The sequence below is a fragment of the Nocardia sp. NPDC050412 genome, from assembly GCF_044458825.1.
In the GTDB taxonomy this organism is placed as follows: Bacteria; Actinomycetota; Actinomycetes; order Mycobacteriales; family Mycobacteriaceae; genus Nocardia.
The window spans coordinates 172,169-284,972 of the sequence record NZ_JBITIJ010000006.1; the positions used below are offsets into that span (position 1 = coordinate 172,169).

Genomic DNA, 112,804 nt, shown 5'->3' on the forward strand with positions numbered 1-112,804 from the left:
CCTCCGGCATCGCACCTAAGCCCGGGGACCTGCCGCGAATCTGAGACAACGTAAAATCGTGCCATGCCAGTGGTAACGGAAGCGGATGTGCGGGGAGCCCTCGCGAAGGTCGACGACCCGGAGATCCGCAAACCGATAACCGAACTGGGCATGGTGAAGAGCATCGCGATCGGTGCCGATAGCAATGTCCATATCGAGGTCTACCTGACGACGGCGGGCTGCCCGCTGCGCACCGAGATCACCCAGCGGGTCACCAAGGCGGTGGCCGACGTCGCGGGCGTCGGCGCGGTCACAGTGGACCTCGATGTGATGAGCGATGAGCAGCGCACCAGCCTGCGCAAGCAGTTGCGCGGGGACTCCGCCGACCCGGTTATCCCGTTCGCCCAGCCCGGTTCGCTCACCCGCGTGTACGCGGTGGCCTCTGGTAAGGGCGGCGTCGGAAAGTCCAGTGTCACGGTCAATCTCGCGGCCGCGATGGCCGCGCGCGGACTGTCCGTCGGAGTGCTCGACGCGGATATCTACGGCCACTCGATTCCACGGATGCTCGGTACCGACGCGCGCCCGACACAGGTCGAGCGGATGATCATGCCGCCGCAGTCGCACAATGTGAAGCTGATTTCCATCGCGCAGTTCACCCAGGGCAATACGCCGGTGGTGTGGCGCGGTCCGATGCTGCACCGGGCGCTGCAGCAGTTCCTCGCCGATGTGTTCTGGGGCGATCTCGATGTGCTGCTGCTGGATCTGCCGCCCGGCACCGGCGATGTCGCGATCTCCATCGCACAGCTGATTCCGAATGCGGAGATCCTGGTCGTCACCACCCCGCAGCCCGCGGCCGCCGAGGTCGCCGAGCGCGCCGGTGCGATCGCGCTGCAGACCCGGCAGCGGATCGCGGGCGTCATCGAGAATATGTCCTGGCTCGATCTGCCCGACGGCACCCGAATGGACCTCTACGGTTCCGGCGGCGGCCAATCCGTCGCCGAGCGCCTCACCCGTGCCGTCGGAGCGAATGTGCCACTGCTGGGCCAGATTCCGATCGAGCAGCGGCTGCGCGAGGCAGGCGACGAGGGCACCCCGATCGTATTGTGCGACCCGGAGAATCCGGCTGCCAAGGCGCTGCTCGACGTCGCCGACAAACTCGCGGTGCGACGTCGCGGACTCGCGGGCATGTCACTCGGAATCGACACGACCCGCCACCAATAACCACACACCACACCCGCCGCTCGGGCGCTACCGATACCGACGACAAACCCGCAGTGCGACGCCGCGGACTCGCGGGTATGCCGCTCGGGATCGACACGACCCGCCACCAATAACCACACACCACACCCGCCGCTCGGGCGCTACCGATACCGACGACAAACCCGCAGTGCGACGCCGCGGACTCGCGGGTATGCCGCTCGGTATTGATACGACGCGCCACCCGCAGCCGCGGGCCACCCGGTCCGGCACTCGGACCGGGGATTCCGGAACCACGGTCAGCAGCAGCGGCGTCAGCACGAGAACGAACGCCGCCATGAACCAGAACAGTGCCCGCCAGCCGAAGCTGTCGACGAGTACGCCGCCCAGCAATTGACCCACGACGCCGGTGCACCCGACGCCGGTGCCGATCAGGGCGAGACCGATCGGAACATACTTGCAGCCTGCCATCGCGGGCCGCACATGTCGCCCCATGCCACATCTGCCATCGCACGCCGGGCAAGCCACGACGGGCCGCACGGTCACCGCGGACCGCACTGGCGAACCCAGGCCCACACCGGCATCGCGAACAACGGCCTGCCATCGCGCGCCGCGCCGCCACGACGGGCCGCACAGTCACCATGGAGGGCACTCGTCACCCGGCAGGCCCACACAGGCATCGCGGGCCACCCTGGCGGCTGGGTGAAGCTCGCCTTCGCACGGTGTGGCCGCCCTGCGACGCTTTTCATAATCGCGGGTCCTTGTCGGCCGCAACAGCGCATTGCCGACTCCCGCAACAGCGCAGTCCCGACCCCCGCAACAGCGCAGTCCCGCCCCCCGCAACAGCGCAGTCCCGACCCCCGCAACAGCGCAGTCCCGACTCGGATGGACGGGGCGATCGCACAGGTCGGGCGGGCGACGACATGATCGCTCGCAATTCGAGGTCCATTTTTCGCGGGCGGGCGGATGTCAGGTGTCGGCGTGGGCCAATAAGCTCGGGGACATGCTCACGCTGCTGTTGTACGTGCTGATCGTCGGCTTGATCGCCGCGGTGCTGTTCCTACTCGCCAGTGCGGTCTTCGGGCGAGCTGAGGAACTCGGACCACTGCCCGAGGGAACAACGGCGACCGTGCTGCCCGCCGAGGGCATCAGCGGCGCGGATGTGCGCGCCCTGCGCTTCCAACAGGTGGTGCGTGGCTATAAGGCCGGTGAAGTCGATTGGGCACTTACCCGGCTCGCCGCCAGAATCGACGAGCTGCAGCTCCAACTGGCCGCAGCGCGCGGCACCCATGCCCCGGGCGTCCAGCTTCCGAAGCAGCCCCAGTCGAGCATGCCCCACCAGCAGCCCCAGGCCCCGACCGCGCAACCAAACGGCACGACCACCCAGCCCCAGGCCCCAACTGGCCAACCCCAGATCCCAACTGGCCAGCCCCAAGCACCGACCGCGCAACCTAACGGCACGACCACCCAGCCCCAGGCCCCGACTGGCCAGTCCCAGATACCGACTGTCCAGCCTCAGGTTCCGACTGTCCCGCCGAACGGCTCGGTTACCCCGCAAGCACCGACCGTCCAGCCACCTTCGGCCCCGCGGCAGCCACCGACCTTCCCCCCGAAGGGCACACCGACACAAGCAGCGACCGCACAGCCACCGTTCACCCCGCCGAACGGCACAGCGACCCAGGCACCGATCGCACAACCATCGTCCACACAGCCACAGCCGCCCACCGCTTGGCAGGCCACTCCCTTTCCGCCGAACGGCACGATTGATCCGCCAGTCCCGACCGGCCAACTCCAAGCGCCGACAGACCCGCCGAACGGCTCGATTACTCCGCAGGCACCGGCTGTCCAGCCCCCGGCTGCCCGACCGCAGCCACCGACCGTCCCCCCGAAGGGCACACCGACACAAGCAGCGACCGCACAGCCACCGTTCACCCCGCCGAACGGCACAGCGACCCAGGCACCGATCGCACAACCATCCTCCACACAACCACAGCCACAGCCACAGCCGCCCACCGCCCGGCAGGCCACTCCCCTCCCGCCGAACGGCACGATTGATCCGCCAGTCCCGACCGGCCAACTCCAAGCGCCGACCGTCCCGCCGAACGGCACAACCCAGACTCCGATCGCACAACCAGCGGTCGCCCCGCCACAGCCACTGACAGACACGCCCCAGGCCGGCACAACCCAAGGACCGATCGCACAGCCGTCACTCGCCCCGCTCCAGGTGCCGACTGTCCAGACCACGATTACCCCGCAGGACGGCGCGATCGCCCAGCCGCCGACCATGCAGCACGTCCCGGGCGCGCAGCACGGCCCAACCACACAGCAGCCCCCAACCGCACAGCAGCCCCCGGCCGCGCGGCAAGCCCCAAGCGCACAGCAAGTCCCAACCACACAACAGGCCCCGAGCGCACAGCATGGCCCGGCCACGCAACAAGTCGCGACCGCACAGCAGCACCCGACCGCACAACACGGCCCGACCGTGCAGCAAGTCCCGGCCGCACAACAGGGCCCAACCGCACAACACAGCCCAACCGCACAACACAGCCCTACCGTGCAGCAACACCCGACCGCACAACGCGGGCCGAGCGCGCAGCAAGTCCCAGCCACGCAGCAAGTCCCAGCCACGCAGCAGGTCCCAGCCACGCAGCAGGTCCCAGTCGCACAGCAGGCCCCGACCACGCAGCAAGTCCCAGTCGCACAGCAGTTTCCGACCGCACAGCAGGCCCCGGGCACGCACGAAGTCCCGGGAACGCAGTACGGCCCGTCCGCGCAGCAACACTTGCGATTCGGGGTGGGCCAGTAATGACCGCCGAAATCACCGTGTCTGTGCCGGATGCGACAGAATCCGATGGGAAGATCCGTTGTCCGTGGTCGGAGGGGTCTCAGCTTTACCGGGATTATCACGACAACGAATGGGGCAAACCGCTGCATGGGGATGACGCCATGTTCGAGCGGATGTGTCTCGAGGCATTCCAATCGGGGCTGGCGTGGATCACCATTCTGCGTAAGCGTCCGGCCTTCCGAAGCGCATTTGCCGGGTTCGCGATCGAGCGGGTGGCGGCCTTCGGCGATGACGATGTGGCGCGGCTGTTGGCCGATCCCGGCATCGTCCGCAACCGGGCCAAAATCGAAGCGTCGATCGCCAATGCCAGGGTGGCCGCGGACCTCGATATCGGACTGGACGAGTTGATCTGGTCATTCGCGCCGGCTACTCGGCCACGCCCGCGCGTGATTGCCGAGGTGCCCGCGACCACCCCCGAATCCATAGCTCTGGCAAAAGAATTGAAGCGGCGCGGGTTCCGCTTCGTCGGGCCGACGACCGCCTACGCGTTGATGCAGGCGACCGGAATGGTCGACGACCACCTGATGGATTGCTGGGTCTGAGGAGGGCGGCCCAACACAGGCCGAGCGGTCACATTTCGAACTCAGGTATCCGTCCCCTCCGGCGATAGGGAAGAATGGGACGGGTGTAGCTCGCCAAATGCCGGCGAGCTCACTAGTTGGTGACAACTGGAGTTCCAAGAAAGTGCGCAGCATATCGCGCAGATCTGGAGGGAGCAGAGGATGGCGGCCATGAAGCCCCGCACCGGGGACGGTCCCCTCGAGGCAACCAAGGAAGGGCGTGGAATCGTGATGCGGGTTCCACTCGAGGGTGGCGGGCGTTTGGTCGTTGAGCTCACGCCGGATGAAGCGGCAGCGCTCGGTGACGAACTGAAGAGTGTCACCAGCTAATCCCACACTCGCTGATGTGGCCGGTCTGCTGGCCTGTCCGGAATGCGGTTCCGAAATGGAGTCGCAAGATCGGGCGCTGCGCTGCGGACACGGGCACAGTTTCGACATCGCCAAACAGGGTTATGTCAGTCTATTGACCGGTGCGTCGACGAAAATGACCGGCGATACCTCGGCGATGCTGGACGCGCGTGCCGCGTTCCAGGTCGGGGGACATTTCGCGCCGATCGCCGATGCGGTGGCAACGGCTGTCGCGGCCGACCATCGGGTGCTCGGCGGCGCGGCGGTGCTCGAGGTCGGTGCCGGAACCGGCTACTACCTGGCCGCCGTGCTCGATGCCGTCCCGGCCGTCGGGATCGCCTTGGATGTGGCCAAACCCGCGGCCCGACGCTGCGCCCGCGCCCATCCGCGTGCCGCCTCGGTATTAGCCGACGCCTGGCGCGGACTGCCGGTTCGAGACGGTGCGCTGCATCGAGTGGTCTCGGTATTCGCACCACGTAATCCGAGCGAGGTCGCCAGGGTCCTCACTGCCGATGGTCGCTTCGTCGTCGCTACCCCAACCCCACGCCACCTGGCCGAACTTGTCGGCCCACTCGGCCTGGTTACCGTCGATCCGGACAAGGACCGCCGCCTCACCGACGCCATGTCCGGTCACTTCGACGCGGTAGACCGCACCGTCGTCGAATATCCGATGAAGCTCACCCGCACCGATATTCGTAACGTGGTGGCGATGGGCCCGTCCGCCCATCATGCGACCAACCACCTGGATGGCCTGCCGGACACGCTCGAGGTAACCGCCTCGGTCCAGGTCTCGACCTACCAACCTCAGAATTTGCGAACCTGATCGTAGATCGCGACGGTCTGGGCGGCGATCTGCAACCAGTCGAATTCAGCGATGGCACGGTGGCGTCCGGCCGTGCCATATTCGGCGGCGAGCACCGAATCACCGGCGACCTCGTTGACGGCTTCGGCCAGATCGTGTTCGTATTGCTCCGGCGCATTCGCGTCGTAGTGCACCAGACGGCCCGTCTGTCCGTCCACGACTACCTCGGGAATGCCGCCGACATCCGAGGCGACCACCGCGGTCGCACATGCCATGGCCTCGAGATTCACGATTCCGAGGGGTTCGTAAACCGAAGGGCAGACGAACATCGTGGCCGCGGCGAGAATCTGGCGGATCTGCTCGGTCGGCAGCATCTCGCGCACCCAGAACACATTGCCGCGCGCCTCGATGAGTTCGGCGACGGCGGCGGCCACCTCGGTTTCCAGTTCGCGGGTGTCCGGCGCGCCCGCGCACAGCACCAACTGGATTTCCGGATCGAATTCCCGGGCGGCGGCGAGCAGATGCCCGACACCCTTCTGCCGGGTGATGCGACCGACGAAGGCCACGATCGGCCGGTCGGTCCGCACGCCCAATTCGTCCAGGATCATGCGCGATCCCTCGGCGGGCAGTCCCGGATGCCAGACGGTCGCGTCGATGCCGTTGTGCACCACGTGAACCCGGTCCGGATCGATCGTCGGATAGGCGTCGAGCACATCGTGGCGCATACCTTCGCTGACCGCGATGATCGCGTCGGCGTATTCCACGGCATTGCGCTCCGACCACGACGACAGCCGGTAGCCGCCGCCGAGCTGTTCGGCCTTCCACGGCCGCCGTGGCTCCAGCGAATGCGCGGTCAACACGTGCGGGATGCCGTAGAGGGTCGCGGCGAGATGTCCGGCGAGCCCGGTGTACCAGGTATGCGAATGCACCACGTGCACATCACCCGCGGCATCGGCCATCCGCAGCTGGGCCGACATCATCTGCATCGCGGCATTGGCGGCGTAGAGCATCGGATCCGGTTGGTGCACCACGGCATCGGTGCGTTGCATACCCATGCAATGCACGGTCACCTCGCACAACTGCCGCAACCGCGCCGCCAACTGGGTCACATGGACACCTGCCCCGCCGTACACCTCAGGGGGATATTCGCGCGTCAACATAGCAACGCGAAGCCGGTCGTGATCGCCGGCTCCCGCCCCCGCACCCCCACCGCCCGTGCCGAAACTCACGGCTTCAAACTAGACGTTCACTTTGGCATGGGCCACCTGTACCCGCCTCACGCGGTAGTTTGGCAGGTGTGAGGAGCCAGCCGCACGTACTCGGGATCGTGCTCGCCGGTGGCGAGGGTAAGCGCCTGTTCCCCCTCACCGCGGATCGGGCCAAGCCAGCTGTCCCCTTCGGCGGTGCGTATCGATTGATCGACTTCGTACTCAGCAACCTCGTCAACGCGGGCTATCTGCGCCTGTGTGTGCTCACCCAGTACAAATCGCATTCACTGGACCGGCACATCTCGCAGACCTGGCGGCTATCGGGTTTCGCCGGTGAATACATCACGCCGGTGCCCGCCCAGCAGCGGCTCGGTCCGCGCTGGTACACCGGCAGCGCCGACGCGATCATGCAGTCGCTCAACCTGATCTACGACGAGGATCCGGACTACATCGTGGTCTTCGGCGCGGATCACGTGTACCGGATGGATCCGGAGCAGATGGTCCAGCACCACATCGACTCCGGTGCGGGCGTCACCGTCGCGGGCATCAGGGTGCCGCGCAGCGAGGCGAGTGCGTTCGGCTGCATCGATTCCGACGAGTCCGGGCGGATCACTCAATTCCTGGAGAAGCCCGCGCATCCGCCGGGCACACCTGACGATCCGAACGTCACCTTCGCCTCGATGGGCAACTACGTCTTCACCACCAAGGTGCTGGTCGATTCGATCCGCGCGGACTCCGACAACTCCGATTCCGATCACGATATGGGCGGTGACATCATCCCGGCGCTGGTCGCCGCGGGCGAGGCCTCGGTCTACGACTTCGCCGATAACGAGGTGCCCGGCGCCACCGAGCGCGACCGCGGCTACTGGCGCGATGTCGGCACCATCGATGCCTTCTACGCGGCCCATATGGATCTGGTCTCGGTGCATCCGGTCTTCAACCTCTACAACAAGCACTGGCCCATTCGCGGTGCGGCGGAGAATCTGCCGCCGGCCAAGTTCGCGCAGGGCGGGCTCGCGCAGGAGTGCGTGGTCGGCGCCGGTTGCATCCTTTCGGCCGCGACCGTGCGCAATTCGGTGCTCAGCTCCAATGTCATGGTGGACGACGGCGCGACCGTCGAGGGCAGTGTGATCATGCCCGGCGTCCGGATCGGGCGCGGCGCGGTGGTGCGGCGCGCGATTCTGGACAAGAACGTGGTGGTCGGCGAGGGCGAGATCATCGGCGTGGATCTGGACCGGGATCGGGATCGCTTCGCGGTCAGCAACGGCGGCGTGGTGACGGTCGGCAAGGGCGTCTGGGTCTAGCCGAAATCGCTACTGCGACTGCGACGGACAGAACGGCGCGCAGGCACCGGGTGTTTTCGGCACCGTCGTGGCCGGCGACTTATCGCCGAAATCGGCGGTGACGACCAATAACATCAGCACAACGGCGATACCGAGCACCAGCACAAGAATGATCGCCGAGCGGCCCCAGTCGATCGGATCTCGATCATCATCATCGCGAAACACGCTGAACCTCTCGCTGGACCTCTCCCCGATGGCCACCCTGGGACATCCTCTACTCCTGGATACCCAGTCGGCGGCGGTTTCGCGCGAAATATTTCCGACGGTTATCGCGGACCGGGCTGCGGTGGCGCGACGGTGCAGAACGGTTCGCACGGACCGGGAGTCAGCGGAACTTTTGTCCGCTCGGTGCCGAAATCAGCATTACTGACCCACACCAGCACCACCACGGCCAGCACCATGATGAAAATCAGAAGGCCGAGTGCGGGCAGTAAACAACCGCCGCTGGCTCGTCCCCCATTGATCGTGTGGCCGATATGGCCGATTTCTAGGATCTGGGTTCCGCGTTCCCACACCATGGGCATACCTTGCCGTCGTCGAACCTGGCATCAGCTCGAATACCCGTCCGGCGGCGGCGAAATCAGCACACGGTCAACGAAATCCAAACGCTCCCAACGTTTATGAATAGCCGGACGGTTACTAGCCGCGCGATGCGCAGAGCAGACCGTCCCCGACCGGGATCAGCACGCTGGTGAGTTCGGGATCCTCGGCGATCGCCCTGGTCGCGGCGCGTACGGCCTGGGTCGCGGGATCGCGCTGGGTCTGGTCCGGGACCCGGCCACCGAGTAGCGCATTGTGCAGCACGATCGCGCCGCCGGCGCGCAGCAGCCGCACGGCCTGGGTGACGTATTGCGGATGCTCGAGCGGGGCGGCGTCGATGAACACCAGGTCATAGGCACCGTCGGCGAGCCGGGGCAGCACATCGAGGGCTCGGCCGTTGATCAATCGGGTACGCGCGGGTGGGATCTCGGCGGTGCGGAACGCCTCCTTGGCCGCACGCTGATGCTCGGGTTCGGAATCGATGGTGGTCAGGGTCCCGTCCTCGCGCATGCCATCCAGTAGCCACAGGCCGCTGATCCCCGCGCCCGTCCCCACCTCTACCACCGCGCGTGCGCTCAGCAGCTGGGCATACATGCTCAGCAGGGCGCCTACCGAGGGTGGTACGGGTAACGCACCGAGTTCAGTGGCCCGCTCACGCGCGCTGACGAGGACCTCGTCTTCCACGACGGATTCCTCCACGTAGGAGAGATTTCGCTCCAGATTCGATGCCACGCCTATGAATCTAGGGCACGAAGTCGCAAGTTTGGCTCATCGGTGAAGCGTTATCCCGTGGCTGAGCGATTAATTGTTCGGCGGGGGCGGGGGCGGGATTCTCAGGTGTCCCTCAGGATCTCCACACCCTCGGCATATCGAGGCAAGAAAGAGTATGGGCAAGCAAGACCAGCCGACCGTCCGGCACGGGGGCGCGGGAACAACGACATACCGATCGTCTGTTGTAACCGTACGTGACGATCCGAGACCCGGATCGCCACTAGATCCGCAGCCACGGTCCCGAGTAGGAGGTATCACCATCCATATGGACAGAGGGTCATTTTCGGCGCTCCAGGTGCCCTCCGTGGTTACGCAAGCTACCGCCTCCGGGCACGTCGCTCACGCCAGGGCGGCGCGCGAGTTCGCCACCCTGCCAGCGCAAGCTCTCCCGACGGAAGCGGCGCAAGTTCTCCCGACGGAGGCCGAAATGCACGACGAGGACCTCACCGAAATCGAACTGACCGGCACCGCGGCCTTCGACGCGACGGGCGACCGTTCCGCGATGCCGACCTGGGACGAGTTGGTCCGCGAACATGCCGACCGGGTGTACCGGCTGGCCTACCGACTTTCCGGCGACGCTCAGGACGCCGATGATCTGACCCAGGAAACCTTCATCCGGGTTTTCCGTTCGCTGTCGAATTACCAGCCGGGCACCTTCGAGGGCTGGCTGCACCGCATCACCACGAACCTGTTCCTGGACATGGTGCGCAGGCGCAACCGGATCCGGATGGAGGCGCTGCCCGAAGATTACGACCGGGTGCCCGCCGAGGGCCCGAGCCCGGAGCAGGCCTATCACGACGCCCGCCTGGATCCCGACCTGCAATCCGCCCTGGATTCGCTGGCTCCGGAGTTCCGCGCGGCGGTCGTGCTCTGCGATATCGAGGGTCTGTCCTACGAAGAGATCGGCGCGACCCTCGGTGTCAAGCTCGGCACCGTGCGCAGCCGCATCCACCGCGGCCGTCAGGCGCTGCGCGACTACCTTGCGCATAATGGAAGTGAGCAGCGGTTCGCCGCTGACGCGAACCTGGGGTGATCCGGCGCGAGCCGTACCGCACCCGGCGGCCGGATATCCGTTCGGTCGAGCGCAGAAGTGGATGAGTCGGTTGGAAGGGTGAGCACTGAATGAGTGGCGACGCCAGCACGTCAGGTCGTCCCCGTTTCCGTCCCACCGAGCATCTGGCCAGCGAGGCGATCGCGGCCTATGTGGACGGCGAACTGCGGATGAATGCCTATCTGCGTGCCGCCCAACATCTTTCCGTCTGCCCCGAATGCGCGGCGGAGGTCGATGCACAGCAGCAGGCGCGGATCGCACTGCGCCGGGCCGGTCAGGTGTCGATTCCGACCGATCTGCACGACAGCCTCACCCGCATTCCGCTCGCCGAACTACCCGGCGGCGCGACGAGCGCGGCCGCCCGGCCGCCCGCCGGAAGCCCCCGCAACGAGGCGGTTTTCGGATTTCTGACCGATTCGTTCACCGCGACCCGGTGGACAACCTGGTGGCGCAAGTAGAGTTTGCCGAGTGACCACCGAATCGACGAATTCCGGGCCGTCGGAATCGCGGCCCACCGCAGGCGACACCTCCGATTCGGCGACCAGGGGGAAGCTGAATTCATCCGCACCGCCGGCTGCCACCTCCCTCAGGCCGTCGGACGCGCCGACACTCGGACCGCGCCCGGTCTACCGCCCCCACGTGGACAATCACACGGCGAGCGCTTTCCGCCGCCCCACCGGTCAGGCCGGTTCATTCGGCGAGCAGCCCAGGTCGGCCGGTTCGGTCGTCCCGCAGGTCGGGCCGGAACTGCACAACAGCCCGCCCGACGCGGTGCTCGCCGAGGCCTTCGGACGCCCCGACGGCTCCACCGAACTCCTCCAGCGTGATCCCGACGCCACCGACACCGGCGCCCCCGTGGCCGGTCCGGCCGATCCGTGGCGCGACCCCGATGCCGCCGCGCGCCTCGGCGCGCCCGCCGTCGCGACCCCGCGCCCCGCGCCGCTGCCGCAGGCGCGCAAGCTTTCGGCCAGGGAGGTGCTCTTCGGCTCCCGGGTGGCGCCCAAGGGGCTGGCCCTGCTCGCGGCCGTCGCGCTGGCCATCGGTGTGCTCGGCGGACTGGTCGGCCGGTTGACCGCGGAGGCGACCTCCCCGCTGACATCGCGCAAGGTCACCCTGGAGCAGTCGGGCGAGATCGAGCGCCCGCACGGTCTGATCGCCAAGGTGGCCAATGCGGTGCTGCCCTCGGTGGTATCGATCCGGGTCACCGTCGGCGACAACGGCGCGACCGGTTCCGGTGTCGTCATCGACGGTGGGGGCTACATCGCCACCAACAATCACGTGATTTCGATGGCGGCACAGGACAAGTCGAACCGGGCCGCCATTCAGGTGACTTTCTCCGACGGCAGCCGGGTGCCCGCCAATATCGTCGGACGCGATCCGAAGACCGACCTTGCGGTACTCAAGGTCGATGTGAAGAATCTCACTGTCGCCAATCTGGGCAAGTCCAAGGACGTCCAGGTGGGTGACGACGTGCTGGCGATCGGTTCGCCGCTCGGCCTGAGCAAGACCGTCACCTCGGGCATCGTCAGTGCGCTGCACCGTCCGGTCGCGCTTTCCGGTGAGGGCAGCGATACCAAGGCCGTCATCGACGCGGTGCAGACCGACGCCTCGATCAACCCGGGTAACTCCGGTGGCGCACTGGTCGACATGGAGGGCAGGGTCATCGGCATCAATACCGCGATCCGCAGTGAGACCGGCGGTTCGGTCGGCCTCGGCTTCGCGATTCCGGTGGATATGGTGACCAGTATCGCGCAGACCCTGATCCACGACGGCCAGGTGCACCACCCGAAGATCGGTCTCAGCGCCCGCAGCAAGCAGGTCGCAAACGATGTGATGAGCGGTGCGGCCGTCGCCGATGTGGAACCCGGCGGACCCGCGGCCAAGGCCGGAATCGTCGAGAACGACGTCATCGTGAAGATCGGCGATCGCGAGGTGACCGGCCCGGACGAGCTGGTGGTCGCGGTGCAGCAGCGCAAGATCGGCGACACGGTTAACGTGCAGTTGATCCGCGATGGCAGGCAGGTGGACGTGCCGGTCACACTGGAGTCGGACTGAGCCGCGGATGGAATCCGGAGCGGCTCGGCAACGTCGGCCCAGGTAGCCTGGACCCGTGTTCAGCAACATCAGCTGGGGCGAGATGGTCATCCTCCTCGTCGCCGCCCTCGTGATCCTCGGCCCGGAGCGACTGCCCGGGGCGATTCGCTGGACCACGCAGAGCCTGCGCAAGGCTCGCGACTACGCCAGCGGCGCGACCCAGCAGCTGCAGCAGGAGCTCGGACCCGAATTCGAGGACTTGCGTAAGCCGCTGGCCGATCTGAACGAGCTGCGCCAGATGTCGCCGCGTCAGATGGTCACCAAACATCTTCTGAATGGCGACGATTCGGTTTTCCGCGAATTCGAGAAGGCGATTCCGGATAAGCAGGACCTGCTCGGCACCAGCAGCGGCATGCCGGACTACCCGATGCCCAAGCTCGAAAAGCCGTTGGAGCACAACGAACGTCCGCCGATCGACACCGACGCGACGTAACTGTGTTCGATTTGCCGCGCCTTCGGCGCGGCGTGTTCGCGGCCCCCTGGTGTCTCGCGTTCGAGCCGTCGAGACTCGCGACTTCGTCGCATGCGCTTCGACGGCTCGGCTGTGTTCGATGGCCGCACCTTCGGTGCGGACGCGAGACGGGCCGCGAACGTCGCTCGTAAGACTCGCTCCGTCGTGGTTGCCAAGGGCTGCAATAAGTCTGTGGTGTCAAGCAGACTAGACGCTTGATCGTGTCGAGATGTCTAGACTTCGCACATGTCGGCCGATGACGTGGCGCGCGTTTTCGCGATCGAAGATAAAGTCGAGCGACTCAAGGCGGCCACCGATGGGGTGGCGGCGGCCCAGCAGACCATCAACGAGCTAACCCGCATCCGCAGGGCGGTGATCAGGGAACTTCACGCCGAAGGCTGGACCTTTGCCAGAATCGGTGCGGCGGCGGGACTTTCCCGCGCGCGGATCCATCAGGTGAGTACCCAGGGTCCCGCACCGGAAGGTTTGTTTTTCGGGCACGGATCGCTCACGGTAATCGCACCGGAGGTGCGCGGCGGCCGAGTGCTCGGCGCACCGGATCCGAGTGCGGCACAACGACTGGTGGAGCTACTACGCGAACTCGGCTTCACCGCAACGGTCGAACACTTCCTGCCGGGCCGACCCGTCGACCTGAATCGGGACGGGCTGATCGTGCTCGGCGGGCCCGAACTCTCGCCGAGCATTCGTCAGCTCATCGCGGCCGATCCGCGACTGCGGCGAGCGGTGGCACGGGCCGGGGATGCCCGGCGCGGCATCGAGGATCGGGCGGCCCGGCGGGTATACCGGCCCGGCGGTCCGGAACCGCACGATATCGCCTATGTCGCGCGGCTCCCGCGTCCCGATGGGCGCGGCACCGCGCTGATCATCGACGGTCTACATCCGCCCGGCTCGCTCGGCGCAATCCGTTTGCTCGCAACCAGATTGGCGACGCTACACGAACGCGCTGCCACACATCTGTTTTCGGTACTGGTCGCCGTCCGCTACGACCGTTCCACCGGTGAACCGGTCGATGCGGATCTACTCACCCCGGTTTACCGGCACGATGCTGAGCCGAGATCAACCTCCGGCCTCCGACGCTGAAGCGTCGACCGTTGGAAACCTTTGACGATCAAGTAGCGCTCGCGACCGTCGCGCGGCACCGTGGGGTTCAGCGGAGTCGCTCGATACTCGCTTGTGCCCGTGAACCCAGGTAGGTAGATCACAGCAGCCCGCTATGACCCCGCGATATGTCACACATCACCTACACCTTTCATCTCGGCTCGATAACCGCGATATCAAGGTAGCTAGCTGATAACTATGCAGGTGGGAGGGGTTTCTCTGGTTTGCGGATCTGCGAGCGCGGCTTGCCGAGGCGGCCGAGCGAAGTCATCCGGACGGTGTCGAGCACGCCGCACCGCGGGAACTCGGGCGCAGCGCATAGGAACTGGTCGGTAGCTAGGCTCGAGGGCAGCGACGACGAAAGGCTTCGCCCGGGAAAGGATCGGTGGCCGTGCGCACGATGCTCGAACAGTTGGTGCAGTTGGCCGATCGAGAGCCGGTGGCGTTGGCCCGCATCGTGGATGCGACGGGGCCGGGGCCGCGCGAATTGGGCGCGGCGATGGTGGTTACCGCAGATGGTGAGGTGCTCGGCTCGTTATCGGGCGGCTGTGTCGAGGCCACGGTGGTCGAGTCGGCACGGGAAGTGTTGGCCAGCGGGCGTGCGGTATCGGATCGGTTCGGATATGCCGAGGCCGACGGTTTCGCGGTTGGGCTGACCTGCGGGGGCGAGATCGAGGTCTTCGTCGAGCGCGTCGATGAGTCTCGGCTGCCGATGCTTTCGGCATTGCGTGCGGCGATCGCGGCGGGTCAGCCGGTTTCGCTGGCCACCACCCTGGATGCCGCCCCGGACTGGAAACTCTTGCGTCCCGGCGATTCCGAGCCCTGGCGCGGCGTCGACCGCGATGCGCAGGCGCTGCTCGCGGCCGGACACAGTGGTCTGGTCGGCTCGGACGAATGCGAAACAGTGCAGGCCCCGCGCCCGCGCGTCTTCGTCCAGACCTTCGCCGCCCCGGCCCGCATGATCCTGGCGGGCGCCAATGACTTCGTTCGAGCCCTCGCCCGCACGGGCCACCAACTCGGCTACCGCGTCACCGTCGTCGACGCCCGCGAAACCTTCACCACCCCAGCCCGATTCCCCTCCGCCCATGAGGTAGTCGTCGACTGGCCGCACCGCTATCTGACCGCCGAGCACGCCGCCGGACGCATCGATGCGCGCACCGTGGTCTGTGTTCTCACCCACGACACCAAATTCGATGTGCCGATGCTCGTGGCGGCGTTGGGCATCGCTGAAATCGGTTTCGTCGGGGCACTGGGTTCGCGGCGCACACATGCCGAACGCATAGCACGCCTGCGTGCAGCGGGTATCACTGACGATCAGCTGGCACGCCTGAAAAGCCCACTAGGCCTTGACCTCAATGCCCATACGCCCGACGAAACCGCCATCTCGATAGCCGCCCAGATTCTCGCCGAGCGTGGTGGTGCGTCAGCCCGGCCATTGGCACGAACCGACGGCCCGATCCATCATTGACCCAGCGATCTACGCCCTGCTACTTACCAGTGCCGCAAGATCCAACGTGATCGACGCACCGGCCAGGTCGAGCACTGCCCGCCCGGACTTCTCGCCGACCAATTCCTATTCCCTGTCGATCAATCGATATGCCGTCGGGCTGACCGGGTCATCGGATGGAACCGGGTTCGGTGCTCTTGTCCGCATTCGGAGATCTTGGGCAAGAGATCTGGTGGCGGGCGCCCGAGATCTGCGTGGTCACATACGGAGCTGCGGACCGGTGACCTGTTCGCCCCTACTTGCCCGCTGTGACCAGGCCGAACACCATGTCAGTTGGCACGTCAGATCGGTATCAGGTCGGTGTCAGCCGGGCCGGTGACAGTATTGGCATGAACAACACAGCGAAGAACTCGAACAGCAGCCGGAACGACTCGACCTGGACCGACATGGTTGTCGTCGACGACACCGCACTGGCGGTGACCGACACCGGCGGCCCCGGTCGTCCGGTGCTCTACCTCAACGGCTCCTACGCTACCCAACGCAGCTGGCGGCCCGTCATCTCCGAACTCGGCACCGACTGGCGCCACATCACCTACGACGAGCGCGCTCGCGGCAAGTCGAAGAAGTCGGCGGACTATTCGTTCGAGGGCTGCCTGCGCGATATCGACGCCGTCCTCGCCGCACGCGGTGTGCAGCGACCGCTGCTGGTGGGCTGGTCCTACGGGGCAGCGCTCGCATTGCATTGGGCCACACGCAATCCCGACCGTGTCGCCGGAGTGGTCATGGTCGACGGCGGCTATCCGTGGGACTACCTGGCCACCGTCGATAACGGTGACCGCGAGGCCGGACGGGAGGAGATCCGGCGGCTGTTCCGGCAGATGCGGGTACCGATGGCGATGGCCAGCCTGCTGGGTTTGGCCGCTCGGATGAACCCCGCACAGGCCGCCGAGGTCAACATCGAGCTGAACGAGATCGTCGCCGCCAGCGACCCCGTCTTCGACCTCGTCACCTTCCCGATGCGGTTCGTCGTGGGCTCCGGCGCCGCCCAAGGCGCCACCGAGGAAGGACACGCGGCGATGCGTGCCACCCTGGATCCGGTGCTCGCCCGCAACCCCAACGTTCAGGTGAGCGCGAAGGTCACCAGCAACCACACCAGCATCGTGCGCAAAGACTTCCGCGCCATCGCCGCCGCCGCTCGAGAAGCCGCCGCCGCACAGCAAAGCGCAGGTCACTGACGACATGGCAGAGAGCTCACCAGGCCACGGCCTTCGACCCGCGCCGGCATCCGCTACATATCGTGTGTTGAGTGAGTGGCCCGGGCCGGAGCCGCGGCCGACTGGCTTGTATCGGCCGCTCCGTCGTCTTCAGTTGCCGTACTGTTTGGTTTCGGGTCGTTCGATCATGATCCCGTGAGCCGGTTCCTCGGCCACCGGCCGATGCTCGACTCCGCGCGGAACGACGAAGATTTCGCCGGGAACGAGCGTCACCGGCTCGTGGTCTTGTAGTTCGATGCGGAAGGTGCCGCTCCAGCACAGGAACAGTTCGTCCTCGTCGTGGTGGTGCCAGGGGAATGCGCCGTGGAAGCGGGCGATGCGTACTACGGCGTCGTTTGCCGTAGCCAGGTCCCGCGGCTGCCATGGTCCGGTCAGGTCATCGACGACATCGGTGATCGAGATCTTGCTCATGACTTCATCCTCGCGACGGCAGGGTCGTGCCCCTAGAGCCAATCGGGGCAGAATGGTTTGCGTATGGAGCCAATCGAACTTGCCGACCGGCTCGGTCGCTGGTCCGCCGACCGAGGACCGCTGTATCTGCTGTTGGCCGGGCGATTGCGGACGTTGATCGATGACGGTGAGCTGCGGTCGGGCCTGCGGTTGCCGCCCGACCGCAGGCTCGCGAAAGCACTTGCGGTGGGGCGCAGTACGGTCGTTGCGGCCTACGACCTGCTCAGTGTGGAGGGGCGGGTGGTGCGCCGACAGGGTAGCGGCACCCGGGTCGCGGGACCGGGAGCGCTCCCAGCCCGCGAGACCACCCATTCTCCGGCTTTTCTGCAGCTGCTCGAACCGGACGCCGATGTCATCGCGCTCGCCTGTGCCGCCCCTGCGACACCGCCGCCCGAGGTGGCTCAGGCGTATCAGCACATCCTGCCCGAACTCGCTGCCGCCGAAGGCGACATCGGGTATCGGCCGACCGGACATCCGCTGCTGCGCACGACGATTGCCGATCGATACTCGGCACGTGGTGTGCCGACCGATCCGGAGCAGATTCTCGTCACCGGTGGGGGACAGCAGGCGCTGTCCTTGCTCGCCCGCGCGCTGCTGCGGCCCGGCGACCGGGTACTAGTGGAGGCGCCGACCTATCCCGGTGCGCTGGAGGCGTTTCGGGAGGTCGCGGCGATGCCGCGGACAGGTCCGGTGGGCCTGGGCGCGGTGACCCCGGCGGCGCTCGCCTATGTTGTGGCGACCTACCAGAACCCCACGGGGGCAGTGCTTCCCGCGCTGGCTCGGCGGACACTGGTCGAGTCGGCGAGAACGGCCGGGGTGCCGTTGATCGACGACGAGGTGCTGACCGAACTCGGATTCCCGGGGACCGATCCGCCACCACCGCCGTTGGCTGCCCACGACGAGTCCGTGATATCCATCGGTTCGCTCAGCAAGATCGTCTGGGGTGGACTGCGTATCGGCTGGGTGCGTGCCCCGATCCCGGTGATCGCCCGGTTGGCCCGGCTGCGCGCCGTGCACGATCTCGGCGGCAACATTCCAGCTCAGTTGGCCGCTGCCTGGCTACTTCGCAACCTGGATCCGCTGCGCGAGCGAATTGTGCGGCAGCGCAAGGAAAGTCACGATCTTCTGGTGACCGAGCTGGCCGAGCGCCTACCGGAATGGGAGGTCCCCACGGTGTCCGGCGGTCAGACACTGTGGATCCGGCTGCCCCACGGGGACGGCACCTCGTTCGCCCAGCGCGCCCTGCGGCACGGTGTCGCGATCCTGCCCGGCGCCGGTCTCGACGCCTCCGGCGGCAGCATCGACTACATCCGAATCAGCTTCGTCGCCGATCCCGGCAACCTACGCGAGGCCGCACGCCGCTTGGCCGAGGCATGGCGGAGCTACGAACCACCTGACCAGCCCGCTCCGGCAGCACCACCACTGGCTGTCTAGACCGATTCGCGGGGACTTATTCGGTCTGGTCCGCTGGGCGCTTCGGCAGAAGAAAGACGACAATGCCCGCTATGACAGCGATGACGAACGTCCCGAAGGAGGCGACGGCAAAAGCATGGCCGGCGGCGGCAACGCTGCCGACTGCCGCGGGATGAAATGAGCTGAAGTAGACCGCTCCGATAACGGCTACACCTAGCGCGCCGCCACACTGCTGAGCCGTGGACAACGCCCCGGACGCGACACCTGCCGACTCCGGCTCGACGCGGCTCAGCACTGTGTTGAGCGCCGGCGTGATGACCAGTCCGCCACCGGCGCTCTGCAGAACGAGGGTGGGGATCACCAGCAGTGCAGTGATCCGCGGGCCGGACACCAGCAAGAGGCCGGTCGCCAGGTAACCGCTCGCCAACATGATCGCCCCAACCTCCAGGACCCGTCGTCCATACTTCGGGATGATCCGGCTCGCTACCATGCTGAACACGAAAAATGCGATGGCCGCCGGCGTGTAGACCAGGCCCGCGCCGAGTGCCGACATACCCAGGCCTTGCTGCAGCGTTACCGACAAGGCCAGGTAATACGAGTAGATCAGCGCGTACAGGGTCAGGACGAGAATGATCCCGACCGAGAAGGAGTGCTGTCTGAACAGGGTCAGCGGTACCAACGGATCTCCGCCCCGCCGTTCCAGGCCCCGCTCGATCGCGACGAACAAGCCGAATGCGATCGCGCTGCCCGCGAAGCAAGCCCAGACCCACCCTGGCCACCCGGCCTCCTGCCCCTGGATCAGCGGGAGCACCAAGAGGAATAGTGCGGCGCTGAGCACCAGGACGCCGGGCATGTCCAGCTTGCGAGTGGCGGCTGAGCCTGTCTCCGGTACATATCGGAGGGCGAGCGCGAACATGACAATTCCGATCGGCACGTTCACCCAGAACACCAGGCGCCAGCCCGAGTCGAACAGATCGGCGCCGATCAGCAGTCCGCCGATGATCTGTCCGCCGATGGTGGCCATACCTATGACGATGCCGAGCACGCCGTATACGCTGTGCCGCCGCGCCGCCGGCACCAGCACCGTGACGTACGCGAACACCTGGGGAACCATCAACGCGGCTCCTAGGCCCTGGACGACACGAGCGGCGATGAGGCTGCCTGCGTTCGGTGACAGTGCGCAAACGACTGATGACAGCGTGAAAAGGGCCACCCCGAGAAGGAAAATCCGCTTGCGGCCGTACCGGTCGGCGACGCGCGTAGCGGCAATGATGAAGACCGCGTAACTCAGCTGATAACCCGCCATGACCCACTGGACATCGCCGGCGGAGGCATGCAGGTCCGCCACGATCGAGGGGTCGGCGACCACGACGATGAACGAGTCGAGAACAGCGATGAAAAGGGCGGTCAAGACAACCGATATCGTCATCCACGGAATGGCGTCAGCTTCCGCGGCCACTACCGGCTGGATAGCTGATTGCTGACTACTTGCCACGATAAGAGACCTCTTATTCGTCGGGGTTTATCGTCCTAGGGAATTAGCCAGCTTCTTGACCACCTCGGCCGCCATAACGGCCTGCCCGGAAGTCGAGAAGTGGATGCGATCCGCACTGAGCAGGTTGTCGCGGTCGTTGATCGGGTGATCCCACATGTCCACCACGACGGCGTCGTATTCGGAAGCCAGCCCGCGCACGATCTCGTTGACCGCGGCGATCCGATCCGGCCAGTCAGGGAAGACCGGGACGACATACGCCCTGCCGAGCGTAAAAGTGGTCAGCAAGGCGCCGGTCCCCTTCGCCAGGTCGTACATCTGCCGAAGCGTTCGCTCTATCTCGCCGAAGTCCGGCCTGCGCCGCACGATGTCGTTGGCCCCGCATGGCAGGTGGAGCAGGTCCGGGGAGAACTCGAGCATCCGGGCCGCCTGGTTCTCGAGCGTCTGGGCGGTTGTTGCCCCGATCTCGGAGACATTGAGGTAATCCAGATCCGACCGGACAGCGAGTAAGACCTCGGCAACCCGGTCTGACCAGCCCTGATGCTGGTAGCCGGGGGTGGGGTCGCCGGTTCCCGCCGAAAGGCTGTCGCCGATAACGGCATACCTGCCCCACGGGGCCTCGGTCAGCAATGCCACGGCACCCGCCCGGTCGAGGCAGAACGGGTCGGTCGCCTCGGTGAAAGTGTGTTGCTCCATACAGAAGAACATACGGTCGATCGTATGTTTTCTCAAGCGTGAATATCACGGACGGAGTCGTGGAGATTCGGAAGGTGTTGGAACTCATCGCCGTTGGTGATAACCGAGCTTGCCGCCAGTGTCCGGGCATGCGGAGAAGCGCGTCGGTTCAGTAGGTGTCCGATCCGGGAATCGATATCGGGTCGGGCGGCGGGGAATTCAGGACACCGATGAAGCGCCGCGAAAACCGCCGGAATCGGGCGAGCTGCCACTTCCGGTTCGAGTTCGGTGTGCGAGCACGTCCGGGAAGTCGAACATCGCGACCAGCGCCGGATCGTGAAGCGCGATCACGCGGGAGACGCCGGTAGGAGTTGGGGCCAGCACCACGATGCCGTTTGCCCGGAATACACCGTCGGCGTCCCGGTAGTAGATGACGGCGGCGGGCTGGCCGTTGGCTGTGGTGGCGAGCATCCGCCAGCTGCCCGGCGTGCCGAGCACGTATGCGTCGAGCATGTGGATGCAGCTCATCCGGCCCGCGTACCACTCGCGGAATGGCGTCGCCTCCAGCGTGGCGTCCGTGCGCAGCACTTGTTCCAGCAGACCGGCATCGGAGTGTTCGAATGCTGCGATGTAGCCGTCGAGTAGTGCACGTGCGCGCTGGTCGGTCGGTTCGAGCAGTTCCTCGGATGCGGGCTCGAGTTCGTCCAGCCGGGCGCGGGCGCGCTGCAGACCGCTCTTGACCGCCGCCGTCGTGGTGCCGAGAATCTCCGCGGTTTCGGCCGCGGAGAACGCCAGCACCTCGCGCAGGATGAGAATCGCGCGCTGGCGGGCGGGTAGGTGCTGCAGGCTGGCGATGAGTGCCAGCCGTAGCGACTCGCGCGCGATCACCGCCGCGGCCGGATCGTCGGCGGGCGGGGCGATCCACCCGTCCGGCAACGGTTCGAGCCACGAAACCTCGCCCGGCGCAACGTGACTCGGCTGGCGATCGGGTCCGTCGTATGGACCTGCCAGCCCCGAGGGCAGCACCCGGTTCCGGCGCGGCTGCAACGCCGTCAGGCAGACATTGGTGGCGATCTTGTAGAGCCAGGACCGAATCGACGCGCGGCCCTCGAATCCGGCATAGGACCGCCACGCTCGAAGATACGTTTCCTGTACCAGGTCCTCCGCATCGTGGGCCGAGCCGACCATGCGGTAGCAGTGCGCCAGCAACTCCCGGCGGAATCGCTCGGTTTCGGCGGCGAACCGGTCCTGGTTCGCCGCCTCGAGCGCGTCCGCCGTCATGCCGCGAGTTTAAGCCGCGGCCGGGCGGTCGGACTCGCGATGACATCCCAGTCGTCCACCAACAGGTGTTCGTCTCGGGGCGTCCACTCGTGGTCGGCCGCCGGAACCCTCAACCACCCCCGGTACGTCTCAACTCCCGCCGTGGATTGCCTGCTTGCCATGCACTGCTCCTTGTCCCGATCGATCCCGCCGCTCGGGACCGTTGCCCATTACGACCGGGACGCTGTTGCGAAGGAATCGAAACCCAGGTCAGCGGGCGCTCAGGGCAGTAGCGCCAATTTGCCGGTGGTGGCGCGGGATTCCAGTTCTGCGAGGACCTTCGGGCCGTCGAACAAGTCGTAGACGGTGGGGCGGACGGGGGTGAGGACGCCAGCGGAGATGAGCGCGGACAGCTCACCCATGAGCTCGCCGAAGATCTGCGGTGCGGCCTGGCTCAACACGCCGATGTTGAGTCCGATGATGTGGACCTGATGCTTGTACACCAGCTCCCAGTTGGTGATCGCGGCTTCACCGCCTGCCACGCCGTAGACGACGATCCGGCCGGTGATCCGCTTGGTCGCGGCCAGGCTGGCCTCGAAGGTGGCGCCGCCGGCGGACTCGAGCACCAGATCGGCGCCGAGGCCGCCGGTCAGCTTCAGTACCTCAGCGGCCAGGTCCTCGATGCGGGAATCCAGGACGTGGTCGGCGCCGAGTGCCCGCACCGTCTCGTGCTTGCCCGGCGAGGCAGTGGCGATGACCGTCGCACCGTAGTGCTTGGCCATGATCACCGCGGCCTGGCCGGTCGCGCCCGCCGCGGCATGGATCAGCACGGTCTCCCCCGTGGCGATGCGGCCCACAGGCCTGAGCGCGGCCAGCGCGGTGGGCCAGTTCACGACCAGGCCCAGCGCCTGCTCGGCACTCCAGTCCACCGGTACCGGCACCGCCGCGGCCGCGGGCAGGATCATGTACTCGGCGAAAGCCCCGTCGCCGACGCCGATAACGCGGGCACCCGGCTGCGGGCCGGTCACCGCCTCGCCCACCGCCACGACCTCTCCCGCTGCCTCGAAACCCGCCAGATACGGTGGCTGCGGGCCGCCGAGGAAGGTGCCATAGGCCCTCGATATATCGGCGAAGTTGACACCAGCGGCCTCGACCCGGATCAGGATCTCGCCCGGGCCGGGCACCGGTACCGGCGCGTCGGTGATCAAACACATATCCTGCGGACCCATCAGCGAGGTCTGCTGCAGGGCGCGCATAGTGCTGGGAATACGCACGGCAATCAACTCTCTTTCTCGGCTTGCCTCGTCGCGGTCGGTGCCGCACCGTCGACATGTAGACCTCGGCCAACTCAGAAAGGAATCGGCGGCCGCGGGTCGTCGTAGGTACACGAGGCGGAGGTCGTGCAGGGCATCGGAGGCGCGTGTGCCGACCATCCCGCGTTCAGCGCGTCCGCAGTCGATTCGCAACAGCGCCGACCTCCCAACATCCGGCCAGCGCAATCCCCGCCCGGGCGGGCACCGAGCCGTTACCAGAAACCAGCACCCTGCCGAACAACCCTCGATACGGCACCGGCCAGTCGAACCGCGCTCCAACATCAGCACGCGCAGCTCGTCGCACGCGGCGCCGATGAAGCACTCGCACGACCCGCCGAGGCGCCGTCGTCGCGTCCCGGTGATACGCGCGCATGCCTGCAGTACGGCTACCCCAAACCTGACGGCAGTGAAGTGTTCGGATCGGCCACAACTGGGCAGCCTGCGGACGAGGTTCGCTGGGTGCGGCTACCGAAGGGTGTTCAGCTCGTCGGCGAACAGCAGGGCGGGGTCGAACTCCATTCCGGTGAAGTGTCCGGCGAGTTCGAGGGAGAGGACGCCGTGGAGTCGGGTCCAGAAGGATATCGCGTGGCGCAGGGTCGTGACCGGTACCGAGTGGTCGGCGGCCCACCGGCGATGGTGTTCGAGGTGGGCGTCGAACGGTGTCGTCGGCTTGTCCGGGGACAGCGCGGAGAATGCCTCGATCAGCATCGTCATGATTTCGTTCGAGATCTCGGTGGTGTCGTCGGGGGCGTGGTATCCGGGGATGGGTGTGCCGTAGATGAGGAAGTAGCGCTGAGGATCGGCCAAGGCCCATTCCCGTAGCGCGTTGGCAAGCACGGCCACGTCGGCGCCGGAGTCTCGAGCCGCGCGCAGGGTGTCGGCGAGGCTGCGGTAGGCGTCGCGAATGAGTTCGGTGATCAACTCGTCGCGGCTGGCGAAGTACCGGTACAGCGCGGGACCGCTCACCCCCACCTGTTTGGCGATCGCGTTGAGCGACAATGCCGACGCGCCTGCCGTAGCGATCTGCTCCCGGGCGCACTGCTTGATCTCCGCCCGCATCTGCACTCGATAGCGCTCTCGCGGGCTCTTCGCACCGGTTTCGGTCATCGGCAACTCCTTCCGGCAGTACCCGCCGCCATCCAGTTAGAGGCTATCACTTTTGCTCTTGCTTCTCACAAAACGCAGTTATAAGGTCTAACTAAAGCAAGAGCCACTAACAAGGAGTAGCGCCATGACCGATACTCGCCCGTCCAGCACACCGAAGGCGCAAGCCGAGGCCGCCACCCGCCGCCGCGGGCGAGCCGCCCTGATCGGGATCGCGCTGACCGCCGCGATTCTGGGAACCACCGCCAGACCGGCCCTCGCCGACGGCCCCACTGCGGACGCGACACCACTGACCTGCGACGGGGCGGGCATCGATCCCGCCGCACCGATCCACTATCGGACCGAGATCCTGATCAACGCGCCACTGGACACCATCTGGAACCTGCAGACCGACGTGGAACGCTGGCCGTCCTGGCAGAAGCCGGTCACCAGCATGAAGCGCCTCGACTCGGGACCACTGCAGGCTGGTTCGCAGTTCCGGTGGACCACTCCCGCCCCCGCCACCGCCACCACCCCCGCGACCACCCTGACCATCACCTCCACCGTCCGGCAGTTACAACCCGAACGGTGCATCCGCTGGAGCGGCCCGGCGATCGGTGACGGGATGCGCATCGACGGCGGCATCCATGTCTGGACCTTCACACCGATGGAGGGCGGCGTCCTGGTGCGCACCGAGGAGAACTGGAACGGAGCCCAGGTCGAAGCGGACGTACCGACCTCCACCCACTTTCTCGGCGCCGGTCTGGAAGCCTGGCTGGCCGACCTGCGGACCGCCGCCGAAGAATAGAAGACGACGAACCCCGGGCGCTCGGAGCACCTGGGGTTCGTCGTGGTTGTCTCAGGCCGCGGCGCAGGCCGGGCGCAGCGTATTCATCGCCGGGCGGTCGGCGAGGGAGACCTCCGTGCTGTGCGCGGTGAAGGCATCGCCGATCAGCGGGAATTGGGTCAGCGCCGCACCGGAATCCTGCACACCGCTGCGGCCGAGGACGGTGCCGAGGATTTGGCGGCTCATTATGCCGAGATCGGCGAGTGGGCGGTTGCGGTGGGTGCGCACACCCAGATTCACCTGACCGATCGCGGATAGGCCGAGGCGATCGTAGGTGTCGAGGAGCAGGCCGATCTCCACGCCGTAGCCGGGGGCGAACGGTACCGAGGTCAGCAATTCGCGGGTGCCGGCGTATTCGCCGCCGAGCGGCTGCAGCACCTGCGACAGTTCCGGACGTAATGCGGCGAGCAGCGGACGGGCCACGAGTTCGGTGACGCGACCGCCACCGTGCGCGTCAACGGCACCGGCCTGCCGCAGCGGCCTGCGGTAGTAGGCCTTCACCAGATGCATATCGTCGACCAGCAGCAGCGGGCCGAGCAGCTTCGGCACGAAGGCCGGATCCGGGTCGATGAGATCGGAGTCGACGAAGGCGATGACATCGCCGCTGGTCACCGCCAGCGACCGCCACAGCACCTCGCCCTTACCCGGCATCGGATCGAGTTCGGGGACGGCCTGTTCCCGACTGATCACCTCGGCGCCCGCGGCGAGCGCGCGTTCGGCGGTGGCGTCCGTCGATCCGGAATCGAGCACGATCAGCTCATCGACCAGCGTGCCCAGCAGCGGCCGAATGCTGGCCACCACATCGGCGACGGTGTTCTCTTCGTTCAGCGCGGGCAGCACCACCGAGACGGTGCGTCCGCGCTTGGCGGCGATCAGTTCCTCGACCGTCCAGTCCGGGGTGTCCCAGGTATTCGTCGTCGCCCAGAGCGGGCTGTCGTGGTGGTGGAAATTCATACCAGACCTCGCAGGGTTCGTGCGGGGGGCCGGATGCCCTGTATCGCGGCGATCATGTCCACGACGCGCCGGGTTTCGGCGACCTCGTGCACTCGGAAGACTCGGGCGCCGGCGGCCGCCGACCATGCTGTTGCTGCCAATGTGCCCTCCAACCGTTCGGATAGACCGACACCTAAAGTCTCCCCGATAAAATCCTTGTTGCTCAGCGCCATCAAGACTGGCCATCCGGTATTTACAAGAATGTCTATTCCCCGCAACAACTCGATCCCGTGGTAAGTGTTTTTGCCGAAATCATGGGTCGGATCGATCAGAATCGAATCCTTACGAACCCCGGCCGCAACCGCATCTTCTGCGGCGCGGCGCACGGTTTGCGTTACTTCTGCCACCACATCGGCGTAGCGCACCCGATGCGGCCGGGTGCGCGGGACGGCCCCACCGGTATGGCTGCAAACGATGCCGACGCCGCGATCGGCGGCCACGCGCACCAGATCCGGATCGGCGCCCGCCCAGGTGTCATTGATCAGATCCGCGCCGGCGGTGACGGCGGCCTCGGCAACCTCGGCGCGCCAGGTATCGATGCTGATCAGTAGCTCCGGATACTTTTCCCGGATCGCCGCGACGAACGGGACCACGCGGCGGGCCTCTTCCGCCGCGTCGACCAGCGTGCCCGGACCGGCCTTCACCCCGCCGATATCGACTAGATCGGCGCCCTCGTCGACGGCGCGCGCGACCGCGTCCATGGCGGCCGCGTCGGTGAAGGTGGCGCCCTGGTCGTAGAAGGAGTCGGGGGTGCGGTTGACGATGGCCATGACCAGCGCCCGATCCGTCGCCACCGGCTTGCCGCACAAGGTGGGAAGCGGCGCTGCGGTGGGGCTGAACATGCACCCGACTGTACCTAGTCCTGTAACACGCCCCCACGGAACGGGTTGTGGACGGCACATTCTTGGGACGCGCAACAACGGGATCGGCGAGCACCTGGGTAACTCGTCGCATGCACCCAATCCGCCGCCGAACGATCGGCCTAGCGCATCGTGCAGATAGCTTGCCGCGCCACCCGCTCCGGCTGCTCGACAAGCGCAGTGACATGGCCGTCGATGCGGCGTGGGCGCGCACCATTCGACTGCGTTCGAGGTAACCCTCGAACCAAGGCTCGATACAGCAGGAGCAATCTGGACGCAGCGCTAGTTCTTGGGGGCGCGGGCTGCGGCGACGTCGGCGGCGTATTCGTCGTAGGCCGGGATGTAGCCGTCGGCTCGACCGGCGAGCACATATAGCTGGCTGTCGGCATCGGATTCGTAGCCCTGCTTGCGGAGTTCGACCTTGCGGCTCTTGAAGGTGGAGGTCTGCTCGAGCTCGGCGACGACCCGGATGAACAGTGGGACCGCATAGCCGGGCAACCGGGAGTAGGCCAGTTCGGCGAGCGCGCGACCGTCGAATTCGGCATCCGGGTACAGCGTCACCGCCGCCATGCCCGCCTTGCCATCGGTGCCCGGGATATCCACGCCGAAGACGACTGCCTGCGAGATCGCGTCGGATTCGGCGAGCACACCCTCGACCTCGGTGGTTGCGACATTCTCACCCTTCCAGCGGAAGGTATCGCCGAGCCGATCGACGAATGCGATGTGATGCCAGCCCTGATCACGGACCAGATCGCCGGTATCGAACCAGACGTCGCCGTCGGTGAAGCCATCGCGGACCAGCTTCGCCTCGGAGGCGGCCTTATCGGTGTAGCCGTCGGCGGGCGAGCGATCGGTGACCTTGGCCAGCAGCAGACCGACCCCGCCGCCCGGCACCCGGCGCAGCCGACCGTCCTTGTCGCGCTTGGCCTTTCCGGTCGCGTCGTCGTATTCGACGATGGCATAGGGCAGCGGCCCGAAGCCCGCGGTGCGATCCACCCCGAAGGCGTTGACGAAGGCGATATTCACCTCGCTGGCGCCATAGAACTCGACGATCCGACCGATGCCGAAGCGGCTCTTGAACTCGTCCCACAGCTCCGGCCGCAGACCATTGCCGACGGCGAGCCGGACCCGGTGCTGCCGATCGGTCGCCTTGCCCGGCTGATTGACCAGATAGCGGCAGAGTTCACCGATGTAGATGAACGCGGTGGCCTGCTCCCGGATGATGTCGTCCCAGAACCGGGAGGCGGAGAACTGCCTGCCGAGCGCGAAGGTGCCGCCCGCGGCGAGCACCGACGACAGCGCGACGGTCAGTGCGTTGTTGTGATAGAGCGGCAGGCAGCAGTACAGCGTGTCGTTGCCGTTCAGGCGAATTCCGAGTCCGCCGAGACCGGACATGCTCTTGGTCCAACGTAGATGGGTCATCACGCTGGCCTTGGGCAAGCCGGTGGTGCCGGAGGTGAAAATCAGGAAGGCGCGTTCCTTGGCGGTGATCTGCGCGCAACTCGCCGGATCGGCCGCGTCTGCGTCCTCGGCCGCCTCGTGCAGCTCCTGCGAAAAGACCACATTGGCAAGGGGTTCGGCGAGGGAATCCAATGCAGCCTGGCATTCCTCCCCGACCACATTGAGCACGCTATCGAGTAATCCGAAGCTATGGGCGAGCACCTGGTCGCGCTGGTGGTGGTTCAGCAGGCCGACCGTCGCACCGAGTTTCACGGTGGCCAGCGCCACGAACAGGGTTTCCGGACGATTGGTCATCAGCACACCGACCACGTCACCGCGCTGCACGCCACGGTCGGCCAGCACCCGCGCGTACCGGTTCACCTGGGCGTTGGCCGCGCGGTAGCTGAAGGTTTCGCCCTCGTACTTCAGGAACGGCCGGTCCGGATGCCGGTGCGCGTTGCGCTGGAAGTACAGACCGACCGAGGATTTGTCATCCGGCCCCACCAGCATGCCGAGCGCGCCGCGCAGCATGGATGGTGCGTCCAATGCCATGAGCGGCAACCGCTTCGCGATATCGAATAGGCTGACCTTCGGGCGGGCGCCAGTGCTCACTGCGTCAAACCTCCTCGTCGAGGGTGGTGCCCGGCTCCTGCGTCACCTCGGATACCTGCACCGGTTTCAGTGCGGCGAAGGCCGCAGACAGATCGTTGACCACGGTGATCCGGGCCATGGCCGACTGGGACACGAACTTCCGATCGTAGAGTTTGTCCAGCCAGTCGAACAGACCTCGATAGAAACCATCGGGATCGAGGACAACCACGGGCTTATCGTGTTGGCCCAGGTAACCGCCGGTCCAGGTTTCGAAGAACTCCTCCAGCGTGCCGATGCCACCGGGCAAGGTGAGGAAGGCGTCGGCGCGGTCCTCCATGACCTGTTTGCGTTGGCGCATGGTGTCGGTGACGATCAGCTCGTCGGCGTCGACATCGGCTACTTCCTTGTGCACCAAGTGTTTCGGGATCACCCCGATGGTGTGCGCACCGCCGGCACGGGCACCGGTGGCGACCGCGCCCATCATCGAGACGTGACCACCGCCGGACACCAATCGCCAACCGCGCCTTGCGATCTCGGTGCCGACCCGGGCGGCGAGGGCGAGCATCGCCGGATCGGCGGTGCTGGCCGAGCAGTAGACGCAGACCGCGTATCCGCCTTGGCTCACCACTGATCCTCCGTCCCGAGCGCATCGGTGTCGGTGGCACCGTCCGCGGTGGCCAGAATGATCTGCACGACCTCCTCGACGCTATCGGTCACATGCAGCAGGCCGAGGTCGCCGGGTGAGATCTTGCCGGATCCGCCGAGCGAATCGCGTAGCCAGTCGACGAGTCCGGCCCAGTATTTGCTGCCGAACAGGATGATCGGGAAGCGGGTGATCTTGTGGGTCTGCACCAGGGTGAGCGCCTCGAACAGCTCGTCCAGGGTGCCGAATCCGCCCGGCAGACAGATGAATGCCTGGGAGTACTTCACGAACATGGTCTTGCGCGCGAAGAAGTAGCGGAAGTTGATGCCGAGGTCGACCCATTCGTTGAGGCTCTGCTCGAACGGCAACTCGATGCCGAGTCCGATCGAATACCCGCCCGCCTCCGACGTGCCCCGGTTCGCGGCCTCCATCACGCCGGGGCCGCCGCCGGTGATCACCGCGAATCCGGCCTGTGCCAGCGCACCGCCGATGGCCATGGCGGCGTGATATTCCGGATGCCCCGGTGGCGTGCGGGCCGAACCGAAGACGGTGACCGCGCGCGGCAATTCGGCGAGCGCGCCGAAGCCCTCGACGAATTCGGCCTGGATGCGCAATACCCGCCACGGATCGGTATGCACCCAATCGCTGGGTCCATGCCGGTCCAAGAGGTTCTGGTCGGCGGTGCCGCCCGGTTTGCGATCGCGGCGGAACATGATCGGCCCGCGGAATTTGGGTGTCGACTTCGGCGTGCTTGCGATCTCGTTATCGGCGGCTCCGGTGGACATAGCGCCCACGCTACCGGGCTCCCCCGCCTCTCCGAACCTTCAGGCGCCGGACTCAGTCGCGGCAACTATGACGTTGGCGCGCGGCGGTAGAGCTGCGGGCAAGTCAGCCCGTCCCCGACGAGTTACCGGTGTGCTCTCTAAACGCACCGCCGCTGGTCATGGTGCAGACAGTACCGGGTGTTCTGAGGCCAATTGCTATCTAGTCATCAAGAATTCGGCCGACGTGTGTGTAGGGCGGTGCTGAATGACGCGGTTCGTCGGCGGGACATAGTTGAGGGGTGGCACCGCTTGTCGGTGCCACCCCTCAATGCAATTCGGTACGGCTGCCTAGCCGGAGCGGCGGCGTGCGACCTCGTTCAGTGCGGGGCCGAGCTTGCCACCGATCAGTGCGGTGAACTGCCCAGGCTAGGCAGTACCACCCCCACCCGTTTCTGGAGAGCCTTCGGGGACGTCCCCGCCGCCGCCGGGTCCTTGCTCGCCCGGTCCTTCCTCACCGGGTCCTTCCTCGCCGGGTCCTTGCTCGCCCGGTCCTTGTTCACCTGGTCCACCCGGTCCACCCGGTCCACCCGGAATACCGCCACCGGGAATCGGAATGGGGATGGGAATAGGGATCGGGATGGGGATGGGGAGAACTCCGACACCGCCACCGCCACCGACACCGCCGCCGCCACCGGGGATGACGGGAATAACTCCGCCACCGCCACCGGGCGGGAAGGGGATGGTTGTCGCCGGCGTTGTCGCCGGCGTTGTCGGCGGCGCTGTCGTCGTCGTCGGCGGCACTGTCGTTGTCGTTGTCGTTGTCGGCGGCGCTGTAGTCGTGGACGTCGGTGGGATAGTGCAGTTGGGTCGGGTGATCCTGTTGTTGTCCAGGCTGACCTGGCCGTTTCGTGCCAACAGCCGTCCCTCCACGATGGTTCCGGTCTGTGCCGAGATCGAGGTCAACGCCATGATGGTTCCGACGAAGGTAGTGTTGGTGCCCAATGTCGCGGAGCTACCCACCTGCCAGAAGACGTTGCACGGTGAGGCCCCGTTGATGAGGGCGACCGTGCTGTTCGATGCCGTGATCAACGTAGATCCCGCTTGGAAGATCCAGACCGAGTTGGGATCATTTTGCCCATCGAGGGTGACTGTCCCGGTTAGGCCCATGGGGCCCGCCGTGTTATACACCCCCGCGACCAGTGTTTGGCCGCCGAGATCAGGGGGAGCGGCGGTGGCAGGACCGCGACCCGCAGCATCGTTATATGCCGTAGTCAGATCTGTTTGTGCTTGCAACGCCACCGCGTCGGCAGCGTGGATGGTTCCCGTTCCGGGGGTAATAAGTCCCGGCGGAAACCCGGTAACCGCACTCCCTGGACTGACCCCCACATCACCGGAGATGATCGTGGGTCCCGTGTTGGTGACCGTCTGACCCGCCAATACCGCAAAGGATGTGGCCGTCCCCAACCCGACAGGGGGCTGGGCCGCTGACGCTATCCCATTGAATATCAGCAGGACTGTGGGCGGCCACAACCGTCACCGCAGCGATGATCAATCGTCCGACCGGACGCGCCCGGGGCTAGTTGGACGGCAATGTCACTGGTTTCCCTTCGCCGTTGCACGGCACACGTGTGAATGTCACTGTCTGTCTTCGATGCAACTGGACAGCGTGGATGGGTCGACCCGCCGCGATTTGCTCATCGCTGTTCTAGCAGCTTCCAAACCGGCCCGACCACGCCAATAAGTCGAAGCCAGAAATTAACCCATCCAGGGTCGCGCGACTTACGAAGTACCTTTCGATGCCGATGTAGCGGGGCGTGGGCGATGCTCGCGTCAGTGTGCTTGCTACTGAATCGGTGTCACGGTCGAGTCTCGCCACGGGAGTATCAGCGGTTCGCAAAACAATGCGCGATCCCTCTTCTGGCGGGCGACCACGCAAGCACCCTCGAGGCCCGTCTTCGGGGGAACACCAATCACCAAACAGGAAGAGGTTAAACAAACATGGGTCTCCTCAGCGGTCTGCTGCCGATCGTGGGCAACCTTCTCACCGGTGTCGTCAGCGTTCTGGTCCACTCGCTGCTCTGATACGAATGCCTGGTTTGCGGCCCGACCCCCGACATCTCAAAAGAGTCGGTCGGGGGTCGGGCCGCAAACAATTCGCTACGCCGAACCGATACAGAGATGATCAACCGAGAGGCTGTTCGAATGATCCTCCAGCCTGTAATCAACCTCGTCACAGGACTTCTCGCCGTCGCTGGAGACACACTCCATTTTCTGACCGGCGGCCTGCTCTAGGGGCTATGACAATCCAGCGGGATGAACGTGAAGTACGGCACGTCCAAGTAGAAGCTCGAGTCTGTGAGAGGTCGGATCGTAGTGTCGAGGAAGATAGCTCGAGCACTCGCCGTAACCGGCGTGTATGCAGTCGTCGCAGCGACCGGCGCCGTCGTCGCCAAACCCGCTACCGCTGCTCCGGAATTCGATCCGACCGACTGCCCGGCCCTGTACACTCTCGGTGTTCAGGGCACAGGGCAGTCCTCTCTCAGCGCATCGCCCACCGTCGACACCGGCATGCTGTCGGGCGTTTTCACACCAATGTTGGCCAGTATCTCGAAGCCCGGAGCGGTCGATCGCGCATACGTGCCCTATCCCGCGGCGTTCGGCGGGATCGTGCCCGGCGCTGCCTCGTCGTCGTACGCGCAATCCGTCTCCGCCGGACTCGACGAGCTGCGGAGCATGGCCCGCGGAATCAGCAATAGATGCGAGAACACTCGCCTGGCTTTGCTGGGATATTCGCAAGGGGCGCACGTTGTTTCGTTGTTCCTGCGGGAGGTAGGGCTCGGATACGGTGTGGTGGAACCGGACAAGATAGCCGGCGCCGCACTCTTCGGCGACCCGACCCGTGACCCGGGGGCACCGGTGTTCCCCGGCGCGCCGGGACAGCGCACACCCGCCCCCGCGCCCGGCACCGACCGGACAGCATTGGCGGGGTTGCCGCTAGTCGCACAGACGATGCCCGCTGGCGGTGGCATCGGACCGCAACAAGACATTGCCGCAGACTTCGGCGCGCTCTCCGGACGCGTGGCCTCGGTGTGCATTGCAGAAGACCTCGCCTGCGACGCACCCACCGGCGCACCGATACTGCACGCGTTGACGAACATCATCGGTCAGGCACTGCTATCCCCGCTCGACCCATTCACCGCACTGTCCTCGATCCTTCAAGCTGTTGTCGCGACAACCGTGAAGACCGCCGCCGCCGTGGCAAGCAATGACTTGGACGGCAACACGGTCGAAACACTGACGCTGACGTCGGAAAGAACGCTCAGTCAGCGCCTTTCGGAAGCCTCGGACCCGCGGGTGCCGGTTTATGGTCCCGACGCGCAGGCAGCGTTGCTCAAAGTGGGTACAGTCGCGCTCAATATTTTGCTCGCCGTAGTAGGCGTGACACTCGAACCGAGCGAAGTCGCCGAAATTCTCAGCGTCGGCGAGAATCAACCTTTGGACGGCATTGCCCTCCTTACGGAAAAAGTTACCGGCCCGCGATTCCCTTCGGTGCCGATCGAAACCACCGGGAACCTGGTGACACAAGCGTTCGACGCGGTCGCCTTTGCCGTCGCAGACAACGCCGCGCTGCTCGAACCCGCAACGTGGGCGAGATATCAGGATATTGTCGCACGCCACGGCGCCTATGCATGGGAATCCGTCACCGAAACCGGCCAGACGCCCACCCAATTCGTCGCGGACTGGTTTTCAGCGCTGGCACGCAGTCTCTCCACTCGGACAGGCTCCGTCACCAATGCCAAGGCTTCCGCTGCACCGAGTGTTCCCAGTCAACCTATGGATCCACATCAGGCCGTAGCACCAGGCGATGCAGCTCCAGCGGCGATACAGGCCGCCGAATCAGCTACGGCCAAATCCACGCTTCTACATCGCGCACCACGGAAAGACATGTCAGCATCCGTTACCGCTGACCCCGATATCGCAATGTGGTATTGCCTGTGGATGCTCCTGATGTTCCCGGTTTCGTGGCGCCTGCTTCGATATCGGCTCGCCGCTGGCGATGACGCGGGTGTCCGATCCGACTTTCTTGCCGGGTCCACGAACTCAGCCTCGAACAGCGCCAGCTGGTATCGGAGCGCGCCGCCGATAGCCACAGCAGTCGGAGCCATGTCGGTTATCGCGGTGTCGGTGCGCGAGCTCCTGTAGGGAATACCGACAAATCACCATTTTGCAGTGGCTGCGGGTCGGCCACGGCGCAGAGTGGCCCACCATCAGAAGATCAACACCGTCTCCCGCTCCCGCGACAGCCTGGCGCGCAGTATTCGCGGTCAAGCCGCCCTCGTCGACCAAGGTCGATGCTCGGGGCCGGGTCTGTCATGGTGGGCCAGCGGGCGGCGGAGTGATGCCAACGAGCGCGGTGTAGACCACCACATTGGACTGATAGCTTCTTATAGTGTGGTCGAATTCGCCGCCACACGTCACCAGTTGCAGCGCGCTGTATCCCTGCGAGTCGTAGACCTCATGGCTTGGGAACTCCGACTTGAGATAAGTGGCTACCCTCTGGACGAGGAAGTGAGCAACGGATCGGTCCGCTCTTGTCACGTGGACCTCGTCCCCGGGCCGCAGTGACGATAGTCGGTAGAAGACCGCAGGTCCGGTGTAGGAGTCTACGTGTCCCAGGATGACCGCGGAGCCCATGTCCCCCGGCGGGGGGCTGGCCGATCAGCCCGCACCGGGTCGTCGCCCTGGGCAACGATCTCCTCGGCAGGGAAGGCCGTCATACGCCAGGCAATCGGCAAACACGTGGGTATCGTGCGTGACGCCGTCGAGCAGGGCCGAGAACGGATGATCTTCGCCAGCGAGGCACAACGCGACCGTCCTGAGAGGAGACACGCCCCTCATGCCGGAGCCAGACGTGAGAAAGCTGACCGTGCGTGCCGCACCGCGGCCGGAATCAGCGCGACGGTTCGGCAGCGTTGGTGACTCGTTCGGTCAGGTAGTTGCGCAGTGTCGCGGCGACCGAGGTGATCTGGGCGACCGGGACGTGTTCGTCGCGCTTGTGGGCGAGATTGGGGTCGCCGGGACCGAAGTTCACCGCCGGGATGCCGCGGGCGGCGAAGCGCGCGACATCGGTCCAGCCGTATTTGGCGCGCACACTGTCGGCGCCGACCACGCTGATCAGATCCTTGGCGGCGGGTGCGGACAGGCCCGGCAGTGCGCCCGCGGCGGCGTCGGTGAGCTCGAAATCGAGGTCGAGTCCGGCGAATACCTCGCGCACATGCTCGGTGGCTTGGGCGACGGTACGGTCGGGCGCGAAGCGGAAGTTCACGTCGACCTCGGCCTCGTCCGGAATCACATTGCCCGCAACGCCACCGCCGATACGGACCGCGGACAGGCCCTCGCGATAGACGCAGCCGTCGATATCGACCTCGCGGGCCTTATAGTCGGCGAGCCGCTGCAGCACCGGGGCCAAGTGGTGAATCGCATTGTCGCCCTTCCACGACCGCGCCGAATGTGCCCGCACGCCCTTGGTCGCGAGCCGGGCGCGCAGGGTGCCCTGGCACCCCGCCTCGATGACACCGCCGGACGGTTCGCCGAGGATGGCCAGATCGCCGACGAGCCAATCCGGGAGGTCGCGTTCGATGTGGTTGAGACCGTTGTACTTCGCGGAGATCTCCTCGCAGTCGTAGAAGATCAGCGTCAGATCGTGCACCGGTTCCGCGACGGTCGCGGCCAGATGCAGGAAGACCGCGTCACCGGATTTCATATCAACGGTGCCGCAGCCGTAGAGCTGGCGCTCCCCCGCCTCGTCCACGAACGTGCTCGGCACATTGTCGGCGATGGGCACGGTATCCAAATGACCGGCGAGAATGACCCGAGTCGGCCGCCCCAGATCCGTGCGCGCGAGCACCACATTCCCGTGCCGCAGCACCTCGAATCCGCTGGTCTGCTCACGCAGCGCCCGCTCGACCAGGTCGGCAATGACCGTCTCGTCGCGCGAGACGCTGGGGATGTCGACGAGAGCTGCGGTCAGTGCGATGGGGTCGGCGCGCAAGTCGATGGTCACGCGCCCCAGCCTACGGTTCTCCGGTCGCACCCGACGCCATCGCGGCGCCGATACGGTCTCCACTATGCACCCGACTCATCGACGCAATCGGTTACCGCGCCGCAATCGGCGACGGCGACTCGATACACCGGCGGTTTCCGTCGCCGGGGCCGACATCGTCATAGTCGGCTTCTTCTCCGCTAGGGAACCGGACTACGTGACGCGCATGGACGACGCCGCGAACGTGGTCGCCACCCTCGGCGGTCAGGTCGTCGCGATGTTCACCCAGCGTCGTGGCGTCTCGGCCGGCGGTGTCGGCGTGATGGCGCGGCCGCTTTCACCCCGCACGCTGTTCAGCACCGGAAAAGTCGGCGAGATCGCCGCGGCCTGTGCGGAACTCGCCGCGGACGCCGTGGTAGTCATCAACGAGCTCACTCCGCACCAACGTTCGGTGCTGACCAAAGCCTTCGGGCGGTCCACGATCAGCCTTGCGGAATTGTGATAAGTCGAGGTGGCAGGTAGCGGTCGACGTGGCTCACCACGAGTGCGGATGGGTGGGTAACCTCTGTTGACGTGAGCATTCAGGGAGCAGCAGCAGTCGGTATCGCCAATGTGACCGCGGACGGGACCGTATTGGATACGTGGTACCCGCATCCGGAGTTGGGCGCGTTCGGTGACACCGGTACGAAGCGCCTGGACGAGGCGCCCGCGGAATACGCGGCGCTGCTCGGATTCGACGAGGCGCGCGGGGTCGATGTGATCGCGGTGCGGACGACGATCGCCGATCTGTCGGCGGCGCCCGTGGACGCGCACGATGTGTACCTGCGGCTGCATCTGCTCTCGCATCGGCTGGTCAAGCCGCACGAGGTGAGCCTGGACGGACAATTCGGACTGCTCAGCAATGTGGTGTGGACCAACCACGGTCCGGCAGCGGTGGAGGGTTTCGAGGCGACACGCGCCAAGCTGCGTGTCCGCGGGCCGGTCACCGTGTACAGCATCGACAAGTTCCCGCGGATGGTCGACTACGTCGTGCCGTCGGGGGTGCGCATCGGTGACGCCGACCGGGTCCGCCTCGGCGCGCATCTGGCCTCCGGCACCACCGTCATGCACGAGGGCTTCGTGAACTTCAACGCGGGCACCCTCGGCGCCTCCATGGTCGAGGGCCGCATCTCCGCGGGCGTCGTGGTCGGCGACGGCTCCGATATCGGCGGCGGCGCCTCCACCATGGGCACCCTGTCCGGCGGCGGTACCACCATCATCTCCATCGGCGAGCGCTCCCTACTCGGCGCCAACTCCGGCCTCGGCATCCCGTTCGGCGACGACTGCGTCCTCGAGGCCGGTCTCTACCTCACCGCGGGCACCAAGGTCACCACCCCCGACGGCACCGTGGTCAAGGCCGCCGAGCTCAGCGGTCAGAACAACCTGTTGTTCCGCCGCAACTCCACCACCGGCGCCGTCGAGGTCGTGCACCGCAAGGGCACCGGCATCGAACTCAACGCGGACCTGCACGCCAACGACTAGGCTCGTGCGGCCCCGGATCTTCCGGGGCTGTCACGGTGGCGTCATCGCCGACGGCGCAGTCGACATCAGCGATGACGCCGCACGACCGGCCAGACCAAATCGCGACAACTGTGACGTTGGCGGCGGTAAGTTAGCTCTTCCGGCGACTCACCCACATGCGCACGAAATCAGTTGTCGTGTTGCTCCAGGTCTGCGACAGGCCCTACCCGTGGGTGACGCCAGCCGCGAGGCCGAAGGCGATCACCCGGGTCGGGTGGATACGGATCATCTCTCGTGAGACGCCCGAGATATAGGGCTCCACATCCGTCAATTGTTCTGCGGTGCCGCGGATTTCGAGGCAGCGGACGCGCCAGGGCTGGATCGAGGCGACGTCGTCGACGACGAAGGCGATGCGGTTGTTGGTGGCGATATTGCGGAATTTCCAGGACTTGCCCATATTCCAGCCCGCGATATCGATGGTGCCGAGTTCGGCGTTGTAGCGGAAGCCGACCGGGCTGTTCTGGGGTGAGCCGTCGGGGCGGACGGTCGCCAGTCGGCCCAGGCGCTGGGTGGCCAGGTAGTCGATCTGTTCGGGTGTCAGTGCTGCGCTCATACCGGGGACCGTAGAACCTGAACCGAAGTAGAGGTCAAGTCAGCCGAGCAGCTTCTTCTGCACCTTCCCCATCGCATTGCGCGGCAAGGAGTCCACCACGCGGACCTCGCGCGGGCGCTTGTGCACCGAAAGCTGTTCGGCCACATGCTCGATGAGCGCCTTCTCGATGGAATCCGGTGCGGCACCGCGCAATACGACATACGCGACAATCCGTTGTCCCAGATCGGCGTCGGGAAGTCCCACTACCGCAACCTCGGCCACATCCGGATGTCCGAGCAATACGGTCTCGACTTCGCCCGCGCCGATCCGGTAGCCACCGGACTTGATGAGATCGACCGATTCCCGGCCGACAATGCGATGGAAACCACCGGCATCGATGGCCGCGACATCGCCGGTCTTGAACCAGCCGTCCTCGGTCCAGCATTCGGCGGTCGCCTCGGCCCGGTTGCGGTAGCCGTCGAACAGCATCGGCCCGCGAACCTGCAGGCCACCGATGCTCTCACCGTCATGCGGGACATCCGCACCGGCCTCGTCCCGCAGCCGAGTCTCGACACCTGCGACGGGCGTGCCGACCCATCCGGGACGACGTTCCCCATCGAAGCGAGTGGACAGCGTGATCATCGTTTCGCTCATTCCGTACCGCTCGATGGGCGCGTGCCCGGTGAGTTCGCGCAGCCGCTCGAACACCGGCACCGGCAGCGGGGCACTACCCGAGACCAGCAGCCGCGCATCGGCCAATTTCTTTGCCGCATCGGGATTTTCGACAACTCGCGACCACACCGTTGGCACTCCGAAGTACAGCGTGCCACGCGCGTCCGCATATGCCTGCGGCGTCGGTCTACCGGTGTGGATCAGCGGACTGCCCACCCGCAGCGGTCCGAGTACGCCGAGGATCAATCCGTGTACGTGAAACAGCGGAAGACCGTGCACCAGAACGTCATTCGGTGTCCATGACCATGCGTCCGCGAGCGCGTCGAGCCCGGCAGCAATGGCACCGCGATTCAGCACGACCCCCTTGGGCAGACCGGTGGTCCCCGAGGTGTACAGCACGAATGCCGGTGTGGCAGCGTCGGGTTCGGGGTAGCTATGCCACGAGCGCGCGTGCACACGCACCGGAACCACCGGGAGATCCGTCCCCTCCGGCGCCTCACCCAACCACGCCTGCGCACCGGAGTCGCTGAGGATATGCGCCAACTCCGCGGTCCCCGAATCCGGCGGCACCGGCACCACCGTCACGCCGGCGATGAGGCAGCCGACCACCGCGAGCACCGTCGTTACGGTCGGCCGCGCCAGCACCGCGACCCGATCGGCGCGCGCGATGCGCTCGGCCACCGAGGTTGCCGCACCGAGCAAATCACTGCGCGACAGGGTCACCCCGTCGATGGTGACGGCATCCGGAATATCCGCTCCCCCGGCGACAGCGAGCGGGTTGAGCGAACGAAGCAGCAGCGGCGGCGGACCGAATGACATTCGCTCACGCTACTTCGGCAGCACACCGCACCACCACGCTCCCCCTCGAGGACAACGTGGCGCTTGACACACCCATGAGACGGTGAAAACGTCTAAGCAATTCCTTCTCAACCATGAGACCGGTGTCCCTGATGACCAGCCCGTTTCGCAAACCCGCGCCTACACCCGCCGAGGACAGCTTCGATATCGAGCGGCACCTCGACGGTGTCGCCGCATTCTTGGGTGGAACGGCGAACGTGATCATGCAGCTCAGCACGCTGCCGGTCGGCTACGGCGTGTTGGAGAGCACCGTCGACAGCGGCAAGGTCATGCTGCATCCGATCAAACGGCTGCGCACCACCCTCACCTATCTGTCGGTCGCAATGCTCGGCACCGATGATGAACGCGACGCCTACCGCGATGCCGTGAATCTGTCGCATCGCTCGGTCAAATCGACCGCGGCGAGTCCGGTGCAGTACAACGCCTTCGATCCCGCACTGCAACTCTGGGTCGCCGCCTGTCTCTATTGGGGTGCCCGCGATCTCTACGAGCGCATGCACGGCCCGATGAACGACCCCGACGCGGAAGCCTTCTACCGCTACGGCGCTCGACTCGGCACCACACTACAAATGCATCCGAAAATGTGGCCCGCCAATCGCGTCGCCTTCGACGAGTACTGGACCGAACACCTAGCGAAGACCACCATCGATCCCCCGATCCGCGACTACTTCAACGATCTGATCGATCTGAAAATGCTCCCGCGCCCCGCCCGCTTACCATTCGCCCGCTTCCACCGCTTCGTGGTCACCGGCCTGCTGCCCGAGCATCTGCGCGACCAGATGAGCATGACCTGGACCACGGACGACGATCGGAAACTCGCCAGAATCCTGCACACCACCGGCTCGATCACCGCCCGAATGCCGAAGCAGGCCAGGCTGTTTCCGATCAATGCCTACCTGTGGGACATGCGCATCCGCAGGCGGTTCGGCCTGCGGATGGTGTGACTCAGGGGACGGCAGTCGACAGGGGTCGGTCAGCTACAGGCGGAACGAAACGACCACATGGTCGCGCGCGAATTTGCGGATCGCGGCGTCGTCGTCGAGTGGCAGGACCGTCTGCGGCGTCAGCGCCAAGGACAGCGCCGTCCGTGCGATCATCTCGGCGACCGGCTCCGGATCGTATCCGGGCAACTTGCCCTCCCCCTGCAACCGGGTAATGAATTCGGCCAGATAGTCGCGGCCGAGTTCGAGCACCGGCGCGCCCTTGACAGTGAGATACGGCAGCACGATCTCCGGCTCGGTCTTCAACAATCGGTCGAGCAGCTTATTGCCGCGCAGTCCGTTCAGGAACGCAACGAACAGCTCCACGATCTGTTCCTCGGCACCGGCGTCGCGATCGACCTGCCGCTGCTGCGCCACATCCACCTGCTCGACGAACTGCCGCGCCTGCCGCATACCGACGGCCTGGATCAGATCGGATTTGCTCGCGAAGCGCCGATAGAGCGTGGCTAGCGAGAGCCCGCACCGTCGCGCGACCTCCACCATGCTGGTTCGTTTGATTCCGAAGTCCAGGAACGCCAGCAGAGCCGCATCCAGCACCCGCGTCTGGTTGCGATCCTCTGGTCCGGTGCTGCGCACCAGCGCCAGGAGTCTGGTCAGCGTCGCCATAACACCCACCCTTTTTCCGCTCCGATGACACGACGACACCGCTAGCATCGCATGCCATCAGCCCACACTGCCCACGAACGCCCCGAAAGCGTGATTGACACCGCCGCGAGGCAATGAGAGGGTTTATATACTATCTTCTCACCATCCGCTCCTGTCGCGGACGGCCACAGAAAGGCGAGGTCAACGATGACCGAACCACTCCGCAGTGCCGATTACCTGCCGATTCCCGACCGCGTCGGCCCCATCACTCCAGAAACCGTCGAGGAGTACGTCGAGGGAGTCGCGGCTTTCCTGGGCGGCGCGGCGAATGTGATCATGCAGCTGAGCCTGCGCCCCGTCGGCCGCGGCGTGCTGGAGAGCACCGTCGACAGCGGCAAGGTCACACTGCACCCGATCAAACGGCTGCGCACCACCCTGAGCTATCTCGCGGTCGCACTGATGGGCTCCGATGCCGAGCGCGCGCTATATCGGGAAGCAGTCAACGCATCGCATCGACCGGTCCGCTCGACCTCGGCGAGCCCGGTGAAATACAACGCCTTCGATCCCACACTGCAACTCTGGGTGGCCGCCTGCCTCTACTGGGGCATCGACGACCTCTACACCCGCATGCACGGCCCGATGAATCCCGATGTGGCAGAGGACTTTTACCACTATTGCGCTCGGCGCGGCACCACCTTGCAGATGCGACCGGAGATGTGGCCCGCCAATCGTGCCGAGTTCCAACGGTATTGGGATGAGAACCTGCCAAAGCGCGGTATCGAACCCGCCCTGCGCGACTACTTCGACGACCTCATCGATCTGAAGATGATGCCGCGCCCCGTGCAATTCGTTTTCGCTCGGCTCCAGCGCTTCGTCGTAACCGGCCTGCTGCCACAGCATCTGCGCAATGAGATGCGGATGACCTGGTCCCAGCGCGATCAGCGCCGCTTCGATCGGCTGCTGCGAAGGATTTCGGCGGTGCAAACCCGGCTGCCGAAGCCGGTGCGAATGTTCCCGTTGAACACCTATATGTTCGACGTTCGCCGACGCATCCGACTGGGTAAACCGCTCGTATAAGGGGACCGTTTGACACGCTATCGAGGTAATGAGAAGGTAAGTACCAATTCTTCTCATCACCTTTCGATTGCCGCTGATCACCCCCTGAAAGACGAGGCCAACGATGACCTTGCCGCTACCCGTGGAGCCGCCCGATCCCGGTCCGACCTGCCGCTACGGCACCGTCGACAACTTCGCGATGGACGAATTCTGGAGCGGTGTCGCGGCCTTCCTCGGCGGGACGGCCAATGTCATCATGCAGCTCAGCCTGCGGCCGGTCGCCTACGGCGTCATGGAGAGCACGGTCGAATCCGGCCGCATCGATGTGCACCCATGGAAGCGCACCCGCACAACGCTGACCTATCTCGCGGTGGCGCTGATGGGCACCGAAGAGGATCGTGCGAACTACCGCGAAGCCGTCAACGGTTCACATCGCGCGGTGCATTCCGAGCCGGGCGCCGCGGTCAAATACAACGCCTTCGACCCGAAACTGCAACTGTGGGTAGCAGCCTGTTTGTATTGGGGCCTGGTCGATCTGGAGGAGCGGCTGCACGGGCCGATGGACGAGGACACCGCGGATGTGCTCTACCAGTACGCCGCTCGACTCGGCACCACCCTGCAGATGCGACCGGAAATGTGGCCCCGCGACCGAACGGCCTTCCAGGAGTACTGGAATGCCACTCTCGCGACCAAGACCGTCGATGCCCGCACCCGCGCGTACTTCAACGATCTCATCGATCTGAAGATGGTCGCCTGGCCGTTGCGTATATTCGCACCGCTGCAGCGGTTCCTGGTGACCAGTCTGCTTCCGCCGCATCTGCGCGCCGAGATGCGCATGGATTGGAGTGAACGCCAGGAGCGCTTCGCGAACCGATTGCTGCGTGCGATCGGCGCCGTGCACCGCATACTTCCCAAGCCCGCCAGGCTCTTTCCGATGAACCTGTGCCTGTGGGATATGCGCAGGCGGCATCGCCTCGGCAAGCCGCTCGTCTAAGACTTGCCGAACAGCGCGCGCAGAAAGAACGCGAGGTTGGCCGGACGTTCGGCGAGGCGGCGGGTCAGATAGCCGTACCACTGGCTGCCATATGGCACATAGACCCGCATGGCATTGCCCGCGGCGGCCAGCCGCAACTGCTCGGGACCGCGGATGCCGTAGAGCATTTGGTGCTCGAGCCGTTCTGGGCCACGGCCGGTTTCGGCGGCCAACTGTTCAACCGCGCGGATCAGCACCGGATCGTGGGTGGCCAGCATCGGGTAGCCGTCGCCGCCCATCAGGATCTCCAGACAGCGCAGGTAGGAATCGGTCACCTCGGCGGCGCGCTGATAAGCGACGGTATGCGGTTCCCGGTATGCGCCCTTGCAGAGGCGAATTCGCGATCCGGGACCGGACAGCTCACGACAGTCCGCCTCGGTGCGATGCAGATAGGCCTGCAATACCGCTCCGAGCCAAGGGAATTCGGTGCGCAATTCACGAACCGTCGCCAGTGTGGCCTCGATGGTGTTGTGTTCCTCCGCGTCGACGGTGACCCACACACCGGCCTCGACCGCCTTGGTGCACAGAATGCGCAGGTTCTCGGTGGCGATGGCTGGGCCGTCGGCGGGAAGTGCCTGCCCGAGTGCGGAGAGTTTCACCGATACCTCGGTGCGCGCCGCGGTATCTCGGAATCCGTTCAATGCCGCCAAATCGTTGATCAGCGAAAGGTATTCGGTCACAGTGGCATCGGCCTGTGCCCGGTCGGTGGTGTTCTCTCCGAGGAAGTCGACGCTGATCAGCCGGCGGCTGGCCAGCAGCTCCCGCACCACCGGAATCAACTCGTCACGGCCCTCACCGGCCACGAAGCGCCGGACGATGTCGGCTGTGACCGGCGTCCGGGTCAGGATGCGCTTCATCCGCGGTGAGGCAGAGGCCGCGAGTATGACCGGCCGCAATGGATTCATTCCGACCTCATGTGCGGATACCGGTAGTCACCCGGCGGCACGAAGGTCTCCTTGATCGTGCGAGGCGCGACCCAGCGCAGCAGGTTCAGCGGCGAACCCGCCTTATCGTCGGTGCCCGAGGCGCGCGCACCGCCGAAGGGCTGCTGACCGACGACCGCGCCGGTCGGCTTGTCATTGATATAGAAGTTGCCCGCGGCGAATCGCAGTGCGGCCGAGGCTTGTTCGACGGCCTTGCGGTCCTGGGCGAAGACCGCACCGGTCAATGCGTAGGGCGCCGCCCTCTCTACCTCGGCCAATATCGCCGCGTAGGAACCGGGTTCGGCATCGTCGTAGACGTGCACCGCTAGGATGGGACCGAAATATTCGGTGGCGAAGGCGTCGTCGCGCGGATCATCCACCACCAGCACCGTGGGCCGGACGAACCAGCCCTCGCTGTCGTCGTATTCGCCGCCCGCCGGAATGGCGATACCAGCTGACCTGGCGCGTTCGATGGCGGCCACATTCTTGTCGTAGGCACGCCGATCGATCAGTGCCCCACCGAAATTCGTCAGATCCGCGACATCGCCGTAGCTGAGCTCGCGGGTCAGTTGCAGGAAGTCGTCACCGATCGTCCGCCACACCGAACGTGCGATATAGGCGCGCGAAGCCGCCGAACATTTCTGGCCCTGATATTCGTAGGCACCGCGAATCAGCGCGGTACGCAACGCATCCGGATCTGCCGACGGGTGCGCGACGATGAAGTCTTTACCGCCGGTCTCGCCCACCAAGCGTGGATAGCCGTGGTAGCGACCGATATTCGCGCCGACCTGGGACCACAGGAACTGAAATGTCTTGGTGGAGCCGGTGAAATGGATGCCCGCCAGCCGTGGATCGACGAGCGCGACCTCCGACAGTTCGACACCGTCACCGGTCACCATATTGATGACACCCGGCGGCAGTCCGGCCGTCTCCAGCAGCCGCATCGTGCAGAAGGCCGCGAGTGTCTGCGTCGGCGAGGGCTTCCACACCACGGTATTGCCCATCAACGCGGGCGCAGTGGGCAGATTGCCCGCGATGGCGGTGAAGTTGAACGGTGTGATGGCGTAGACGAACCCCTCCAGCGGGCGGTAGTCCATCTGATTCCACACACCGGCGCTCGACTGCGGCTGCTGCTGCAGAATCTGGCGCGCGAAGGCCACATTGAAGCGCCAGAAGTCGACCAATTCGCACGGCGCGTCGATTTCGGCCTGCTGGACCGTCTTGGATTGACCGAGCATGGTCGCCGCGGCGACCGTCTCCCGCCACGGCCCGGCCAACAGATCCGCCGCGCGCAGGAAGACTGCCGCCCGCTCATCGAAGGGCGTGGTACGCCAGCCGGGGGCCGCCGCGAGCGCGGACTCGATGGCGCCGTGGGCTTCCGAATGCGTGGTGTCGGTGTAGGTGCCGAGTACATGCCGATGTCGGTGCGGGGCGACGATATCGTGCCGAGCTCCGATGCCCGGCCGGTGTTTGCCGCCGATGACCAACGGAATATCCATGGATTCGGCGGCGATTTCGGTGAGCTTGGTGATCAGCAGTTCCCGCTCAGGGCTGCCCGGCGCATAGGAATGCACCGGCTCGTTGCTGGGAACAGGGACTACCGTGACAGCGTCCATACCCCAAGGCTATCGCCGTTGCGGGGTCATCGGGCACGACTGCGGGACGTGTCAGGCCAGGCGTTGCGCCGCGGTCTCGATACGTTCATCGGAGGCGGTCAGTGCGATGCGCACGTGCTGCCCCGCGCCTGGTCCGTAGAAGTCGCCCGGTGCGGCGAGGATGCCGCGCTCGGCCAGCCAGTCCAGGGTGGCGCGGCACGGCTCGCCCCTGGTGGACCACAGATACAGGCCCGCTTCGGAGTGATCGATCCGGAAACCGGCTTGCTGCAAGGCCTTTCGCAACACCTCACGACGCGCACGGTAGCGCTCACGTTGCACCGACTCGTGGGCGTCGTCACCGAGCGCAGCGGCCATGGCCGCCTGGATCGGGAACGGCACCATCATGCCGGAGTGCTTGCGCACCTCGAGTAGTTCGGCGACGAGTTCCGCATCGCCCGCCACGAATCCGGCGCGGTAACTTGCCAGGTTGGAGGTCTTCGACAGCGAGTGCACCGCGATCAAACCGGTATGGTCGCCGTCGCATACCTCCGGATCGAGGATGGAGACGGCTCGCCCCTCCCAGGCCAAGCCCAGGTAGCACTCGTCGGAGGCCACGACCGCGCCGCGCTCCCGCGCGAACTGCACCACCTTGCGCAGATGCTCGACACCGAGCACCTTCCCCGTCGGGTTCGATGGGGAGTTCACATAGATAAGGGCAGGCGATTGCGGACCCAACTGGGTCAGCCCGTCCGCGCGCGCCACTTTGGTACCGGCGAGCAGCGCACCCACCTCGTAGGTCGGGTAGGCGACCTCCGGGATGACGACCAGATCGTCCGCGCCGAGGCCGAGCAGCCGCGGCAGTCCGGCGATCAACTCCTTGGTGCCGATCACCGGCAGCACCGCGGCCGGGTCGAGTCCGGTGATCCCGTAGCGCCGCTTCAGCGCATCGACCGCCGCGATCCGCAGTTCGGGCGTGCCGTGCGTGGTCGGATAACCCGGCACGTCGGCGACCGAACTCAATGCCGCACGGATCAGCGGGTCCACCGGATCGACCGGGGTGCCGACCGATAGATCGACGAGCCCGTCCGGATGCGCGGCGGCCTTCGCCTTCACCGCCGCAATGGTGTCCCAGGGAAAATCGGGCAGCAGAGCGCTGACCCGGCGACGCGGTGACACAGAACTCACTCAGTACCTATTACTCATTCGGTCGCCATCGGCGGCAGCTCTTTGATGAACGGCGGGTCGTAGTCCACCTTGCCGACCTTCGTCGCACCGCCGGGCGAACCCAGCTCGTCGAAGAAGTCGACATTGGCGTTCACGTATCCGCTCCACTGGTCCGGGGTGTCGTCTTCGTAGAAGATCGCCTCCACCGGGCACACCGGCTCACATGCACCACAGTCCACGCACTCGTCGGGATGGATGTACAGCATGCGACCACCCTCGTAGATGCAGTCCACGGGGCATTCTTCGATGCATGCCTTGTCCTTCACGTCAACGCACGGTTCAGCGATGATGTACGGCACTGCCGCTCTCCTAGTCTGTCCTCACGGGGATAGTCCGCCCAGCGTCACACTAGCCCGGCAGCCCAGGTTACCCCGGGTCAGCCTGCCCTAACTAACTTCGTCCCGAATGCCACTCGCTGGATATGAAACACCACCGACATCCGCGCCTTTGCGAATCATCCGAGTGCGACGACCGGGAATCCGGTATCGCCTAGCCCACTGTCAGTGGCAGCGCCGCGGAGATCTTCCGCGGTGGTACCCCATAAGTCGTGGTGCGTTCGCGCACCGGACGGCCGATACCCTCGGCGATCTCGGCGAGTTCCGCGACGGTCTTGGCGGAACCGTGTTGCGATCCGGCCATGCGGGAGATGGTCTCCTCCATCAAGGTACCGCCCAGATCGTTGGCACCGCCGTTGAGCATCATCCGGGTGCCCGCTGTACCGAGTTTCACCCAGCTGGTCTGGATGTTATCGATGCGGCCGTGCAACATGATCCGCGCGAGGGCATGCGCCGCGCGGTTGTCCCGGATGGTCGGTCCCGGTCGCGCGGCACCGGCCAGGTAAAGCGGTGCACTCTGGTGCACGAACGGCAACAGCACGAATTCGGTGAAACCACCTGTCTCGTCCTGGATTCCGCGCAGCACCCGCAGATGTCCGACCCAATGCTTCGGATTGTCGACGTGGCCGTACATCATCGTGGAACTCGAACGCACGCCGACCCGATGGGCGGTGGTGATCACCTCGACCCATGCGGAGGTCGGCAGTTTGCCTTTGGTGAGCACCCAGCGCACCTCGTCGTCGAGGATTTCCGCGGCGGTGCCGGGAATGGTGTCCAACCCGGCTTCCTGCAGCGCGACCAGCCAATCACGGATGCTCTGGCCGCCGCGAGAGGCACCGTTCACGATCTCCATCGGGCTGAACGCGTGCACATGCATCGATGGCACCCGCTGTTTGATCGCGCGCACCAGATCGGCATACCCGGTGACCGGGAGATCCGGATCGATGCCGCCCTGCATGCAGATTTCGGTCGCGCCGTCGACATGCGCCTCCCAGGCGCGGTCGGCGACCTCGTCCATGCTCAGGGTGAAGGCGTCGGCATCGCCCTTGCGCTGGGCGAATGCGCAGAAGCGGCAGCCGGTGTAGCAGATATTGGTGAAGTTGATATTCCGATTCACCACGTAGGTGACATCGTCGCCGTTGACGTCGCGGCGCAGCTGGTCGGCGAGTGCGGCAACCGCATCCAGTGCCGGTCCGTCGGCCGTTGCCAACGCGAGGTATTCGGCGTCGGTGAGCCCGGCCGGATCGTTTTCGGCGGCACGTAGCGCGGCGAGCACATCGGAATCCAGCCGCTCGGGGGCCGCGACGGCGAGGTCACGAGCCTGTTCGCGGATGGTGTCCCAGTCGCCGAAGGCCCCGACGACATCGGTATCTGATTGGCGGCCCTCGCGGGTCCCTTCGTGGTCACGCAAGCTGCCGCCTCCGTGCCCGTCGCTCCCTGCTCCGCCGAGTGCGGAATCGCTTCGGCTCTCGGTATTTCGGCCCTCGGTATCGATCGAGGTATTGAGATCGATGCGGCCCGCGGATTCCCACGACTCGTCTGGTTCCTGCCAGGGCAGGCCGGCCGGAATCGCATCCGGATTCGCCAGACCGGTTTCCGGATCGGTGAGCGCGGCGACGTGTGCGCCGATGCGCGGATCGACCCATGGGTTGCCCGCGCGCACGTATTTCGGGTGCGCCGAAGTGCGCTCGACGAGTTGGTAGCCCGCGGCCTCGGTGATTTCGCGCAACGTATCGAGGTTCGGCCAGGGCCGTTCCGGATTCACGTGATCGGGGGTGACCGGCGAGACGCCGCCCCAGTCATCGATGCCCGCATCGATCAGGGCCTGGCATTCCTCGTGCGACACCAGATTCGGCGGCGCCTGCACCGGAACGTCGGGGCCGAGCAGCAGCCGGGTGACGGCGATGGTGGCCCGGAACTCCTCCATACCGGCGTCGGGAACATCGCGCATGGCGGTGTCGTCCTTGGCCCGGAAGTTCTGGATGATCACTTCCTGGATATGCCCGAATGCCTTGTGCTGCTTGCGAATCGCCATGATCGACTCGGCGCGCTCGGTCAGCGTTTCGCCGATGCCGACCAGAATGCCGGTGGTGTAGGGCACCGAAAGCCGACCGGCGTCGGTAATCGCGCGCAGGCGCACCGCCGGATCCTTATCCGGACTTCCGTAGTGGCAGTTGCCCTTTTCGGTGAACAGCCGGGTGGCGGTGGTCTCGAGCATCATGCCCATGGACTGCGCCACCGGCTTGAGGCGCGAGATTTCCTCCCAGCTCAGCACGCCCGGATTCAGATGCGGCAGCAGACCGGTCTCCTCGAGCACCATGATCGAGACGGCGCGCAGGTAGTCCAGCGTGGAGTCGTAGCCACGTTCGTCGAGCCACTGCGCGGCCTCCGGCCAGCGGTCCTCGGGACGGTCACCGAGAGTGAACAGGGCTTCCTTACAGCCGAGCTCGGCACCGCGACGCGCGATCTCCAGCACCTCGTCGGGCTCCAGGAACATGCCCTTGCCTTCGGCGCGCAACTTGCCCGGCACCGTGACGAAGGTGCAGTAGTGGCATTTGTCCCGGCAGAGCTTGGTCAACGGGATGAAGACATTGCGCGAATAGCTGATGGTCTTCGGCCGACCCGCCGATTCCAGTCCGGCATCGCGCACCCGGGCGGCGCTGCGACACAGGTCGACGAGGTCGTCGCCGCGTGCGTGCAGCAGTACGGCCGCCTCGTCCACATTCAATGTCACACCGTCGCGGGCCCGCCGCAGCGCACGGCGCACGGCCGACGGCGTTGGCGGTGCGGGCGGGACGCTCGGGGTCGCTAGCTCGGTCACGCCCTCGATCATGCGCTACACATCCTGGGCTGTCTCCCTCCAGTGCTTTTGAGTGAGCGAAGCGAGCGAACCAATAACACAGCAGCGCCACGCTCGCAACGGGGCCGAGCGCAAGCGAGGCACCGTTGTGAGCGGTGATAACTATGCGGTCTCACGCAGTATTCCGGTATGTCGGGTCGAATTATTCCCCTGCAGGTAGGTGGGTTGTAGCAGAGGACGGAGACGGTCGCGCCTTGACGTGCAACCATGGCAAGCATGTCGCAGCCGCGCACGATCCTGGCCGGTCCGGCCTGGCGTCCGAGCACCAAGGCCAAGCTCTTGTGGACCATTCAGGCCGCGATCGGGTGGATGATTCCCTTCGTGGCACTGATCTTGTGGGTTGTCGTCGACTCCGAGCATCGTGGTGCGCAGCTGGCGGTGTTCGCGGTGGCGCTCGTGCTCGCGGCGGTGAGCATCGGGGTGATGCCGCTGTGGCGGTATGCCGTGCATCGGTGGGAGGTGACCGATGACGCGGTGTACACCCGGGTGGGCTGGTTGACGGTGGAGAGCCGGGTGGCGCCCATCTCCCGGGTGCAGACCGTCGACACCGAGCGCGGGCCGCTGGAGCGATTGCTCGGGCTGGCGACGGTGACCGTGACGACGGCGTCCTCGGCCGGTGCGGTGCGGATCTCCGAACTCGATCTGCCGGTGGCCGAACAGACCGTCACGCGGCTGACCGAGATCGCCGCATTGCACCGTGGGGATGCGACGTGAGTTCGTACCTACCGGAAACCGATCTCGCGCCGGAGATCCAGCAGCCGTGGTTGCGGCTGGATAAACGAATGTTGTTGGTCCACCCCGTCAACGAGGTCGTGCGGTTCATTCCGGTGCTGATCGGGTCGGTGCTCCTCGGCACCAATACCGGTAACCCGCTGTGGGGACTCATCGCGTTGGTGGCGATCGTCGGGTTCGCGCTGACGCGCTGGTTCACCACCGCCTATCGGGTCGGGACGACACATGTCGAGTTGCGGACCGGGTTGATTCAGCGCAAGAAACTGTCGGTGCCGCGGTCACGGATCAGGTCGGTGGACATCGAGGCCGATCTGTTGCACCGGATTCTCGGGCTCGCGGTGTTGGCCATAGGGACTGGGCAGCACGCGGATTCGGGTGAGAAGTTCAAACTCGATGCGTTGGATGCGGGTGTGGTGCCGCGGTTGCGGGCGGTGTTGCTCGCCCATACCGCCGGTTCGCCGGAATCTACTGTTGAACAACAGGTTCCAAGCCTCCGGAAAGACCTGCCGGTGTCCGGGAACGCCCGGGAGATCGGACATTGGCGTGCGAGCTGGGTGCGTTACGCGCCGCTGTCGCTGACCGGTTTCGCGATCATCGCACCCATTGTCGGTTTGGCATTTCAGTACGGGTTCGACCAGATCGTGTTCAGTTCCGATGCGGTGCACAGTATCGAGGACGGTAGCGGGGTTCTCATCGGCGTCGCCATCGCGGTGCTGGTTGTCGCGATCGTGGTGATTGTCAGTCTCGCGGCCTGTGCGCGTTATCTGACAACGTATTTCAAGCTGCGAGTGCTCGATAACGACCGCACGCTGCATCTTCGTCACGGACTGTTCACGACCAGACAGATCACCCTGGATCTGGCCCGTTTCCGTGGCGCGACCGTCAACGAGCCGCTGCTGCTGCGCATGGCCGGTGCCGCCGAGCTCGAAGCCATCATGACCGGCCAGAGCCCGCGTCAGAAGATCCTGCCCCAGGCACCGCGCTCCGCGATCGAACGCACCCTCGCGGAACTGCTCGCGCCTCGGGCGGTCCGACGCCCGGGTGCCACGAACGAACTCTCGAGGGCCGAGGATTCGGTGGACCGAGCGCCGCAACAAGAGCCGAGCGCCGGCCGCGCGCCGCGCGCCATGGTGAGCACCGCGGCGTTGATCGCGCACGGCCCGGTCGCGCGCCGCCGTCGGTATCTCCGCGCGCTCAGCCCGATCGCGATACTCGCGGTCGTAATGCTGATCAATTCCCTTGCCGGAGAAGACTTTTCACCTTGGTGGTGGCTGCTCCCCACTTTCACGGCTCTGATCGCGACCGCGCTGGCCGCCGACCGTTACCGAGGCCTCGGCCACGCCGTTCTGCCCGCCACCGACGGCAGTCCGGCCTGGCTCATCACCCGATCCGGCTCGCTGGACCGCGACCGCGACTGTCTGGAGGCCCCCGGCATCATCGGTTGGACTGTCCGCCAATCCTTTTGGCAGCGCCGCTCCGGCATCGCCACCGTGGTCGCCGCCACCGCGGCCGGTAAGAAGCGTTACCTTGTCGTCGACATTCCGCTCGATCAGGCCTGGGAGCTCATCGAATCGGCAACCCCCGGCCGCCTCGGTCGACGCTGACCCACCGAGACGAATTCCCCGACCATGCGCCGTTCCATCATCGCTCCTGATCCAGGTGTCTGAGACCGTTCGCTCCGAGAATGTGGCCGATCCAACTCGCGCGGTGTCGCTGACCAGTTGCCAGTACCGCGCCGAGTTCAATGGTCAGCGTGGTCGAGACCCCGATATCACGGACGCGGGAGTTACCCATTGCCGATCGTCGCGTGCGGCGGATGCAGCGCGGTGACAAATATCGACTGACAGCGATCGGCGGTTTGGCGGCGTTATCGCTGGATGCGCTGTCCAGCGTGGCATACGGGCCCGAGGCGATCGTGCTGGTACTTGTCGCGGCGGGTGCGGCGGCGGTGTCGTGGACTCTGCCGGTTTCACTGACGATCGCTGTGCTGTTGCTGGTATTGGTGCTGTCGTATCGGCAGGTTATCGCCGTACATCCGGATGGCGGCGGGTCCTATGCGGTGGCGAAGAAGGATCTCGGTCGCGGTGCCAGTCTGCTCGCGGCGGCGAGTCTGGTGGTGGACTATGTGCTGACCGTCGCGGTGAGTCTCGCGGCCGGTGCTGCCAGTTTGGCGAGCGCATTTCCGGTGCTGGCCGATCATCTGCTGCTGATCACGCTGAGCGGGCTCGCGGGACTCACCGTGATCAATCTCATCGGGGTGGCCGAATCGGCGAAAGTGCTGATGGGACCGACACTTCTGTTCATCCTCGCGATTCTCGCGGTGATCGTGGTCGGACTATTCCGCTCGACACCGGTCGCGGTGATCGGTACCGATCTGGGGCCGTTCGTGCCATACGACACCGTCGGAATACTGTTGCTGCTCAAGGCATTTTCGGCAGGATGTTCGGCGCTGACCGGTGTCGAGGCGATTGCCAATGCCGTGCCGTCGTTCCGCGCCCCCGCAGTGCGGCGGGCTCAGCACACCGAGGTCGCGCTCGGCGTGCTGCTGTGCACGATGCTGCTCGGTTTGGCGCTGCTGATCCGTCGCCATCACGCGGTGCCGCGCGGCGATGTCACCCTGCTCGCGCAATTGTCCGCGGCGGCCTTCGGAACCGGGTGGCCGTTCTACGCGACCAGTCTGGCCGTCACGCTGGCGCTGTGTCTGGCCGCGAATACCAGTTTCGGCGGACTGCCGGTATTACTGTCGCTGCTGGCGAAAGACCATCGGGTCGCGCATCTGTTCGCGTTGCGCTCCGAGCGCCCGGTATTCCGCTATGGCGTTGCGGCCCTTGCCTTTCTTGCCGCCACCGTACTGTTGGTCGTACATGCCGAAACCCACCGTGTGCTACCGGTTTATGCGGTCGGCGTTTTCATCGGGTTCACCATCAGCCAGACCGGGCTGGTGCGACACTGGCGCGAGCAGCGTGGGTCCGGCTGGATTCGGCGCGCCATTCTCAACGGTTTCGGCGCGCTGCTAACTGCCGTGGCCGCCGTGGTTCTGCTCATCGAGAAGTTCGACGAGGGTGCGTGGCTGCTGCTGATCATTTTGCCCGCGTTGATAACTCTGTTTGCGCGCACCGAGAACTACTACCGCAGTGTGGCCGATCAACTCAGCCTCGGCCGAATCCCCGTTCTGCCACCGCAATCCCCGGATCAGGAGCCGATGCTCATCGTGGTTCCAGTGGTCGCGGTCAGCGAAGTCACCGCGCGTGCCTTGCGCATCGCGCAAGCCTTGGACGGCGAAATCGTCGCCGTCGCAGCCGAAATCGACCCCGCTGCCACCCGTCGACTAAGCGCCCAGTGGAAGCAGTGGGATCCGGGCGTCCCCCTCACGGTCCTCCCGAGTCCACACCGCAATCTCATTACCACCCTCGTCGGCTACGTCCGCGGCCGAACCCGAACCGGACGCCAAGTGACCGTTCTGCTGGCCCAGGTAGAAGCCGCCCACTGGTATCACCGTCCCCTGCACAACCCGCGCGGCCCCGTGCTGGCCGCGGCCCTGCGCGCCCGCACCGATGCCGTAATCGCGAGCCTGGCCATTCGCCTCGACTGAAGGTTCGTTGCGTCCGTATGCGTTGCCGCGACGTCAGTGACTGCTGAATAGACCGGCGTTGCTTCGGATGTAGATGTAGAGCAGCGGCGGGACCAGTCCACAGAACAGCAGCAGCAGGGTGCGCCAGTCGCTGCCCAGCATGATGTCGCCGCCGGGGCCGGTGACGGAGCAGGTCAGGAAGCCGAGGGTCCAGGCGGCGAGGGGGAGCATCATTGCGCTTACGCGGTGGGTTATGGAGCGAACTCCCATCACCAGTAGCACGTTGATTACGCCGGCCAGCACTGCGGACAGGGGGAAGGCCACAGTGTTGATGTAGGTGGGGAGGTAGAGGACCTCCAGGGCGAGGGTGATCAGGCCGTCCAGTACCAGGACGGCGATGATCACCGGGCCCAGGGGCAGGTTCTCATGGGCGCCGGAGGTGTGGTTCGGTGCCTTGGCGAAAGTGACCCTCACGCGACCGGCGGGAAACCGAGGAGGGTGAGCAGGTGGCTCTGCATATCGACGAACGCGTACAGCACCGACATGTAGAGGTCGTGCTGTTGCTGCGCCCCAGGGCGCAGGCTGTCCACGAAGGCAGCGATGGCGTTCTGCAGATCCCAGTTGTACATGATCGGAGTCTAAGCCGAAATCAGTCGCCTTCAATGGGGATGTTGGCGACGACCGGGAACTCTCCGGTGTAGCCCTTACGCATCTGGGCGATCGCGAGCACCCGCTTGCGGGCGGCGAACCAGCCGATGATCAACGCCGGGATGAGTACAACGAGCGAGGCGACGGTCCACGTGCCGACCGGATAGTCGACGCCGGTGAGCACCACCACGAAGAACAGGAATACCAGCGTGATCAGGCCGGTCCACGGCGCACCCCACATGCGGAACTGCGGCCGCTGGAGTTTGCCCTGTTTCCACCAGCGCCACAGCTGCAGTTGGCACAGGACGATGGTGGCCCAGGATGCGATGATCCCGAGCGAGGCCATATTCAGCACGATCTCGAAGGCGCGCTCGGGCACGAGTCCATTGAGCGCGATACCGCAGAGCGCGATCAGGCTGGTCAACAGGATGCCGCCGTAGGGCACATCGTTGCTGCCCATCACCCCGGTGAACTCGGGCGCGCTGCCGTTCATCGACATCGACCGCAGAATGCGTCCGGTGGAGTACAGGCCCGCATTCAGGCTGGAGAAGGCGGCGGTGAGCACGACGACGTTCATGATGCTGCCGATGCCGGGCACCCCGAGCATGGTGAAGAAGGTGACGAACGGGCTCTCACCGGACTTGTAGCTGGTGTAGGGCAGCAGCAGTCCCAGCAGCACGAGCGAGCCGACGTAGAAGACCGCGATCCGCAGGATCACCGAATTGATCGCGCGCGGCATGATCTTCGCCGGATTCTCCGTCTCCCCCGCCGCAGTGCCGACCAATTCCACAGCGGCATAAGCGAATACGACACCGGAGGTGACCACGACCAGCGGCAGGATCCCGGTCGGGAACAGTCCACCATGAGCGGTGACGACACTCGGACCGGTCGCCGCGCCCTTGACGGTGAATCGGCCGATCAGGAATACCGTGCCGACGATCAGGAACGCACTCAGCGCGGCCACCTTGACCAGCGCGGCCCAGAATTCCATCTCACCGAACCACTTGACCGAGACCAGATTGACCGCCAGCACCAGCACCAGCGCGATGAGCGCGAGCACCCACTGTGGAACATGAGTGAATCCGGCCCAGTAGTGAAAATATTGGGCAATCGCGGTGGTATCGGCGATACCGGTCATCGACCAGTTCAGGAAGTACATCCAACCGGCAATGAATGCGGCCTTCTCACCGAAGAATTCGCGGGCATAGGAAACGAACGAACCGGACGACGGACGGTGCAGCACCAGCTCACCGAGCGCGCGCAGAATGAAGAATACGAAGACACCGCAGACCGCGTAGACCAGGAACAGCCCTGGTCCCGCACTCGCGAGCCGACCGCCGGCACCGAGGAACAGACCGGTGCCGATCGCGCCGCCGATGGCGATCATCTGCAGCTGACGTGGTTTCAGACTCTTGTGGTACCCGTGATCCTCGATGCTGAGGTGAGCTTTGTCACCGACCGCTGTCATGAACCGCTATGCCTCCACATCGATGTCCGAAATCACAAAGACCGTACTCGCCGTCTAACACGGCCGCGACAGCAACCCTCGAGCAATACTTTGAAACTAAAGCCCCGCGAACAAATCGTGTTCACGCCCATCCGCCCCCACCGGACCGCGCGTACCACGGACCAAAATGAAGTGCTCCTCCGGAAGTACCGGCTGCGCAACATTATTGGACAGTGCGAACTCGCGCCCCGACGGCGCGACCGTCACCTGTGTGGCATGTGCCCGCAGCGCCGCTCGCTTCGCGGCCAGCGAATCGGACACATCGATGGTGGCCGTCACGGTATGACTCGGCACGCTCGCGAGTTCCCCCGCGGCGGGCAACCGCCAACCGCGCGGCAATGCGCCGGGCAACCCCTCGACGGTCCGCCGGGCCAGCGCCTCGGTGTGCAGTCGCAACATGTCCGCATCGGTGACGGTCCAATAGAACTTCGGGGTGTCCCACCCTTGTTCGGCCGCCGCGGTCACCGCCGCCGAAGTGACCCAGTGCGCCCGAATATGGTCCGGATGCCCGTAGCCGCCGCGCGGGTCGTAGCCGATGACCACCCGGGGCCGTAGTTCGAGCACGATCGTGGTCAGCGCCTCCACCGCCGCGGCACCCGAATGCACGAAGGCCCGCGGATGCTCCGCGGCAGGGGTACCCGCCATACCGGAGTCGCGCCAGCGGCCCGCACCGCCGAGGAAGCGCGGCGGTCCAGCCTTCAGCGCGGCCAGCGCGTTGGTCAGCTCCGCGATCCGGTAGCCGCCCAATTGATCGGCGTGATCGGCGGTCAGCAACGCCCACTCCTCGCCGATGACCTCCCCCTCTTCACCGAGGGTGCAGGTCACCACCGTCACCGGTACGCCGCGGCGGCGGTAGTGCGCGATGGTGCCCCCGGTGGTGATGGACTCGTCGTCCGGGTGGGCGTGCACCAGCAGCAGTCCACCGGTCATGGGATCCTGCGCCACATCGCCGCATCACCGAAGATGCCGACCTGAATGGCACCGCTCAACGACGCACCGTCGACCCGCGGTCCGGATGCGGCGACCACATTGTCCTGCACGATCGGTAGCACTGTCGCCAGAGCCCACAGCCGCGGCTCGGCCTCGGCCAGCGCCCGGCCGACCTCGACACCGCGCAACGATTCGTCGATCGAGGGCTGCAGGCCGGGATCGCAGATGCCGGACAGATTGCTCGGCGCCTTCTTGGCCGCCTCGATGGCGGTCTGCGAATCTCCGTTGCCGGCACCGGTATCCACCGGCGGGCAGCCGTAGCGCGAGGCGAGCACGGTGGCCGGATCCGAACCGGCGACCTCCCAGCCGACGATGGCGTCCACGCCGCTGTCGGTGAGTTCCTTGCCGTAGAGGGTATCGGCCGCGAGACTGCGCACGCTGGCATCTATTCCGGCACTGCGCAATTGGTCCGCAGCGGTATTGGCGACGGCGAGCGCGGTGGCGTCACCGGTTACCGCGCCGATCCGAATCGCCAGTGCCTTACCGTTTTTCGCCACCGAACGGGGCTGCGGTGCGGGCGAGGTCGGCGACTGCACCGGCGGCGTCTCGGGAGCTCGACCATAACCGGCCTCGGCGAGCAGCGCGAACGCCTCCTCCGCGGACGGCCGCGGCGGCGCGGTCGGTGTGTACCCGGGATCCGACGGTGTCAGAATCTGCGCGCGCACCGGCTCGACCCAGCCACCGGTCTGCCCGGCGACGGTGGCCAGCAGCGTCGGATCGATCAGCGCGGTCACCCCGCGCCGCACCCGCGGATCGCTGAGATCGCCACTACGCCCATTGATTGCGAATTGCAGCTCACGCGACTGCGGCATGATAACGGTGCGCACCGACGGGATCGCCGCCAGCTGCGCCTGGGTCGCGACACCACCGTGCACCAACGCCATCTGCGCATCGCCGGTGCGCAGCGAATCGGCCAGCTGCGCGGGAGTTCCGCCGCGGCGCAACAGAATCTGATCCGGCGCGGCCGGGGTGCCCCAGTACCGATCGTTGCGTTCGAGCAGGATCTCGTCGCGTCCCCGGTCGGTCGATTTGATGCGGAAGTTGCCGCCCGAGACCTGAACTCCCTCGACCAGCCCGGTGGCGAAACCACCGGGCTGATCCTTGATCAGATGCGAGGGCAACAGATTCGTGAACAGCTCACGCCAAGCCGGATACGCCTCGGTCATCGTGACGGTGACCGTCTTACCGCCGCCGGAGGAGCTGATATCGGCAATGTGCCGATAACCCGCCGGATCGACGACACCCGGCTGGGTGATCATCTGCTGCCACAGGAACCGGAAGTCCTCCGCCGCGATCGGCGCACCATCGGACCAGTTCGCCTGGTTGCGCAGCGTATAGGTGATGGTGAACGGTTCCTGCGCGGTCACCTCGGCCGAGACCACCAGCGCGGTATCCGGCACCCACTCGGTGGCGCCGGGCACCGCCGGATTCGGCACCGGCCGGAACGGGCTCGGCAACACCATCGAACTCACCGCGGCGGTGGCCGGCGACTGATCGGAACGCAGGTGCGGATTGAACCCGATGCCGATGTCATCGATGGCCACCACGACGGTGTTCTTACCGGGCTTCGCCGGTGTCGTCTTCGGGCTGTCGGTGCTCTCGATCGGCGGTGGCGGATTCGCGGTGCAGCCGGCGAGCACCATAGAGGAGGCCGCCATCATGATCAGCATCGCGCGTCGTATAGCCCCCGAGCTCACGTGGCGCACTCTACTTGCCTTACAGCGCAGCCCGGTCCCGAGCCTTCCGGCGCGACAGTTCGCGACCGCGTTCGGTGGCACCGAGGATGACCTTGCGCACCCGCACGATCTCCGGTGTGACCTCGACGCATTCGTCGGCGGCACAGAACTCCATGGCCGCCTCCAGGTCGAGTTGCAGCGGCTTGGCGAGCGTCTCCATCACATCGGCGGTCGAGCTGCGCATATTGGTCAGCTTCTTCTCGCGGGTGACATTGATATCGAGATCCTCGGCGCGCGGGTTGATGCCGACGACATGCCCCTCGTAGGTGTCCGCACCCGGCTCCACGAAGAACTGACCGCGATCGGCCAGCTGGATCATGGCGAACGGGGTCACCGAGCCCGCGCGGTCGGAAACCAGCGAACCGGTGTGGCGGGCGCGGATCTCACCGGCCCACGGCGCATAGCCGTGCGAGACAGCGTTGGCGATGCCGGTGCCGCGGGTTTCGGTGAGGAAGTCGGTGCGGAAGCCGATCAGGCCGCGCGATGGAACGATGAACTCCATCCGCACCCAGCCCGCGGCGTGGTTGTTCATCTGGACCATCTTGCCCTTGCGGGCGGCGAGCAGCTGCGTGATCGCGCCGAGGTACTCGTCGGGGCAGTCGATGGTCAGCTCTTCGTAGGGCTCGTGCACCTTGCCGTCGACCTGCTTGGTGACCACCTGCGGCTTGCCGACGGTCAACTCGAAGCCCTCGCGGCGCATCTGCTCGACCAGAATGGCCAGCGCCAGCTCACCGCGGCCCTGCACCTCCCAGGCATCCGGGCGGCCGATATCGAGAACGCGCAGCGAGACATTGCCGACCAGTTCGGAGTCCAGCCGCGACTTCACCATGCGCGCGGTCAGCTTGTGGCCCTGCACCCGGCCGACCATCGGCGAGGTGTTGGTGCCGATGGTGACCGAGATGGCCGGCTCATCAACGGTGATACGCGGCAGCGCGACGGGATTGTCGACATCGGCAAGGGTGTCGCCGATCATGATCTCCGGGATGCCCGCGATGGCCACGATGTCACCGGCCTCGGCGACCTCGCCTGGCTGACGCTCGACGCCGATGGTCTGCAGCAGTTCGGTGATCTTGACCTGCTTGATGCCGTCGCCGTGCATCCACGCGACGTTCTGGCCCTTGCGCAACTCACCGCTGTAGATGCGGACCAACGCGAGGCGACCCAGGAAGGCCGAGGCATCGAGGTTGGTGACGTGCGCCTGCAGCGGTGCGGTCGGATCGCCCTTGGGCGCCGGGATGTTCTCCAGCAGCACGTCGAACAGGGCGTCCAGGTTGTCCGCGGCCGGCGCGCTGCCGTTCTCGGGACGTTCCTTGGATGCCTTGCCCTCACGGCCGGAGGCGTAGAGGACCGGCAGGTCCAGCGCGAGTTCGGCGGCCTCGGCGGCCTCGTCGTCCAGATCGGAGGCGAGGTCGAGCAGCAGATCGTGGCTCTCCTCGACGACCTCTTCGATACGGGCGTCGGGGCGGTCGGTCTTGTTCACCACCAGGATGACCGGCAACTTCGCGGCCAACGCCTTGCGCAGCACGAAGCGGGTCTGCGGCAGCGGCCCCTCGGACGCGTCGACCAGCAATACGACACCGTCGACCATGGACAGACCGCGCTCGACCTCACCGCCGAAGTCGGCGTGGCCGGGGGTGTCGATCACGTTGATCACGGTGACCGAACCGTCCGGGTGGTGCCGATGCACTGCGGTGTTCTTGGCGAGAATGGTGATGCCCTTCTCGCGCTCCAGGTCACCGGAGTCCATCACACGATCGACGAGCTCGGCGCGTTCGGCGAAGGCGCCGGACTGGCGCAGCATGGCGTCGACCAGCGTCGTCTTACCGTGGTCGACGTGGGCCACGATGGCGACGTTGCGAAAATCGCGTGCAGACGACACGCCTCAATCCTCCTGCTGTTGGTATAGATGCCGGCCGACCCTTTGCAAACAGGTGGAGAATCGATACTCACCAGGGCATTGCGGCCAGTTACACAGTACCGGCATTCGAATGGCTCGCAGACCAGGCACTCCGCTAAGGGTATGCTAACCAACCATGGGCAAGGTCAAGGCGAAGAAGGTTTCTAGCCTCAAACCGAAGAAGAAGTGCTGTCGCAAGAAGACGCGCTGCTTGAAGTGCCCCGTCGTCATCATGCGGATGAAACGCCTGGAAGCGGCTGGTTGCTGCGGTAAAGAACTCAAGAAGGGCCTCAAGAAGGCCCGCGCCGCCTGATCGACGAATTCGGATTTCCTGATGGGTCCGCCGCGCTGGGGGTACAACTCGCATATGAGCGAACGCAGTGAGCGAACAGACAACACAGCCGCCCGAGCGGTCATGCCGGAGCCGAGCGCCAGCGAGGTGCAGGCATGAGCGAACCGAAACTAACCGAGGCAGAACTCACCGAAGCTTTGACCGAACTGTCGGACTGGACCCGGTCCGGCGATGCCATCACCCGCACGATCGAGGCGAAGACCTTTCCGGCGGGCATCGAACTGGTGCGTCAGGTCGCCGAAGTCGCCGAGAACGCGAACCACCATCCGGATATCGATATCCGCTGGCGTCGGGTGACCTTTACTCTCTCGACCCACGACTCGGGCGGACTCACCGCGCTGGACGTGTCGCTGGCTCGCGAGATAGATCGGTTTGCGGCGCAAACCGATTGACCATGCGCCCGGACCAGATCATCCAGCCGTAGAGCACAAGCACACCGAGCACGTCGACGGCGCCGAGCCAGGACAGCACCCCCGGCCGCGAGATAGTCCAGATCGACGGCTGGGCGAACGAGAGCACCCACGGCACGCCGATGAGGGTGGTGACCAACCAATACCCGGCGAGTATTCGAGCGCCGGACGCCTGCCGCAGCGGCCCGTACACCAACCACATCACCGTGGGCAGCAGCCACACGAAGTGATGCGACCACGAGATGGGCGAAACCATCAGCCCGAACAGCTGCACGATGATCAGGGTCCCCAACCGATCGTCGGGACCCAGTGCGCGCCAAGCGAAGAAGGCCAGTACGGCCACGACCACGACGGCTGCCAGCCACCATGGTCCGGATTGGACGTCATGGCCGAGCAGACGACTCAACGCACCGCGTAGCGACTGATTCCAGACCGACCCCACCGGACCGATCCGATCCGCGTCACCGAGCAGCGTGCCGAAGTACCGCTTGGCCTCCTTGTGGTTGATCAGGAAGCTGACCCCGACCGTCGCACCGAACACCAGCGCCGACCACACGGCGGTCCCCCACCGCCGCCGCGCCACGAAGTACAGCCCCGAAATCGCCGGTGTCAGTTTGATTCCCGCGATCACCCCGATCAGGCCGCCGGACAGCCACCATCGTGAACTGCGCACCGCGAGCATGGCCCCGAGCACCAGGAAAACGTTGACCTGGCCGTAGTCGATGGTGGTCCGCACCGGCTCCATCCAGATGCCGATCGCGGTCCACCAGACCGTGGCGGTGCGCCACCGCGGCTCGCTCATCCGCTCCGCACCGAGGATCAATTCGAAGGCGATCCGCACCACTACATACAGCGCGACGACAATGGCCAGCAGCCAGAGCACCGCGATCATGGTGAACGGAAAGTAGTGCAGCGGGAAGAAGACCAGCGCCGCGAACGGCGGATAGGTGAACGGCAGCGGGAAGTCCGGGGTCTTCTCGGCGTAGGTGAAGTCGTAGAGGCGGTCGGTGAGCAGGGCCGCCGAACCGTCGACATAGACGTGCAGATCGACGAGATTCATCCCGTTCTTCGTCAGCAGCATCCACAGCAGCCTGGCCAACACAGACAGACCGAGCACCGGCACAGCCAATCGGAGACTTCGGTTCAATTCGCAGGCTTTCGAGTCGGTTCCGGGAAGGCTGCGACTAGCCTAACCGCCGCCGCGAGAGATCCCATCAATCCCCTGGACCGACCCGATGTGCGCCTCCGAGTCCGGAGGGGGTAACTTGCGTACCGCGACCGCCGATTATCACTGATAACATTTGCATCAACTTTCACTCTGGTAACAGCGGGAAAGCGCTAGCGTCTGATAACACTGATCGTCCACAACAGAAATAGGGGCACGGCAGCTGTACAACACGGCGGTCATGTCCCTAGAGTGACCCCGAAACGATGGCTTTTTGCATCGCTCCTGATGTACCCGAGGTTAAGGACGGCTAGACCAGTGCTTCGCACCCGAGGATCGCGGATTGTCTTGTCCGCGCTCGCCATCGCAGCGAGCGCGTCGCTCGTTGCGCCGTCGACGGCAGTCGCGGCACCGGCCCCCGCGCCCGTTGCACCGAGGAACACCATTCCGATGGTTCCCGAGGGCGTCCCGATCGATACGCTCGCCTCGTTGGCCCCGGCCATCGTCGGCGCCATCGCCGGGCCTGCCGATGCCAAGCCCATCGCGGATGCCCCGAAGAACGCCATCCTCGACCAGGTCCGGGCGCTGCTCAATGCGCTGAACCTGCCGCCGCAGATCAAGTCCACGCTGGAACGGATCATCACCTTCCTGGACGGCAGCGGTGGCGGCGGCCCGGAGGTCCCGCAGGGCGGCCCGGCCATCGCCCAGTTCCTCTACCCGACCATCGGCAAGGGCTGCATCGGCCCCGGCGCCGATTCGATCGGCACCGCACTGGCTGTGCCCGGCCCGGCCGAGCTGCCGCCGCCGGGACCGCAGGCCGGTCAGACCGGATTCGTATTCACCGCACTCGGCACCAAGTCGCCGACGCCGGAGCAGAATCCGCCGATGACGGTCCAGTGGCTGAATCTCGACACCCGTCAGTCCGGCGTCCAGCAGCTGACCGACGAGGCGCATATCAACCCGGATGGTCCGGCTACGCTTTCGGCGATCGTCAACACCGGCTCGGGCCGGGTCGTCGCGGTCGTCGGCGGTTCGCTGACTACCAAGGCCGATGACGCCGACCCGCGGACCTGCTCGTTCCTGCCGACGCTCGGCTTCTTCACCGTCGCCTAGGCTCCTCCGGTTACCTTCAGGCGCCGAATTCAGGTGCGTGAAGGTAACCGGTCGTCGGCAAGACGTATGCGGTCAGCCCGTGCCCGGCAAGTTACCCGTGTCCTTACGAAATCTGTTGTAGCGAAACGTTTCGATACACACCGTCGAATCGTTCGGTAACTGCGTAGCGCCCTGAACTGTGGTAGACCGAACACATGGCGACTGTCGATAATTCGCTTCGGTCCCGTCCCACGATCCGCTCGGCTCATTCGATCCGGAGCAGACGATCGCGCCGATCGATTCTGTCCTTCCGCTCCGAAGGCTCGATCCTGTCCATCGGCTCGGCCTACTCGATCCTCTCGATCGGCAGCGTCGGCTCGGTGCTGTCCATCGGGGCCGTCGGATCCTTCGGCTCGGCGATCTCGTCCTTCTCCATCGGCAGCCTCGGCTCCGCCTTCTCCGGCATCTCCCGCTGGTCCCTCTTCTCCTGGCGCGGCGACCACGAAGCCCCCGACAACCGCCCCACCCTCCGCGTCGTCCCCGATGACGAACCCGAACTTCGCCTCGCCCCCACCTGCCACTGCCAGACTTGACGGATCAAGACCAGGTGGAATCCGAGGTGGCATCGGCCGAGAAGCCTCCGCCAAAGTTCCACTTGATCTTGATCAACTAGTTCACCACTGGCCGTATTCGGCGGCGAGGATGTTGTTGACGTCTACGCCGATGCCGTCGATGGCGCGTTTGTCGATCTCGATCTGGTGCAGGTGCGCGGCGGGGTGTACGAAACCCTTGGGTGTGCCCCAATTGTGCTGCCAGTACCAGGAACCCAGGCCCGCGGACCGTGCCAGTTCGATGGTCGGCGCATTGGCGTAGATGCCGACGTTCTGTTTGCCGAGCACCGACTCCCAGCCGAGGATGTACGGCGCGATCATGGTCGCGAAATCAGTCGGGGTCGGGTTGTCGTCGATGGAAGCGTAGATCGGCCGGTCCTCCGGACCGCCCGCGGCCAGATGCAGTTCCAGGCCGCGATCGGCATGCTTCTTGCCCGCCTCCAGGCCACCGCGCCAGTCGGCTGTCGAGCCCTTGCCGAACTGGTAGTTCGACACGATCGTCAGCCCGGCGGCGTGCAGTTGATCGACCTCCTTGGCGCGCAATGGCTTCCCCTCCATCCATTCGGCGCCGGGACGACGATCGGAGACGTAACGGATGACGCCGAGGTGACCGTCATCGAGGATCGCGTCCGCGGACGGAACGCCACCCGCGTAGTCGATCAGAGTGCCGAGCACACCGGCGGCCGAAGCGCGGGGCGCGGCGATTCCGACGGCGGCGGCCGCGGCGGTGTAGGCGAACAGCTGGCGGCGAGACACAGAAATGGAACGCATCGCAGGACTCCTTCGCGCAACCTCGACCATGGACAGGTAGCGTGCCCGGCGCACCTTCCCCAAGGTTCACTCACGCGCCGGGAGCCTCGAACGTGCACTCATTTCACCATATTCACATTGGAACCGCTAGACCCACTGGAAACAGGACTTCACACTTGCCACACTGGTAAAGGGCTGGTTCTAGGCGATGCTGTCGAGCCGCGCCGCGACATCGATCGTGCGACCCGCACTGTCGCTGAGCTCGTCGCGCACCACCCCGGCGACCTGCGCGATGACCTGCTTTTTGATACCGGCCAGCGCACCAAGCGTCGCCGCCCGCATTCCACGTGCCTTGAACTCGAGCCGCAGGTCATCGGGTGCGGGCGGTGGCACATCGACGACGATGAGCAGCGGATCGGCCGCCCGCGCTGTGAGCACCAGTGGAATCTCGACATCGGCGCGGTATTGGTTGGCCTTGAGCACATCGACGGTGATATCCAGGCTCACCGGCAGTGTCAGATCGAACGACACCGGCTCGTCCGAGCGATCCGTCAACTGCGGCGTTCGAATATTGCCCTGCACCGTGACGGTGGCGGAGTCGCGCGGTCCGGTGCGTAGCGGCCCGACCTCGATCGGGCGGCCCGCCATCCGCTCCACGAATTCGAAGACCCGATCGCGGGTGACAATGCGGGAGAAGAACTGATGTCCGAATTCGTCATAGCCGATCCAGTCGAATCCGGTCTGGTCGACGTGCTCGGAACGGACGCCATTGATGATGGCCTCGACGTCGAAGACCCGGCCGCGCCGGGCCTGTGGTTCGGCGAGCATCGCATTCACTCGATTAGCGACCTCGCGCTGCACCACCCCGGCGATCGGATCGAGCAACCATTCCCAGGCCGAGTCGATGGCCTGTGCACGCAGCACGAAGCTGACGTCACGCGCGGTGATCGGCGGGATATCGATGACGATGAGCAGCGGGTCCGCGGTGCGCGCATGCAGCGTCAGATCGATTTCGGCGACCGCCTCCAGCCGCATTTTCCGGCCGCCGAGCAGCACCTTCACCGACATCGTCAGTGGCACGGTCAGCTCGAAGGTGACATGCGGTCCGTTGCGCAGAATAACCGGCTTGCCCACCTTGCCCTCGGCCATGAATCCGGCCAAACCCACTGGTCCGAGGGAGAACGGGCCGATGGCGACGCCGTGATCGGTCATCGCGGAGACCGCGGCTTCGATTCGTTCGGCTGTCACCGCGTGGGTGACGAACCGTTCCCCGAAGGCGGCGTAGTCGATCCACACCGGATCATCGGTCTTTTCCTCGATTGGCAGCATCAGAGTTTCCGAAACCCTCACCTCTCAACGGACAACCGACACGGTACGCGACGCAGATTTCGGCGAGGTCGGGCCGACATGTCCCCACCCAGGGGTCCCTGTCCTGCTGATGAGGGGGTAGCAGGACAGGGACCGAAAGACGGCGCTGCCGGGCGCCGCCTAGTCAATGGTAAGTGCTAGCGGAGGACCGCCGACAATGCGTAGCCACTAGGAAGACCGGCTAAGTACCAACACTATTCACAAACGGCCGAATCCCACCACCCCCGGAACCTCCGTCAGTGCGAAACGATGGATCGCGACCTCGCCCAATTCATTGCCGCCCATGGTCGTCACGGTCCCGTTCGCGGCCGTGAGCACGAAATTCGTGTGCTGGCTGAAGGGGCTGCCCTCGGCGTATAGCAGCACGTCACCGGTGCGCGGCTGATATCCCGAACCGAGCGGCGCGAAGCGATTCGCGCCCTGGTAGTACTCCTGCAGCGTGTACACGCCCGGAATCCGCCACGATCCGGAATTCGGATTGGCCAGCGGCGCACCCGCCTCCCGCAGCACCCAGCTCACGAAGTCGGCGCACCACGGCTCGTCGGACCCCTCGGCGTACTTCGAGCCCTCACCCGGTGCCTTGAATTCCCGTTCGAGGACCGCGACGATCCGCCCCTGGACGGGGTCCAGCCCGGACCTGTCGATCGCGGGAAATGCGGTCAAGCGATCACCGGCGATCGCGGGTTGCGCGCGGTCCTGCCACCAGCGCACCCCGACCACACCCGCCGCGACCAGCGCAACCACAAGCAGGCCGAGCACCGGCCACACATACCGTCGCCGCTCGGCCACCTCATGCACCGACATGCTCCCCTCCAGGATTCAAATCTTGATCATTAGGACGAACGAGATCGCTCCGCGGTTCCCGCGGATGTGGTCGAGGTCGGCGACTGTTCCGAATTCCTGTCAGCGCATGACATTCAGTGATAATCTGCGGTGGACTTGGGATGCGGTGAAAACCAAACCGCATGTCGGGCAATCGTTTTGTAGGTTGTCTAGGCGAGTTGCGTCGGACGTTGAAGCTCGATGGAGACCATGTAAGACCTGGCGTTGCCGGGCGGCGGTATTGCCACGAGCAGACCTGCGACTTCGGTTGCAGGCCAACCCTGGTGGAGTAATTCGTCAGGTCGTGCAAGCGTGCCGCACCTTTTGACACGTTTCACGAACGGAGGTACGGCCCTGGACACATTGTGGACGTTCGTAGTGCATCGGCGCGCACAGCTGGTCACCGATTCGTATTTGCATGTCTCGGCGGTGGCGCAGTCGATACTGCTCGCGACGATCGTGGCCGTGCTGATCGGAGTGCTGGTCTACCGCAGCCCGTTCGGTTCCTCGGTGGCGACGGCGCTGGCCAGTGCCATACTCACCGTCCCGTCGTTCGCGCTGCTCGGACTGCTGATTCCGTTCCTCGGACTCGGTGTCGGGCCGACGATTACCGCGCTGGTGCTCTATGCCCTGCTGCCGATTCTGCGCAACACCATAATCGGGTTGGCCTCGGTAGACCCGGCGATTGTGGATGCCGCGCGCGGAGTCGGCATGAATCGACTGCGCGTGCTCGCGCGCATCGAATTGCCGCTGGCCTGGCCATCGATACTGACCGGGATGCGGGTCAGCACCCAGATGATCATGGGCATTCTGGCCATTGCCGCCTATGCCAAGGGACCTGGACTCGGCAATCTGATCTTCTCCGGCCTGGCCCGGCTCGGTAGTCCGAATGCGGTGCCGCAGGCGCTTGTCGGCACGATCCTGATCGTCGTACTCGCGCTGATCCTCGATGGGATCTTCGTCATCGTCGGGCGACTCACCACCTCGAGGGGAATACGTGACTGATACCGAAATCCGCGGCGACAGTATGGCATCGACGGTATCCGGCGTCGAGATCGTGCTCGACGAGGTCACCAAACATTATCCGGGCCAACGTGATCCGGCTGTCGACCGAGTTTCGCTGACCATTCCAGCGGGCGAAATCGTCGTCCTCGTCGGGCCGTCCGGCTGCGGTAAGACGACCACCATGCGGATGATCAACCGCCTCATCGAACCGACCTCGGGCACCATCACGATCGGCGGACACGATGTCACCGGCGTGAATCCGGACCAATTACGCAGGGGCATCGGCTATTCCATCCAGCAGGCCGGGTTGTTTCCGCATCTGACGGTCGCGAAAAACGTTGCGACAGTGCCCGGCCTGATCGGCTGGGACCGCAAGAAGGTCGCCGCGCGGACCGACGAAATGCTCGGGCTGGTCGGCCTGGATCCCGACACCTATCGCCATCGTTATCCAAGGCAGCTTTCTGGCGGTCAGCAGCAGCGCGTCGGGGTGGCCCGCGCGTTGGCGGCCGATCCGCCGGTGCTGTTGATGGACGAGCCGTTCGGCGCGGTCGATCCGATCACCCGCGGCCTGTTGCAGGACGAGCTGCTACGTCTGCAATCCGAACTGGGCAAGACCATCGTGTTCGTCACCCACGATTTCAATGAGGCGGTGAAGCTCGGCGATCGAATCGCGGTGCTGGGCAGCCAATCTCGTATTCTGCAGTACGACACCCCGGCGGCGATCCTGGCCGATCCCGCGGATGAGACCGTGGCCGGTTTCGTCGGCGCGGATGCCTCGCTCAAGCAACTCACCCTCACCCGGGTCCGCGATGTCGAACTCGGCGGCTGCCCGACGGCCCCGGAGTCCGATTCGGTCGACAGCCTGCGTGCCGCGCTGGCCGGACGAGATTGGCCGTGGGCGCTGATTCTCGACGCCCAGCAGCGGCCGCTGCGCTGGATTTCGAGTGAACAACTCGCACACGCGAATTCGTTGCGTGATATCGGATCTCCGGTCGGTGAGCAGTTATCGCTGCAGTCGACACTGCAGGATGCGTTGGAGGCCTTGCTGGCCGAGCAGACCGCGACCGCGGTCGTCACCGGCCGACGCGGTGAATACGCCGGATTGATCACGATCGATACGCTCGTCAGCCATCTGTCGGCCATGCGCGCCACGCATGCGGACGCGGAGACGGATGCGACGACATGACCACGGCGACCACCGCACCGGCCACGGCATCGCCGACGACACTGCGGCGGGCCGAACGCATTCGGCTGCTGGTCCAACCGGCGCTCGTGCTCGTACTGACGGCGGGTGTGCTGGTGTGGGCCTTCCGGCGCGATCTCACCGCCACCCAGCAGGCCAGCATCAGCGTATCCAATATCGCGACCGTCACCTGGCAGCATGTGTTGATCACAGCGACAGTGGTGGTGATCGTCGTCGCGGTGGCGGTGCCGCTGGGAACACTGCTCACGCGGCCCGGATACCGCCGCCTGGCACCGCTTTTCGTCGGGATCGCCAATATCGGCGCCGCAGCTCCTGCGATCGGTCTGATCGTGCTGTTCTACCTCGCCACCCGCACCACCGGCTTCTGGATCGGCGTCGCGCCGATCGCGTTCTATTCGCTACTTCCGGTGCTGCGCAATACGATCCTGGGCTACCAGCAGGTGGATCCGGCGGTAATCGATGCCGGACGTGGCCAGGGCATGTCGGCGCTGACGGTATTGCGCCGCATCGAATTTCCGCTCGCCATCCCCTATATCCTGGCCGGGCTGCGCACCTCGCTGGTGCTCGCCGTGGGCACCGCGACGCTGTCGTTCCTGGTGAGCGCGGGTGGCCTCGGCATTCTGATCGATACCGGGTACAAGCTGCGCGATAATGTCACGCTGGTGGTCGGTGCCGTACTCGCGGTCGCGCTAGCGCTGCTCGTCGATTGGCTGGGCGCGTTGGCCGAACAGTACTTGGGGCCGAGGGGGTTGAAGTGAGGGCGTGGGTACTGGGTGTTGCGGCCGTATTCGTGTTGAGCGCCTGCGGATTACAGTCCGGAAGCGCGGTGCCGCTGCGGGTGGGTCCCGGCAGTATTCGTCCGGTACCGGAGCTCGACGGGGTGTCGATTACGGTGGGCTCCAAGGATTTCACCGAGCAGAACATCCTCGGATATCTCATCGAATTCGCGCTCTCGGCGGCGGGCGCGCAGGTCCGCGATCTGACGAATATCCAGGGCTCCAACAGTGTTCGCGATGCCCAACTGCACGGGCAGATCGACATCTCCTACGAATACACCGGTACCGGGTGGATCAACTATCTCGGCAACGAGACACCGGTTCCGGATGAGGTCGGGCAGTTCGAGGCGGTTCGCGACGCGGATCTGGCCGCGCACGGCATCGTGTGGACGGATATGGCCCCGATGAACAACACCTACGCGCTGGTGATGAGCGCCAACACCGCGAAGGAGACCGGTGTTGTCACATTGTCCGACTACGCCCGGCTGATCGCCACTGATCCGGCCGCCGCCGCGACCTGCGTCGGCACCGAATTCAATGTGCGCCAAGATGGTTATCCCGGGATGGCGCGCAAGTACGGGATCGATACCGGCAAGGTGCACAAGCAGATCGTGCAGGATGCGGTGGTCTATCAGGCGACCGCAGATGCCAAGCAGTGCCGGTTCGGTTCGGTCGCCGCCACCGACGGCCGGATTCCGGCGCTCGGGCTCGTCTTGCTGAAGGACGATCTGGGCTTCTTCCCGAAATACAATGCGGCACTGGTGATGCGGAGGTCTTTCGCCGATGCGCATCCACAGGTCGCCGACATCATGGCACCGATATCGAAGAAGCTGACCAATGAGGCGATCACCGAATTGAACCGCCAGGTGGACGTGGATGGCCGCGAACCCGCTGAAGTAGCGCGGGATTGGATGGTGGCGGAAGGGTTCGTCACGGCTCGCTGAAATGGGTCCGAGCGCACACTTTGCACACTCGGACCCATTTGAATCAGGCCTGGGGATCGCGGCCCAGGTAGCGCAGCAACTCGGCGACCGCCGTGTCGTCCTGCGCACCGTCGACGATTGCGGCGTACGCACCCCACTGACGCAGCGGCTCAACGATTTCCGCCTCCGGACCGCCGCCGGGCGCTGGGTTCGTGGTCCGCGCGGCAGTGAGCAGGTATTCGGCGAGTTCGTCGTTCAACGGTGACGACTGTCCGGTAGCGATCGCGATATCCCAGGCGTGCACCGCCGCGTCCAGTGCGCACATGACGGCGGCGACCGGGGTCGGCAGCGCGCCGTGCGGCAGCGGGGTGGGCACCGTCTCGGTCTCGTCGGTGACGGTAGCCCAAGCGGTCTCGGTCTGCTCGACCGCATCGCGCACCAACTCGGCGGCGGTGCCCTCGATGGCGCCGGACGGGTCGAAGGGGTTGTAGGCCGGGCCGATTCCGATACCGAGCGCTTCGGCAAAGGCGAGCTGATCGCCTGCGGCGTGCTGAATCACCTGCGTGACATCCCATTCCGAGCACGGGGTCGGCAACTGCCACTGGTCGTCGCCGATACCGGCGACCACATCGGTCAGCGCGCGGTAAGAGGTGGCGAGGACATCACGCCAGACGGGGCGCAGGGTCGCGGTGGCGTCGGCGGCAGTGGTGATGTTCATGGCTGGCCTTTCTTTTTCCTTCTTGCTGATGTCACCAAGCCTATGCAGCTATTAGGCTAGTTTCGTTCCTAATACATCGGCTTAATCCAAAAAGATTTTCGGAGGCGACGGTGGCGGCCACCACAACGCGAGTTCTGCGCCTGCTCTCGCTGCTGCAGGACCGCGCCCATACCGGCCGTGAGCTGGCCGAACGGCTCGACATCACGGACCGAACGCTACGCAAGGACATCCAACGGCTGCGCGAACTCGGCTATCCGGTGCACGCCGAGCGGGGTGCGATCGGCGGCTACCGGCTCGGCCGCGGCAGCACCATGCCGCCGCTACTGCTCGACGACGATGAGGCCGTCGCGGTGGCCGTGGCCATCGGCCTGGCCGAGGACGGCTCAACCGGCATTGCCGATATCACCGGGAGTGCCGCCCGCGCACTGGCCAAACTCGAACAGATCCTGCCGAAACGCCTGCAGCGCAAGGTGACAGCGCTGCGCAACGCGACCGCCATCGGACCGGCGACCACCGGCTCCCGCGAACCGGATGCCCCGGTCCCCGCCGCGATACTGACCACGCTCGCGAGCGCCATCCGCGATGGCGCCACCGTGCAGATCGGCCTGGATGCCGACGCGGACAACGAAATCGAGCCCTACCGGCTGGTCAACTGGCAGCGCCGCTGGTATGTGGTCGCCTATGACCTCGAAACCCATTCCTGGCGTGCGATTCCTGTCGCCCAGATACTGCGCGCGGTCGCGGGGGCACGCCGATTCGCCGCACGGTCGCTGCCCGATGACGACCTGGTGGCCTTCGTCATGCGCGATATCGCCAGCACGGGTTGGAAAGTGCACGCCCGGGTGACGGTCCTGGCACCCGCCGAGACGGTAATCGCCCGGGTAAACCCGGCTGTCGGCGTGGTCGAGGCCGTCGACGCCGATACCTGCATCCTGCTGACCGGCGCGGATGCCCTCGAGACCATTGCCATCTACCTGAGCATGCTCATGATGGACTTCCGGGTCGAGGGCCCGCCGGAACTGGTTGCGCACCTGCGCACCCTCGCACGGCGTTATACCGAGTCGGTCGAACTGGCACCTTAGCGTTATCCAACGTCGCGGCAAGGCTTTTCGGTCGAAGTTAGGTTGTAGCGGGTACGTGAACGGTGGATCAGCTCTTGATCCCGAGGGAATCAGGAGGCATATCACCATGGCGGACACCCGCCCTTCGATCGCCCGCTATCTGCGCGAGCGCCGTGCAGCAGCCGGGCTCACGCACGCCGCGATGGCCGTGGCCACCGGATTCCCGCAGTCGGTGATCGAGGATTTCGAACAGGGCGTGGTCGCGCCCACCTCGGCAACGCTGGGCCGGTTGTTCGATGCGCTGGGTGTACCGGTGTTCTTCCGCGACCACATCGTGAGCCTCACGCAGGCGAGCCAGTTTCCGGATACCTACGGTCCCGTGCCGAGCGTGCCGCTGCCCACCGATCTGCGCACTTTGCGCAGCATCGCCCAGCCCGCCTGGTTCCAGATCGTGCCTACCTTCGATCTGGTCGCGGCGAACTCCGCTTATCTGCGGCTATTTCCCGGGCTCGAGCCCGGCGACAATATCCTCGAGTGGACGATGCTGAATCCGGACGCCAGACAAGCCGTGCACGAGTGGCACAAGGAAGCGCATCTGATGGTGTACGCGCTGCGGATGATGGCACCGGGCCTGGTGCCGCAGGAGCGGTTGGACAAGATCATCTCTGCCTGCCGGTCGGCGCCGGAGTGGGAGCAACTGTGGCTCACCGATGTGGCACCGGCTGATATCGCCCGGCCATGGATCCACGTGCGCGATCCGGCACGCCGCGAACCGCGCCGAATGATCTTGAACGTCTTCATGTCCGAATTCTCGCGGCGGCCGTGGTGGATGTACACGCTGGTGCCGATCGACTGATCCGCCTCGGCGGCCGGCTCGTCACCCAGGTGGCCATTCAACGGCCCGAATGCGTGGCCGGTCAGGTGCTCGATCCGGCCATCGAACGACGACGGGGCCGATCCTCGCCATTGCGGATCGGCCCCGTCGTCGTTCGAATGATCAGGCGTGCCCGGCCTTGTCGGCGGCATCGGCTGCCTTGCGCATCGGAATCACCAGCGTGAGCACGATGGCGACCAGGGCCGCGGCCGTGGCGATCAGGAATGTGGTGTGGAAGCCGTCGCGCGAGGGCAGCACGTGCGGGCCGAGTTGCATCGTCATATGGGCGAGCACGACGCTCATCACCGCCGCCGAGGTCGAGGTGCCGATCGAGCGCATCAGCGAATTGAGGCCGTTGGCCGCGGCGGTCTCGGTGAGCGGCACCGCGCCCATGATCAGCGCGGGCATCGCGGCATAGGCCAGACCGACACCACCCGCGACGATCATCGCCGCGATCATGAGCTCCCAGACGCTGTTCATCAACACCACGGCACACAGATAACCGACCGCGATCACCGCCGAACCGAGCGCCAGCGTGACCTTCGGGCCGCGGGCCGCCGACAGCCGCGCCGAGACCGGCGACAGCAGAATCATGACGAATCCCGTTGGGGCCAGCGCCAATCCGGCATTGACCATGGACAGCCCGAACCCGTATCCGGTCTGTTCCGGCGCCATCATCAGCTGCGGGAAGGTCAGCGACATGCCGTAGAGCGCGAATCCGACCGCGATGGAAGCGAAGTTGGTGAACAGCACCCGCGGCCGCGCCGAAACCCGCAGGTCGACCAGCGGCGAGCGCTGCTTCAGTTCGAAGAAGCCCCAGATGAGGAATACCACTACCGACAGTGCGAACAGGCCGAGCGTGCTCGCACTGCCCCAGCCCCAGTCCGCGCCCTTGGTAATCGGAATCAGCAAGGCCAACAATGCAATCGACAGACCGACCGCACCACCGAAATCGAAACGAGCGGGCGTGCGCACCGGAGACTCCGGTACAAAGACGAAAACCAGTGCGGCACAGACGACACCGAGCCCGCCCGCGGTCCAGAACAGCATGTGCCAGTCCGCATTCTGCGCGATCGCCGCCGCCAGCGGCAGACCGAGCGCACCACCGACACCGAGCGTGGCACTCATGATCGCCATCGCGGAACCCACCTTCTCGGCGGGCAATTCGTCACGCATGATGCTGATGCCGAGCGGGATCGCGCCGACCGCCGCGCCCTGCAGCGAGCGCCCGATGATTTCGGGAACCAGCGAGGAGAACAGCGCGCACACCACCGAGCCGGCGACCAGCAACACCAGATTGGCGAACAGCACCCGGCGTTTGCCGAACATATCGCCGAGTCGGCCACTGATCGGGGTTGCCACGGCACCGGCCAGCAGGGTCGCGGTGATCACCCAGGACGCATTGGACGCCGAGGTGTCCAGCAGCGTCGGCAGGGTGGGAATGATCGGAATGACCAGCGTCTGCATCAGCGAGACGACGACACCGACCATGCCGAGGGTCGCGATGAGCAGACCGGATGTGGGGCGGCGCGCAGCGTCGTCCTCGGTGACGGTCGAAGACACGTCGGCGGCAACAGACATGAATATGTACGGTACATATCTTATGTATCGTGCACAATTTGCAATCGGCGTGATTCAGCCGACATAGTGTGGGCCATGTCCGAATCAGGTCCCGAGGATGACGATGCGCTCACCCGCCTCGTCTTCGAGCTGACCCTACTCTCCCGACACTTCCCGGCCTCGCTGCTGCGCCGGCCCGGATTCCAGCTCGACCGATCGGCGTATTTGATCCTCACCAGACTGGAAATGGACGCTCCCCTGAGCCTGCGCGAGCTGTCGGAGGCCTTCCAGCTCGATATCTCCACCATCAACCGGCAGGTCGCCGCGATGCTGAAGCAGGGACTGGTCGAGCGCGTTCCCGATCCGGACGGCGGTATTGCCCGCAAGATCCGCGCCAGCGCCAAGGGCCTGGAATTGGTGGCCGCCGATCGCGAGCAGAGTCAGGAGGGCATCGGCGCGGTCGTCGCCGACTGGACCGCCGCCGACATCACGCAAATGAGCGGGCTCATCTCCCGGTTCAATATGTCGATAGAGCATCTCGAAGAGAACCCGTGGCCGCGCCCGCCCGCCGCCCACTAGGGCGAGTGGCGCGGCGCCCGCGACGTCGGGCAATATCGCTGCGGTGAGGTTCGGGTACGGGGTGGTCGCGGCGTCGCTGTTCGTGACGTCGCCGCTCGCCGTCGGCTGCGGACTCGATACCGAGGCCGATGAATGGAACGGCTGGACGGTGACGGTGTACTACACCGCCGTCGAGTCCTATCACTCCGGCCCACTCGAAACCGTGCGCGGCTGTAGCGATCTCGAATGTACCGATGCCAGTGTTGAAATCGGCTCGCTACCAGAGGATTTCGTCGATGTGGTGCGCGATGAGGGCACCGGCCGGATCACCAGCGGCGAGCACGCGGGTCAATACCTGAATTGGTCCTACGATGTCGGTTTCTGGCTCGACACCGAACCGAGGGACACCCGAGGCGAGGCGCTGCATCCCTTCGAGAGTGCCGCGGCAGATGGCATCGAACCGGGAACTCGGTTGCGGCTCACCGGTTGTGGAGCAGCGGGGCCCGAGAGCGTATGCGGCAAATTCACTGCCGCGACTTGGACGATCGGCGACGAATTCACGCCGGGACTCGGCGGCCCACGGCATCTGGACCTCTACATCGGTGAGGAAGATTCCGAAAGTTTCACCGAGGGACCGGATTTCGTGACATTCACCGGTGCGACGCTCGAACCCGTCGAGCCCTGACCCGCTTCGAAATACACGCCGGGGGTAATGCCGTAGCAGCGCCGGAACCAGCGGGTCAGATGAGCTTGATCGGCGAATCCGGCTTCGATCGCCGCCTGACTGATCGGTCGCCCCGCGACGATCAATCTGCGAGCCGTGCGTAGGCGCAGCAGCCGTTGGTAATCGCTCGGCGCCAGACCGTAATTGGCGCGGAAGGCGCGATACAGCGCGAATCTGCTGCATTCGGCGGCCTCGGCCAGATCGTCCATGGAGATGGGATCGAGATGGCGATCGTGCAGCACGGCGCGGACCCGTCGCGCGATATCGGCTACCGAACTGGCCTGCACCACAGCGGTTCTCGTCGGCGTTCGGGTGCCGCGCTGCACCAGTGCCGCGACCGAGGCGGCCAATGCCTCGTCGGCGGCGAGTTCGGTCGCGGGGCCGATCAGACTCGCACAAAGCTTGCGCAGCGCCGATAAAAGCACCGGATCGCGGAGCACCGGGTCGGCGAACAATGGCAGACCGATCGGGCGGCCCGCACGGTCGGAAAGCAGATCGGTGATCAACTCCGATCCGATATGCGCGATCCAGTAGGTGAATCCGAGTTCGGTCGTGCTGTGGCCGTCGTGTGGCTCGTCCGGATTGAATGCCATCACCATGCCCGCGGCACTGGTGCGCGTGGCGCCGCGGCAGTCGAAGGTCTGTGCGCCGAATTCGGTCAGTCCGAACGAATACGTCTCGTGACTGTGCAGGTCGTAGACGTGCCGTTCGAAATGCGCGTGCATGACCTCAACCGAGCGGTCCGCCATTCGCCGGTAGTCGACCCATTCACGCTCGGTCACCTGTCCATTGTCGCCGCACCAGCGTTCAATACTCGGGCGCGACCCCCGCCGATGATCGAGCTGTGCGTATCCGATTGCTATTGATACTGGTCATGGCGTTGTGGGGCAGTGCGTTCGCCTCCTCGAAACTTGCGGTGAACGAGGTGCCGCACGCGGTCGCCGGATTTCTGCGGTTCCTGATCGGCACGGTTGTGCTGCTCATCGTGCTGCGGGCGCCGCGGCTACCCGCCCCGGATGCCGCTCGCGCGGCAGGGATCGGGCTGGTCGGCGTATTCGGCTACAACTTTCTGTTCTTTCTCGGGCTTGCCCTGGCTCCCGCCGCGGACGGCAGCGTGATTGTTCCGATGGCGGCACCTATTTTCACGGTCGCCGTGACGGCATTGCTCGGCCGCACTCGGTTGTCGCGCATCCGAATGGTCGGGCTGACCGTGGCCGTTGCCGGCGCGGGCGTGTTCATTCTCGGCATCCCCGAGACCGGCTCCCATCGACTGCTCGGCGATCTCGTCTTCCTCGCGGCGGCGGCCTGCTGGGCTGGTTACACGATGCTCGGAGCGCCACTGTTGTCTCGGTTGTCCGCCCCGACCGTCACCGTGTACGCCACCGCCGCGGGCACACTCGCGCTCGGACTCATCGCCGCTCCCGAACTCTCCGACGTTCGGTGGTCGGAGCTGGACTTCGGATTCTGGCTCAATCAGGCCTATCTGGGTGCGCTGCCCACCGCCCTCGCATATGTCCTCTACTACCGCGCGGTGAGTCAGATCGGTCCGGCGACCGCCTCCGCGGCCATGTTTTTGGTGCCCGCCTTCGGCCTCAGCTGTGCGTGGATGTTGCTCGGGGAGTCCATCTCACCGACGCAGACGCTCGGCGCCGCACTCATGTTCATCGGTGCCTGGCTGAACACTCGCAGCGAAGCACCACTGCCCGCTCCAGAGCCAGTTGACGTGCGTTCCTGAGGTTTGGATGGCCGCTGGCGAGGCATTACGTGGACGACACGACCGTCTGGGCTAGGAGGATCGGGTGTCTTCTGCAGTAATAGCAATAGTGGTCGTCGTGGTGGTGGTGCTGGTCGCGGCCGGGTTGATGGTCGCGGCTTGGCCGATGCTGCGGCAAAGGCGACTGCGCAAGAAGTTCGGGCCCGAATACGACCGGACCATGCAAGAGCTGGACAGCCGTAAGGCCACTGACCGTGAGCTGAGCGGACGGGAGCGGCGCCACGCCGAACTCGATATACGGGAGCTGTCCGAGCAGGAAAAACAGCGGTATCGCACCGAGTGGGCGCAGATGCAGGAACGCTTCGTCGACGCTCCGGCGGATGCGGTAACGGCGGCCGATGTGCTTGTCGCCGACATCATGGCCGAGCGCGGCTATCCCACCGAAGGGTATGACCAGCAACTGGCCGATCTGTCCGTCGAGCACGCGGCGACGGTGGGCCACTATCGCGCCGCACACGAGATCGCGGTCCGGCGCTCCGATACCCGAATCTCCACCGAGGACATGCGTTTCGCGGTGGTGCAGTACCGCGAGTTGTTCGAGGACCTGCTCGGCGGCGCGCCGGAGGACAGGAAGGATGCAAAGCGATGAGCACGGAGCAGGAGCGGCGGCGGAATCTGGAAGCCGAAGTACCGGAGGGGGTTTCGCCTACCGCGACACGGACCGGCACCGAGACCGATTCGGCTGCGTCGTATGGGCCGGCACCGATATCGGAAGCTGAGGCGAGTGGGGGCGGCGATACCTCGGCGGTCAGCGGGGCTGAGGGCAAGGGCGCGGCGGCGGGTGAGGGCGCGGCCGCAAGCGAGCGCACGCCGGCGGGCGAAAGCGCGGCCACGAACGAGCGCACGGCCACAGGTGAGGGCACCGCCACAGACAGGGGCACCACCACAGACCAGCACACGGGCGCGGGTGGGAGCACCGCGGCAGGCACAGACGCGGCCACAGACCAGCGCGAAGCCGCGGGCAGGAGCGAAGCCGCGGGCAGGAGCACGGCCGCAGAGCAACGCACAGCGGCAGACCAACGCGCGGCAGCAGGCGGGAGCGCTGCCACAGGGCCACAGGAGATCGGCGATCAGCCGCTCATCGATGCTGCCGATGTTGAGCGCTTGCGCACCGCATGGCGGCAGGTGCAGGGCAGTTTCGTGGACAACCCCCACGATGCGGTGACGCAGGCCGACGATCTGGTCATGGCGACGGTTCAGCAGTTGTCCGCCACACTGGCCGAGCGCAAGCAGTCGCTGGAACGGCTGTGGTCGCGCGAGGAGGACGGCGACACCGAGGATCTGCGACTGGCGCTGCGCAGCTACCGCGCCTTCTTCGACCAGTTGGTCGGCAGCGGGAAGTAGCGCGGTTCCCCGCGGCGTTGCCGAAATCGCGGGCGTCAGCCCGGGCGCGCGACACCGCCTGGCCCAATCTGCGCGACAACATCCTCGCCGGACTGGACCGTCTCATCTCCACTGGATGATGGATGTGAAACACCTATGTCGCATGGGCGCGGCAATACCATAGGCTTGCGCCGTGATTTCCGAGCGTGCAGTGGTCGACGGGCGTTTCGAGTTGCTCGAGCCGCTCGGCAGCGGCGGTATGGGGACGGTGTGGCGCGCATATGACCTCGCGCTGCATCGCGAGGTCGCGCTCAAAGAAGTGCGGGCTGAGACGGATGGCGCAGGCTCGCCCGGCGTGCACCGCGAGCGGGTGTTGCGGGAGGCCAGGGCGCTGGCCCGGATCGGTCATCCGAATGTCGTCGCCATCCACCACATCGTGGATTCGCCCGAAGTCGCACATCCGTGGATCGTCATGGAACTGGTTCGCGGACAAAGTCTCGCCGATCACCTGGCAGGTGGGCCGATGCCGCCGTTGCAAGCGGTGCTCCTCGGCCGTGGCATCCTCGCCGCCCTCCGTGCCGCACATCAAGTCGGTGTACTGCACCGCGACATCAAACCCGCGAATGTGCTACTGCGCGAAGACGGTTCACCGGTCCTGACCGATTTCGGTATCGCCGCCATCAACGGCATGAACGGTTTGACCTCCACCGGCAGCGTGGTCGGCTCGCTGGATTATGTTGCGCCGGAACGGCTCAGCGGCCAGGAGGGACACACCGCCTCCGACCTTTGGTCGTTCGGTTTGCTGCTGTACTTCGCGGTGGAGGGGTTTCACCCGATGCGGCGGGAGTCCACAGTGGCCACACTTGCTGCCGTCATCAGAGGGGAGGTGCCGCCGCCGCAGCGGGCTGGGGTGTTGACCGCGGTTTTGACGGCACTGTTGGTGCCTGATCCGGATCGTCGGCCGAGTGCCGAGCAGGTGGATCTGATGCTTGCGCAGGCGATTGGGTTCGGCGGTGCGCCGGGGGTGTTCGGTGGGGCGGGTGCGAGGAGTGGGCCGGGAGTTCTTGGTGAACCCGATGCAGGCAGGGGTCCAGGGGCTATTGATGGACCGGGGGCGGGCAGTGGCCCGCAGGCTTTTGCCGGGCAGAGTGGGTTTGGCGGGCAGAGTGCGGCCGGCGCGCCGGCCGGATCCAACCCCCTAGGCGCGGCCCATGCCGCCGTCAGCCCACCAGCCTATGGCCCTGGCGGCTTCAGCACTCCCAGCGCATTCGACACCCCCGGTGCGGGAAATGCGCGCGGCGGATCCGAAACGCCAAGCGCGCCCAACACGCCTGGCGGATTCAGCACGCCAGACGCGGGCAACGCATCAGGCGCATTCAGCGCACGCGGAGCGGCCGACACACCCTATGCACCGGGCGGATTCAATTCGCGAGGCGCGGGCAATGCCCCCGGTGCCTTCAATTCGCCCGGCTCAGTTGACGAGTTGCACGGCCCCAGCGGCATGGCACCCGCCACGTACCCCCATGGCTTCACGAATCCCCCTGCACGCAAACCACTCTCACGCGGGATCGTCGCCGGCTTCGCGGCCGCCGCAGTCATCGTTGCCGTCGTCGCCACGATCACGATAGTGGTCCTGCGCCCCGATTCGACCGGCAACCAGGCCAATCCGAGCAATCCCCCCACGACCGGTGAATTCCCCGCCACAAGCCGAGCCGCATTCCCGACGTCCGGAGCACCCGTAACCGGCAAAGCCGTCGACCTCCTGACCCCGACCGGCATCCGGCAGGCCATAGCCGCGCTCGAAAAGGTCTCCGGCAGCCAAGAATTCAACGAAGCAACGTTCTATCCGACCTATGCCAACGTCGGCGCACCGGTCAAAAACAAACCCGACCTCTACGACCTGTTCGTCTATCGCGACGGAACAGCCACCCGAAAGGGCGCGGGCGGCCCGCTCTCGGACAAGGCCACCGTAAAGCTGAGCTCGATCAACTGGGACATCCTCCCCGACCTATTCCGGACCGCCGACGAAAGCCTCGGTATACCCACCCCCACCCTGCGCTACGTAATCGTCGACCCAGCCTGGACCTTCAACAACGACCAGCCAACCGTCATGGTCTACCTGACCGACGACTACGGCGGCGCCTACCTAGCCGCCAACACCGACGGCACCGTAGTAACCAAATACCCCAGAGGCCGCTGACCCCATCACCTTTCGCCCGCACCGACACGAAACCCCCTGCACCTGACTCGAATCAGGTGCAACAGCGGATTTACAATCAAATATTCGTACCGGGAATCACGCACCGCCCGTCGGGCCCAATATTCCCGATGATCATCCCATCCGACAACGTACAAAAGCTGCCGATCTGAACGCACTCCCGATGCGTATTCATGACCATCTGATCCCCACAAGGCATCCCAGGATCATCCGGATCAGCCTGCGCACTCACCGGAAACAGCACCGCAGCTGCAGCAGCAATAAATAGCGAAATACGAAACATGATCAATCCTCCGAACCATGACGGATCGCGCACGCACTCTACAATTCAGACCGTCCGATCCTCGACATTTCGCATCGAACAAAATCCGTCCCCGACCAGGTCGATCCTACTCCGGCACTCCCAATCGCTCACACATACGAACGCCACCGCACATATCCCATGCTCCAAAAATTCAGTCGGTCGTAAGACCGTGGTCGGAGTCGGCGCGGCGGGGTCCGCCGTCGGTGTCGGGTTGGTCGCCGACCGGGACGACGCTCCCGCCGCGTACCGGACCCACACCACCGAACTCGTCCTGCACCGGCCACCGCTCGGCGTCAACTGACTACCGCGCTACCCCGCGGAGCTGAGTGCTGGGGCACCCCGGGTGCTGAGGTAAGTGCGAAGTTCCGCGCCGCGGACGCGCCGAGGTCATCGCGATCGCTTGACCATACACATAGGACTAGATGTATTGTCAAGCTACCTCAGCCGGATCGAAGGAAAACTATGACCCCTCCACGCCCCAAACAACTCGACTCCCCCGTATTGCCGAAGATCTTCAAATACACAGGTAAAGCCCAAGTTTGGGTCTACCAACGCACCGGTGGACGCGTCGGCGGAAAATGGCGCATCGGTGCCGGATTCCGCAAGCCGGTCCCGACTCTGCTGCTCGAACATCGAGGCCGGAAATCCGGGAGCACATACACCACGCCGCTGCTCTACATCACCGATCGCGCCGACACGGTTATCGTCGCGTCCCAGGGCGGCCTCGCCAAACACCCGCAGTGGTACCACAACCTTTGTGCCGCCCCCGAGACCCACATCCAGATCGGCCGCGAACGCCATGCTGTGCGCGCAGTAACCGCCGACTCGGACCAACGCGCGCGCCTATGGCCGAAGCTGGTCGACGCCTACGCCGACTTCGACACCTACCAAGCATGGACCGAACGCGAAATCCCGGTCGTCATACTCCAACCCCGCACCGCGCACGACTGACCCCCTACTGTGCGGCGCAGTGCCGAAGTCGGTCACAATCGAGCAATGCCAGGCAGGGTGAACGCTATCGGCCCGGAATTCGACTGGGATCAGGACGTCGCGGTGAAGCCGGCAAATGTCGAGCCGCAGGAATGGCCGCCCGCAGCCCCAGCATGATGGCGCTGCACCGGGCGCAGCCGCGCAGCCTCGATGCTCCGTATTCGCGCCAGCTGCATCCTCGTTCGGTGCGGTGGCCAGAATGCTTGCGCGACAGGCCACTTCCGCGGCAATGCTCCGTAGGCGACTACGCTCACCGCAATATCGGCATGGGTGACGTGATCAACGAGGGAAGGCGTAATGGAGGATCTCGCCGCGCGATTCGAGGAGCTGGGTCGCCTGGTACCGATCCCCCACCCATGGGACATAACGGAATACATCGCGCGGGTGGCAGAGTACCGGGGACGGCCGATCACGTTGTGCCCGATCGACATCGGCGCACTCTCGGGCAACGGATGCGGCACCGGAAGTGGCCTGTGGATTGCCCGGGAAAGCGACGACGTGATCATGTACGGAGCCGACTCCGAATGGCATGCCGATCACATCATCGCCCACGAGATCGGACTCGCCGCCGCCCTCGCCGAAAACCTGGGGCGGTTGGTGAGGTGAACCCGGACGTGCGGTATGCGGGGTTCACTCGCAGTGGCACGGGGTCCTCCTGTGAGTCTGTCACCAGGGCACTGTTCCAGCGTCGGAAAAGAATCCGCCGGTCGGTCCGTCGTCGGGCAAGGTGGCGAGGTGAATCGCGATCGCCGCGCCCTGTTGGGGGGTTCGGACGCCGCGGAAGCCGTTGAGGTCGGTGGCGGTGAAACCGGGGCAGCCGGCGTTGATCAGGATGTTGGTGTCGCCCAGTTCCTTGACGTATTGGACGGTGACTGCGTTCAGGAAGGTCTTCGATGCCGCGTACGCAGCGCAAATCGGGCCCGTGACGGTGCCGGGCGTGGTCTGCAGCGTGAGAGAGCCGACGCTGCTGGACATGTTCACGATCCTCGGTGCTGCCGAACCGCGCAACATGGGCAGCATCGCGTTGGTGACACGGATGACCCCGATCACGTTGGTTTCCACGGCAGCTCGCACGGTCGCGGGATCGACCAAGGTGGGTTCCTGTGGCATGCCGCCGGTGATCGCGGCGTTGTTGACCAGGACGTCGAGCCCCCCGGCGCGGTCGGCGATCAGATCGGCCGCGGCGGCCACGCTCGCGTCGTCGGTCACATCGAGCGGAACGCCGAATGCATCGGTCCCAGCCGCGCGTAATTTCTCCACCGCCGTGTCGCGGCGTTGTCCATCGCGCGCGCCCACACCGATTCGCCAGCCGAGGGCGCCTAGACCCGCCGCGATCTCGTATCCGATTCCCTTGTTCGCACCGGTCACCAGCGCGATTGTCTGTTCACTCATACCGTCGATCCTGGTTCGGTCTCGGGTGGTGCGTCCAACACCAGCTGGGTGGCCGCTCATACCGCACGGGTATTGGTGGCGGTGAGCGCCGGATACGATGACATGGTGGAGACGCGGGAGTTGCGATACTTCGTCGCCGTCGCGGAGGAGTTGCATTTCGGGCGAGCGGCACAGCGACTCGCCATGGCGCAACCACCGCTATCACGGGCGATCCAACAGCTCGAGCGGCGGCTTGGCGTGGTTCTGCTGCACCGCACCACTCGCTCAATCGCCCTGACCGAGGCCGGGTCGGTGCTTTTGCGGGAGGCCCGCGCCGCGCTCGACGCGGTCGAAGCCGCGGAGCGGCGCACCCGCCGCGCCGCCGATCGGCCCGGTGTGGTGCTGGCCACGAAGGCCGGAGCGTCCAGCGAACTGCTATCGAAGCTGCTGGACGCCTACGCTGCCGAACCGGGCGCTGTCACCGTCGAGGTGATGCTGTGTGGGCCCGGCGAGCAGGAGGGACTGCTGCGCGACGGCCGTGCCGACGTCGCCCTGCTCCACCGGCCCTTCGACACGACCGCAGGATTCGACACCGAGGATCTGCACACCGAACAGCAGGTCTTGGTCCTGCCCGCGGGCCACCCCCTCGCCTACCGGCCCCACATGTCGTTAGCCGAGGTCTCTGCCCTGACGGATCTGCCCCTGCCGCGCTGGCCCCGACGGGACGGGAGCTATCCCGACGGCCCTGGCCCGCAGGTTCGCAACCACACCCAACTGGCCCAACTGATCGCGCTCGGACGAACCTGCGCAATCATGCCCGAGTCGGTCCGAACCCAGCTACGCGACGATCACGCGATCGTGCCGGTGCCGGACGCACCAGCGGTCACGACCGTCATCGCCTGGCCACCACACAGCAGATCCAAAGCCGTCGCCGACCTCGTCCGCACCGCGATACGTCTCTAGCCGACACCGCTGCGACACCGTGGTTCCTCGGCCGCCTTGTGCCGATTTGTGATCGGGCGGGCGAAGGAACACCGGTTCGCAGGCATACAGTTCAACGCGGTGGCAGAGCGCAACCACCGGGCGGTTGACCTCTACCAGCGTCTGGGGTTCGAGATCACGGGAACCGTGCCTGATGCGTTTCGCCACCCCACGCTGGGGAGAGTCAGCCCGCACGTCATGTACTGCGAGTTCTAGGCATCGGCAGCGGATAAGGCCGGTATCGTCCCGGACCGATTCTATCGGTGGTCAACACACCCTCGTAACCGCATACCGCGCTGACCGAACCGGCCAGCATGGGCGCGGCCGACAGCGAAACCGACTGCGCCCCAACACATCCTCTTCCGCCGAGTTCAAGGGGGCAACTGACGCACAGAACGTCTTTCTATGCCGCTGATCGTGTGTCGGGCTCGCCGGTCATATCTTTGTGTCCGGGGTAGGCGACGTGCCTGCGCGTTCCAACAGCTCGGCGGTCGCCTCCCACAGGCGCCGCTCCCGGCCGCGGTCGTGGGCCACTGGCTGAACCTCGGTCAGCTTGGTCTTCACGACGAACGCGCCGTCACGCAGGTGTGCCCACCGCTTGTCGAGGGCCATCGCGGCCAGCAGCGGCCCCGAGCGCTGCGGCGTCGAGACCCCGGGAATCCGCCCCAGGGCGCGGCTCATCGCCTGGAACGCCGCGGGGGCGCCGCGACCCAGCGCGGTGCCGGGCATCCAGCCCGGCTCGAACACGGACACGTTGATCCCCGGGCCGGCCTGACGCTGCAACTCGTGGGCGTAATAGAGGATCGCGAGCTTGGCGTTGGAGTAGGCGATGCCGGAGGCCTCCATGCCCGGGGTTCGCTCACCACCGGCCGGGCGGGCGAGCTCGACGGGGTCGGTCCACTCGGCCTCGGCCACGTGTAGCAGCTTGCGCCAGAAGTTGGCGTGGTAGGTGTTCGAGCCGACCAGCACGACCCGCGCCGGGGCGGTGAACGAGATGAGCAGGTCGCCGATGAGCTGTGCGTGGGCGAGGTGGTTGACGGCGAAAGTCAGCTCGTAGCCGTCGGCCGAGACCCGCCGGGTGTCGGCCGACATGGTGCCGGCGTTGGCAACCAGCGCGCGCAGCGGACGGACGGCACCGTGGGCGAGGAGGCCGTGAGCGGTAGCCGCGGCGGCACGGACCTCCGCCAGGCTCGCCAGGTCGCAGCCGATCTCGTGGACGCGCGCCCCAAGGGCACGAGCCTCGTCGGCGACCGCGGTCAGGTCACGCCCGGCGCGGCCGACGAGCAGCAGGTCGGGTCGCTGCCCGTCCGGGCGGTCGGCCATGGCCAGCACGGCGTGGCGGCCCAGGTTGCGCGTGGGGCCGGTGATGAGGACGGTTCCGGGTTCGGTCATGGCTCCAGCCTGCGAGCGCGAGCGGGTCGCAGCCAGTCGTCCGGTTTTCGTAGGACCGTCAGGACCAGGACAACCGGTGCAGACTCGTCCAGAATGGACCGCGTGGAAGCGTGGGAGTTCGGCCGGACGGTGCGTCGCTGGCGCGACCGGGTGGCACCCGAGGCCGTCGGTGTCTCGGCAGGCCGGCGGCGCCGGGCCAACGGGTTGCGCCGCGAAGAACTGGCCGCGCTCGCCGGCATCTCGGCCGACTACCTGACCCGCCTCGAGCAGGGACGCGCGACCGCGCCGTCGACGCAGGTCGTGGAGTCGCTGGCCCGCGCGCTGCGCCTGGCCGACACCGAACGTGACCTGCTATACCGGCTGGCCGGGTACGCCGCGCCCGGCCCGGACGTCGTGCCGTCGCGGGTCACCCCCAGTGTGCAGCGGCTGCTCGACCGGCTGTCGCACACGCCGGTGGTGGTCTACGACGCCACTTGGACGCTCGTGCTTGCCAATGCGCCGTACCACGCGCTCATGGGCGACACGACCACCTGGCGCGGGCTGGAACGCAACGCCGTCTGGCGCAACCTCACCCGGCTGCCCTCGCGGGTCGTGCACACCCCGCGCGAACAGGCCGAACACGAAGCCCGGCTCGTGGCCGACCTGCGCCTGACCGCGTCGCGCTACCCCGCCGACCGCGCGCTGCGGCGCCTGGTCGCCGACCTGGCCGGCGGTAGCGCGCGGTTCGCCGAACTCTGGGAAGTCGAAGCCCCGCCGTCCCTGGCCGCCCCATCCCGGCGCAAGACCATCGACCACCCGGCGGTCGGTCGGATCGCCCTCGACTGCGACACACTGCTCGTTGCCTTGGACGACCTGCGTATCAGCGTCTACACCGCCGAGCCCGGCACCGAGGACGCCGACCGCCTGGCGCTCGCCGCCGTCCTCGGCACCCAGTCGCTACAGCTCTGAGCGCAAATGTTCGGAAGTGTCGGGTGAGACGCCGTCGGGCGTCCGGCCGGGTTTCTACCCAACGTCCGCTCGTAGCCGCATACCGCGACGACCGAACCGCCCAGCGTGCGGTGCCAGAGAAAACGACTGAGCCCCCACCCCGACACCGGATGGGGGCTCAGCAGAGTCTCTACCAGCAGCAGCGATACACGCGCCGCCCTACTTCTTCACAGAAGCTGAAACGCTATACGTTGAAACGGAACTCGACTACGTCGCCGTCGGTCATGACGTAGTCCTTACCTTCCATGCGGACCCTGCCTGCGGCCTTGGCGGCGGCCATGGAGCCGGCGGCGATGAGGTCGTCGTAGGCGACTACTTCGGCCTTGATGAAGCCTCGTTCGAAGTCGGTGTGGATTACGCCGGCGGCCTTGGGGGCGGTGTCGCCTTGGTGGATTGTCCAGGCGCGGGCCTCTTTTGGACCTGCGGTGAGGTAAGTCTGCAGGCCCAGGGTGTGGAAGCCGGTGCGGGCCAAGGCGTGCAGGCCGGGCTCGGATTGGCCGATGGATTCGAGCAGTTCCAGGGCGGATTCGTCGTCGAGTTCGAGGAGTTCGGCTTCCACTTTGGCATCGAGGAAGACCGAATCCGCCGGTGCGACAGCGGCTTTCAGTTCGGCGACCTTGGCCTCGTCGGTGAGCACGGACTCGTCGGCGTTGAACACGTAGAGGAACGGCTTGGTGGTGAGCAGCGAAAGTTCTTTCAGCAGTTCGCCATCCAGTTGGGCGCGGGCGGAGAAGAGGGTTTTGCCGCTGTCGAGAACTTCCTGGGCGGCCTTGGCCGCGTCGAGCAGCGGCTTGCGGTCCTTTTTGACCTTGGCTTCCTTCTCCAGCCGCGGGATCGCCTTTTCCAGCGTCTGCATATCGGCGATGATCAGCTCGGTTTCGATCACCTCGATATCGGCGAGCGGATCGACGCGCCCGTCGACGTGCACCACATCATCGTCGGCGAAGACTCGCACCACCTGGCAGATGGCATCGGCTTCACGGATGTTGGCAAGGAATTTGTTGCCGAGTCCGGCGCCCTCGGAAGCGCCCTTCACGATGCCCGCGATGTCGACGAACGACACCGTGGCGGGCAGGATGCGCTGGGAGCCGAAGATCTCGGCCAGCTTGTCCAGTCGCGGGTCGGGCAGCGCAACCACCCCGACGTTCGGCTCGATGGTCGCGAACGGATAGTTCGCGGCAAGCACGTCGTTCTTGGTCAGCGCATTGAACAGCGTCGACTTTCCGACGTTGGGCAGGCCGACGATTCCGAGGGTGAGACTCACGAGAGAGAGAGTCTACGCGGCAAGAAGTAGAGCTTCGGCAGCGGCCGAGCGAGCCGCCCACATTGCCGTAGCGCATCCGTAGCATGACCGTAGGCATTGCCGATATGGTGGGTACATGGGCATACCCGCCGAGCTGCCTGAGATCCCGCAGCGTGAACTCCGCAACGAGGCCAGCCGAATTCTGCGCGAGGTCCGAGCCGGACAGTCGTACACCGTCACCGTCGATGGCGCGGCGGTTGCCGATCTGGTGCCGCACCGCCCCGCGCGGCGGCGTACGGCGGTGCCTCGTGACGAGACGATCGCCGCGTTCGCAGGGCTGTCGGGCAGCGACGACCAAGACTTCGTCGATGACTCGTTGTACGACCCCTATGACCGCGCCTACCGCCGTGGGGAATTCGCGCCCGGAAGCGATTCATGACTACCGTCCGCGAGCGAGGCTTGGTCGATAGCAATGTCTTGATCCTCATCGACGCCGTCGACCCAGACGAACTGCCTGCCGAAATTGTCATCAGCTCGATCACAATGGCCGAACTCGCCGCAGGGCCGCACTTCACGACCGACCCCGGCGAGCGCGCCCGCCGAATCGAACGAGTCCAAAACGCAGAGGCATTGTTCGAGCCGCTGCCGTTCGATACGCGCGTAGCACGCCGTTATGGCCATGTCGTCGCGGCGGTGCTCGCAGCGGGGCGGAATCCGAAGCCGCGCCGGATCGATCTGATGATCGCCGCGATAGCGTCCGCGCATGGACTGGCGCTGTACACCGTCAACCCGGCGGACTTCGTAGGACTCGAGGATCTGGTGACGGTCTCGCCCGTGACGCACCCGGACGCACGCTGACTTCGTCAGGGAATCAGGACGACCTTGCCGAGGTTCGAGCGGTTCTCGATGACGGCGTGGGCCTCGGCGGCGTCTGCCAAGGGGAATTCCGCGTGGACGACCGGGCGCAGGAGGCCGGAGGCGAAGTATTGCCAGAGTTCTTGGCGCCAATGTTCGTAGCGATCCGGGGAGTTGCGGGCGATGCGGGCCATTTGGAAGCCGATGACCGATTTCGCGCCGACTAGCAGGTCGTAGGCCTGGATGGTGCCGCCGCCGGAGCTGTAGGCGACGAGTCGGCCGCCTGGGGCCACTGCCGCGATTGCCGGGGTGAGAAGGTCGCCCCCGACAGCGTCGAGGACGTAATCGACGGGTTCGCCCCATGATTCCTGGTCGTACGCGACGACTTCGTCGGCGCCGAGGCCGCGCAGGAAGTCGGTCTTGGCGAGGTCGGAGACCGCCGCCACCACTCGTGCGGCCCCGCGCACCCGCGCGAGCTGCAGGGCGAGATGCCCGACACCACTGGCGGCGGCCGTGATCAGGGCGGACTCCTCCGGCTTGGCATTCGCGGCATCGAGCGCACCGAGTGCGACCAAACCGCTGCGGACCAGCGCGACCGCGTCGACGGCCGAGGCGCCGTCGGGAACCGGCGATGCCATCGCGGCGGATAGCAGCGCGTAGTCGGCATAGCCGTGGCCGAAGACCAGACCGGTGACGCGGTAGCCGGGCATACATGTGGTCACGCCCTCACCAACAGCGACCACCTCGCCCGCGACCTCGCCGCCCAGCGCGATCGGCTCCCGCGGCTCACGCACCTTACGAACGACCGGCAGCGTCACACCAACCGCCTCGACCCGGACCAGCAGTTCCCCGGGGCCCGGCGTCGGCACATCGGCCGACACCACCTCGAGTACCTCCGGGCCACCGCTGTGCTGGTATTGCACCCGCCGCATCACACCTCCAAAAATCCTTAGGAGAGGTAAAGGTAGCCCGGCGCTGCGACAACCCTCATCCACTTACCGCGCCGAGTGCGAAATCTCACCGCCGCGGCCGCAGGGTGAGCGGCACTACGATCCGAGCCCACGTACGAGCGTCTGCGCCAGGTCCTCGGCAAGTTCGTCCGGGGCGGGGGTGGCATCCGGGCCCTCCTCGTAGAAGCGCAGAAAGGCCTGGTGGAAGCAGGTGCCGTCGAGGAGTGCGGCTGCGGTGTCGACGTCGACTTCGGGGTCGACTCGGCCGAGTTGCTGTTCGGCACGCAGGTAAGCGGCGATTCCGGCGATGGCGTGGCCGGGGCCCGCGCCGTGCCGACGCATCGAATCGCGATGCGCCGCCATGCGTTTGGGTTGTGCGAGTAGTCCGCCGAGCAGGGGTAGGGATTGCTGATAGAAGGCCAGGGCGGCGCGGGCGAGTGCGGCGAGATTGGCTTCGACCGTGGCGGATCCCGGTTCGGGTCGGGTCGCGGCGGGGCCGGGCATACGGTGTTGGAGGACGTTCAGAATCAGGTCCTCTTTATCGCTGAAGTGCTTGTAGAGCGCGGCTTCGGAGTAGCCCGCCGCCTTGGCGATCTCCTTGGTCGTGGCCTCCACCACGCCGCGGTTGCGCATGATCTGCGCCGCGGCGTCGAGGATCTGGTCGCGCGTGCCCATGCGGCCTCCCGGTTGACAGGTTAGTAAGTACTCACCCATCCTAGGTTAGTAAATACTCACCAACCTGAAGGGCTCAACATGCGACTCACGATCTTCGGAGCGACCGGACGCACCGGCGGACATCTCGTGCGACAGGCACTCACGGCCGGCCACGAGGTGACCGCTGTCGTCCGCGGCCAGCACGCCATGACAGATCATCCACAACTGCGCGCGATCACGGCCGACATCATGAATCCCGACGACATCGCTATGGCCGTCCGGGGCGCCGACGCGGTGCTCGACACCATCGGATCACGGGACAAAGGCCCGACGACGGTCGCCACCGACGCAACACTCGCCATCACCAAGGCCATGGCATCGGTGGGTGCACGGCGGCTGATCCTGATCAGTAATAGCGCGAGAATCGCTGGACCGGGCGACGATTGGTTCACCCGCTTCGTAGTGAAGCCGCTCATTCTGCGTCCGCTGCTGCGGCACAGCCTCGACGATATGGCCGCGGCCGAACAGGCGACGCGCGATACCGAACTGGATTGGACGATCGTGCGAGCACCGCAGCTCACTGACCATCCAGCGAAGGGTTCCTACAAAACCGCGGTCGACCGCAACGTGACATTCGGCATCCGGATCAGCCGCGAGGACCTGGCCGCGTGCCTGCTCGAGCTGGCGGCGGACCCGCAGTCGATCCACCACCACATCAACGTTGCCGGCTGACTCACCTCGCGCTAGCCGACCGGCGGCGTAGCGTTGGCCGGTATGGAGCCGACCACCGAAGTGGTGACGGCGCGCCCGGCACCTGCGCTCGCGGCGTACATCGATGGGTACGTCGGGTATCGACTGAGCGGGTTTGCGTCCGGGTTGCATCGGGGACTGCCGTCTCGGCATATGACGTTCATCGTGTCGATCGGGCCGAGTATCGACGTTGTGGCGCAGACGGATTCGCTGCAGTCGCCGCAGGACTACCGGTGCGTGCTGAGCGGGTTGCAGGCCAGTTCGGCGGTTATTTCGCACAATGGCTATCAGGAGGGGATCGGGATCGAGTTGACGCCGCTCGGGAGCCGAGCCCTGTTCGGGATGCCCGCGAGTGCGCTGTGGAACACCTCGGTGGAATGCGCCGAGGTGGCGGGACCGGTCGGGCGGCAGCTGTGGGAGCAATTGCAGGAGTTGCCGTCCTGGCCGGAGCGGTTCGCCGCCTGTGATCGGGTTTTGACCGCGCTGGCCTGTCACGATCGCCTGGTGACACCCGAATTGACTTGGGCTTGGCGCACTTTGGTCCAATCCGACGGTGCGGCCCAGATCGGCCCGCTCGCCGAGGAGATCGGTTGGAGCCGCCAGCATCTGGCGCGACGCTTCGGTGCGGAGTTCGGGCTCAGCCCGAAGCTCGCCGCTCGGATCGCCCGTTTCGAACGCGCGAGGCGGATGATCGGGCACACACCGTCCTATGTGACGATCGCGCAGGTGGCCGCGACCTGCGGATATTACGATCAGGCCCACCTCAACCGCGACTTCGCGGAACTGGCCGGTTGCAGCCCCACCGCATGGCTCGCGGAGGAGATTCCATCCGTCCAAGACCCGGAGGGGTCCCGCACGTGAGGCTGGATCCATGACAACACCAACAGGTTCAGCACAGACAACAACCCGCACCGCCGTATGGCCGTGCCTCAATTTCACCGACGCTCGCGCGGCAGTGGCCTTCCTGACCAGTGCATTCGGCTTCGAAGAAGTCGCGCTGTTCGCCAGGGAGGACGATGCGTCGTTCATCGAGCACGGCCAACTGCGCTGGCCGCTCGGCGGCGGAATCATGTTCAGTTCCATCGGCAAGGGCGATAACCCGTTCTGTGAACGGGGACCGGGCACCGACTCGATCTACCTCGTCTGCGAGGAACCCGATGCCCTGCACGATCGTGCGGTCGCCGCGGGCGCGGAGGTGGTGCGCGGTCTGCGCGATGAGGACTACGGCTCGCGCGGCTTCACCGTCCGTGATCCGGAGGGCAACCTCTGGAGCTTCGGCACCTACTGGGGCGAGTAAGAACGACGGCCGCCGTCGGCGCGGCCGTCAACGCCCGCCGAGACCCGATGCCGCGATGCCGCGCACGAACGCCCGTTGCGCGATCGCGTAGACGACCACCAGTGGCAGCAGAATGACCACGGCCGCGGCCATGAGAATCGGCCATTGCGTATGGTATTGGCCTTGCAGCCGGACCAGACCTAATGTGGCGGTGGCGATGTCATTGCGCTGGATCATGATCAGCGGCCACAGAAAGTCGTTCCAAACGGTGATCCAGGTCAGCACACCGAGGACCATGAGCCCAGGACGGGTGTGCGGCAACAAGACTCGCCAGAACACCTGCCAGGTCGTGCACCCGTCGACGATCGCCGCTTCCTCGAGCTCGGCAGGCAACGTTCGGAAGAACTGGCGCATCAGATAGGTGCCGAATGCGCTGCCGAACAGGCCGGGAACAATCATTGCCCACGGCGTGTCCACCCAGCCGAAGGCACGCATGATCAGGAATTGCGGGATTACGGTAACCGTCAAAGGCACCATAAGCGTGCCGAGGTAGGCGAGAAAAAGTACGTCGCGACCACGAAATCGCAAGCGCGCGAATGCATATCCAGCCAGCGAGCAGAAGAATACCTGCCCGGCCGTGACACATAACGCATAGCACGCGGTATTGAGCAGCATCCGCCCGAGCGGCAGTAGGTCGAAGACCTTCCCGTAGTTGGACCACTGCGGACGCGCGGGAATCAGTGTCGGCTCGGTGATTTCGCCATCGCGCTTCAACGAACCCGACAATGCCCACAGGATCGGAAACAACGCACACCAGGCGACACCAACGAGCGCCACGTAAATCAGGATGCCGCGCACCGTCCGGCGCAGAATGGCCCGCTCCACCCGGCTGGTACTGCGCGCCCGCACAACGATCCGCACCGGAAGCGACCGAACCACCTCGTGCGCATTCACAACTCGACCTCCGACCGGCGCGCGAACCGCAGTTGTAAGAGCGTCAGCACCAGCAGGATCGCGAAGATCACCCAGGCCAGCGCTGCCGCATAGCCGATCTCGTAGAATCCGAAGGCGTTCTGGAACAACATGATTCCGAGCAGGTATGTCCCGGTCTCCGGCCCGCCATTACCGCCGGTCAAGGCATAGGCCTGATCGAAGGCCTGCACCGAGTTGATGATGGTGATGACGAAAACAAAAGACAGCGGCCCACGAATCAACGGCAGTGTCACCGACCAGAACCGCCGCAGCGCCCCCGCGCCGTCGATGCGCGCTGCCTCGTACAGCGTCGCGGGCACGCCCTGCATAGCCGCCAGCAGGATGACCGTTGCGAAAGGCACACTCTTCCATACGGTCACGGTGCTCAGCGAAATCAGCGCCCAATCCGGGTCGGTGAGCCACGGAACCGGATCGAAGCCGACCCAGCCGAGCATAATGTTGAGCAGACCGTCATCGGTGGTGAAGATGAAGCGCCACACCACGGCCATGGCCACGGTCGAGGCGACCAGCGGCAGGAACGCGATGGTTCGAAAGATGCCGATACCGGCCAGCTTTCGATTGAGCACCGCCGCTACCGCGAGCCCGATCACCACCGTCGGCACCAGTGTCAACACGGTGAACACCGCGGTATTGCGTAATGCGATGAGGAACAACGGATCCGATGCGAACAACCGCCGATAGTTCGCAATCCCCACGAACCGTGGTGCACTGAACAAGTCCCACGAGTGCAGACTCAGATACAGCGATACCGCGAGCGGAACCAGCAAGAACACCAGCACCGCAGCTAGATTCGGTGCCACGAACATCCAGCCCGCCCGCTCACGCCGCCGCGCCAGCCGCGCTCGAATCAGTTTCATGAGGGTTCCAGAAGGGTATTGATATCGGCAGTCAGGGACGCACTCTCGGACTCCGCGGTGGCAGCTCCGCGTAGCACCCGATTGCCACCGCGTTCGAGCAGCGCGGAAACCTTGCCCCAAACCGGGGTAACCGGCAGCGGTCGCGAATTCTCCGGCCCCTCCGTGAGCACTTGAAGATTGCGTATCTCGCGATGCGCATTCGCGAATCCAGTAGAGTCCATTGCGGATTTCAACACCGGCACGAACAGACCGGAGGAGGCGATAATCGCTTGCCCCACCGGCCCGGTCGCGAATTTGACGAATTCCCAAGCTTGTTCGATGCGCGGACTATCGGCGGCGATCGACAACCCGGTACTCCCCACATCGGTAATCGCCCCAGGCCCGCCATGCGGGCCGGCCGGCAGCACCGTGACATCGATGGGCAAATCGTCCTGTCCGGCGAACTCCGAATACAGCCAATGCCCACCCATCGCCATTGCCGCCCGTCCTCGCCGGAACAGATCGGGAGCCGAAACCGACTGCTGATCGGCGACTTTCGGCGCGACCCGATGGCGAACCGAGAGATCAGCATAGAACTGGAACCCCTCGGCGAACCGCGGATCGCCGAGATTGGTCCTGGTCGGATCCACCGACGGCGAGAACCACTCCGCCCCATTGTTCATACCGAAACACGCGGCCGAGAAGTACGGCACCCAGGCATCGGCGAAACCCCACTGCCGGTTCCGCTCGGATGACTCTCGCCGCGTGAGTGCCCTTGCAGCATCGAGGAATTCGGCGAAAGACCAGGCATCGCGCCACCGCGTCGGCGCGGTCACTCCGGCTTCGGCGAAAAGCTTCCGGTTGTAGTACAGAAACACCCCCGACCACTGTTCCGGCAGCGCATATTGCCCGCCGCCATAGGTGAAGGTGTCATAGAGCGCCGGATAACTGTCGGCACGCAGTGCGGCAGCGTATTCGGGCTCCCGACCGAGCAGCGTGCGCAGATCCAGCAGCACCCCGCGCTCGGCGAGTCCGGCATAAAGCAACTCCCACGCCATCATGACGTCGGGACATTTGCCACCCGCGCAGTAGGTCAGCATCTGCTGCAGCGGATCCGGCCCGGACATGATGGTGCGAATCCGGATCTCCGGATGCCGCTGCTGGAACTCGTCGATGATCTTCAGCCGGACCCGCGTCTCCTCGGGCCTCGCCTGGAAGAAGAAAGTCAGCGCGTCGTCATCGGATCCACAGCCGGTGCCGGCGAGCAGCGGCGCGGTCAGCATCGAGCCGAGCAGCGTGCGCCTGCGCAACGAGGCCCTCCTCCAGGCGGGTGTGGAGTTTGGCGGAATCGCATGGCAGCATACGTTCGGCAACACCGAGGTGATGGCCGACACACGAACAAAACTTAACGTTGTCCAAAGCCGATCGGAAACGAGCCCGATCGACATCACCAATCGGATACGTTGTCAGATGTTTGAGCAGGATCCTGCGCGTTTTTCAGGAGAGTAAGCGGATGGCGACAATCGAATATTTGCGGACGGATCCCGATCTGCCGCCCGTCGGGGTGGTCGATCACTCCACGATCACGCCACGGAAGAAGGCGATCTTCGGGGCGATCGCAGTCGTCGGAGCGATAGCCTGGGCCGTCCTCGCCATCTCCCGCGGTGAGAACGTGAACGCGGTGTGGATCGTGATCGCGGCGGTGTGCACCTATGTGACCGCCTACCAGTTCTACGCCAGGCTGATCGAATACCGGATCACCAAGCCGCGCGACGATGTGGCCACGCCCGCCGAGGAATTGGAGAACGGCAAGGACTACATGCCGATGGATCGGCGGGTGCTCTTCGGGCATCACTTCGCCGCCATCGCGGGCGCCGGTCCACTGGTCGGACCGGTGCTGGCCGCGCAGATGGGTTATCTGCCGGGCACCATCTGGATCATCGTCGGCGTCGTCCTCGCCGGCGCGGTGCAGGACTACCTGGTGCTGTGGGCCTCGTCGAAGCGGCGTGGGCGCAGCCTCGGGCAGATGGCCCGTGACGAACTCGGTCCGATCGGCGGTGTCGCCGCGATCGTCGCGGTACTGGTGATCATGATGATCCTGCTCGCGGTGCTCGGCATCGTGGTCGTGCAGGCGCTGGCCGCGGTCAAGGGTCCGGACGGCGCGCTGCACGGCGGCAGCCCATGGGGTGTGTTCTCCATCGGCATGACCATCCCGATCGCCCTGTTCATGGGCCTGTACCTGCGCTTCGTGCGGCCGGGCCGGGTCGGCGAGGTATCGATCGTCGGCTTCGCGCTGCTGCTGTTCGTGATCATCTCCGGCCGTTGGGTTTCCGAGTCCGGTTGGGGCCGTGACCTGTTCACGCTGTCCGGCACAACGATCGCCTGGCTGCTGATCGTCTACGGTTTCATCGCCTCGGTACTGCCGGTGTGGCTACTGCTCGCACCGCGCGATTACCTGTCGACGTTCATGAAGATCGGCACCATCGGCCTGCTCGCGCTCGGCATCGTGTTCACCATGCCGGTGCTGAAAGCGCCCGCGGTGTCGCAGTTCGCGCACAACAGCAACGGTCCGTCCTTCGCGGGCAGCCTGTTCCCGTTCCTGTTCATCACCATCGCCTGTGGCGCGCTGTCCGGATTCCACGCCCTGGTCTCCTCCGGCACCACGCCCAAACTGCTGGAGAAGCAATCGCATGCGCGCATGATCGGCTACGGCGGCATGCTGATGGAGTCGTTCGTCGCGATCATGGCGATGATCACCGCGAGCATCATCGACCAGCACCTGTACTTCGCCATGAACGCGGGCGCGGGTCTCACCGGCGGAACCGCCGAGAAGGCCGCCGCCTACACCAATACCCTTGGTCTGAGCGGTGATCCGGTCACCGCGGGTGAGCTGACCCAGACGGCCAAGGATGTCGGAGAGACCAGCATCATCTCGCGCACCGGTGGCGCGCCGACGCTGGCGGTCGGCATGTCCCAGGTGATGTCCGGATTCCTCGGCGGCTCCGGGATGAAGGCGTTCTGGTACCACTTCGCGATCATGTTCGAGGCGCTGTTCATCCTCACCACCATCGACGCCGGTACCCGTGTCGCGCGCTTCATGCTCTCGGACTCACTCGGCAACCTTGGTGGCCCGGCGAAGAAGTTCAAGGATCCGTCGTGGCGGCCAGGCGCATGGGTGTGCTCGGCCATCGTGGTGGCGGCCTGGGGTTCGGTGCTGCTGATGGGTGTCACCGATCCGCTCGGCGGCATCTACACGCTCTATCCGCTGTTCGGCATCTCCAACCAGCTGCTGGCCGCGATCGCACTCACCGTCGTGCTGACCATTCTGATCAAGAAGGGCCTGGTGAAGTGGGCGTGGATTCCCGCGCTGCCGCTGATCTGGGATCTGATCGTGACGATGACGGCCTCTTGGCAGAAGATCTTCTCCGCCGATCCGAAGATCGGCTACTGGAAGCAGCACGATAACTATAGTGCCGCCCGTGATGCCGGAAAGTTGTTGGCACCGGCGAAGACTGCCGACGATATGGACAAGGTCGTGCGCAATACGTTCATCCAGGGCACGTTGTCGATCATCTTCGCGGTGTTGGTGCTGGTCGTCGCGGTGGTCGGTGTGGTGGTCTGCTTCCGTGCCTGGCGGGCGGGCGGCGGACCGAGCAGTGAAACGCCGGATGAACCGTCGAAGATCTTCGCACCGCGCGGCTTCATCGCCACCGCGGAAGAGAAGGCGGTGCAGAAGGAATGGGATGCCCTGATCGAATCGGGGCAGGTCCGGGCACCGGGCGCCGCACATACCAAGGGCACGACGGCGGAAACCCCAGCACATTGACCGCAGCAGCTCAGCCGAATGACGGCCGGTCACCTCGACCGGCCGTCATTCGGCGTCTGCGACTGGCCGCAAGTGCCTGTGCCACAAGGGGTCGCGCATTCGTTTCGTGGTTCAATGCGGTGCTGGGCGGGCAGGATTACCAGCGCTATGTGGACCATCTGCAGCGCAATCACCCTGGATGTGAAATTCCGTCCGAGCGGGAGTATTGGCGTCGACGGCATGCCGACGCGGACAGCAATCCACAGAATCGCTGCTGTTGAGCTCGCTATTCGGCGTGATCGAGCTGCCGATACGTTGAGTCCGTCGCCCCGAGTGGGCCGAAACCGGCTCCCAGCGCAAGATGATTCGAGGCGCACCTAGGTGTAGAACGTGTCGGTCTACGCCATGCGCAACTGGACGTCGGACGTGCCGCCTTCGTGGTCCAACAGCCAGCGTTTCACCGGCAGCCCCCAGCGGAAGCCACCGAGCGCGCCGCCGATGCGCAGCACTCGGTGGCAGGGCACGAACAATGCCGCGGCATTGCGGGCGCAGGCATTGGCCGCGGCGCGGGTGGCGTCGGGACGGCCGGAGATGGCGGCGTATTCGGTGTAGGTGACCGGATCGCCCGCCGGGATCTTGCGCAGCACTTCCCATGCGTGCACCAGGAATTCACCGGATTGCTGGCGCACCTCGATCGCGTCGATCGCGGCCAGTTCGCCGCGGTGGTAGGCGGTGATCGCGCGGGTCACCTCGCCGAGGTCAGCACGCCTGCGAAGCTCGCTGGGCCGCAGACTCGGGTGGATCAACTGCCGCAAGTTCTCGGCGTCGGCGGTCCAGCCGGAGGCGAGTACGGCACCATCGACGTCGACCAGTGCGGTGAACGGCCCGATCGGGGTGTCGGATGTCGCGAAATCGGTTGTCACGATCGGGTCTTCACTTTCGTCGGGGATGCTTTCGGTGGTACTGCCTTGCGACCGGCGAGCGCGGCCTTCCACAGGTGCATGGATAGATATGAACGCCACGGCGCCCAGCGCGCGGTATCGGTGAGATCGACGCCGAGGAGGGTAGCGCCCTGGCGGACAACGAGATCGGTGTCGAGCAGGACGTCGGGATCGGCCAGCAGTCGCATGGTCACGTAATCGGCGGTCCACGGTCCGACGCCCTCCAGAGCCAACAGGTCGCGGCGGAGGTCGGTGGCGGGGCGGCCCTGGTGCAGCACCAGATCGCCGGAGGCGAGAGCCGAGGCCACGCCGATAATCGAGCGGGTCCGCCGCGCCGGACCCGTCAATACCTCGGCTCCGCGGTCGGCGATCGAGGCCGGAGTCGGGAACAAGCGCGCGACCGGTCCGTCGATCGGTTCGCCGAGCGCCTCGACCAGACGAGCAGTGTGCGTCGCGGCGGCGGACACCGAAATCTGCTGACCGATCATGGTGCGCAGCAATAACTCCGGACCATCTAGGGAGCCGGGCACCCGGATGCCGGGAGTGAACGGTGGGCGGGCTCGGGCACGGCGGGCGACCACCCCGACATTGAAGGGATGGTCGGCCGGTGCCGCACCGACGTCCGGGAGATCTCGCCCGGATGTCTCGATAACGTCGGTGTCGGCGGGCACCACGCCGAGCGCCTCATCGATTCCTACCGGGTCCGCATCCAGGTCCAGCAGATGGCGCAAGCGTGCGACAGTCGGTGCGAGATCGCGCATATCGTGCAGCGACAGTTCGGCGCGCACGTGGTCACGCTGGAAACTCAGCCGCGTCGTCGCATATCCGTGTGGGGTGCGCAGGCTCCTGGTGTATGCGCGGTCCTCCCATAGCTCCATGCCCGCCACGACGTGCGAGGAGAGGAACCATTCGAGCCAGCCGCGGTCCAGCGGCTCGCGGAAAGGCAGCCGCAGCGTCAGCGAGCCGTTGGAGGCGGGCACCAAGTGGCTGTTGGAGCGCGTCACCCGCTGCGCCTCGGTGCGCATGGTCGTCGGACTGACCGCGAACACCTCGCGGACGGTGTCGTTGAACTGGCGAATACTGGCGAATCCGGCCGCGAAGGCGATATCGGACATCGGCATATTCGTGGTCTGGATCAGCAGCCGCGCGGTGTGCGCGCGATGCGCCCTGGCCAGCGCCAATGGACCGGCCCCCAGTTCGGTGGTCAGCACCCGAGTGAGCTGGCGCTGCGAATAGCCCAGCGTGGCGGCCAGTGCGGGCACGCCGCCGCGCTCGATGACGCCGTCGCCGATGAGTCGCATCGCCCGCGCGGCCAGATCTGCGCGGGTATTCCACAGCGGCGATCCGGGTGCGGCATCGGGCAGGCAGCGGCGGCAGGCCCGGTATCCGGCCTGCTGCGCGGCGGCGGCCGTCGGCAGGAACGTCACGTTGGTCGGTTTCGGCGTAATCGCCGGACATGAAGGGCGGCAATAGATTCCGGTAGTTCGCACGGCGGTGAAGAACTGGCCGTCGAATCGGGAGTCCCGGGTCGACACCGCCCGATAGCAGCGTTCGAAATCCAAAGCCGTGATCGTCACCCAATCCACAATGGCAGCAACCCGCACCGAACGCTAGCGGAAATCCGCCATTACCGCCACGGTGGGCCTGGACGAGCCAGCAGCCGCGGGGACCCGTAACCGTTTACTCAGGCGACGGTGGTGCGGAGTTGGGAACCCGCTCGCCCGCGTATGACGTGCAGGCGGCTCGGAATTCGCTGGCGCATCTCGTCGACGTGGCTGACCACGCCGACCACGCGCCCGCCCGCACGGAGTTCGTCCAGAACTCCCATGACCGCGTCGAGGGTGTCGGCATCGAGTCCGCCGAAACCCTCGTCGATGAAGATGGTGTCGAGCACCACGCCGCCGGATTCGGCTGCCACGGTATCGGCGAGGCCGAGAGCCAATGACAGCGCGGCCATGAATGATTCGCCGCCGGAAAGGGTCTTGGCGGGGCGGACGGCGCCGGTGTAGTCGTCGCGGATATCGAGGCCGAGGCCACCGCGACGGCCACGCGGGCCTGCCTTGTCGGAGTGCACGAATTCGTAGCGACCGCCCGACATTCGGCGCAGGCGAACCGAACCCGCCAATGCCACCTCTTCCAGCCGGGCGGCAAGTACATAGGAACGCAACGACATTCGGCGATTGTTCGCGCCTCGGCCCGCAACAACCTCGGCGAGCGCGGCAAGTTCCTCATGGGCGCGCTGCACCGGGGCGATCCGATCGACCGCGGCCCACAGCTGACCGCCCAAATCCTCCAGCAGGTTCACCCGTCGAGCGGTCTCCGCATGCGCGGCGACCGCGGCATTCAGCTGGGTCTGCGCGGCGGCCACGGCAGACTCCAACTCCTCGAGATCGCCGGGTTCGGTTGACGCCGCGGCCTGGATCTCCGGCTCGGCCAGGACTGCCTCGGCATGCGCACGAGCCCGATCGGCGGCGACCAGCTCCGCTTCGATCTGACTCTGCCGCTGGGCAGTTCGCGAGGCCGCGGTGACCACTCGCGCGTATGCCTTCAACAAGGCCACGTCATCGCGTGGCCGGGCGTCGGCTTCGACGACCGCCGAACCGGCGGCTTCCCGATGGTCGACACTCGCCTCGGCCGAATCGGCGACCGCACCAGCACCATCGGCGACCGCACCAGCACCATCGGCGTCGGCGTCGGCGTCGGCGTCGGCGTCGGCGTCGATGACCGCATCACCACTGCCTGCGCCCTCAGGAGCGGTGCGCGGCGACGCATCCGGACCAGCCGCCTGACCGGGCGTCGCACCGCTCGCGACGGACTCCGCTGCCTGCTCGATAATGAAACCGGCTGCCAGAGCGAGGCTTTCAACTCGGTCAGCGATCATGGTGACCTGCTCGATTGCGGCCGACTCGTCGTTGCGGGCGTCGCGGAGGGCGGTAGCGTCGCCGATCAGGGTGTCGAGGCGGGTGCGGCGGCGGTCGATGGTTTCGTCGGCGCCTGCGGCAGTGCGCAGGCGGTCGGTGAGTTCGGTGAGGCGCGCGGTGGCGGCGGCGATGCGGGTGGTGACGATGCCGCGGCGGGTATCGGATTCGCGGAGTTCGTCGTGCAGGCGCGATTCGTCGGTGCGCAGGCGGGTCAGTTCGGCCGTGAGGCTGTCGGAGAGGGCGGCGAGTTCGGACACGTCTTCGTAGCGATCAGTGGCGGCGCGCAGGGCGGCGGCCAATTCGACGCGGTCGGCATCGCCACCGCGGGCGATGAGCGCGTCGATTTCGCGTTCCAGATCGGTGATTCGGGCCAGCACTCGGTCGCGTGCGTCCTCGGCCGCGCGCTCCGCGGCGGCCGCCGCGTCTTCGGCGTCCTTGGATACCGCGCTGGCCGCAGCGCGAGCCGGTGCGGGATGGTCGGCGGAGCCGCAGACCGTGCACGGCTCCCCGTCGGTCAACTGACCGGCGAGTTCGGCAGCCATCCCGGCCAGCCTGCGTTCGCGCAAGTCGAGTACGCGTTCCTTGGCGTCGAGGTGTGTGGCGCGGGTCGACTCCAATTCGATCCGTGCGTGGTCGAGAGTTGTTCTGCGACCGGCGAGTTCGACCGCCGCCAGTGCCGCGGTCCGCAGGCTTTCGCATTCGGCGGTCAGGGTGGGCAGTTTGGCTGCGGCCTCGGTGGTTTCGCGCAGCCGGGCCTCGATTGTGGCGATCGATTCGGGCAGCTGCTGACGTATCCGGGTCAGCTTGTCCACGCGGCCGGTGAGAGCGGTGTCCTCGTCGCGCAGTGTGGCCAGTTCGGAAGTAAGCCGGGTCGCGGTGGTCGCATCGGCGCTAACCTCGTCGAGCGCGCCCATCTGGGCGCTCCACCGTAGAATCGCCGCATCGACATCCGTGTCCGCGACGACAATCGGCGTACCGTCCGGGCCGGACTGGACCGTGATCAGCTCATTGCCGGCGACGTCCGAGCCGGCAGGATCGGCGAGCAGTACGGCCAATCGTGCTGCGATGCGATGGGTTTCGTCCGATTTGCGCCTGGCGTGCATTACCGCGGCGCGCGCCTCAGCGATGGCCTCGGCGACCGGTGCGGCACGGCGGGCTGATTCGAGTTCGGCCTGCAGGTCAGCGCGGTGGCCGGCGGCGGCCGCGTATTCGTCGAGCCGCTCGCGGGCCGCGATCATGCGGCGACGCAGTTCGTGCAAGCGGCGTTGCTCCTCGGCACGAGACCTGATGCGCGCCGATTCCTGTTGGCACCGTTCGGCTTCCGCCGCAGTCATGGTGAGCGCAGCACGCGCGGTCGCGAGCAGATCTTGCGACCAGCCGACCGCTTCCAATGGCCCGACGGATTCGGCCACCGTCTCCCCCGCTGCCACCGCGACCTGTGCGATCAACCGATCGATGCCCTGCTTGCGCGACTCCACGTCAGCTGCCGAGGCGCGACGTTTGTCGGCCAACCACTGTTCGGCACTACCGAAACGCTCGGTGTCGAAAAGCTTTTCGAGCAGCTTCTCGCGCTCCTCGTTCTCCGCACGCAGAAATCGCGCGAAATCACCCTGGGGCAGCAGCACGACTTGGAAGAACTGGTCCGCGCTCATGCCGAGCAGCCGGATGATTTCGTCGCCGATATCGGTCAGGCGAGCGAGGTTCGCGCCGCGCCCGTCCAACCATTCCAGCGTCGCGGCGGCATTCTCCTTGACCCAACCGCTTTTGGCTCGCTTGCTCGGCCGCTGGAATTCCGGCGTGCGCGTCAACCGCACTCGTCGGCCACCCAGCGTTGCCTCCAGCACGACCCGGGGCGGCGTCTGCTCGTCGGCATGATCGGAATGCAGCCGCTTACTCTCGCCGCGTGCGCCCGGCACGCTGCCGTACAACGCGAAGGCGATAGCATCCAGCACCGTCGTCTTTCCGGCCCCGGTCTGCCCGTGCAGCAGGAACAGCCCATCCGCTCCGAGCGTGTCGAAGTCGACAACCGTAGTTTCGGCGAACGGGCCGAATGCGGTCATCTCCAGCCGATGCAGCCTCATTCAGCGCCCCCGTCGAACGCGGTCGACGTCGCGGGCAGCACCAGTAAACGTCCTGGGTCGGCCTCGTCCTCGTGGAACCCATTCAGCGCGCGGACGCCTCGCGCAAGCCCGCTGCCGGAACCTACGCCCGAGGCAAAGCTGTTGCGATAACCAATGCCGCGAAGGGTTTTCGGCATGCGCGCCAGGGCTTCGCCGTAGCGATGTCCACTGGTGACCGGTCTGAGCGGGCCACACGTCAACCGAGGGCCGCTCACGCGGAGAGTTCCCCGGCCAGCGTGTCCAGTACCGCCACCGCCCGGTCCGGTTCGGCGACCGCCGCGGCGAGCGCACGTTCCAGCCAGGCCATTTCACCCGGTGTGGGTTCCCCGCGGACGTCAGTGAGGAAGCTCTGCGCTACTTCGGTATCGCGGCGGCCGTGCACGCGCTCACGGTAGCGCAATTCCGGGTTGCCCTCCGGGCGCGACCATTCCACGTGCACCGCATGCGGGAAGCGCTCGCGCAGTTTGCGCATCGCGTCGACGGGACGGGCGTAGTCGGTGAGCGTCGCCGAGACGTAGTGCTCCTCAGCGTCGGAATAGGCTGCATCACCGAGTAATTCGTCGAGGGTACCCGTGAGACGACTCAAACCCCGCACGAGCGGAAGATTGCGGCGCTGCACCGAATACAGGCCGGAAGCGTTCAGATCGACGAGCCATACCGCCTTCCGGTGCGAGGTCTCGGCGAACGAATAGGGCAGCGGGGAACCGGAATAGCGCACCGATTCCGAGAGCGTCTGCGGCGAATGCAGATGCCCGAGCGCCACATAGTCGATGCCGTCGAATGCCGACAGCGGCACCGTCTCCACGCCGCCGACCGAAATCGAACGCTCGGATCCGGTCGCCTCGCCACCGACAACGAAGGCGTGGGCCAGCACCACGGTGCGGGTGCCGGGACGCTCGGCGATATCGGCGCGGATCCGGCTCATCACCGCGTCCAGAATCTCCGCGTGCGAACGTGCTTGCGGTACACCGAGTTCGGCGCGGGTGATCTCCGGCTCCAGATACGGGATGCCGTAAAAGGCGATCGCACCGTGCTCGTCGGACAACAGCACCGGCTGATCGGCGGCGGCGACGGTAGTCCGCAGATGCAGCCCACCCGCCGCCGCGAAACTCGCACCCGCACCGAGACGTGTCGGCGAATCGTGATTGCCGGAGGTCGCGACGATCTGTGCCCCCGCCGCGCGGATGGCTTCGAATCCCTGGATACACACTGCGATCGCGTCGGCGCTCGGAATCGATCGGTCGTACACGTCCCCCGGCAGTACCACGACGTCAACGGATTCCGCCGACACCAATTCGGCAATGGCCGCGAGCCCGGCGGCCTGATCGACGAGCAGATCGACCCCATGGAATGTGCGCCCGATGTGCCAGTCCGAGGTGTGCAGCATCCGCATGTCGCGAAACCGTAGGCGATCGCACCGACAGAGTTCAATAATTCTGCCGCGCGGGCGCGGCGTGTTCGTAAGACTCGCTCCGTCGTGGTCAACTGAGCAGGAACCCGACCTCGCAATAGAGCACGCAATCGGTGTTGCTGCGTTCCGTCGATGACCGACCGATCAGTTCGAAACCGCGGCTCGTGGCCTTTCGTCGATGCGCTGCTGCCCGATTGCTCACGGGTTTCGAACTTGTCGGAGTCATGCGGCACTATCGGCACTATGACCGCACCGATGCTCGTCGCACTGATGCTGGTGTTCGCCGCGGGGGTAGGGCTGGGCTGGCTCGGACATGCCGCGCGCGCCGGGCAGCGCGCGACGGCCGCGGAGGCGAGACTGGCCGCCACCACCGATAACGAGCGGCTACTGCGGCAATCGCTCACCGCGGCGAATGAGGATGCGGCACGCCGACATTCGCATGCCATCGGCGCGATGGTAGATCCGCTGCGCGAGGCCGTCGGCGCGCTGAACCAGCACATTCAGCAGGTCGAACATCATCGAATCAATGCCTATTCGAGTCTGCGTGAACAGGTCGCGGGGATGCAGCGCACGTCACATCAACTCACAAGCCAGACCGGTCAGCTGGTGGCCGCGCTGCGCGCGCCGCAGGTGCGTGGGCGCTGGGGTGAGATTCAGTTGGAGCGGGTGGTGGAGCTGGCGGGCATGACCAGGCACTGCGATTTCGACACCCAGGTGAGCCGGGCCGCGCGCAGCGACGGCGCGACCGAACGCACCGGCATGGTGCGGCCGGACCTCGTGGTCAATCTCGCGGGCGGCAGGCAGATCGTGGTGGACGCCAAGGTGCCGTTCACCGCCTATCTCGACGCCACCATGACCGACGACCCGGACGAGCGCGCCGAACTACTCGGCCGCCATGCCAAACATCTGCGTGCCCATATCGATCAGCTGGCGGATAAGGCCTATTGGCTGGCCTTCGATCCCGCGCCGGAGTTCGTGGTGCTGTTCGTACCGGGCGATCCGTTCCTCGATGCCGCACTGACCACCGATTCCGGCTTGCTCGAGTACGCGTTCGGCCGCAACGTGATCCTCGCTACTCCGACGACTTTGATCGCGTTGCTGCGTACGGTCGCCTTCGGATGGCGGCAGGAGGCGCTGTCCCGCGATATGGCAACTGTTCAGCAATTGGGTCGCGAGCTCTACAACCGGCTCGGCATGACCGGACGACATCTGGACCGCCTCGGCGCGCAACTCGGTAAGGCCGTAGACGCTTTCAACTACACCGTCGCCTCGGTGGAGTCGCGGGTGATGGTCACCGCGCGCAAACTGCACGATCTTGAAATAGCCGAACAGGAGGTGCCCGCAATCCATCGGGTGGATTCATTGCCGCGGGCGGTCGGCTTCGCCGACGCCGACGATTAGCCCTGCGACGGCCGTGCCGTAACGCCACCGAGCGCGGCGGCGGTTAGTGTCATGGTGTGGCTGCTTCCCAACGTGTCCGAACCCGGGTGCCCGCGCCGCATCGTTCGATCCTGCCCTCGGTGCCGGGTATTCCGGCCGGGGCGGCGGTTCTGATCGCGGTGGCGTGCGCGTTTTTGGGGTTCCTGATCGATGCCCACGGCGAGAATAACGAGCTGACCGGGACGTTCAACACGTTGTACGTCCTGGGCTGCGTCGCGGCTGTGCTCGCCGTTCGCTATCGCGGACTCTTCACGACGATGGTGCTGCCACCGCTGTTGCTGTTCGTCGCGGTGCCGCTGGCTTATCAGCAGCTGATCGGTCATGCCTCGACCGGCCTCAAGGACATCCTGCTGAATCTGGCGATCCCGCTGGTCAATCGCTTCCCGATCATGGCGCTGGCCACTGTGCTGGTGCTGGCCATCGCCGGTGGGCGGATCCTGCTACACAGGCGCGAGGAAGCCACGGGACGCGCAGACGAATCCCGTCGCGGCACCAGCTGGGGCCGCAGCAATGCTGCCAAACGCCCCAGGTCGGAGCGCGCCGACGGCGGTTCGCTCGCCAATGCCGCGCGCCGCCGCACCCGCCGTTCCCAGGTCGACACCTCCGACCTCGATACCGATCTGCATCTGCCGCGCCCGAGCCGGCGCGGGAGTTCGGAAGTAGCAGACACCCCACCGCGCGTCGGCAGCGCCGCGAAGAGCGCCCGGGGTGACGAGCGCCCGAGCCGCGAGCGCCGTTCGAGCACCCGCGCCGCGGCGAGCCGGGGCGCGGTCGAATCGCCCCGAGACGCACGACCGGCGGCAACCGCTCGGGGCGAAGGCGACACGACACGAGCCGCACGAGCAGCGGCAGCCCCTCGGGCCGAGGCCGATGCGAGCCGCGCCGCGCCGACAAGACGGCGCGGCGAGGTGCCGCCGCCCCATCCCCAGCCCAATGTGCGCTATCGCGAACGCGATTCGAGCCGGACCGAGCGACGGCGGCCGGAAAGCCTCTAACCGGAGGGTTTCTCATCCGCAGCTGCCTCCATGAGGCGTCGGATCTCGGCCCGAAACGATGGCTCACGACAGCCCGAATCCCGCTGGCACAGGCCGATAGTTCGAAGCGCACAGCCCCGGACAATGCGGATGCCAGTGCTGTGTGAAAGCCATTGGCACAGCTCAGCGAGACAAATCGCACGGCCCCAGTGCAGCACTGGATACGAACGTTGCGTGCAGGGTTGACAATCGTTGCAGCGCCCCGGTGATACAAGGGCACGCAGCTCTCGGGGCCAGCCCGAATGCCAGCACTATGTGGAATCGCTGGGACAGTTCAACGACGCGAAGTGCGCAATTCCCTGGGCAGTGCGAAGACAAGCGTCTCATTGGCCGTCGTGACCGGCTGCACATCCCCGAATCCATGCTCGGCGAGCAGATCCAGCACACCGCGCACCAGGATGTCGGGCACCGAAGCACCGGAGGTGACGCCGATCGTGCGCACCCCGTCCAGCCACGCCAGGTCCACCTCGCGGGCGAAGTCGACCAGGTAGGCAGCCTTGGCGCCCGCACCGAGTGCAACCTCGACCAGCCGCACCGAGTTGGACGAGTTACGCGAGCCGACCACGATCACCAGATCGCACTCGGGTGCCATCGCCTTCACCGCCACCTGGCGGTTCGAGGTGGCGTAGCAGATGTCATCGCTCGGCGGATCCTGCAGTGTCGGGAAACGCTGCCGCAGCCGCTGCACCGTCTCCATGGTCTCGTCGACGCTGAGCGTGGTCTGGGAGAGCCAGATCACCTTGGACTCGTCGCGCACGGTGACCCGGTCGACCGCATCCGGACCGTCGACGAGCTGCACGTGCTCGGGTGCCTCCCCGGCGGTGCCCTCGACCTCCTCGTGCCCCTCGTGACCGATCAGCAGAATGTCGTAGTCGTCGCGGGCGAAGCGCTTGGCCTCCTGATGCACCTTGGTCACCAGCGGGCAGGTCGCATCGATCGTGCGCAGATTGCGCGACGCCGCCGACTCGTGCACCGCGGGTGAGACACCGTGCGCGGAGAACACGACCAGCGCACCCTCGGGCACCTGGTCGGTCTCGTCGACGAAGATCACACCCTGCTCACGCAGCGTATCCACCACGTGGCGGTTGTGCACGATCTCCTTGCGCACGTAGATCGGCGCGCCGTGCTTCTCGAGCGCCTTCTCCACCGTCTCGACCGCACGGTCAACACCCGCGCAGTAGCCGCGTGGTTCGGCTAGCAGCACGCGCTTACCACCATCGGCATCGACGGATCCGGAACCGGCCGAGCGGGCGATTCCGACGTTCAAAGGGATGGCCGAAGACATGCCCCTCAGCTTACGTGCGGCCGATGGATGGCGGGCCGCCCGGTCAGGTCGTTCTCGACACACTCATACCGCGCGAAATTGCGGCCTAATGGTGCAGAACAATGTGTCTGTGACACTAGTGCTTTGCAGAACATCCCGTATCGGGCAGGCTAGGAGCATGTTTCGACCACCGTTCCTGGCCCGGGTCGCCGCCGGCGCCGCCGCATACGCCATCGAAGAAACCCGTCGGCTACCAACTGCCGCAATGAATTTCCCGATCACCGCGATCAGCCAGATGCTGCAGACCACCATGCACGTCCAGCAGTTCGTGACCAGCCTCGCCCTCAAGGGCGACGGCGTATTCGACCGTCTCACGAACACCCCGGTCGAGCAGCCCGAGTGGGCCACCTTCGACGAGGACAGCGAGCCGGAGTTCACCGCTCCCGCCCGCACCAGCCGTTTCGACCTTTACGCCGAGGACGAACCGACCGACTTCGCCGCCGATGCCGCCCGCGTCGGTGAGACCAATGGTCATGCCGCCCCGGTACAGACCATCGCCGTGCCGGAAACCGAAGTTTCCGAGGCGCCCGAACCCCAGCCGGAGCCCGAGGTTTCCGAGGCACCCGAGCGCGAGCCCGAGATCGTCGAGCCCGAGGTGGCCACCCGCTACGACTACGCCAATATGACTCTGGCCCAACTGCGCGCACGCCTGCGCATGCTGACCGTCGAGGATCTGAACGCGCTGCTCGAGTACGAACAGCAGACGCGTGCCAGGGCGCCGTTCGTG

111 protein-coding genes and 2 pseudogenes (2 of these 113 cut by a window edge) are annotated in these 112,804 nt (G+C 65.7%); 57 read left to right on the forward strand and 56 right to left on the reverse strand.

Annotated elements, in window-relative coordinates; genetic code table 11:
• A protein-coding gene (locus ACIBI6_RS18480) for a lytic murein transglycosylase (protein WP_364344340.1) crosses the window boundary here: on the forward strand, positions 1-44 show its 3' portion. The gene continues 820 nt to the left of window position 1, outside the view; only the last 44 of its 864 coding nucleotides appear in the window; its start codon lies beyond the left edge, outside the window; it ends in the stop codon at positions 42-44.
• A 19-nt stretch (positions 45-63) separates the two neighbouring features.
• The gene (locus tag ACIBI6_RS18485) at positions 64-1,200 is read left to right on the forward strand and encodes an Mrp/NBP35 family ATP-binding protein (RefSeq protein ID WP_364344343.1); all 1,137 of its coding nucleotides are present in this window, start codon (positions 64-66) and stop codon (positions 1,198-1,200) included.
• 27 nt (positions 1,201-1,227) lie between these two features.
• Here the strand turns inward: ACIBI6_RS18485 and ACIBI6_RS18490 are convergent, their stop codons facing one another.
• Complete coding sequence (locus tag ACIBI6_RS18490; protein WP_396957192.1) at positions 1,228-1,647, reverse strand: MFS transporter; 420 nt, start codon at positions 1,645-1,647, stop codon at positions 1,228-1,230.
• Between the two features lie 532 nt (positions 1,648-2,179).
• Between ACIBI6_RS18490 and ACIBI6_RS18495 the strand changes: the two are divergent.
• Positions 2,180-2,458: pseudogene (locus tag ACIBI6_RS18495) on the forward strand (DivIVA domain-containing protein); the annotation flags it as partial.
• A 924-nt stretch (positions 2,459-3,382) separates the two neighbouring features.
• On the opposite strand, the gene ACIBI6_RS18500 reads toward ACIBI6_RS18495, so the two are convergent.
• Complete coding sequence (locus tag ACIBI6_RS18500) at positions 3,383-3,958, reverse strand: hypothetical protein (RefSeq protein WP_396957367.1); 576 nt, start codon at positions 3,956-3,958, stop codon at positions 3,383-3,385.
• Between the two features lie 23 nt (positions 3,959-3,981).
• On the opposite strand from ACIBI6_RS18500, the gene ACIBI6_RS18505 reads away from it, so the two are divergent.
• From ACIBI6_RS18505 to ACIBI6_RS18515, 3 genes are all read left to right on the forward strand, one after another.
• Entirely contained in the window at positions 3,982-4,563 is a 582-nt protein-coding gene (locus tag ACIBI6_RS18505) for a DNA-3-methyladenine glycosylase I (RefSeq protein ID WP_396957193.1), read from the forward strand.
• Positions 4,564-4,743: 180 nt separating this feature from the next.
• On the forward strand, positions 4,744-4,911 hold the full coding sequence (locus ACIBI6_RS18510) for a DUF3117 domain-containing protein (protein ID WP_011211259.1): 168 nt from the start codon (positions 4,744-4,746) through the stop codon (positions 4,909-4,911).
• Between the two features lie 16 nt (positions 4,912-4,927).
• A complete protein-coding gene (locus ACIBI6_RS18515) occupies positions 4,928-5,752 on the forward strand; it encodes a putative RNA methyltransferase (protein WP_364344355.1) in 825 nt (274 codons plus the stop codon).
• Here ACIBI6_RS18515 and glgA read toward each other — a convergent pair.
• Entirely contained in the window at positions 5,734-6,891 is a 1,158-nt protein-coding gene (gene glgA / locus ACIBI6_RS18520) for a glycogen synthase (RefSeq protein ID WP_396957350.1), read from the reverse strand. The two genes, ACIBI6_RS18515 and glgA, sit on opposite strands and share 19 nt — an antisense overlap.
• A gap of 137 nt (positions 6,892-7,028) precedes the next feature.
• Between glgA and glgC the strand changes: the two genes are divergently transcribed.
• Complete coding sequence (gene glgC / locus ACIBI6_RS18525) at positions 7,029-8,243, forward strand: glucose-1-phosphate adenylyltransferase (RefSeq protein WP_364344358.1); 1,215 nt, start codon at positions 7,029-7,031, stop codon at positions 8,241-8,243.
• 9 nt (positions 8,244-8,252) lie between these two features.
• Here the strand turns inward: glgC and ACIBI6_RS18530 are convergent, their stop codons facing one another.
• The 3 genes from ACIBI6_RS18530 to ACIBI6_RS18540 form a co-directional block, all read right to left on the reverse strand.
• On the reverse strand, positions 8,253-8,447 hold the full coding sequence (locus ACIBI6_RS18530) for a hypothetical protein (protein ID WP_364344361.1): 195 nt from the start codon (positions 8,445-8,447) through the stop codon (positions 8,253-8,255).
• 101 nt (positions 8,448-8,548) lie between these two features.
• Complete coding sequence (locus ACIBI6_RS18535; RefSeq protein WP_364344364.1) at positions 8,549-8,800, reverse strand: hypothetical protein; 252 nt, start codon at positions 8,798-8,800, stop codon at positions 8,549-8,551.
• Positions 8,801-8,921: 121 nt separating this feature from the next.
• Positions 8,922-9,554: an O-methyltransferase gene (locus ACIBI6_RS18540; RefSeq protein WP_396957194.1), complete on the reverse strand. Its 633-nt coding sequence runs from the start codon at positions 9,552-9,554 to the stop codon at positions 8,922-8,924.
• Positions 9,555-10,020: 466 nt separating this feature from the next.
• Here ACIBI6_RS18540 and sigE point away from each other — a divergent pair, with 466 nt between their 5' ends.
• The 7 genes from sigE to ACIBI6_RS18575 all read left to right on the forward strand — a co-directional run bounded on the left by sigE (position 10,021) and on the right by ACIBI6_RS18575 (position 16,990).
• The gene (gene sigE, locus ACIBI6_RS18545) at positions 10,021-10,626 is read left to right on the forward strand and encodes an RNA polymerase sigma factor SigE (protein ID WP_364344615.1); all 606 of its coding nucleotides are present in this window, start codon (positions 10,021-10,023) and stop codon (positions 10,624-10,626) included.
• An 89-nt stretch (positions 10,627-10,715) separates the two neighbouring features.
• Positions 10,716-11,102, forward strand: coding sequence for a hypothetical protein (locus ACIBI6_RS18550; RefSeq protein WP_040695126.1), 387 nt, complete (start codon positions 10,716-10,718; stop codon positions 11,100-11,102).
• A gap of 10 nt (positions 11,103-11,112) precedes the next feature.
• Entirely contained in the window at positions 11,113-12,699 is a 1,587-nt protein-coding gene (locus ACIBI6_RS18555; RefSeq protein WP_396957195.1) for a trypsin-like peptidase domain-containing protein, read from the forward strand.
• A gap of 55 nt (positions 12,700-12,754) precedes the next feature.
• Positions 12,755-13,171 carry a Sec-independent protein translocase protein TatB gene (gene tatB / locus ACIBI6_RS18560; RefSeq protein ID WP_364344368.1) on the forward strand — a complete coding sequence of 139 codons (417 nt, stop codon included), beginning with the start codon at positions 12,755-12,757 and terminating at the stop codon, positions 13,169-13,171.
• A 264-nt stretch (positions 13,172-13,435) separates the two neighbouring features.
• Positions 13,436-14,290, forward strand: coding sequence for a hypothetical protein (locus tag ACIBI6_RS18565; protein ID WP_364344371.1), 855 nt, complete (start codon positions 13,436-13,438; stop codon positions 14,288-14,290).
• Positions 14,291-14,699: 409 nt separating this feature from the next.
• Positions 14,700-15,776 (forward strand): XdhC family protein, encoded by a 1,077-nt coding sequence (locus tag ACIBI6_RS18570; RefSeq protein ID WP_396957196.1) that lies wholly within the window; start codon positions 14,700-14,702, stop codon positions 15,774-15,776.
• Between the two features lie 368 nt (positions 15,777-16,144).
• Positions 16,145-16,990 (forward strand): alpha/beta hydrolase, encoded by an 846-nt coding sequence (locus tag ACIBI6_RS18575; RefSeq protein WP_364344374.1) that lies wholly within the window; start codon positions 16,145-16,147, stop codon positions 16,988-16,990.
• A 129-nt stretch (positions 16,991-17,119) separates the two neighbouring features.
• Here ACIBI6_RS18575 and ACIBI6_RS18580 read toward each other — a convergent pair whose 3' ends face one another.
• A complete protein-coding gene (locus tag ACIBI6_RS18580; RefSeq protein WP_364344377.1) occupies positions 17,120-17,440 on the reverse strand; it encodes a cupin domain-containing protein in 321 nt (106 codons plus the stop codon).
• A gap of 63 nt (positions 17,441-17,503) precedes the next feature.
• Here ACIBI6_RS18580 and ACIBI6_RS18585 point away from each other — a divergent pair, with 63 nt between their 5' ends.
• Positions 17,504-18,913, forward strand: a complete 1,410-nt coding sequence (locus ACIBI6_RS18585) for a PLP-dependent aminotransferase family protein (RefSeq protein ID WP_364344380.1) — start codon at positions 17,504-17,506, stop codon at positions 18,911-18,913.
• A 16-nt stretch (positions 18,914-18,929) separates the two neighbouring features.
• On the opposite strand, the gene ACIBI6_RS18590 is transcribed toward ACIBI6_RS18585, so the two are convergent.
• From ACIBI6_RS18590 to ACIBI6_RS18610, 5 genes are all read right to left on the reverse strand, one after another.
• Complete coding sequence (locus tag ACIBI6_RS18590) at positions 18,930-20,321, reverse strand: MFS transporter (protein ID WP_396957197.1); 1,392 nt, start codon at positions 20,319-20,321, stop codon at positions 18,930-18,932.
• Between the two features lie 93 nt (positions 20,322-20,414).
• A complete protein-coding gene (locus ACIBI6_RS18595) occupies positions 20,415-21,080 on the reverse strand; it encodes an SGNH/GDSL hydrolase family protein (RefSeq protein WP_396957198.1) in 666 nt (221 codons plus the stop codon).
• Positions 21,081-21,278: 198 nt separating this feature from the next.
• Positions 21,279-22,340, reverse strand: a complete 1,062-nt coding sequence (locus ACIBI6_RS18600; RefSeq protein ID WP_396957199.1) for an RNA polymerase subunit sigma-70 — start codon at positions 22,338-22,340, stop codon at positions 21,279-21,281.
• Positions 22,341-22,600: 260 nt separating this feature from the next.
• On the reverse strand, positions 22,601-23,593 hold the full coding sequence (locus ACIBI6_RS18605) for a zinc-binding dehydrogenase (protein WP_396957200.1): 993 nt from the start codon (positions 23,591-23,593) through the stop codon (positions 22,601-22,603).
• A 504-nt stretch (positions 23,594-24,097) separates the two neighbouring features.
• Complete coding sequence (locus ACIBI6_RS18610) at positions 24,098-24,739, reverse strand: TetR/AcrR family transcriptional regulator (protein ID WP_364344398.1); 642 nt, start codon at positions 24,737-24,739, stop codon at positions 24,098-24,100.
• 124 nt (positions 24,740-24,863) lie between these two features.
• Between ACIBI6_RS18610 and ACIBI6_RS18615 the strand changes: the two genes are divergently transcribed.
• Positions 24,864-25,523, forward strand: a complete 660-nt coding sequence (locus ACIBI6_RS18615) for an SRPBCC family protein (RefSeq protein ID WP_396957201.1) — start codon at positions 24,864-24,866, stop codon at positions 25,521-25,523.
• Positions 25,524-25,574: 51 nt separating this feature from the next.
• Here the strand turns inward: ACIBI6_RS18615 and ACIBI6_RS18620 are convergent, their stop codons facing one another.
• The 6 genes from ACIBI6_RS18620 to ACIBI6_RS18645 all read right to left on the reverse strand — a co-directional run bounded on the left by ACIBI6_RS18620 (position 25,575) and on the right by ACIBI6_RS18645 (position 32,239).
• Positions 25,575-26,516 carry a glucosyl-3-phosphoglycerate synthase gene (locus ACIBI6_RS18620; protein WP_364344402.1) on the reverse strand — a complete coding sequence of 314 codons (942 nt, stop codon included), beginning with the start codon at positions 26,514-26,516 and terminating at the stop codon, positions 25,575-25,577.
• A complete protein-coding gene (folP, locus tag ACIBI6_RS18625; protein ID WP_364344404.1) occupies positions 26,513-27,397 on the reverse strand; it encodes a dihydropteroate synthase in 885 nt (294 codons plus the stop codon). Before folP ends, ACIBI6_RS18620 begins: the two co-directional genes overlap by 4 nt.
• 300 nt (positions 27,398-27,697) lie before the next feature.
• Entirely contained in the window at positions 27,698-29,467 is a 1,770-nt protein-coding gene (locus tag ACIBI6_RS18630; protein ID WP_396957202.1) for a long-chain-acyl-CoA synthetase, read from the reverse strand.
• Positions 29,468-29,471: 4 nt separating this feature from the next.
• Positions 29,472-30,074 carry a TIGR00730 family Rossman fold protein gene (locus ACIBI6_RS18635; RefSeq protein ID WP_364344410.1) on the reverse strand — a complete coding sequence of 201 codons (603 nt, stop codon included), beginning with the start codon at positions 30,072-30,074 and terminating at the stop codon, positions 29,472-29,474.
• A complete protein-coding gene (locus ACIBI6_RS18640) occupies positions 30,068-30,874 on the reverse strand; it encodes a TIGR00730 family Rossman fold protein (protein ID WP_396957203.1) in 807 nt (268 codons plus the stop codon). Before ACIBI6_RS18640 ends, ACIBI6_RS18635 begins: the two co-directional genes overlap by 7 nt.
• Before the next feature lie 405 nt (positions 30,875-31,279).
• Positions 31,280-32,239: an ice-binding family protein gene (locus ACIBI6_RS18645; protein WP_396957351.1), complete on the reverse strand. Its 960-nt coding sequence runs from the start codon at positions 32,237-32,239 to the stop codon at positions 31,280-31,282.
• 1,206 nt (positions 32,240-33,445) lie between these two features.
• Here ACIBI6_RS18645 and ACIBI6_RS18650 point away from each other — a divergent pair.
• Positions 33,446-35,056 (forward strand): cutinase family protein, encoded by a 1,611-nt coding sequence (locus ACIBI6_RS18650; protein ID WP_396957352.1) that lies wholly within the window; start codon positions 33,446-33,448, stop codon positions 35,054-35,056.
• A gap of 168 nt (positions 35,057-35,224) precedes the next feature.
• On the opposite strand, the pseudogene ACIBI6_RS18655 reads toward ACIBI6_RS18650, so the two are convergent.
• A pseudogene (locus ACIBI6_RS18655) lies at positions 35,225-35,554 on the reverse strand (sortase domain-bontaining protein); the annotation flags it as partial.
• Positions 35,555-35,804: 250 nt separating this feature from the next.
• On the reverse strand, positions 35,805-36,917 hold the full coding sequence (gene dapE / locus ACIBI6_RS18660) for a succinyl-diaminopimelate desuccinylase (RefSeq protein WP_396957204.1): 1,113 nt from the start codon (positions 36,915-36,917) through the stop codon (positions 35,805-35,807).
• A gap of 64 nt (positions 36,918-36,981) precedes the next feature.
• On the opposite strand from dapE, the gene ACIBI6_RS18665 reads away from it, so the two are divergent.
• Together ACIBI6_RS18665 and dapD are read left to right on the forward strand one after the other, a co-directional pair.
• The gene (locus ACIBI6_RS18665) at positions 36,982-37,398 is read left to right on the forward strand and encodes a hypothetical protein (RefSeq protein ID WP_364344425.1); all 417 of its coding nucleotides are present in this window, start codon (positions 36,982-36,984) and stop codon (positions 37,396-37,398) included.
• 71 nt (positions 37,399-37,469) lie between these two features.
• The gene (gene dapD / locus ACIBI6_RS18670; protein ID WP_364344428.1) at positions 37,470-38,417 is read left to right on the forward strand and encodes a 2,3,4,5-tetrahydropyridine-2,6-dicarboxylate N-succinyltransferase; all 948 of its coding nucleotides are present in this window, start codon (positions 37,470-37,472) and stop codon (positions 38,415-38,417) included.
• A 202-nt stretch (positions 38,418-38,619) separates the two neighbouring features.
• On the opposite strand, the gene ACIBI6_RS18675 is transcribed toward dapD, so the two are convergent.
• On the reverse strand, positions 38,620-39,009 hold the full coding sequence (locus ACIBI6_RS18675) for a PPOX class F420-dependent oxidoreductase (RefSeq protein WP_364344431.1): 390 nt from the start codon (positions 39,007-39,009) through the stop codon (positions 38,620-38,622).
• Between the two features lie 39 nt (positions 39,010-39,048).
• A complete protein-coding gene (locus tag ACIBI6_RS18680; RefSeq protein WP_364344434.1) occupies positions 39,049-40,479 on the reverse strand; it encodes an acyl-CoA synthetase in 1,431 nt (476 codons plus the stop codon).
• Positions 40,480-40,610: 131 nt separating this feature from the next.
• Here ACIBI6_RS18680 and ACIBI6_RS18685 point away from each other — a divergent pair, with 131 nt between their 5' ends.
• The gene (locus ACIBI6_RS18685) at positions 40,611-41,462 is read left to right on the forward strand and encodes an oxygenase MpaB family protein (RefSeq protein WP_364344437.1); all 852 of its coding nucleotides are present in this window, start codon (positions 40,611-40,613) and stop codon (positions 41,460-41,462) included.
• A gap of 33 nt (positions 41,463-41,495) precedes the next feature.
• Here ACIBI6_RS18685 and ACIBI6_RS18690 read toward each other — a convergent pair whose 3' ends face one another.
• Positions 41,496-42,125, reverse strand: coding sequence for a TetR/AcrR family transcriptional regulator (locus ACIBI6_RS18690; RefSeq protein WP_364344440.1), 630 nt, complete (start codon positions 42,123-42,125; stop codon positions 41,496-41,498).
• Between the two features lie 186 nt (positions 42,126-42,311).
• Between ACIBI6_RS18690 and ACIBI6_RS18695 the strand changes: the two genes are divergently transcribed.
• Positions 42,312-43,181, forward strand: a complete 870-nt coding sequence (locus ACIBI6_RS18695) for an oxygenase MpaB family protein (protein ID WP_396957205.1) — start codon at positions 42,312-42,314, stop codon at positions 43,179-43,181.
• A 103-nt stretch (positions 43,182-43,284) separates the two neighbouring features.
• Positions 43,285-44,154, forward strand: a complete 870-nt coding sequence (locus ACIBI6_RS18700) for an oxygenase MpaB family protein (RefSeq protein WP_364344446.1) — start codon at positions 43,285-43,287, stop codon at positions 44,152-44,154.
• Here ACIBI6_RS18700 and ACIBI6_RS18705 read toward each other — a convergent pair.
• The 5 genes from ACIBI6_RS18705 to cofH form a co-directional block, all read right to left on the reverse strand.
• Entirely contained in the window at positions 44,151-45,098 is a 948-nt protein-coding gene (locus ACIBI6_RS18705) for a proline dehydrogenase family protein (protein WP_364344449.1), read from the reverse strand. The genes ACIBI6_RS18700 and ACIBI6_RS18705 overlap by 4 nt on opposite strands.
• Positions 45,095-46,732 carry an L-glutamate gamma-semialdehyde dehydrogenase gene (gene pruA, locus ACIBI6_RS18710; protein WP_364344452.1) on the reverse strand — a complete coding sequence of 546 codons (1,638 nt, stop codon included), beginning with the start codon at positions 46,730-46,732 and terminating at the stop codon, positions 45,095-45,097. Before pruA ends, ACIBI6_RS18705 begins: the two co-directional genes overlap by 4 nt.
• A gap of 51 nt (positions 46,733-46,783) precedes the next feature.
• Positions 46,784-47,887, reverse strand: a complete 1,104-nt coding sequence (gene dapC, locus ACIBI6_RS18715) for a succinyldiaminopimelate transaminase (protein WP_364344623.1) — start codon at positions 47,885-47,887, stop codon at positions 46,784-46,786.
• A gap of 23 nt (positions 47,888-47,910) precedes the next feature.
• On the reverse strand, positions 47,911-48,234 hold the full coding sequence (gene fdxA, locus ACIBI6_RS18720; protein WP_040695137.1) for a ferredoxin: 324 nt from the start codon (positions 48,232-48,234) through the stop codon (positions 47,911-47,913).
• 190 nt (positions 48,235-48,424) lie between these two features.
• Positions 48,425-51,103 (reverse strand): 5-amino-6-(D-ribitylamino)uracil--L-tyrosine 4-hydroxyphenyl transferase CofH, encoded by a 2,679-nt coding sequence (gene cofH, locus ACIBI6_RS18725; RefSeq protein ID WP_396957206.1) that lies wholly within the window; start codon positions 51,101-51,103, stop codon positions 48,425-48,427.
• Between the two features lie 243 nt (positions 51,104-51,346).
• On the opposite strand from cofH, the gene ACIBI6_RS18730 reads away from it, so the two are divergent.
• The 3 genes from ACIBI6_RS18730 to ACIBI6_RS18740 all read left to right on the forward strand — a co-directional run bounded on the left by ACIBI6_RS18730 (position 51,347) and on the right by ACIBI6_RS18740 (position 55,454).
• Entirely contained in the window at positions 51,347-51,844 is a 498-nt protein-coding gene (locus ACIBI6_RS18730; protein WP_364344459.1) for a PH domain-containing protein, read from the forward strand.
• Between the two features lie 68 nt (positions 51,845-51,912).
• Positions 51,913-53,466, forward strand: a complete 1,554-nt coding sequence (locus tag ACIBI6_RS18735; protein ID WP_396957353.1) for a PH domain-containing protein — start codon at positions 51,913-51,915, stop codon at positions 53,464-53,466.
• A 149-nt stretch (positions 53,467-53,615) separates the two neighbouring features.
• Positions 53,616-55,454: an APC family permease gene (locus tag ACIBI6_RS18740; RefSeq protein ID WP_396957207.1), complete on the forward strand. Its 1,839-nt coding sequence runs from the start codon at positions 53,616-53,618 to the stop codon at positions 55,452-55,454.
• Between the two features lie 33 nt (positions 55,455-55,487).
• Here the strand turns inward: ACIBI6_RS18740 and ACIBI6_RS18745 are convergent, their stop codons facing one another.
• From ACIBI6_RS18745 to typA, 6 genes are all read right to left on the reverse strand, one after another.
• Entirely contained in the window at positions 55,488-55,907 is a 420-nt protein-coding gene (locus ACIBI6_RS18745; RefSeq protein ID WP_396957208.1) for a hypothetical protein, read from the reverse strand.
• Positions 55,904-56,062, reverse strand: a complete 159-nt coding sequence (locus tag ACIBI6_RS18750) for a hypothetical protein (protein ID WP_169338103.1) — start codon at positions 56,060-56,062, stop codon at positions 55,904-55,906. Before ACIBI6_RS18750 ends, ACIBI6_RS18745 begins: the two co-directional genes overlap by 4 nt.
• A gap of 20 nt (positions 56,063-56,082) precedes the next feature.
• Entirely contained in the window at positions 56,083-57,549 is a 1,467-nt protein-coding gene (locus ACIBI6_RS18755; protein ID WP_396957209.1) for an amino acid permease, read from the reverse strand.
• A 96-nt stretch (positions 57,550-57,645) separates the two neighbouring features.
• Entirely contained in the window at positions 57,646-58,518 is an 873-nt protein-coding gene (gene mshB / locus ACIBI6_RS18760; protein WP_396957210.1) for an N-acetyl-1-D-myo-inositol-2-amino-2-deoxy-alpha-D-glucopyranoside deacetylase, read from the reverse strand.
• Positions 58,515-60,248: an ABC transporter family substrate-binding protein gene (locus ACIBI6_RS18765; RefSeq protein ID WP_364344629.1), complete on the reverse strand. Its 1,734-nt coding sequence runs from the start codon at positions 60,246-60,248 to the stop codon at positions 58,515-58,517. Before ACIBI6_RS18765 ends, mshB begins: the two co-directional genes overlap by 4 nt.
• Before the next feature lie 46 nt (positions 60,249-60,294).
• Entirely contained in the window at positions 60,295-62,193 is a 1,899-nt protein-coding gene (gene typA / locus ACIBI6_RS18770) for a translational GTPase TypA (protein WP_364344477.1), read from the reverse strand.
• 154 nt (positions 62,194-62,347) lie between these two features.
• Between typA and ACIBI6_RS18775 the strand changes: the two genes are divergently transcribed.
• Positions 62,348-62,524 carry a hypothetical protein gene (locus tag ACIBI6_RS18775; protein ID WP_085998628.1) on the forward strand — a complete coding sequence of 59 codons (177 nt, stop codon included), beginning with the start codon at positions 62,348-62,350 and terminating at the stop codon, positions 62,522-62,524.
• A gap of 134 nt (positions 62,525-62,658) precedes the next feature.
• On the forward strand, positions 62,659-62,955 hold the full coding sequence (locus ACIBI6_RS18780) for a 4a-hydroxytetrahydrobiopterin dehydratase (protein ID WP_364344481.1): 297 nt from the start codon (positions 62,659-62,661) through the stop codon (positions 62,953-62,955).
• On the opposite strand, the gene ACIBI6_RS18785 is transcribed toward ACIBI6_RS18780, so the two are convergent.
• Positions 62,894-64,120 (reverse strand): mannosyltransferase, encoded by a 1,227-nt coding sequence (locus tag ACIBI6_RS18785; protein ID WP_364344484.1) that lies wholly within the window; start codon positions 64,118-64,120, stop codon positions 62,894-62,896. The two genes, ACIBI6_RS18780 and ACIBI6_RS18785, sit on opposite strands and share 62 nt — an antisense overlap.
• Before the next feature lie 336 nt (positions 64,121-64,456).
• Here ACIBI6_RS18785 and ACIBI6_RS18790 point away from each other — a divergent pair, with 336 nt between their 5' ends.
• Both ACIBI6_RS18790 and ACIBI6_RS18795 read left to right on the forward strand, forming a co-directional pair.
• Positions 64,457-65,251, forward strand: coding sequence for a hypothetical protein (locus ACIBI6_RS18790; RefSeq protein ID WP_364344487.1), 795 nt, complete (start codon positions 64,457-64,459; stop codon positions 65,249-65,251).
• Between the two features lie 194 nt (positions 65,252-65,445).
• Positions 65,446-65,823: a hypothetical protein gene (locus tag ACIBI6_RS18795; protein WP_364344490.1), complete on the forward strand. Its 378-nt coding sequence runs from the start codon at positions 65,446-65,448 to the stop codon at positions 65,821-65,823.
• Between the two features lie 81 nt (positions 65,824-65,904).
• On the opposite strand, the gene ACIBI6_RS18800 is transcribed toward ACIBI6_RS18795, so the two are convergent.
• The 3 genes from ACIBI6_RS18800 to ACIBI6_RS18810 form a co-directional block, all read right to left on the reverse strand.
• Positions 65,905-66,612, reverse strand: coding sequence for a DUF1906 domain-containing protein (locus ACIBI6_RS18800; RefSeq protein ID WP_364344493.1), 708 nt, complete (start codon positions 66,610-66,612; stop codon positions 65,905-65,907).
• A gap of 180 nt (positions 66,613-66,792) precedes the next feature.
• On the reverse strand, positions 66,793-67,920 hold the full coding sequence (locus ACIBI6_RS18805; protein ID WP_396957211.1) for a hypothetical protein: 1,128 nt from the start codon (positions 67,918-67,920) through the stop codon (positions 66,793-66,795).
• Positions 67,921-68,157: 237 nt separating this feature from the next.
• Positions 68,158-68,763 (reverse strand): CHAP domain-containing protein, encoded by a 606-nt coding sequence (locus ACIBI6_RS18810; RefSeq protein ID WP_364344499.1) that lies wholly within the window; start codon positions 68,761-68,763, stop codon positions 68,158-68,160.
• Positions 68,764-69,135: 372 nt separating this feature from the next.
• Between ACIBI6_RS18810 and ACIBI6_RS18815 the strand changes: the two genes are divergently transcribed.
• Genes ACIBI6_RS18815 through ACIBI6_RS18830 form a run of 4 tightly spaced genes read left to right on the forward strand, consistent with a single transcriptional unit; the run spans position 69,136 to position 72,710 of the window.
• Positions 69,136-69,786 carry an ABC transporter permease gene (locus ACIBI6_RS18815; RefSeq protein ID WP_396957354.1) on the forward strand — a complete coding sequence of 217 codons (651 nt, stop codon included), beginning with the start codon at positions 69,136-69,138 and terminating at the stop codon, positions 69,784-69,786.
• A gap of 22 nt (positions 69,787-69,808) precedes the next feature.
• Positions 69,809-70,972: an ABC transporter ATP-binding protein gene (locus tag ACIBI6_RS18820; RefSeq protein WP_396957355.1), complete on the forward strand. Its 1,164-nt coding sequence runs from the start codon at positions 69,809-69,811 to the stop codon at positions 70,970-70,972.
• Positions 70,969-71,748 carry an ABC transporter permease subunit gene (locus ACIBI6_RS18825; protein ID WP_364344505.1) on the forward strand — a complete coding sequence of 260 codons (780 nt, stop codon included), beginning with the start codon at positions 70,969-70,971 and terminating at the stop codon, positions 71,746-71,748. Before ACIBI6_RS18820 ends, ACIBI6_RS18825 begins: the two co-directional genes overlap by 4 nt.
• On the forward strand, positions 71,745-72,710 hold the full coding sequence (locus ACIBI6_RS18830; RefSeq protein WP_396957212.1) for a glycine betaine ABC transporter substrate-binding protein: 966 nt from the start codon (positions 71,745-71,747) through the stop codon (positions 72,708-72,710). The genes ACIBI6_RS18825 and ACIBI6_RS18830 overlap by 4 nt, the downstream gene beginning before the upstream one ends.
• 43 nt (positions 72,711-72,753) lie before the next feature.
• Here the strand turns inward: ACIBI6_RS18830 and ACIBI6_RS18835 are convergent, their stop codons facing one another.
• Positions 72,754-73,407, reverse strand: a complete 654-nt coding sequence (locus tag ACIBI6_RS18835; protein WP_364344511.1) for a TIGR03086 family metal-binding protein — start codon at positions 73,405-73,407, stop codon at positions 72,754-72,756.
• A 110-nt stretch (positions 73,408-73,517) separates the two neighbouring features.
• Between ACIBI6_RS18835 and ACIBI6_RS18840 the strand changes: the two genes are divergently transcribed.
• Together ACIBI6_RS18840 and ACIBI6_RS18845 are read left to right on the forward strand one after the other, a co-directional pair.
• A complete protein-coding gene (locus ACIBI6_RS18840) occupies positions 73,518-74,489 on the forward strand; it encodes a helix-turn-helix transcriptional regulator (RefSeq protein ID WP_396957213.1) in 972 nt (323 codons plus the stop codon).
• Between the two features lie 106 nt (positions 74,490-74,595).
• A complete protein-coding gene (locus tag ACIBI6_RS18845; protein WP_396957214.1) occupies positions 74,596-75,324 on the forward strand; it encodes a helix-turn-helix domain-containing protein in 729 nt (242 codons plus the stop codon).
• Positions 75,325-75,465: 141 nt separating this feature from the next.
• Here the strand turns inward: ACIBI6_RS18845 and ACIBI6_RS18850 are convergent, their stop codons facing one another.
• Positions 75,466-76,923, reverse strand: coding sequence for an MFS transporter (locus ACIBI6_RS18850; RefSeq protein WP_396957215.1), 1,458 nt, complete (start codon positions 76,921-76,923; stop codon positions 75,466-75,468).
• Between the two features lie 75 nt (positions 76,924-76,998).
• Between ACIBI6_RS18850 and ACIBI6_RS18855 the strand changes: the two genes are divergently transcribed.
• On the forward strand, positions 76,999-77,481 hold the full coding sequence (locus ACIBI6_RS18855; protein WP_396957216.1) for a MarR family winged helix-turn-helix transcriptional regulator: 483 nt from the start codon (positions 76,999-77,001) through the stop codon (positions 77,479-77,481).
• A 43-nt stretch (positions 77,482-77,524) separates the two neighbouring features.
• The gene (locus ACIBI6_RS18860; protein WP_364344526.1) at positions 77,525-78,145 is read left to right on the forward strand and encodes a hypothetical protein; all 621 of its coding nucleotides are present in this window, start codon (positions 77,525-77,527) and stop codon (positions 78,143-78,145) included.
• Here ACIBI6_RS18860 and ACIBI6_RS18865 read toward each other — a convergent pair.
• Positions 78,055-78,966: an AraC family transcriptional regulator gene (locus ACIBI6_RS18865; protein WP_396957217.1), complete on the reverse strand. Its 912-nt coding sequence runs from the start codon at positions 78,964-78,966 to the stop codon at positions 78,055-78,057. The genes ACIBI6_RS18860 and ACIBI6_RS18865 overlap by 91 nt on opposite strands.
• Positions 78,967-79,028: 62 nt before the next feature.
• On the opposite strand from ACIBI6_RS18865, the gene ACIBI6_RS18870 reads away from it, so the two are divergent.
• The 4 genes from ACIBI6_RS18870 (at position 79,029) to ACIBI6_RS18885 (ending at position 83,481) form a co-directional block, all read left to right on the forward strand.
• Complete coding sequence (locus tag ACIBI6_RS18870) at positions 79,029-79,919, forward strand: DMT family transporter (RefSeq protein WP_396957218.1); 891 nt, start codon at positions 79,029-79,031, stop codon at positions 79,917-79,919.
• Positions 79,920-79,983: 64 nt separating this feature from the next.
• Positions 79,984-80,547 carry a hypothetical protein gene (locus tag ACIBI6_RS18875; protein WP_396957219.1) on the forward strand — a complete coding sequence of 188 codons (564 nt, stop codon included), beginning with the start codon at positions 79,984-79,986 and terminating at the stop codon, positions 80,545-80,547.
• Positions 80,544-81,302: a hypothetical protein gene (locus ACIBI6_RS18880; RefSeq protein ID WP_396957220.1), complete on the forward strand. Its 759-nt coding sequence runs from the start codon at positions 80,544-80,546 to the stop codon at positions 81,300-81,302. The genes ACIBI6_RS18875 and ACIBI6_RS18880 overlap by 4 nt, the downstream gene beginning before the upstream one ends.
• A 172-nt stretch (positions 81,303-81,474) precedes the next feature.
• Positions 81,475-83,481 (forward strand): protein kinase, encoded by a 2,007-nt coding sequence (locus ACIBI6_RS18885; RefSeq protein ID WP_396957221.1) that lies wholly within the window; start codon positions 81,475-81,477, stop codon positions 83,479-83,481.
• A gap of 76 nt (positions 83,482-83,557) precedes the next feature.
• Here the strand turns inward: ACIBI6_RS18885 and ACIBI6_RS18890 are convergent, their stop codons facing one another.
• A complete protein-coding gene (locus ACIBI6_RS18890) occupies positions 83,558-83,782 on the reverse strand; it encodes a hypothetical protein (RefSeq protein ID WP_364344544.1) in 225 nt (74 codons plus the stop codon).
• A 190-nt stretch (positions 83,783-83,972) separates the two neighbouring features.
• On the opposite strand from ACIBI6_RS18890, the gene ACIBI6_RS18895 reads away from it, so the two are divergent.
• From ACIBI6_RS18895 to ACIBI6_RS18905, 3 genes are all read left to right on the forward strand, one after another.
• On the forward strand, positions 83,973-84,104 hold the full coding sequence (locus ACIBI6_RS18895) for a hypothetical protein (protein WP_396957222.1): 132 nt from the start codon (positions 83,973-83,975) through the stop codon (positions 84,102-84,104).
• A gap of 161 nt (positions 84,105-84,265) precedes the next feature.
• Positions 84,266-84,754 (forward strand): nitroreductase family deazaflavin-dependent oxidoreductase, encoded by a 489-nt coding sequence (locus ACIBI6_RS18900; protein WP_364344550.1) that lies wholly within the window; start codon positions 84,266-84,268, stop codon positions 84,752-84,754.
• Between the two features lie 336 nt (positions 84,755-85,090).
• Complete coding sequence (locus tag ACIBI6_RS18905) at positions 85,091-85,399, forward strand: hypothetical protein (protein WP_396957223.1); 309 nt, start codon at positions 85,091-85,093, stop codon at positions 85,397-85,399.
• Between the two features lie 60 nt (positions 85,400-85,459).
• On the opposite strand, the gene ACIBI6_RS18910 is transcribed toward ACIBI6_RS18905, so the two are convergent.
• Positions 85,460-86,185, reverse strand: coding sequence for an SDR family NAD(P)-dependent oxidoreductase (locus ACIBI6_RS18910; protein ID WP_396957224.1), 726 nt, complete (start codon positions 86,183-86,185; stop codon positions 85,460-85,462).
• Positions 86,186-86,233: 48 nt separating this feature from the next.
• Between ACIBI6_RS18910 and ACIBI6_RS18915 the strand changes: the two genes are divergently transcribed.
• Both ACIBI6_RS18915 and ACIBI6_RS18920 read left to right on the forward strand, forming a co-directional pair.
• Positions 86,234-87,127: a LysR family transcriptional regulator gene (locus ACIBI6_RS18915; protein WP_364357927.1), complete on the forward strand. Its 894-nt coding sequence runs from the start codon at positions 86,234-86,236 to the stop codon at positions 87,125-87,127.
• Between the two features lie 9 nt (positions 87,128-87,136).
• Positions 87,137-87,361 (forward strand): GNAT family N-acetyltransferase, encoded by a 225-nt coding sequence (locus ACIBI6_RS18920; RefSeq protein ID WP_396957356.1) that lies wholly within the window; start codon positions 87,137-87,139, stop codon positions 87,359-87,361.
• Between the two features lie 219 nt (positions 87,362-87,580).
• Here ACIBI6_RS18920 and ACIBI6_RS18925 read toward each other — a convergent pair whose 3' ends face one another.
• On the reverse strand, positions 87,581-88,537 hold the full coding sequence (locus tag ACIBI6_RS18925) for an SDR family NAD(P)-dependent oxidoreductase (protein WP_364357929.1): 957 nt from the start codon (positions 88,535-88,537) through the stop codon (positions 87,581-87,583).
• A gap of 93 nt (positions 88,538-88,630) precedes the next feature.
• On the opposite strand from ACIBI6_RS18925, the gene ACIBI6_RS18930 reads away from it, so the two are divergent.
• Positions 88,631-89,485: a helix-turn-helix transcriptional regulator gene (locus tag ACIBI6_RS18930; RefSeq protein WP_396957225.1), complete on the forward strand. Its 855-nt coding sequence runs from the start codon at positions 88,631-88,633 to the stop codon at positions 89,483-89,485.
• A gap of 223 nt (positions 89,486-89,708) precedes the next feature.
• Here the strand turns inward: ACIBI6_RS18930 and ychF are convergent, their stop codons facing one another.
• Positions 89,709-90,788, reverse strand: a complete 1,080-nt coding sequence (ychF, locus tag ACIBI6_RS18935) for a redox-regulated ATPase YchF (RefSeq protein ID WP_396957226.1) — start codon at positions 90,786-90,788, stop codon at positions 89,709-89,711.
• A 115-nt stretch (positions 90,789-90,903) separates the two neighbouring features.
• Here ychF and ACIBI6_RS18940 point away from each other — a divergent pair, with 115 nt between their 5' ends.
• Positions 90,904-91,206: a type II toxin-antitoxin system prevent-host-death family antitoxin gene (locus tag ACIBI6_RS18940; protein ID WP_364357939.1), complete on the forward strand. Its 303-nt coding sequence runs from the start codon at positions 90,904-90,906 to the stop codon at positions 91,204-91,206.
• Positions 91,203-91,625: a type II toxin-antitoxin system VapC family toxin gene (locus ACIBI6_RS18945; protein ID WP_396957227.1), complete on the forward strand. Its 423-nt coding sequence runs from the start codon at positions 91,203-91,205 to the stop codon at positions 91,623-91,625. Before ACIBI6_RS18940 ends, ACIBI6_RS18945 begins: the two co-directional genes overlap by 4 nt.
• Positions 91,626-91,630: 5 nt before the next feature.
• Here ACIBI6_RS18945 and ACIBI6_RS18950 read toward each other — a convergent pair whose 3' ends face one another.
• Positions 91,631-92,554, reverse strand: coding sequence for a zinc-binding dehydrogenase (locus tag ACIBI6_RS18950; RefSeq protein ID WP_364357945.1), 924 nt, complete (start codon positions 92,552-92,554; stop codon positions 91,631-91,633).
• 114 nt (positions 92,555-92,668) lie between these two features.
• Positions 92,669-93,247: a TetR/AcrR family transcriptional regulator gene (locus ACIBI6_RS18955; protein ID WP_364357948.1), complete on the reverse strand. Its 579-nt coding sequence runs from the start codon at positions 93,245-93,247 to the stop codon at positions 92,669-92,671.
• Positions 93,248-93,325: 78 nt separating this feature from the next.
• Between ACIBI6_RS18955 and ACIBI6_RS18960 the strand changes: the two genes are divergently transcribed.
• The 3 genes from ACIBI6_RS18960 to ACIBI6_RS18970 are packed head-to-tail and all read left to right on the forward strand — an operon-like array spanning position 93,326 to position 95,273.
• Positions 93,326-93,958 carry an NAD(P)-dependent oxidoreductase gene (locus ACIBI6_RS18960; protein ID WP_396957228.1) on the forward strand — a complete coding sequence of 211 codons (633 nt, stop codon included), beginning with the start codon at positions 93,326-93,328 and terminating at the stop codon, positions 93,956-93,958.
• 42 nt (positions 93,959-94,000) lie between these two features.
• Positions 94,001-94,837 (forward strand): helix-turn-helix domain-containing protein, encoded by an 837-nt coding sequence (locus ACIBI6_RS18965; RefSeq protein ID WP_364357954.1) that lies wholly within the window; start codon positions 94,001-94,003, stop codon positions 94,835-94,837.
• 10 nt (positions 94,838-94,847) lie between these two features.
• Complete coding sequence (locus ACIBI6_RS18970) at positions 94,848-95,273, forward strand: VOC family protein (protein WP_364357957.1); 426 nt, start codon at positions 94,848-94,850, stop codon at positions 95,271-95,273.
• A 27-nt stretch (positions 95,274-95,300) separates the two neighbouring features.
• On the opposite strand, the gene ACIBI6_RS18975 is transcribed toward ACIBI6_RS18970, so the two are convergent.
• From ACIBI6_RS18975 to ACIBI6_RS18985, 3 genes are all read right to left on the reverse strand, one after another.
• Positions 95,301-96,137: a carbohydrate ABC transporter permease gene (locus ACIBI6_RS18975; RefSeq protein ID WP_364358067.1), complete on the reverse strand. Its 837-nt coding sequence runs from the start codon at positions 96,135-96,137 to the stop codon at positions 95,301-95,303.
• A gap of 65 nt (positions 96,138-96,202) precedes the next feature.
• Positions 96,203-97,081 carry a carbohydrate ABC transporter permease gene (locus ACIBI6_RS18980; RefSeq protein WP_396957357.1) on the reverse strand — a complete coding sequence of 293 codons (879 nt, stop codon included), beginning with the start codon at positions 97,079-97,081 and terminating at the stop codon, positions 96,203-96,205.
• 17 nt (positions 97,082-97,098) lie between these two features.
• Positions 97,099-98,364, reverse strand: coding sequence for an ABC transporter substrate-binding protein (locus tag ACIBI6_RS18985; RefSeq protein WP_396957358.1), 1,266 nt, complete (start codon positions 98,362-98,364; stop codon positions 97,099-97,101).
• A gap of 230 nt (positions 98,365-98,594) precedes the next feature.
• On the opposite strand from ACIBI6_RS18985, the gene ACIBI6_RS18990 reads away from it, so the two are divergent.
• Both ACIBI6_RS18990 and ACIBI6_RS18995 read left to right on the forward strand, forming a co-directional pair.
• A complete protein-coding gene (locus ACIBI6_RS18990; protein WP_364357967.1) occupies positions 98,595-100,907 on the forward strand; it encodes a carbon starvation CstA family protein in 2,313 nt (770 codons plus the stop codon).
• The gene (locus ACIBI6_RS18995; protein ID WP_396957229.1) at positions 100,820-101,167 is read left to right on the forward strand and encodes a YbdD/YjiX family protein; all 348 of its coding nucleotides are present in this window, start codon (positions 100,820-100,822) and stop codon (positions 101,165-101,167) included. Before ACIBI6_RS18990 ends, ACIBI6_RS18995 begins: the two co-directional genes overlap by 88 nt.
• A gap of 117 nt (positions 101,168-101,284) precedes the next feature.
• Here the strand turns inward: ACIBI6_RS18995 and ACIBI6_RS19000 are convergent, their stop codons facing one another.
• The 5 genes from ACIBI6_RS19000 to ACIBI6_RS19020 all read right to left on the reverse strand — a co-directional run bounded on the left by ACIBI6_RS19000 (position 101,285) and on the right by ACIBI6_RS19020 (position 108,261).
• On the reverse strand, positions 101,285-101,809 hold the full coding sequence (locus tag ACIBI6_RS19000) for a methylated-DNA--[protein]-cysteine S-methyltransferase (protein WP_364357973.1): 525 nt from the start codon (positions 101,807-101,809) through the stop codon (positions 101,285-101,287).
• Complete coding sequence (locus ACIBI6_RS19005) at positions 101,806-103,413, reverse strand: DNA-3-methyladenine glycosylase 2 family protein (RefSeq protein ID WP_396957359.1); 1,608 nt, start codon at positions 103,411-103,413, stop codon at positions 101,806-101,808. Before ACIBI6_RS19005 ends, ACIBI6_RS19000 begins: the two co-directional genes overlap by 4 nt.
• A gap of 98 nt (positions 103,414-103,511) precedes the next feature.
• A complete protein-coding gene (locus tag ACIBI6_RS19010) occupies positions 103,512-106,829 on the reverse strand; it encodes an AAA family ATPase (RefSeq protein ID WP_396957230.1) in 3,318 nt (1,105 codons plus the stop codon).
• Complete coding sequence (locus ACIBI6_RS19015; protein WP_364357979.1) at positions 106,826-107,005, reverse strand: hypothetical protein; 180 nt, start codon at positions 107,003-107,005, stop codon at positions 106,826-106,828. The genes ACIBI6_RS19010 and ACIBI6_RS19015 overlap by 4 nt, the downstream gene beginning before the upstream one ends.
• A 74-nt stretch (positions 107,006-107,079) precedes the next feature.
• Entirely contained in the window at positions 107,080-108,261 is a 1,182-nt protein-coding gene (locus ACIBI6_RS19020; protein WP_396957231.1) for an exonuclease SbcCD subunit D, read from the reverse strand.
• Between the two features lie 261 nt (positions 108,262-108,522).
• Between ACIBI6_RS19020 and ACIBI6_RS19025 the strand changes: the two genes are divergently transcribed.
• Together ACIBI6_RS19025 and ACIBI6_RS19030 are read left to right on the forward strand one after the other, a co-directional pair.
• Entirely contained in the window at positions 108,523-109,680 is a 1,158-nt protein-coding gene (locus tag ACIBI6_RS19025) for a DNA recombination protein RmuC (RefSeq protein WP_364357985.1), read from the forward strand.
• A gap of 56 nt (positions 109,681-109,736) precedes the next feature.
• On the forward strand, positions 109,737-110,714 hold the full coding sequence (locus ACIBI6_RS19030; protein WP_364357988.1) for a DUF6542 domain-containing protein: 978 nt from the start codon (positions 109,737-109,739) through the stop codon (positions 110,712-110,714).
• A gap of 313 nt (positions 110,715-111,027) precedes the next feature.
• On the opposite strand, the gene ACIBI6_RS19035 is transcribed toward ACIBI6_RS19030, so the two are convergent.
• A complete protein-coding gene (locus tag ACIBI6_RS19035; RefSeq protein ID WP_396957232.1) occupies positions 111,028-112,038 on the reverse strand; it encodes a 4-hydroxy-3-methylbut-2-enyl diphosphate reductase in 1,011 nt (336 codons plus the stop codon).
• A gap of 157 nt (positions 112,039-112,195) precedes the next feature.
• Between ACIBI6_RS19035 and ACIBI6_RS19040 the strand changes: the two genes are divergently transcribed.
• On the forward strand, positions 112,196-112,804 hold the 5' portion of the coding sequence (locus ACIBI6_RS19040) for a lipid droplet-associated protein (RefSeq protein ID WP_396957233.1). Its footprint extends 42 nt past the window's final position; 609 of the gene's 651 nt are visible here — the first part of the coding sequence; its start codon is at positions 112,196-112,198; its stop codon lies beyond the right edge, outside the window.

Coding starts and splice junctions, on each gene's coding strand:
- ACIBI6_RS18650 (WP_396957352.1), top strand. CDS start 33,446: ATGTTGGCCAGTATCTCGAAGCCCGGAGCGGTCGATCGCGCATACGTG.
- ACIBI6_RS18485 (WP_364344343.1), top strand. CDS start 64: ATGCCAGTGGTAACGGAAGCGGATGTGCGGGGAGCCCTCGCGAAGGTC.
- ACIBI6_RS19025 (WP_364357985.1), top strand. CDS start 108,523: ATGACCGCACCGATGCTCGTCGCACTGATGCTGGTGTTCGCCGCGGGG.
- ACIBI6_RS18700 (WP_364344446.1), top strand. CDS start 43,285: ATGACCTTGCCGCTACCCGTGGAGCCGCCCGATCCCGGTCCGACCTGC.
- ACIBI6_RS18835 (WP_364344511.1), bottom strand. CDS start 73,407: ATGAACATCACCACTGCCGCCGACGCCACCGCGACCCTGCGCCCCGTC.
- ACIBI6_RS18565 (WP_364344371.1), top strand. CDS start 13,436: ATGTCGGCCGATGACGTGGCGCGCGTTTTCGCGATCGAAGATAAAGTC.
- ACIBI6_RS18665 (WP_364344425.1), top strand. CDS start 36,982: ATGCACCCGACTCATCGACGCAATCGGTTACCGCGCCGCAATCGGCGA.
- ACIBI6_RS18955 (WP_364357948.1), bottom strand. CDS start 93,247: ATGGGCACGCGCGACCAGATCCTCGACGCCGCGGCGCAGATCATGCGC.
- ACIBI6_RS18640 (WP_396957203.1), bottom strand. CDS start 30,874: ATGTCCACCGGAGCCGCCGATAACGAGATCGCAAGCACGCCGAAGTCG.
- ACIBI6_RS19035 (WP_396957232.1), bottom strand. CDS start 112,038: ATGTCTTCGGCCATCCCTTTGAACGTCGGAATCGCCCGCTCGGCCGGT.
- ACIBI6_RS18990 (WP_364357967.1), top strand. CDS start 98,595: ATGGCGACAATCGAATATTTGCGGACGGATCCCGATCTGCCGCCCGTC.
- ACIBI6_RS18800 (WP_364344493.1), bottom strand. CDS start 66,612: ATGCGTTCCATTTCTGTGTCTCGCCGCCAGCTGTTCGCCTACACCGCC.
- folP (WP_364344404.1), bottom strand. CDS start 27,397: ATGTTCAGCCCCACCGCAGCGCCGCTTCCCACCTTGTGCGGCAAGCCG.
- ACIBI6_RS18575 (WP_364344374.1), top strand. CDS start 16,145: ATGAACAACACAGCGAAGAACTCGAACAGCAGCCGGAACGACTCGACC.
- ACIBI6_RS18750 (WP_169338103.1), bottom strand. CDS start 56,062: ATGTACAACTGGGATCTGCAGAACGCCATCGCTGCCTTCGTGGACAGC.
- sigE (WP_364344615.1), top strand. CDS start 10,021: ATGCACGACGAGGACCTCACCGAAATCGAACTGACCGGCACCGCGGCC.
- pruA (WP_364344452.1), bottom strand. CDS start 46,732: ATGGACGCTGTCACGGTAGTCCCTGTTCCCAGCAACGAGCCGGTGCAT.
- ACIBI6_RS18755 (WP_396957209.1), bottom strand. CDS start 57,549: ATGACAGCGGTCGGTGACAAAGCTCACCTCAGCATCGAGGATCACGGG.
- ACIBI6_RS18825 (WP_364344505.1), top strand. CDS start 70,969: ATGACCACGGCGACCACCGCACCGGCCACGGCATCGCCGACGACACTG.
- ACIBI6_RS18735 (WP_396957353.1), top strand. CDS start 51,913: ATGTTGTTGGTCCACCCCGTCAACGAGGTCGTGCGGTTCATTCCGGTG.
- ACIBI6_RS18690 (WP_364344440.1), bottom strand. CDS start 42,125: ATGGCGACGCTGACCAGACTCCTGGCGCTGGTGCGCAGCACCGGACCA.
- ACIBI6_RS18600 (WP_396957199.1), bottom strand. CDS start 22,340: ATGACGGCGGACGCGCTCGAGGCGGCGAACCAGGACCGGTTCGCCGCC.
- ACIBI6_RS18620 (WP_364344402.1), bottom strand. CDS start 26,516: ATGAATTTCCACCACCACGACAGCCCGCTCTGGGCGACGACGAATACC.
- ACIBI6_RS18820 (WP_396957355.1), top strand. CDS start 69,809: ATGGCATCGACGGTATCCGGCGTCGAGATCGTGCTCGACGAGGTCACC.
- ACIBI6_RS18595 (WP_396957198.1), bottom strand. CDS start 21,080: ATGGAGCAACACACTTTCACCGAGGCGACCGACCCGTTCTGCCTCGAC.
- ACIBI6_RS18985 (WP_396957358.1), bottom strand. CDS start 98,364: ATGCTGACCGCGCCGCTGCTCGCCGGCACCGGCTGTGGATCCGATGAC.
- ACIBI6_RS18850 (WP_396957215.1), bottom strand. CDS start 76,923: ATGTCTGTTGCCGCCGACGTGTCTTCGACCGTCACCGAGGACGACGCT.
- cofH (WP_396957206.1), bottom strand. CDS start 51,103: ATGATCGAGGGCGTGACCGAGCTAGCGACCCCGAGCGTCCCGCCCGCA.
- ACIBI6_RS18970 (WP_364357957.1), top strand. CDS start 94,848: ATGACAACACCAACAGGTTCAGCACAGACAACAACCCGCACCGCCGTA.
- ACIBI6_RS18780 (WP_364344481.1), top strand. CDS start 62,659: ATGAGCGAACCGAAACTAACCGAGGCAGAACTCACCGAAGCTTTGACC.
- ACIBI6_RS18585 (WP_364344380.1), top strand. CDS start 17,504: ATGGAGCCAATCGAACTTGCCGACCGGCTCGGTCGCTGGTCCGCCGAC.
- ACIBI6_RS18805 (WP_396957211.1), bottom strand. CDS start 67,920: ATGCTGCCAATCGAGGAAAAGACCGATGATCCGGTGTGGATCGACTAC.
- ACIBI6_RS18945 (WP_396957227.1), top strand. CDS start 91,203: ATGACTACCGTCCGCGAGCGAGGCTTGGTCGATAGCAATGTCTTGATC.
- ACIBI6_RS18615 (WP_396957201.1), top strand. CDS start 24,864: ATGACCGATACTCGCCCGTCCAGCACACCGAAGGCGCAAGCCGAGGCC.
- ACIBI6_RS18490 (WP_396957192.1), bottom strand. CDS start 1,647: ATGGCAGGCTGCAAGTATGTTCCGATCGGTCTCGCCCTGATCGGCACC.
- ACIBI6_RS18505 (WP_396957193.1), top strand. CDS start 3,982: ATGACCGCCGAAATCACCGTGTCTGTGCCGGATGCGACAGAATCCGAT.
- ACIBI6_RS18890 (WP_364344544.1), bottom strand. CDS start 83,782: ATGTTTCGTATTTCGCTATTTATTGCTGCTGCAGCTGCGGTGCTGTTT.
- ACIBI6_RS18965 (WP_364357954.1), top strand. CDS start 94,001: ATGGAGCCGACCACCGAAGTGGTGACGGCGCGCCCGGCACCTGCGCTC.
- ACIBI6_RS19015 (WP_364357979.1), bottom strand. CDS start 107,005: ATGCCGAAAACCCTTCGCGGCATTGGTTATCGCAACAGCTTTGCCTCG.
- ACIBI6_RS18675 (WP_364344431.1), bottom strand. CDS start 39,009: ATGAGCGCAGCACTGACACCCGAACAGATCGACTACCTGGCCACCCAG.
- ACIBI6_RS18925 (WP_364357929.1), bottom strand. CDS start 88,537: ATGACCGAACCCGGAACCGTCCTCATCACCGGCCCCACGCGCAACCTG.
- ACIBI6_RS18905 (WP_396957223.1), top strand. CDS start 85,091: ATGGAGGATCTCGCCGCGCGATTCGAGGAGCTGGGTCGCCTGGTACCG.
- ACIBI6_RS18995 (WP_396957229.1), top strand. CDS start 100,820: ATGGGATGCCCTGATCGAATCGGGGCAGGTCCGGGCACCGGGCGCCGC.
- ACIBI6_RS18550 (WP_040695126.1), top strand. CDS start 10,716: ATGAGTGGCGACGCCAGCACGTCAGGTCGTCCCCGTTTCCGTCCCACC.
- ACIBI6_RS18855 (WP_396957216.1), top strand. CDS start 76,999: ATGTCCGAATCAGGTCCCGAGGATGACGATGCGCTCACCCGCCTCGTC.
- ACIBI6_RS18765 (WP_364344629.1), bottom strand. CDS start 60,248: ATGCTGATCATGATGGCGGCCTCCTCTATGGTGCTCGCCGGCTGCACC.
- ACIBI6_RS18510 (WP_011211259.1), top strand. CDS start 4,744: ATGGCGGCCATGAAGCCCCGCACCGGGGACGGTCCCCTCGAGGCAACC.
- ACIBI6_RS18795 (WP_364344490.1), top strand. CDS start 65,446: ATGGCGACTGTCGATAATTCGCTTCGGTCCCGTCCCACGATCCGCTCG.
- ACIBI6_RS18580 (WP_364344377.1), bottom strand. CDS start 17,440: ATGAGCAAGATCTCGATCACCGATGTCGTCGATGACCTGACCGGACCA.
- ACIBI6_RS18775 (WP_085998628.1), top strand. CDS start 62,348: ATGGGCAAGGTCAAGGCGAAGAAGGTTTCTAGCCTCAAACCGAAGAAG.
- ACIBI6_RS18810 (WP_364344499.1), bottom strand. CDS start 68,763: ATGTCGGTGCATGAGGTGGCCGAGCGGCGACGGTATGTGTGGCCGGTG.
- ACIBI6_RS18845 (WP_396957214.1), top strand. CDS start 74,596: ATGGCGGACACCCGCCCTTCGATCGCCCGCTATCTGCGCGAGCGCCGT.
- ACIBI6_RS18880 (WP_396957220.1), top strand. CDS start 80,544: ATGAGCACGGAGCAGGAGCGGCGGCGGAATCTGGAAGCCGAAGTACCG.
- mshB (WP_396957210.1), bottom strand. CDS start 58,518: ATGACCGGTGGACTGCTGCTGGTGCACGCCCACCCGGACGACGAGTCC.
- ACIBI6_RS18960 (WP_396957228.1), top strand. CDS start 93,326: ATGCGACTCACGATCTTCGGAGCGACCGGACGCACCGGCGGACATCTC.
- ACIBI6_RS19020 (WP_396957231.1), bottom strand. CDS start 108,261: ATGCGGATGCTGCACACCTCGGACTGGCACATCGGGCGCACATTCCAT.
- ACIBI6_RS19010 (WP_396957230.1), bottom strand. CDS start 106,829: ATGAGGCTGCATCGGCTGGAGATGACCGCATTCGGCCCGTTCGCCGAA.
- ACIBI6_RS18950 (WP_364357945.1), bottom strand. CDS start 92,554: ATGCGGCGGGTGCAATACCAGCACAGCGGTGGCCCGGAGGTACTCGAG.
- ACIBI6_RS18900 (WP_364344550.1), top strand. CDS start 84,266: ATGACCCCTCCACGCCCCAAACAACTCGACTCCCCCGTATTGCCGAAG.
- glgA (WP_396957350.1), bottom strand. CDS start 6,891: ATGTTGACGCGCGAATATCCCCCTGAGGTGTACGGCGGGGCAGGTGTC.
- ACIBI6_RS18535 (WP_364344364.1), bottom strand. CDS start 8,800: ATGGTGTGGGAACGCGGAACCCAGATCCTAGAAATCGGCCATATCGGC.
- ACIBI6_RS18685 (WP_364344437.1), top strand. CDS start 40,611: ATGACCAGCCCGTTTCGCAAACCCGCGCCTACACCCGCCGAGGACAGC.
- ACIBI6_RS18940 (WP_364357939.1), top strand. CDS start 90,904: ATGGGCATACCCGCCGAGCTGCCTGAGATCCCGCAGCGTGAACTCCGC.
- ACIBI6_RS18910 (WP_396957224.1), bottom strand. CDS start 86,185: ATGAGTGAACAGACAATCGCGCTGGTGACCGGTGCGAACAAGGGAATC.
- ACIBI6_RS18590 (WP_396957197.1), bottom strand. CDS start 20,321: ATGACGATATCGGTTGTCTTGACCGCCCTTTTCATCGCTGTTCTCGAC.
- ACIBI6_RS18705 (WP_364344449.1), bottom strand. CDS start 45,098: ATGAATCCATTGCGGCCGGTCATACTCGCGGCCTCTGCCTCACCGCGG.
- ACIBI6_RS18680 (WP_364344434.1), bottom strand. CDS start 40,479: ATGTCATTCGGTCCGCCGCCGCTGCTGCTTCGTTCGCTCAACCCGCTC.
- ACIBI6_RS18610 (WP_364344398.1), bottom strand. CDS start 24,739: ATGACCGAAACCGGTGCGAAGAGCCCGCGAGAGCGCTATCGAGTGCAG.
- ACIBI6_RS18730 (WP_364344459.1), top strand. CDS start 51,347: ATGTCGCAGCCGCGCACGATCCTGGCCGGTCCGGCCTGGCGTCCGAGC.
- ACIBI6_RS18695 (WP_396957205.1), top strand. CDS start 42,312: ATGACCGAACCACTCCGCAGTGCCGATTACCTGCCGATTCCCGACCGC.
- ACIBI6_RS18930 (WP_396957225.1), top strand. CDS start 88,631: ATGGACCGCGTGGAAGCGTGGGAGTTCGGCCGGACGGTGCGTCGCTGG.